The sequence below is a fragment of the Mycolicibacter senuensis genome, from assembly GCF_003284925.1.
Classification (GTDB): Bacteria; Actinomycetota; Actinomycetes; order Mycobacteriales; family Mycobacteriaceae; genus Mycobacterium; species Mycobacterium algericum_A.
This window is the reverse complement of the sequence record NZ_QMEX01000001.1, coordinates 1-111,357: the sequence shown is the minus strand read 5'-3', so window position 1 is coordinate 111,357 and position 111,357 is coordinate 1. Positions and strand designations below refer to the sequence as shown.

The 111,357-nt window shown below is 65.5% G+C and carries 125 protein-coding genes and 3 pseudogenes; 83 read left to right on the top strand and 45 right to left on the bottom strand.

Annotated elements, in window-relative coordinates:
* Window positions 1–53: 53 nt before the first annotated feature.
* Complete coding sequence (locus DQP56_RS00595; RefSeq protein ID WP_085266179.1) at window positions 54–467, top strand: hypothetical protein; 414 nt, start codon at window positions 54–56, stop codon at window positions 465–467.
* Here the strand turns inward: DQP56_RS00595 and DQP56_RS25085 are convergent.
* The 6 genes from DQP56_RS25085 to DQP56_RS00570 all read right to left on the bottom strand — a co-directional run bounded on the left by DQP56_RS25085 (window position 464) and on the right by DQP56_RS00570 (window position 4,913).
* Entirely contained in the window at window positions 464–739 is a 276-nt protein-coding gene (locus DQP56_RS25085; RefSeq protein WP_085266180.1) for a DUF6247 family protein, read from the bottom strand. The genes DQP56_RS00595 and DQP56_RS25085 overlap by 4 nt on opposite strands.
* Window positions 740–845: 106 nt before the next feature.
* Window positions 846–1,466, bottom strand: coding sequence for an RES domain-containing protein (locus DQP56_RS00585; RefSeq protein WP_085266181.1), 621 nt, complete (start codon window positions 1,464–1,466; stop codon window positions 846–848).
* Complete coding sequence (locus tag DQP56_RS00580) at window positions 1,463–1,810, bottom strand: DUF2384 domain-containing protein (RefSeq protein WP_085266182.1); 348 nt, start codon at window positions 1,808–1,810, stop codon at window positions 1,463–1,465. Before DQP56_RS00580 ends, DQP56_RS00585 begins: the two co-directional genes overlap by 4 nt.
* A gap of 86 nt (window positions 1,811–1,896) precedes the next feature.
* Window positions 1,897–2,277 carry a type II toxin-antitoxin system death-on-curing family toxin gene (locus DQP56_RS00575; RefSeq protein ID WP_085266183.1) on the bottom strand — a complete coding sequence of 127 codons (381 nt, stop codon included), beginning with the start codon at window positions 2,275–2,277 and terminating at the stop codon, window positions 1,897–1,899.
* Window positions 2,274–2,423 (bottom strand): hypothetical protein, encoded by a 150-nt coding sequence (locus DQP56_RS24535; protein WP_165759261.1) that lies wholly within the window; start codon window positions 2,421–2,423, stop codon window positions 2,274–2,276. The genes DQP56_RS00575 and DQP56_RS24535 overlap by 4 nt, the downstream gene beginning before the upstream one ends.
* Window positions 2,424–2,456: 33 nt before the next feature.
* Window positions 2,457–4,913, bottom strand: a complete 2,457-nt coding sequence (locus DQP56_RS00570) for a WXG100-like domain-containing protein (protein WP_085266184.1) — start codon at window positions 4,911–4,913, stop codon at window positions 2,457–2,459.
* A 267-nt stretch (window positions 4,914–5,180) separates the two neighbouring features.
* On the opposite strand from DQP56_RS00570, the gene DQP56_RS00565 reads away from it, so the two are divergent.
* The 3 genes from DQP56_RS00565 to DQP56_RS00555 all read left to right on the top strand — a co-directional run bounded on the left by DQP56_RS00565 (window position 5,181) and on the right by DQP56_RS00555 (window position 9,976).
* Window positions 5,181–5,903: a S1 family peptidase gene (locus DQP56_RS00565; protein WP_234812337.1), complete on the top strand. Its 723-nt coding sequence runs from the start codon at window positions 5,181–5,183 to the stop codon at window positions 5,901–5,903.
* 339 nt (window positions 5,904–6,242) lie between these two features.
* On the top strand, window positions 6,243–6,488 hold the full coding sequence (locus DQP56_RS00560; protein ID WP_085266186.1) for a hypothetical protein: 246 nt from the start codon (window positions 6,243–6,245) through the stop codon (window positions 6,486–6,488).
* A 146-nt stretch (window positions 6,489–6,634) separates the two neighbouring features.
* A complete protein-coding gene (locus DQP56_RS00555; protein ID WP_085266187.1) occupies window positions 6,635–9,976 on the top strand; it encodes a type ISP restriction/modification enzyme in 3,342 nt (1,113 codons plus the stop codon).
* A 47-nt stretch (window positions 9,977–10,023) separates the two neighbouring features.
* Here DQP56_RS00555 and DQP56_RS24360 read toward each other — a convergent pair whose 3' ends face one another.
* The 4 genes from DQP56_RS24360 to DQP56_RS00535 all read right to left on the bottom strand — a co-directional run bounded on the left by DQP56_RS24360 (window position 10,024) and on the right by DQP56_RS00535 (window position 12,900).
* On the bottom strand, window positions 10,024–10,434 hold the full coding sequence (locus DQP56_RS24360) for a hypothetical protein (protein ID WP_133055983.1): 411 nt from the start codon (window positions 10,432–10,434) through the stop codon (window positions 10,024–10,026).
* Between the two features lie 239 nt (window positions 10,435–10,673).
* Complete coding sequence (locus tag DQP56_RS00550; RefSeq protein ID WP_085266188.1) at window positions 10,674–11,009, bottom strand: hypothetical protein; 336 nt, start codon at window positions 11,007–11,009, stop codon at window positions 10,674–10,676.
* Between the two features lie 10 nt (window positions 11,010–11,019).
* Window positions 11,020–11,775, bottom strand: a complete 756-nt coding sequence (locus tag DQP56_RS24355) for a hypothetical protein (protein WP_133055984.1) — start codon at window positions 11,773–11,775, stop codon at window positions 11,020–11,022.
* Window positions 11,776–12,519: 744 nt separating this feature from the next.
* Complete coding sequence (locus DQP56_RS00535; protein WP_085266190.1) at window positions 12,520–12,900, bottom strand: hypothetical protein; 381 nt, start codon at window positions 12,898–12,900, stop codon at window positions 12,520–12,522.
* Window positions 12,901–12,987: 87 nt separating this feature from the next.
* On the opposite strand from DQP56_RS00535, the gene DQP56_RS00530 reads away from it, so the two are divergent.
* The 3 genes from DQP56_RS00530 (at window position 12,988) to DQP56_RS00520 (ending at window position 15,424) form a co-directional block, all read left to right on the top strand.
* Window positions 12,988–13,809, top strand: coding sequence for a hypothetical protein (locus tag DQP56_RS00530; RefSeq protein WP_205868755.1), 822 nt, complete (start codon window positions 12,988–12,990; stop codon window positions 13,807–13,809).
* Between the two features lie 35 nt (window positions 13,810–13,844).
* A complete protein-coding gene (locus tag DQP56_RS25710; protein ID WP_337339807.1) occupies window positions 13,845–14,969 on the top strand; it encodes a hypothetical protein in 1,125 nt (374 codons plus the stop codon).
* Window positions 14,970–15,139: 170 nt separating this feature from the next.
* Window positions 15,140–15,424, top strand: coding sequence for a Sec62 family protein translocation protein (locus tag DQP56_RS00520; RefSeq protein ID WP_085266192.1), 285 nt, complete (start codon window positions 15,140–15,142; stop codon window positions 15,422–15,424).
* 32 nt (window positions 15,425–15,456) lie between these two features.
* On the opposite strand, the gene DQP56_RS00515 is transcribed toward DQP56_RS00520, so the two are convergent.
* The 9 genes from DQP56_RS00515 to DQP56_RS00475 all read right to left on the bottom strand — a co-directional run bounded on the left by DQP56_RS00515 (window position 15,457) and on the right by DQP56_RS00475 (window position 24,348).
* Window positions 15,457–15,669, bottom strand: coding sequence for a hypothetical protein (locus DQP56_RS00515; protein WP_085266193.1), 213 nt, complete (start codon window positions 15,667–15,669; stop codon window positions 15,457–15,459).
* Window positions 15,670–15,691: 22 nt separating this feature from the next.
* Window positions 15,692–16,108, bottom strand: coding sequence for a hypothetical protein (locus tag DQP56_RS00510; RefSeq protein WP_085266194.1), 417 nt, complete (start codon window positions 16,106–16,108; stop codon window positions 15,692–15,694).
* Entirely contained in the window at window positions 16,105–16,347 is a 243-nt protein-coding gene (locus DQP56_RS00505; RefSeq protein ID WP_085266195.1) for a hypothetical protein, read from the bottom strand. The genes DQP56_RS00510 and DQP56_RS00505 overlap by 4 nt, the downstream gene beginning before the upstream one ends.
* Entirely contained in the window at window positions 16,344–16,829 is a 486-nt protein-coding gene (gene rnhA, locus DQP56_RS00500) for a ribonuclease HI (RefSeq protein WP_085266203.1), read from the bottom strand. The genes DQP56_RS00505 and rnhA overlap by 4 nt, the downstream gene beginning before the upstream one ends.
* Before the next feature lie 17 nt (window positions 16,830–16,846).
* On the bottom strand, window positions 16,847–17,035 hold the full coding sequence (locus DQP56_RS00495) for a hypothetical protein (RefSeq protein WP_085266196.1): 189 nt from the start codon (window positions 17,033–17,035) through the stop codon (window positions 16,847–16,849).
* 1,543 nt (window positions 17,036–18,578) lie between these two features.
* A complete protein-coding gene (locus DQP56_RS00490; RefSeq protein WP_085266305.1) occupies window positions 18,579–19,268 on the bottom strand; it encodes a hypothetical protein in 690 nt (229 codons plus the stop codon).
* Between the two features lie 18 nt (window positions 19,269–19,286).
* Window positions 19,287–20,207: a ParA family protein gene (locus DQP56_RS00485; RefSeq protein WP_085266306.1), complete on the bottom strand. Its 921-nt coding sequence runs from the start codon at window positions 20,205–20,207 to the stop codon at window positions 19,287–19,289.
* A 2,042-nt stretch (window positions 20,208–22,249) separates the two neighbouring features.
* A complete protein-coding gene (locus tag DQP56_RS00480; protein ID WP_085266307.1) occupies window positions 22,250–23,107 on the bottom strand; it encodes a helix-turn-helix domain-containing protein in 858 nt (285 codons plus the stop codon).
* A complete protein-coding gene (locus DQP56_RS00475; protein ID WP_085266308.1) occupies window positions 23,104–24,348 on the bottom strand; it encodes a helix-turn-helix domain-containing protein in 1,245 nt (414 codons plus the stop codon). The genes DQP56_RS00480 and DQP56_RS00475 overlap by 4 nt, the downstream gene beginning before the upstream one ends.
* Window positions 24,349–25,093: 745 nt before the next feature.
* Here DQP56_RS00475 and DQP56_RS00470 point away from each other — a divergent pair.
* The 3 genes from DQP56_RS00470 to DQP56_RS00460 all read left to right on the top strand — a co-directional run bounded on the left by DQP56_RS00470 (window position 25,094) and on the right by DQP56_RS00460 (window position 26,276).
* Window positions 25,094–25,414, top strand: coding sequence for a WhiB family transcriptional regulator (locus tag DQP56_RS00470; RefSeq protein ID WP_420094308.1), 321 nt, complete (start codon window positions 25,094–25,096; stop codon window positions 25,412–25,414).
* Window positions 25,411–25,779, top strand: a complete 369-nt coding sequence (locus DQP56_RS00465; RefSeq protein WP_085266309.1) for a DUF6197 family protein — start codon at window positions 25,411–25,413, stop codon at window positions 25,777–25,779. Before DQP56_RS00470 ends, DQP56_RS00465 begins: the two co-directional genes overlap by 4 nt.
* Before the next feature lie 143 nt (window positions 25,780–25,922).
* Complete coding sequence (locus DQP56_RS00460; RefSeq protein ID WP_133055993.1) at window positions 25,923–26,276, top strand: hypothetical protein; 354 nt, start codon at window positions 25,923–25,925, stop codon at window positions 26,274–26,276.
* A gap of 380 nt (window positions 26,277–26,656) precedes the next feature.
* Here the strand turns inward: DQP56_RS00460 and DQP56_RS00455 are convergent, their stop codons facing one another.
* Window positions 26,657–27,934 carry an IS110 family RNA-guided transposase gene (locus DQP56_RS00455; RefSeq protein ID WP_112683161.1) on the bottom strand — a complete coding sequence of 426 codons (1,278 nt, stop codon included), beginning with the start codon at window positions 27,932–27,934 and terminating at the stop codon, window positions 26,657–26,659.
* A gap of 544 nt (window positions 27,935–28,478) precedes the next feature.
* Between DQP56_RS00455 and DQP56_RS00450 the strand changes: the two genes are divergently transcribed.
* The 4 genes from DQP56_RS00450 to DQP56_RS24350 all read left to right on the top strand — a co-directional run bounded on the left by DQP56_RS00450 (window position 28,479) and on the right by DQP56_RS24350 (window position 35,065).
* Window positions 28,479–29,078: a DUF1643 domain-containing protein gene (locus tag DQP56_RS00450; RefSeq protein ID WP_085266311.1), complete on the top strand. Its 600-nt coding sequence runs from the start codon at window positions 28,479–28,481 to the stop codon at window positions 29,076–29,078.
* Between the two features lie 1,369 nt (window positions 29,079–30,447).
* Window positions 30,448–31,599: a hypothetical protein gene (locus DQP56_RS00445; protein WP_133258863.1), complete on the top strand. Its 1,152-nt coding sequence runs from the start codon at window positions 30,448–30,450 to the stop codon at window positions 31,597–31,599.
* Window positions 31,600–33,708 carry a replicative DNA helicase gene (dnaB, locus tag DQP56_RS00440; protein ID WP_085266313.1) on the top strand — a complete coding sequence of 703 codons (2,109 nt, stop codon included), beginning with the start codon at window positions 31,600–31,602 and terminating at the stop codon, window positions 33,706–33,708.
* Window positions 33,709–33,859: 151 nt separating this feature from the next.
* Window positions 33,860–35,065: a hypothetical protein gene (locus DQP56_RS24350; RefSeq protein WP_133055994.1), complete on the top strand. Its 1,206-nt coding sequence runs from the start codon at window positions 33,860–33,862 to the stop codon at window positions 35,063–35,065.
* Between the two features lie 396 nt (window positions 35,066–35,461).
* Here DQP56_RS24350 and DQP56_RS24345 read toward each other — a convergent pair whose 3' ends face one another.
* Window positions 35,462–36,403, bottom strand: coding sequence for a hypothetical protein (locus tag DQP56_RS24345; RefSeq protein ID WP_133055995.1), 942 nt, complete (start codon window positions 36,401–36,403; stop codon window positions 35,462–35,464).
* A gap of 224 nt (window positions 36,404–36,627) precedes the next feature.
* Between DQP56_RS24345 and DQP56_RS00435 the strand changes: the two genes are divergently transcribed.
* On the top strand, window positions 36,628–37,422 hold the full coding sequence (locus DQP56_RS00435) for a hypothetical protein (RefSeq protein WP_112683160.1): 795 nt from the start codon (window positions 36,628–36,630) through the stop codon (window positions 37,420–37,422).
* 76 nt (window positions 37,423–37,498) lie between these two features.
* Window positions 37,499–38,014, top strand: a complete 516-nt coding sequence (locus DQP56_RS00430) for a hypothetical protein (protein WP_112683159.1) — start codon at window positions 37,499–37,501, stop codon at window positions 38,012–38,014.
* Window positions 38,015–38,278: 264 nt separating this feature from the next.
* On the opposite strand, the gene DQP56_RS00425 is transcribed toward DQP56_RS00430, so the two are convergent.
* From DQP56_RS00425 to DQP56_RS00395, 7 genes are all read right to left on the bottom strand, one after another.
* A complete protein-coding gene (locus DQP56_RS00425) occupies window positions 38,279–38,683 on the bottom strand; it encodes a hypothetical protein (protein ID WP_085266317.1) in 405 nt (134 codons plus the stop codon).
* 137 nt (window positions 38,684–38,820) lie between these two features.
* A complete protein-coding gene (locus tag DQP56_RS00420) occupies window positions 38,821–39,840 on the bottom strand; it encodes an IS110 family RNA-guided transposase (protein WP_085266417.1) in 1,020 nt (339 codons plus the stop codon).
* A 352-nt stretch (window positions 39,841–40,192) separates the two neighbouring features.
* Complete coding sequence (locus tag DQP56_RS00415; protein WP_085266318.1) at window positions 40,193–41,449, bottom strand: DUF3322 and DUF2220 domain-containing protein; 1,257 nt, start codon at window positions 41,447–41,449, stop codon at window positions 40,193–40,195.
* Window positions 41,397–44,792: an ATP-binding protein gene (locus DQP56_RS00410; protein WP_085266319.1), complete on the bottom strand. Its 3,396-nt coding sequence runs from the start codon at window positions 44,790–44,792 to the stop codon at window positions 41,397–41,399. The genes DQP56_RS00415 and DQP56_RS00410 overlap by 53 nt, the downstream gene beginning before the upstream one ends.
* Window positions 44,779–45,528, bottom strand: coding sequence for a DUF4194 domain-containing protein (locus tag DQP56_RS00405; protein ID WP_085266320.1), 750 nt, complete (start codon window positions 45,526–45,528; stop codon window positions 44,779–44,781). The genes DQP56_RS00410 and DQP56_RS00405 overlap by 14 nt, the downstream gene beginning before the upstream one ends.
* On the bottom strand, window positions 45,528–46,973 hold the full coding sequence (locus DQP56_RS00400) for a DUF3375 family protein (protein ID WP_085266321.1): 1,446 nt from the start codon (window positions 46,971–46,973) through the stop codon (window positions 45,528–45,530). The genes DQP56_RS00405 and DQP56_RS00400 overlap by 1 nt, the downstream gene beginning before the upstream one ends.
* 255 nt (window positions 46,974–47,228) lie before the next feature.
* On the bottom strand, window positions 47,229–48,704 hold the full coding sequence (locus tag DQP56_RS00395; RefSeq protein ID WP_085266322.1) for a serine/threonine-protein kinase: 1,476 nt from the start codon (window positions 48,702–48,704) through the stop codon (window positions 47,229–47,231).
* 195 nt (window positions 48,705–48,899) lie between these two features.
* Here DQP56_RS00395 and DQP56_RS00390 point away from each other — a divergent pair, with 195 nt between their 5' ends.
* The 8 genes and pseudogenes from DQP56_RS00390 to DQP56_RS00350 all read left to right on the top strand — a co-directional run bounded on the left by DQP56_RS00390 (window position 48,900) and on the right by DQP56_RS00350 (window position 55,429).
* Window positions 48,900–49,127, top strand: a complete 228-nt coding sequence (locus DQP56_RS00390) for a hypothetical protein (protein ID WP_085266323.1) — start codon at window positions 48,900–48,902, stop codon at window positions 49,125–49,127.
* 7 nt (window positions 49,128–49,134) lie between these two features.
* Entirely contained in the window at window positions 49,135–49,482 is a 348-nt protein-coding gene (locus DQP56_RS00385; RefSeq protein WP_085266324.1) for a hypothetical protein, read from the top strand.
* A 700-nt stretch (window positions 49,483–50,182) separates the two neighbouring features.
* Window positions 50,183–50,467, top strand: coding sequence for a hypothetical protein (locus DQP56_RS00375; RefSeq protein ID WP_085266326.1), 285 nt, complete (start codon window positions 50,183–50,185; stop codon window positions 50,465–50,467).
* 142 nt (window positions 50,468–50,609) lie between these two features.
* Entirely contained in the window at window positions 50,610–52,538 is a 1,929-nt protein-coding gene (locus DQP56_RS00370) for a hypothetical protein (RefSeq protein ID WP_085266327.1), read from the top strand.
* Window positions 52,539–52,549: 11 nt separating this feature from the next.
* Window positions 52,550–53,233, top strand: a complete 684-nt coding sequence (locus tag DQP56_RS00365; protein WP_133055996.1) for a hypothetical protein — start codon at window positions 52,550–52,552, stop codon at window positions 53,231–53,233.
* A 176-nt stretch (window positions 53,234–53,409) separates the two neighbouring features.
* Window positions 53,410–54,015: pseudogene (locus tag DQP56_RS00360) on the top strand (GmrSD restriction endonuclease domain-containing protein); the annotation flags it as partial.
* A 228-nt stretch (window positions 54,016–54,243) separates the two neighbouring features.
* Window positions 54,244–54,369 carry a hypothetical protein gene (locus DQP56_RS25485; protein ID WP_272937821.1) on the top strand — a complete coding sequence of 42 codons (126 nt, stop codon included), beginning with the start codon at window positions 54,244–54,246 and terminating at the stop codon, window positions 54,367–54,369.
* A gap of 628 nt (window positions 54,370–54,997) precedes the next feature.
* Window positions 54,998–55,429, top strand: a complete 432-nt coding sequence (locus tag DQP56_RS00350) for a hypothetical protein (RefSeq protein ID WP_133055997.1) — start codon at window positions 54,998–55,000, stop codon at window positions 55,427–55,429.
* 300 nt (window positions 55,430–55,729) lie between these two features.
* Here the strand turns inward: DQP56_RS00350 and DQP56_RS00340 are convergent, their stop codons facing one another.
* Window positions 55,730–56,230 carry a hypothetical protein gene (locus DQP56_RS00340; protein ID WP_085266333.1) on the bottom strand — a complete coding sequence of 167 codons (501 nt, stop codon included), beginning with the start codon at window positions 56,228–56,230 and terminating at the stop codon, window positions 55,730–55,732.
* A gap of 164 nt (window positions 56,231–56,394) precedes the next feature.
* On the opposite strand from DQP56_RS00340, the gene DQP56_RS00335 reads away from it, so the two are divergent.
* From DQP56_RS00335 to DQP56_RS00320, 5 genes are all read left to right on the top strand, one after another.
* Window positions 56,395–56,673 carry a hypothetical protein gene (locus DQP56_RS00335; protein WP_085266334.1) on the top strand — a complete coding sequence of 93 codons (279 nt, stop codon included), beginning with the start codon at window positions 56,395–56,397 and terminating at the stop codon, window positions 56,671–56,673.
* Between the two features lie 1,515 nt (window positions 56,674–58,188).
* Window positions 58,189–58,950 (top strand): hypothetical protein, encoded by a 762-nt coding sequence (locus DQP56_RS00330; protein WP_133258862.1) that lies wholly within the window; start codon window positions 58,189–58,191, stop codon window positions 58,948–58,950.
* A gap of 57 nt (window positions 58,951–59,007) precedes the next feature.
* Window positions 59,008–59,736 (top strand): Rv3717 family N-acetylmuramoyl-L-alanine amidase, encoded by a 729-nt coding sequence (locus tag DQP56_RS00325; protein WP_085266336.1) that lies wholly within the window; start codon window positions 59,008–59,010, stop codon window positions 59,734–59,736.
* A 110-nt stretch (window positions 59,737–59,846) separates the two neighbouring features.
* Entirely contained in the window at window positions 59,847–60,179 is a 333-nt protein-coding gene (locus DQP56_RS24340; protein WP_133055999.1) for a hypothetical protein, read from the top strand.
* Window positions 60,152–60,406, top strand: coding sequence for a hypothetical protein (locus DQP56_RS00320; protein ID WP_085266337.1), 255 nt, complete (start codon window positions 60,152–60,154; stop codon window positions 60,404–60,406). Before DQP56_RS24340 ends, DQP56_RS00320 begins: the two co-directional genes overlap by 28 nt.
* 25 nt (window positions 60,407–60,431) lie before the next feature.
* Here DQP56_RS00320 and DQP56_RS00315 read toward each other — a convergent pair whose 3' ends face one another.
* On the bottom strand, window positions 60,432–60,758 hold the full coding sequence (locus DQP56_RS00315; RefSeq protein ID WP_133258861.1) for a hypothetical protein: 327 nt from the start codon (window positions 60,756–60,758) through the stop codon (window positions 60,432–60,434).
* Window positions 60,759–60,958: 200 nt separating this feature from the next.
* Between DQP56_RS00315 and DQP56_RS00310 the strand changes: the two genes are divergently transcribed.
* Window positions 60,959–61,684: a hypothetical protein gene (locus DQP56_RS00310; RefSeq protein WP_112683153.1), complete on the top strand. Its 726-nt coding sequence runs from the start codon at window positions 60,959–60,961 to the stop codon at window positions 61,682–61,684.
* 173 nt (window positions 61,685–61,857) lie between these two features.
* The gene (locus DQP56_RS00305) at window positions 61,858–62,157 is read left to right on the top strand and encodes a hypothetical protein (RefSeq protein ID WP_085266340.1); all 300 of its coding nucleotides are present in this window, start codon (window positions 61,858–61,860) and stop codon (window positions 62,155–62,157) included.
* A gap of 16 nt (window positions 62,158–62,173) precedes the next feature.
* Here the strand turns inward: DQP56_RS00305 and DQP56_RS00300 are convergent, their stop codons facing one another.
* A complete protein-coding gene (locus DQP56_RS00300) occupies window positions 62,174–62,596 on the bottom strand; it encodes a hypothetical protein (protein WP_133056000.1) in 423 nt (140 codons plus the stop codon).
* A 408-nt stretch (window positions 62,597–63,004) separates the two neighbouring features.
* Between DQP56_RS00300 and DQP56_RS00295 the strand changes: the two genes are divergently transcribed.
* From DQP56_RS00295 to DQP56_RS00245, 12 genes are all read left to right on the top strand, one after another.
* Window positions 63,005–64,723: a DEAD/DEAH box helicase gene (locus tag DQP56_RS00295; protein WP_112683152.1), complete on the top strand. Its 1,719-nt coding sequence runs from the start codon at window positions 63,005–63,007 to the stop codon at window positions 64,721–64,723.
* Between the two features lie 196 nt (window positions 64,724–64,919).
* Complete coding sequence (locus DQP56_RS00290; protein ID WP_085266344.1) at window positions 64,920–65,177, top strand: hypothetical protein; 258 nt, start codon at window positions 64,920–64,922, stop codon at window positions 65,175–65,177.
* A gap of 49 nt (window positions 65,178–65,226) precedes the next feature.
* Window positions 65,227–65,556, top strand: a complete 330-nt coding sequence (locus DQP56_RS00285) for a hypothetical protein (protein WP_085266345.1) — start codon at window positions 65,227–65,229, stop codon at window positions 65,554–65,556.
* 48 nt (window positions 65,557–65,604) lie between these two features.
* Window positions 65,605–65,802: a hypothetical protein gene (locus DQP56_RS24335; protein ID WP_133056002.1), complete on the top strand. Its 198-nt coding sequence runs from the start codon at window positions 65,605–65,607 to the stop codon at window positions 65,800–65,802.
* Window positions 65,803–66,138: 336 nt separating this feature from the next.
* Complete coding sequence (locus DQP56_RS00275) at window positions 66,139–66,441, top strand: hypothetical protein (RefSeq protein ID WP_085266347.1); 303 nt, start codon at window positions 66,139–66,141, stop codon at window positions 66,439–66,441.
* Between the two features lie 42 nt (window positions 66,442–66,483).
* Window positions 66,484–66,717, top strand: coding sequence for a hypothetical protein (locus tag DQP56_RS00270; RefSeq protein ID WP_085266348.1), 234 nt, complete (start codon window positions 66,484–66,486; stop codon window positions 66,715–66,717).
* Entirely contained in the window at window positions 66,714–66,935 is a 222-nt protein-coding gene (locus tag DQP56_RS00265) for a hypothetical protein (protein WP_085266349.1), read from the top strand. The genes DQP56_RS00270 and DQP56_RS00265 overlap by 4 nt, the downstream gene beginning before the upstream one ends.
* A complete protein-coding gene (locus DQP56_RS00260; RefSeq protein WP_085266350.1) occupies window positions 66,928–67,227 on the top strand; it encodes a hypothetical protein in 300 nt (99 codons plus the stop codon). The genes DQP56_RS00265 and DQP56_RS00260 overlap by 8 nt, the downstream gene beginning before the upstream one ends.
* Window positions 67,224–67,664: an NUDIX hydrolase gene (locus DQP56_RS00255; protein ID WP_085266351.1), complete on the top strand. Its 441-nt coding sequence runs from the start codon at window positions 67,224–67,226 to the stop codon at window positions 67,662–67,664. Before DQP56_RS00260 ends, DQP56_RS00255 begins: the two co-directional genes overlap by 4 nt.
* A 25-nt stretch (window positions 67,665–67,689) precedes the next feature.
* Window positions 67,690–67,863 (top strand): hypothetical protein, encoded by a 174-nt coding sequence (locus DQP56_RS24530; RefSeq protein ID WP_165759269.1) that lies wholly within the window; start codon window positions 67,690–67,692, stop codon window positions 67,861–67,863.
* Window positions 67,864–68,035: 172 nt separating this feature from the next.
* A complete protein-coding gene (locus DQP56_RS00250) occupies window positions 68,036–68,392 on the top strand; it encodes a hypothetical protein (RefSeq protein ID WP_085266352.1) in 357 nt (118 codons plus the stop codon).
* 222 nt (window positions 68,393–68,614) lie between these two features.
* Window positions 68,615–68,863, top strand: coding sequence for a hypothetical protein (locus DQP56_RS00245; protein WP_085266353.1), 249 nt, complete (start codon window positions 68,615–68,617; stop codon window positions 68,861–68,863).
* Between the two features lie 41 nt (window positions 68,864–68,904).
* On the opposite strand, the gene DQP56_RS00240 is transcribed toward DQP56_RS00245, so the two are convergent.
* From DQP56_RS00240 to DQP56_RS00220, 5 genes are read right to left on the bottom strand one after another with little or no spacing between them, the layout of a single operon-like run.
* Window positions 68,905–69,138: a hypothetical protein gene (locus DQP56_RS00240; protein ID WP_085266354.1), complete on the bottom strand. Its 234-nt coding sequence runs from the start codon at window positions 69,136–69,138 to the stop codon at window positions 68,905–68,907.
* Window positions 69,135–69,350 carry a hypothetical protein gene (locus DQP56_RS00235; protein WP_133056003.1) on the bottom strand — a complete coding sequence of 72 codons (216 nt, stop codon included), beginning with the start codon at window positions 69,348–69,350 and terminating at the stop codon, window positions 69,135–69,137. Before DQP56_RS00235 ends, DQP56_RS00240 begins: the two co-directional genes overlap by 4 nt.
* Window positions 69,351–69,383: 33 nt before the next feature.
* A complete protein-coding gene (locus tag DQP56_RS00230; protein ID WP_133258859.1) occupies window positions 69,384–69,617 on the bottom strand; it encodes a hypothetical protein in 234 nt (77 codons plus the stop codon).
* A 55-nt stretch (window positions 69,618–69,672) separates the two neighbouring features.
* Window positions 69,673–69,900: a hypothetical protein gene (locus tag DQP56_RS00225; RefSeq protein ID WP_085266357.1), complete on the bottom strand. Its 228-nt coding sequence runs from the start codon at window positions 69,898–69,900 to the stop codon at window positions 69,673–69,675.
* A gap of 33 nt (window positions 69,901–69,933) precedes the next feature.
* On the bottom strand, window positions 69,934–70,152 hold the full coding sequence (locus tag DQP56_RS00220; RefSeq protein WP_133056004.1) for a hypothetical protein: 219 nt from the start codon (window positions 70,150–70,152) through the stop codon (window positions 69,934–69,936).
* Between the two features lie 537 nt (window positions 70,153–70,689).
* Between DQP56_RS00220 and DQP56_RS00215 the strand changes: the two genes are divergently transcribed.
* The 5 genes from DQP56_RS00215 (at window position 70,690) to DQP56_RS00195 (ending at window position 73,367) form a co-directional block, all read left to right on the top strand.
* A complete protein-coding gene (locus DQP56_RS00215) occupies window positions 70,690–71,598 on the top strand; it encodes an alpha/beta fold hydrolase (protein ID WP_085266359.1) in 909 nt (302 codons plus the stop codon).
* 96 nt (window positions 71,599–71,694) lie between these two features.
* The gene (locus DQP56_RS00210) at window positions 71,695–72,030 is read left to right on the top strand and encodes a hypothetical protein (RefSeq protein ID WP_085266360.1); all 336 of its coding nucleotides are present in this window, start codon (window positions 71,695–71,697) and stop codon (window positions 72,028–72,030) included.
* Between the two features lie 10 nt (window positions 72,031–72,040).
* Window positions 72,041–72,649 (top strand): hypothetical protein, encoded by a 609-nt coding sequence (locus DQP56_RS00205; protein ID WP_085266361.1) that lies wholly within the window; start codon window positions 72,041–72,043, stop codon window positions 72,647–72,649.
* 110 nt (window positions 72,650–72,759) lie between these two features.
* Complete coding sequence (locus DQP56_RS00200) at window positions 72,760–72,972, top strand: hypothetical protein (protein WP_085266362.1); 213 nt, start codon at window positions 72,760–72,762, stop codon at window positions 72,970–72,972.
* On the top strand, window positions 72,969–73,367 hold the full coding sequence (locus DQP56_RS00195; protein WP_085266363.1) for a hypothetical protein: 399 nt from the start codon (window positions 72,969–72,971) through the stop codon (window positions 73,365–73,367). Before DQP56_RS00200 ends, DQP56_RS00195 begins: the two co-directional genes overlap by 4 nt.
* A 42-nt stretch (window positions 73,368–73,409) precedes the next feature.
* Here the strand turns inward: DQP56_RS00195 and DQP56_RS00190 are convergent, their stop codons facing one another.
* The 3 genes from DQP56_RS00190 to DQP56_RS00180 are packed head-to-tail and all read right to left on the bottom strand — an operon-like array spanning window position 73,410 to window position 76,939.
* A complete protein-coding gene (locus tag DQP56_RS00190) occupies window positions 73,410–74,363 on the bottom strand; it encodes a Gfo/Idh/MocA family protein (protein ID WP_165824843.1) in 954 nt (317 codons plus the stop codon).
* 17 nt (window positions 74,364–74,380) lie between these two features.
* Window positions 74,381–75,472 carry a Gfo/Idh/MocA family protein gene (locus tag DQP56_RS00185; RefSeq protein ID WP_234812350.1) on the bottom strand — a complete coding sequence of 364 codons (1,092 nt, stop codon included), beginning with the start codon at window positions 75,470–75,472 and terminating at the stop codon, window positions 74,381–74,383.
* A 15-nt stretch (window positions 75,473–75,487) separates the two neighbouring features.
* Complete coding sequence (locus DQP56_RS00180) at window positions 75,488–76,939, bottom strand: hypothetical protein (protein WP_133056005.1); 1,452 nt, start codon at window positions 76,937–76,939, stop codon at window positions 75,488–75,490.
* Between the two features lie 122 nt (window positions 76,940–77,061).
* Between DQP56_RS00180 and DQP56_RS00175 the strand changes: the two genes are divergently transcribed.
* The 9 genes from DQP56_RS00175 to DQP56_RS00135 all read left to right on the top strand — a co-directional run bounded on the left by DQP56_RS00175 (window position 77,062) and on the right by DQP56_RS00135 (window position 85,944).
* Window positions 77,062–77,436 (top strand): hypothetical protein, encoded by a 375-nt coding sequence (locus DQP56_RS00175; RefSeq protein ID WP_085266366.1) that lies wholly within the window; start codon window positions 77,062–77,064, stop codon window positions 77,434–77,436.
* Window positions 77,437–77,673: 237 nt separating this feature from the next.
* Window positions 77,674–78,819 carry a hypothetical protein gene (locus DQP56_RS24330; RefSeq protein ID WP_133056006.1) on the top strand — a complete coding sequence of 382 codons (1,146 nt, stop codon included), beginning with the start codon at window positions 77,674–77,676 and terminating at the stop codon, window positions 78,817–78,819.
* A 414-nt stretch (window positions 78,820–79,233) separates the two neighbouring features.
* The gene (locus DQP56_RS00165) at window positions 79,234–79,494 is read left to right on the top strand and encodes a hypothetical protein (RefSeq protein ID WP_133056007.1); all 261 of its coding nucleotides are present in this window, start codon (window positions 79,234–79,236) and stop codon (window positions 79,492–79,494) included.
* 207 nt (window positions 79,495–79,701) lie between these two features.
* Window positions 79,702–79,926, top strand: a complete 225-nt coding sequence (locus tag DQP56_RS00160) for a hypothetical protein (protein WP_133258857.1) — start codon at window positions 79,702–79,704, stop codon at window positions 79,924–79,926.
* A gap of 100 nt (window positions 79,927–80,026) precedes the next feature.
* Window positions 80,027–80,758, top strand: a complete 732-nt coding sequence (locus tag DQP56_RS24325) for a hypothetical protein (RefSeq protein WP_133258856.1) — start codon at window positions 80,027–80,029, stop codon at window positions 80,756–80,758.
* Window positions 80,759–80,822: 64 nt separating this feature from the next.
* Window positions 80,823–82,079: a helix-turn-helix domain-containing protein gene (locus DQP56_RS00150; protein WP_023861397.1), complete on the top strand. Its 1,257-nt coding sequence runs from the start codon at window positions 80,823–80,825 to the stop codon at window positions 82,077–82,079.
* Between the two features lie 22 nt (window positions 82,080–82,101).
* On the top strand, window positions 82,102–83,307 hold the full coding sequence (locus DQP56_RS00145) for a tyrosine-type recombinase/integrase (protein WP_003891614.1): 1,206 nt from the start codon (window positions 82,102–82,104) through the stop codon (window positions 83,305–83,307).
* Window positions 83,294–85,534, top strand: coding sequence for a tyrosine-type recombinase/integrase (locus DQP56_RS00140; RefSeq protein WP_083209307.1), 2,241 nt, complete (start codon window positions 83,294–83,296; stop codon window positions 85,532–85,534). The genes DQP56_RS00145 and DQP56_RS00140 overlap by 14 nt, the downstream gene beginning before the upstream one ends.
* On the top strand, window positions 85,531–85,944 hold the full coding sequence (locus DQP56_RS00135) for a DUF6262 family protein (RefSeq protein WP_064867402.1): 414 nt from the start codon (window positions 85,531–85,533) through the stop codon (window positions 85,942–85,944). The genes DQP56_RS00140 and DQP56_RS00135 overlap by 4 nt, the downstream gene beginning before the upstream one ends.
* 221 nt (window positions 85,945–86,165) lie before the next feature.
* On the opposite strand, the gene DQP56_RS00130 is transcribed toward DQP56_RS00135, so the two are convergent.
* The gene (locus DQP56_RS00130; RefSeq protein WP_064867400.1) at window positions 86,166–86,858 is read right to left on the bottom strand and encodes a TetR/AcrR family transcriptional regulator; all 693 of its coding nucleotides are present in this window, start codon (window positions 86,856–86,858) and stop codon (window positions 86,166–86,168) included.
* A 205-nt stretch (window positions 86,859–87,063) separates the two neighbouring features.
* Between DQP56_RS00130 and DQP56_RS00125 the strand changes: the two genes are divergently transcribed.
* The 7 genes and pseudogenes from DQP56_RS00125 to DQP56_RS00100 all read left to right on the top strand — a co-directional run bounded on the left by DQP56_RS00125 (window position 87,064) and on the right by DQP56_RS00100 (window position 93,677).
* Window positions 87,064–87,534 carry a PaaI family thioesterase gene (locus tag DQP56_RS00125; RefSeq protein WP_112683146.1) on the top strand — a complete coding sequence of 157 codons (471 nt, stop codon included), beginning with the start codon at window positions 87,064–87,066 and terminating at the stop codon, window positions 87,532–87,534.
* On the top strand, window positions 87,531–88,220 hold the full coding sequence (locus DQP56_RS00120; RefSeq protein WP_073909329.1) for a TetR/AcrR family transcriptional regulator: 690 nt from the start codon (window positions 87,531–87,533) through the stop codon (window positions 88,218–88,220). Before DQP56_RS00125 ends, DQP56_RS00120 begins: the two co-directional genes overlap by 4 nt.
* 74 nt (window positions 88,221–88,294) lie before the next feature.
* Window positions 88,295–88,687: pseudogene (locus DQP56_RS00115) on the top strand (DUF6188 family protein); the annotation flags it as partial.
* Between the two features lie 210 nt (window positions 88,688–88,897).
* A complete protein-coding gene (locus DQP56_RS00110) occupies window positions 88,898–91,969 on the top strand; it encodes an MMPL/RND family transporter (protein ID WP_112683173.1) in 3,072 nt (1,023 codons plus the stop codon).
* 484 nt (window positions 91,970–92,453) lie between these two features.
* Window positions 92,454–92,666 carry a hypothetical protein gene (locus DQP56_RS00105; protein WP_085266370.1) on the top strand — a complete coding sequence of 71 codons (213 nt, stop codon included), beginning with the start codon at window positions 92,454–92,456 and terminating at the stop codon, window positions 92,664–92,666.
* Between the two features lie 285 nt (window positions 92,667–92,951).
* Complete coding sequence (locus DQP56_RS24320) at window positions 92,952–93,260, top strand: hypothetical protein (RefSeq protein WP_133056009.1); 309 nt, start codon at window positions 92,952–92,954, stop codon at window positions 93,258–93,260.
* 135 nt (window positions 93,261–93,395) lie between these two features.
* On the top strand, window positions 93,396–93,677 hold the full coding sequence (locus DQP56_RS00100) for a hypothetical protein (RefSeq protein ID WP_085266371.1): 282 nt from the start codon (window positions 93,396–93,398) through the stop codon (window positions 93,675–93,677).
* A 66-nt stretch (window positions 93,678–93,743) separates the two neighbouring features.
* On the opposite strand, the pseudogene polA reads toward DQP56_RS00100, so the two are convergent.
* Window positions 93,744–95,492: pseudogene (gene polA, locus DQP56_RS00095) on the bottom strand (DNA polymerase I); the annotation flags it as partial.
* 222 nt (window positions 95,493–95,714) lie between these two features.
* Between polA and DQP56_RS00090 the strand changes: the two are divergent.
* The 8 genes from DQP56_RS00090 (at window position 95,715) to DQP56_RS00070 (ending at window position 99,850) form a co-directional block, all read left to right on the top strand.
* The gene (locus DQP56_RS00090) at window positions 95,715–96,776 is read left to right on the top strand and encodes a DNA cytosine methyltransferase (protein WP_112683145.1); all 1,062 of its coding nucleotides are present in this window, start codon (window positions 95,715–95,717) and stop codon (window positions 96,774–96,776) included.
* Window positions 96,777–97,022: 246 nt separating this feature from the next.
* Window positions 97,023–97,862, top strand: a complete 840-nt coding sequence (locus tag DQP56_RS00085; protein ID WP_133056010.1) for a hypothetical protein — start codon at window positions 97,023–97,025, stop codon at window positions 97,860–97,862.
* A gap of 323 nt (window positions 97,863–98,185) precedes the next feature.
* On the top strand, window positions 98,186–98,353 hold the full coding sequence (locus DQP56_RS24525) for a hypothetical protein (protein WP_165759270.1): 168 nt from the start codon (window positions 98,186–98,188) through the stop codon (window positions 98,351–98,353).
* Window positions 98,350–98,517, top strand: coding sequence for a hypothetical protein (locus tag DQP56_RS24520; protein WP_165759271.1), 168 nt, complete (start codon window positions 98,350–98,352; stop codon window positions 98,515–98,517). Before DQP56_RS24525 ends, DQP56_RS24520 begins: the two co-directional genes overlap by 4 nt.
* Before the next feature lie 65 nt (window positions 98,518–98,582).
* Window positions 98,583–98,747, top strand: coding sequence for a hypothetical protein (locus tag DQP56_RS24515; RefSeq protein ID WP_165759272.1), 165 nt, complete (start codon window positions 98,583–98,585; stop codon window positions 98,745–98,747).
* 17 nt (window positions 98,748–98,764) lie between these two features.
* Window positions 98,765–99,124, top strand: a complete 360-nt coding sequence (locus DQP56_RS00075; protein ID WP_085266374.1) for a hypothetical protein — start codon at window positions 98,765–98,767, stop codon at window positions 99,122–99,124.
* 74 nt (window positions 99,125–99,198) lie between these two features.
* Window positions 99,199–99,375 (top strand): hypothetical protein, encoded by a 177-nt coding sequence (locus DQP56_RS24510; protein WP_165824842.1) that lies wholly within the window; start codon window positions 99,199–99,201, stop codon window positions 99,373–99,375.
* 34 nt (window positions 99,376–99,409) lie between these two features.
* A complete protein-coding gene (locus tag DQP56_RS00070) occupies window positions 99,410–99,850 on the top strand; it encodes a hypothetical protein (protein WP_085266400.1) in 441 nt (146 codons plus the stop codon).
* Between the two features lie 23 nt (window positions 99,851–99,873).
* On the opposite strand, the gene DQP56_RS00065 is transcribed toward DQP56_RS00070, so the two are convergent.
* From DQP56_RS00065 to DQP56_RS00055, 3 genes are all read right to left on the bottom strand, one after another.
* Window positions 99,874–101,583 (bottom strand): ribonuclease H-like domain-containing protein, encoded by a 1,710-nt coding sequence (locus tag DQP56_RS00065; protein WP_085266401.1) that lies wholly within the window; start codon window positions 101,581–101,583, stop codon window positions 99,874–99,876.
* Window positions 101,584–101,668: 85 nt separating this feature from the next.
* Window positions 101,669–101,893, bottom strand: coding sequence for a hypothetical protein (locus DQP56_RS00060; RefSeq protein WP_085266402.1), 225 nt, complete (start codon window positions 101,891–101,893; stop codon window positions 101,669–101,671).
* Entirely contained in the window at window positions 101,894–102,187 is a 294-nt protein-coding gene (locus DQP56_RS00055; protein ID WP_085266403.1) for a hypothetical protein, read from the bottom strand.
* Between the two features lie 271 nt (window positions 102,188–102,458).
* On the opposite strand from DQP56_RS00055, the gene DQP56_RS00050 reads away from it, so the two are divergent.
* Genes DQP56_RS00050 through DQP56_RS00040 form a run of 4 tightly spaced genes read left to right on the top strand, consistent with a single transcriptional unit; the run spans window position 102,459 to window position 103,407 of the window.
* On the top strand, window positions 102,459–102,746 hold the full coding sequence (locus DQP56_RS00050; protein ID WP_085266404.1) for a hypothetical protein: 288 nt from the start codon (window positions 102,459–102,461) through the stop codon (window positions 102,744–102,746).
* Window positions 102,743–102,919, top strand: a complete 177-nt coding sequence (locus DQP56_RS24505) for a hypothetical protein (protein WP_165759274.1) — start codon at window positions 102,743–102,745, stop codon at window positions 102,917–102,919. Before DQP56_RS00050 ends, DQP56_RS24505 begins: the two co-directional genes overlap by 4 nt.
* Window positions 102,916–103,125, top strand: a complete 210-nt coding sequence (locus DQP56_RS00045) for a hypothetical protein (protein ID WP_133056011.1) — start codon at window positions 102,916–102,918, stop codon at window positions 103,123–103,125. Before DQP56_RS24505 ends, DQP56_RS00045 begins: the two co-directional genes overlap by 4 nt.
* Window positions 103,126–103,137: 12 nt before the next feature.
* Window positions 103,138–103,407 (top strand): hypothetical protein, encoded by a 270-nt coding sequence (locus DQP56_RS00040; RefSeq protein ID WP_085266406.1) that lies wholly within the window; start codon window positions 103,138–103,140, stop codon window positions 103,405–103,407.
* A 330-nt stretch (window positions 103,408–103,737) separates the two neighbouring features.
* On the opposite strand, the gene DQP56_RS00035 is transcribed toward DQP56_RS00040, so the two are convergent.
* Window positions 103,738–104,151 carry a hypothetical protein gene (locus DQP56_RS00035; protein WP_085266407.1) on the bottom strand — a complete coding sequence of 138 codons (414 nt, stop codon included), beginning with the start codon at window positions 104,149–104,151 and terminating at the stop codon, window positions 103,738–103,740.
* A 360-nt stretch (window positions 104,152–104,511) separates the two neighbouring features.
* Between DQP56_RS00035 and DQP56_RS00030 the strand changes: the two genes are divergently transcribed.
* The 7 genes from DQP56_RS00030 (at window position 104,512) to DQP56_RS00005 (ending at window position 111,335) form a co-directional block, all read left to right on the top strand.
* On the top strand, window positions 104,512–105,630 hold the full coding sequence (locus DQP56_RS00030) for an AAA family ATPase (protein ID WP_085266408.1): 1,119 nt from the start codon (window positions 104,512–104,514) through the stop codon (window positions 105,628–105,630).
* Window positions 105,631–105,816: 186 nt separating this feature from the next.
* On the top strand, window positions 105,817–107,148 hold the full coding sequence (locus tag DQP56_RS00025; protein ID WP_085266409.1) for a vWA domain-containing protein: 1,332 nt from the start codon (window positions 105,817–105,819) through the stop codon (window positions 107,146–107,148).
* 522 nt (window positions 107,149–107,670) lie between these two features.
* A complete protein-coding gene (locus DQP56_RS00020) occupies window positions 107,671–107,862 on the top strand; it encodes a hypothetical protein (RefSeq protein ID WP_133056012.1) in 192 nt (63 codons plus the stop codon).
* Complete coding sequence (locus DQP56_RS00015; RefSeq protein WP_085266411.1) at window positions 107,859–109,031, top strand: hypothetical protein; 1,173 nt, start codon at window positions 107,859–107,861, stop codon at window positions 109,029–109,031. Before DQP56_RS00020 ends, DQP56_RS00015 begins: the two co-directional genes overlap by 4 nt.
* Window positions 109,032–109,193: 162 nt before the next feature.
* Window positions 109,194–109,391: a hypothetical protein gene (locus DQP56_RS24315; RefSeq protein ID WP_133056013.1), complete on the top strand. Its 198-nt coding sequence runs from the start codon at window positions 109,194–109,196 to the stop codon at window positions 109,389–109,391.
* 80 nt (window positions 109,392–109,471) lie between these two features.
* Window positions 109,472–109,795 (top strand): hypothetical protein, encoded by a 324-nt coding sequence (locus tag DQP56_RS00010; RefSeq protein ID WP_085266412.1) that lies wholly within the window; start codon window positions 109,472–109,474, stop codon window positions 109,793–109,795.
* A 247-nt stretch (window positions 109,796–110,042) separates the two neighbouring features.
* Window positions 110,043–111,335 carry an AAA family ATPase gene (locus DQP56_RS00005; protein ID WP_234812353.1) on the top strand — a complete coding sequence of 431 codons (1,293 nt, stop codon included), beginning with the start codon at window positions 110,043–110,045 and terminating at the stop codon, window positions 111,333–111,335.
* The last annotated feature ends 22 nt before the right edge of the window (window positions 111,336–111,357 follow it).

Genomic DNA, 111,357 nt, shown 5'->3' with positions numbered 1-111,357 from the left:
ACGCCCGACCCGTTCCCTGCCTTAATAGCCATGCCCCGCCGTAGAATTCAGGCATGTTTCAGTCGATCCATGCAAGCCACAACCAGCTGCTGTACCTCGCCTGGATGCACGACATAAACGACATTGCCGACGACGTCCGCGACGACCGCCTGGAAACCATCACCAGCTCCGACAGACAAATAGTCTTCTGGTTCACCACCCACCGAACCGTCCAGATCATCAACCGACCCGCAGCCGAAATGCTAGTCGCTGCAACCGCCTTCACCGCCCGAGACGTTCCGCTGCTGCGCGGCAGTGTCGTCATCACCGGACGCGATCACAATGGAGACCCCGCAGGCCTCAGCGACGAGCAACTGAGCTGGCTGCCAAACCTGGAGCTCCGTGGCCGCGACACGCGAATCCTCGACCGGCGACTCGCTCGCGCTCGCCGACACCGACTCGCTCAATCAGCAGCAGCCCGGCTTTAGCAGTGTGGGTGAGCGCGACCGGGCTCATCTCCCGCGGCGACTCGAGCGACAGCAGCGCGTTCCTCATCCGTTGGCGGATGAATTCGTAGATGAACCCTGCCCCACCACCGGTCGATCACCGCCTCGACACGGGCCAAGTCGAAGTCCTCATCGGCTGCAGCGAGCGCAGTACGGAACTCGCCTTCGAAGTCGACCAGGTCATCCGGTGCGTACTCAGCCAGTGCAGCCCGAATCGCGGGTCCCGATCGTTGCACCTGAATAGCCCCGGCCATGGCTCCATGCTGCCAGATTTGAGTAGCGAAATACCGGACTCTCGCGCCGCTGCGGGAGGTCCGGGCGAGGCTGCGGCAGCTTGCAGAAGAACAAGCCAGGCCGTACCTAGCGGCGTCGGCGGATCGCCTCGGCCCCAGCCTGCTCGAGTGTCTTGAAAAGTCGTCGTATTGAGTCGGGCAGGTTGTGGCGTAGGCGAATCCGGCCGAGAAGACCAGCGAGCCGCGGCGGCGGTTGGCGGACCTGCGATCGGCTGGCGACAACATTAGGCAAGGCTTCCACAAAGACCGCGAGAGTAACGCAGCCGGGAAGCGCTGCCGCTGGAGCCAATATCGCGTCGAATCCAGCAACGCGGGCTGCGGCCGCGACGGCCTGCGTGGCAGCGTAATCGTCCGAAACCAGCTCGCTTTCACCCAAATTGAGATGCGAGCGTGTTCTCCTATCGGTGAGATCGAGGACCTCGAGATCGACCGTGACTCGGCCGATGCGGCGCCGGATCTCGAAGGGGTCGACACCATCATCAACGAAGTGCCGGAAGAGCTCGGCCCATGCGCCCTGCTCCCGACTGGAGGCGTACCAGACGCCCGGCTCACCGGCGCAGTGGTAGCGGCCCGGACCTCGGGCAGGGCTCGCGCAGGAAACGACGGGGCGCCGTGTAGGGCCTTGGTGCCAGTAGCTGCCGGTCAACCTGCGCCGCGGCGCCGTCGCGATCGCCCTTTCGAGGCTCAAACGTAGGAGCCGTCGACGAAGGCTTCAGCTGCGCCGCGCACCTCGTCGTAGCGGTCCTGGGCCAGCAAGTCGATCGGACGTTGGCCGCTAAGGAGCCGATTCATTGCGTGCAGCCATTGACCGACGCCGCGAGGGGTTAGGGAGTCCGAGAGCAGCAAGACAAGGTCGCGGAGCTGTGCGAGCTGGTCGTACCGATCGGCGCGGATGTCGTTGGTACGCCACCCGCGCACAGCGCGGTCTGACACGCGGGTGACTGCGGCGACGTCGAGCTGCGAGATCCCGAACGGCTTCAGCGCGTCCACGATCTCGCTGGCTTCGATTGCTCGATCCAATGTGGCGGCCATCTCAGCCCCTCCCCACTTCCGGTTTTGCTACCGGTAATACTACCGGAATCGTGGTTGTGGTGGCCATGCCATGCTCACCACCCGGATCAAGGGAACAGGTTCTCCGCAATCCACACCGCAACCTCGGCGCCGCGGTACTGGTGCATCGCGACCCCTTCGACGAAGTCGGCAGCCACGACGTCACGCACTTTCAGCGGGCGGAAGCCCTGAAGCCGCAGATACGTCTTGGTTGCAATCCAGGCCGTCCGCTTATTCCCGTCGCTAAACCCATGAGCTGCCACTATTCCTTCAAGGAGCGCCCCAGCCTGTCCCGCGACGGTGGGATGCAGTGGCGCGCCGTCAAACGTGTGGAAAGGCCTGGCTAGGGCGCTCTCCAAGCTGCCGCGATCGGTGACGTGCGCTATTCCACCGGTGACGCCGCGGTTGATCTCAACGAGGTCGTCGATGCCGATTGGGAGTTCAGTCACCGCTCTGCAAGAAGCTCGAGGGTGTCGCGTTCAATCGCGATCTCCTCGCGGATGATCTCGTTGATGCTGAGCCCAAGGCTGTCGTGCGTGCGGCGCACTGGCGGGAACGACGCCAGCGCATCCTTCGGACTGAGCAGCTCGGACATAGCGCCAATCCTATCCAGGCTGGTTTAGCTCGGTTAGGGGTTGATGTCAGCGAGTGCGTTGGCGGCGTAGGCGGCGTCGTCGAGGCGCCCCAACGCCAGGGCCTCCATGCCTTCCTCGTACCAGAAGGTTGCCAGCACCGCCGGGTAGTCGTCCGGGCGCTCCATCACCCGATTCCCGGAACCCCAGCGGGCCGCCCACAGCCTGGCTGTGGCCTCGGCGGGATCGGTCGGGCTGCCGTCGTTGAACCGCCACGCCCGCCCGAACGCGGCCAGGGCGTCCGCGGCCTGCTGCGGGGCGATCCGCGGCCATTCGACTGTCATCCGCGGTCGGGTCGCCGGAGACGCCTTGTGGGTGGCGATCAACGCCTCTGTCTGCGTCTTGGACTGCACGACTTCCACGACATCTCCCGCCTGTGCCGGCGACAGCGTCCCATCGGTGGTGTCGTTGCTGACCAGGTAGTCGAGGTCACCCAGCAGGTGTGGGTAGGAGTCGGCCGCGGCAACCAGCTTCATCGCCGGCCGCTCGTTGCCACTCCACTCCGCGAAGAAACTTCCGGTCGGGTCGATGAGGCCGCCGAGCAGTTCGATACCCGAGGGCACCTTGACGTTCATCGGGATCAGTGACAGGCCGTCGGTGGTGGCCATGACGTAGCGGATCCGCTGCGTCGGCAGGCCGGGCTCCTCGTAGATGAACACGCCGATGGCTACCTTGACCGTCGTCCATGCCATCCCCGGCCGGTCCCGGAATGCCTTCAGTACCCCGGCGAGGTGCTCGTGGGCCACGGCCTGCTCCGGCGGCAGCACCGCAAGACGCTCGGAGTTGGAGTTGGCTGACCCAGCAGGGTCGGCGAACAACGACGATGCGGCCGCTTCGGTCTTGGTGGTGGTGCTGGTGGGCAGCAGCATCGGCGCGGCCGCAGCTGCCGCACCGCCGGCCGCCATCGCGGGGATCGACGCCGGCGCACCCATCGCACCCATACCGGCACCGGCGCCCATTGCACCCATCGGCGGCATCGGGGTGAACCCGGCCGCGCCCGGCGGGTAAGCCCCCAGGGCGCCACCCACCTGCTGCTGACCACCAGGCCCCCCGGCACCGCCGGTGTTGGGCCCTGAGGCGGGGCTGGTCACCCCGGGCGCATCAGCGACACCGGCGTGGGACGCCGAGTACGTCGCCTGATGCGGGATCGACTCGTCACCGGACAGTTCAGTGACCGGAGCCGACACCACAGGCGGCGTCGCGGTGATCGTCGGCGCCGCCGGTGACGGCGGCCCCACCAACGGCGTCGGATTGTTCAAGCTCGGATTCGCATTGGCGGGACTGTACGGATTGGTCAGGGTGGTGCTGGCGCCGCTGCCGTTGTGGCCGAGGCCACCCCCGGTGGCACTGGCCAACGACTTGTCATCGTCCTTGAAGGACAGCCCTTTCCCGTCGTCGAGGCCACCGCCATCACTCGACGACGAGTTGGCGTCAAGCAGCTTGTCGAGTGTCGCTGAGTCCAACGACTGCGCCCCGCCGCCACCATTCCCGCCCGCCAGCTTGCCGATGGTGTCGCCGGCGGTTTTGGCGATATCCGCACCCGGAGTCTGCGTCGGCATCTGAGGCATCTGCGGCGGCTGCATCGGCATACCACTACCGCCCATTGGCATACCGCTCATCGGCATGCCACCCATCCCGCTCATCGGCGAGGATTCCGCCGCCGACGGTAGCGACGACGCCGGCGTACCCGCCATCTCCGTGGGCAGCGTCGGCGGTGGGATAGATGCGGCCGGCGCTGCCGGCCCGCCCGCACTAGCTGGGGCCGACAGTGGCGAAGCTGGCGCAGTGGGGGGGGTCAGGCTCGGTGCTGGAGGCAAGTCCGGCGACGACAGGCCTGGGGATGACAACCCGGGTGGCGTCAACCCGGGTGGCGTCAACCCACCATTGGGGAAATTCGACGGCAGACCGTCCGGACCCGACGCCTCGGTCCCCGCCGTGGGGGCCGACAGTCCCCCCTTCGGGAGTTGAGGCATCAACGGTGGCTTCGTACCCAGCGCAATCCCGGTGGCCACCTGCGACTTGGCGGTGTACAGGGTGGTCGCTGCCTGCTCCACCACGCTATGGGCCGCCTGCAAGCTGGAGTCCTTCTGTGCCTGAGTGTGAAATTCGGTCTTGGGGGCGACGTGGTCGATTGAGTGGATCGCCACCGCGCCGTTGATCGCCTTTTTTGCGGTGGTGATCGCACCCGCATAGGCGGTCAGCCACCCCGCAATCTGCTGATGCTGCAGTGCCCGATCGCTGAGTTCCCCGACATGGATCCCGAATTTCGTCGCGATGCCCTCGGCGGCCTCGCCCTCCATCTCATCGAGCGCGTAGTCCCGCCCGTGCCCTGCCGTCTGCGACGCATCATGCAGCAGGCCTGCGAGCCTCAGTTGTTCCTTCGCGGCATCGTGCACAGCGGTCTCACTGTCGGTCGGCCAGGAGCTACCGATGACCTCCTCAGCACCCGCCATTTCAGACTTCGGCTCGTCGCCTGCGCCACTCATCCTGCCCCCGATCCCGACACCCAGCGTCGCATCCGCGCTCGCCGCTACCTCCCGATAAGTGTAATTGTCGGGATCAGCGATTCAAGGGCATGAACACGCTGCTCAGCCGATCACGCAGCCAGGAAAGCCACAGGTCAGGAGGCTCAGCCGCGACTATGCCTAGGCGCTGGGCTGAAAATGCGCGATAATATCGAGGAACGCCGACAAACCCGCGCTCATAGGGGGGTGATGACCATGCGCACATTGAAGACCGCCGCGGCCGCGATCGCCGGTGCGCTGACGCTGATCACCGCCCCTACTGCAAGCGCGAGCCCGCCTCTGCCTCCCACCCGCGACCTCGCTCCGGGCATCCCGATCGTCACCACGAACGCGGCCGCCGACGACGGAGGCACGTGCACTGCCGGCTGGTTGGTACACACACCTGAGGGTCGGCAGGGATTCCTTACTGCAGGACACTGCGACCGAGGCGGCGCCGCTTGGTACAACACTGCTGCCGGACAGTTCGAAGCGCTTGGCGCGTTCACCCGGACCGTCCACGGTGACACCGCCGAGGACTCCGACATTGCGCTCGTGGAGCTAACCGGCACCGCACCGTCCAACTCCTCGATTATCGACATTCGGCCAGTCACTGGTGCGGCTAATGCCCTCCGGGTCTCCGTCGGAGACACGCTATGCAAGTACGGGGCTACAACTCGTCTCCAGTGCGGGGCGGTTAGCTACGTCAGCCCCACCCAGGTCGTCTTCGGGGCAGATACCGAGGGCGGGGATTCAGGTGGCCCGGTGTATCTCCGTCACGCTGACGGGTCCGCCACGGCGATCGGAATCACTATCCGAGCCAACGACTCCGGCACCGTCGCTGAGTTCATTACTCCCTGGCTCAAGAAGTGGGATTTGAGTCTTGACAAGACCCGGATCGGCCCCGCGCCGTTGCCAGCTCGATACCACGGCGGCCGGTAAAACATCTCATCTGGAATGCCGCCAGGGAGGCGCTGGCTCTCCCTGGCGGCATTCCGGCCATCCAACCAACCCCGCGTCCACGGGGAACACGGGCGCAAGCAGCGACTCCGGCGGCCCTGTCCACGGATCACCCCCGCTTGCGCGGGGAACCCCATACACGCGTGGGCTGGACTTGTAGGTGCCGCGCACACACACCAGAGACCGCACTTTCGACTCTCCCGTACACGCGTGGGCTGGACGGAACCAGCGAAGCGGGCGGGTAGCTCGGTCCTGCGAGGCTCTCCCATACACGCGTGGGCTGGACCAACGACTTGTCATCGTGGCCTCCAGTGCGGCGACGTGAGCTATGTCGACGACACCGGCGTCGTCTTCGACGTGAAGGCAGCTGGCGGCGACTCCGGCGGCCCGGTCTACTACCGCCACGCCGATGGGACCGCAACCGCAGTCGGAATCGCCATCCGGGGCGACGAAACGACCACGGTCGCGGAATTTGTCGGCCCGTGGCTGGCGCAATGGGGTCTGACGTTGGACAAGACCCGAACCAGCCCCATGCCGTTGCCCGCTCGGTACCACGGCGGCCGGTAAAACACCTGGCTCTCCCGGCGACATTCCGGCCATCCAGCCTGTACAGCGCTGGCATCTGCCGGCGCTCCAGAGTCCAGAAATACCCGGCCCTGTACGGACAGCAGTGTTTGATGTCCTCAGATGCTTGGAATGACTTGTGAGGACGCATGCCTGCGCAGTGGATCGTCGACGCGACATCAGCACTCGGTGATGTCTGCAAGAAGAAATTGGCCGGCCCAGGAGAAGCCGAGGCCGCGATCCGAGCCCCCATTGAAGAACTGCTCGCCGCCGCCGGCCAGAACCTGTCGCTGACAGTCGTTCCTCACGACGAAGTCAGCGATAAAGACCGCGGTGTCCGCCCGGATTACGCGATCCGGGTCGACGGTGCGATCACCGGCTACCTGGAGGTCAAGAAACCGGGGGCGAATCTGGACCCCGAATCGTTCACCGGCCACAACAAGCGCCAATGGGAACGCCAACGCGACTTCCCAAACTTGATCTACACCAACGGGACCGAATGGCGGCTCTACCACCACGGCGACCCAGTCGGAGAGCCTGTCCACCTGGCCGGTGGCGCACTGCGTACCGCCGGGACGAAACTCACCTGCGGGGACGACTTCGAGGTCCTCCTGACTGACTTTCTGCGGTGGGACCCGGTCGACATCACCGGCGTCGTCACACTCGTTCGCGAGGTCGCACCGCTGTGTCGGCTCCTGCGCGGGGAAGTCCTCGACCAGCTCGCCCAAGAAACCCGCGCGATCGCGGCCGGCGCCAAAGAAGCCGACCAGCCGTTCCACGGCCTGGCCCGCGACTGGCGCGCCCTGTTGTTTCCCACTGCCACCGATGACGTCTTCGCCGACGGGTACGCCCAGGCCGTCACCTTCGCCCTGCTGCTGGCCCGCACCGAGAACATCGACCTTGTTGCCGCCGGCAGTCTGCACGAGGTTGGCACCAAGCTAGCCGGGCAGCACTCCCTGATGTCACGTGCCCTGCAGCTGCTCACCGACTACGTTGCCGCTGACTTCCGGGTAACACTGGACTTGCTGGTACGCGTGATCGGCGCGGTCGACTGGCCGAAAGTCCGTGCCGGAAACCGCGATACATATCTGCACCTCTACGAACGGTTCCTCAGCGAATATGATCCAGAGCTGCGTAAGCTCTCCGGTTCCTACTACACACCGCACCAGGTCGTCGAGCAGATGGTGCGCCTTTCCGAAGACGTTCTCGTCCAACGACTGGACCGGCCCGAGGGGTTCGCCGACCCCTCGGTGGTGATCGCCGACCCTGCGATGGGCACCGGTGGGTATCTCCAGCAGGTCATCGAGCACGTCGCTGAACGCGTCGAGGCCCGCGACGGCAAGGGCGCTGTCGCCGGCGCGGTGACCGACCTGGCTACCCGGCTCTACGGCTTCGAACTGCAGATGGGGCCGTTCGCCGTCGCCGAGCTGCGCGCCACCGACCTGCTCGCTGATATCGGTGCCACCCTGCCACCCAGAGGACTCGGCCTGTTCGTCACCGACACCCTCGACGATCCCTACGCGGAGCAGACCCAACTGGGCTCCGGGCTGGAGCTGATCAGCCGCTCCCGCAAGCGCGCAGCCCGCGTCAAAGCGAAGACGAAAGTGACTGTGGTAATTGGCAATCCGCCCTATCATGAACGTGCCGAGGGAATGGGTGGCTGGGTTGAGCGGGGTAGCGGCGCCGATCCCTACAAGCCGCTCGACGATTTCCGGGCCGAAGGAAACGGCCGCCACGAATTCAACCTGAAGAACCTGTACGTCTACTTCTGGCGTTGGGGCACCTGGAAAGTCTTCGACGCCAACAAAGCCCAGTCCAACGGCGACACCGGAATCGTCTGCTACATCACCACATCGGGCTACCTGCGCGGCCCCGGATTCAAAGGGATGCGCGAATATCTGCGTCGTAACACCACCGAAGGCTGGATCATCGACGTCTCACCCGAAGGACAACGACCTGACGTTGCCACCCGAATTTTCCCCGGCGTGCAGCAGCCCCTGGCGATCGCCATTTTCACGCGAACGCCGGACTGCGATCCGCAGATTCCCGCTCAGATTCACTACACCGCCGTGCACGGTCCCCGTGCCGAGAAGTACGACGCCCTGGCCAAGCTGAACGTCGACGACATGCAGTGGCATCCGACGCGCACCACCTGGCAGGCCCCGTTCACGCCCGCCGCCCGGTCGCAGTGGGACGACTACCCGGCGCTCAACGACCTGATGCCGTGGAGCAGCACAGGAGTTACCGCCAACCGCAACTGGCCGAGTGCCCCCACGCCCACCGTCCTCAAGGAACGGCTACGACGACTCATCTCCGAGTCGGACCCGGCACGCAAAGCCGTGCTGTTCAAAGCAACACGCGACCGCAGTCTCTCGTCCACCAACGCGCCGCTGTCTGCAGACACCGAGCAGACGACCGACCGACCGTTCACCGCGGAAACCCTGCGCTACGCCGCTGGCGCACACATCGCCCGGTACGGTTCACGATCGTTCGATAGGCAATGGATCGTCGCCGACAGTCGACTGCTCGATCAGGCCCGCCCACCGCTGTGGGCGGCCCGCGTCCCAGGGCAGGTGTTCACTGTCGAGCAGCACGCAGAGCCCATCAGCGATGGCCCCGGAACGGTGTTCTCTGCGCTGATCCCCGATGCCCACCACTTCAACGGACGAGGTGGCCGAACACTGCCGCTGCTGCATCCCGCTGGCCGACCAAACCTGGCCAAAGGACTCCTTGGGGCACTCTCGACGATCAGTGAACGCGAACTATCGGCGCACGATCTACTCGCCTACATCGCCGGCGTCACCGCGCACCCCGGATTCACCGAACACTTCACCGACGAACTGGAAACTCCGGGAATCCGCATTCCGATCACTACCGACCCCAACCTGTTCCAGCAGGCCATCGAGATCGGTCGCCATGTGATCTGGCTGCACACCTACGCCGAACGGTTCACCGACACCCACGGCAGCGACGTCCGATACCCCGCCGGCGACTCGCGCCGCATCACCAACCTGACCGCTGTCAACGCCATGCCGTCAGCAATGACCTACGACCCCGATACCGCCACCATCCACCTCGGCGGCGGCTCATTCGGCCCTGTCCCACAGTCGGTTTGGGACTACACTGTCGGGGGCCGTGAAGTCCTCAAGTCCTGGTTCAACTACCGCAAAGCGAACCCGACCGGGCGCAGGACCAGCCCCTTGGACGACATCAACGCCACGACCTGGCCGACGGAGTGGAACGGCGAGCTCATCGACCTGCTGTCGGTCCTCAGTCGCCTCGTCGAGGGGGAGCCCGCACAGGCCGCGCTGCTCGACGCCATCCTGGCCAAACCGGTTGCGAGCTACGCCGACCTCGCCGCCGCCGGAGTGACCTGGCCTGGCCACAATGCCAACGACGTACAGCGCAGACCCAACTACGCGGAGGCAGACCAGGATCAGCAGCCCGGCGGCGTGGACGGACAGCTCGGCTTCACATTCGGCGGCAACTGAGGCCCCGCCCGCCCATCGAGGCCGTTGCAACTGTCGTTTGGGGGCGCTCAGGGCGCTGGGGGGTACTGGCCCTGGACTCGTTGAAGGATCCGCTTCATGGTGGAGATGAGTTCGCGCTCCATCATCGGCGGTATCGGCCCGTTGCGGCCGAGTGCGAGAATCGTTTCCGGTAGCTCACCTAATTCGGCTAATGCTTGATCTACGACAGGGTTTGGTGACTTCCTTGCTGCTGCCGCTACGGGCGGAAGTACCTGCCCGAGCACGGTCAAAAGGGGATCAACCCCTGGCGCGAGAATCTGGTCACGCAGCCGCAGCCAGTCCGGGTTCTCGTATGCGTCTGGGACTCCGGCGCACCGATAGACGGCTTCGGCCAGCGTGCGTCTTAGCTTGGTCGGCAGGGGTGCCGGTGCGTACTCGAGGATGGCATCAGCTAGCGCGACAACCTCGTTGACCGGCATGGTGATGTGGCCTGGCGGCACCGTCTGCACCCACGGCCGCGGTGGTGTCCCCCCGCTCACGGCAGTGCCGGCATCGGCTGTATCCAGAATGTGCAGCTGGGCATACCTGAACCATAACGACGGTCGGGCAGCTGTAGTTGCCTTGGCGTGCGTTCGGTAGGTCTTTCACACGGTTCTAGCGGTCAGCGGTTCAATGCCCGACACGCGGCAGAATGCTTGCCACGCTCAGGTCCGTCCGCTTACGGCGCACTTTCTCCGTTGAGGCTTTCGGCGTTGCTCACGGTGTCGGCGATCGCTGCCCTTATTAAGCTCGCCAACTCCGTTGAAACGTCACCGTTTACGTTAATCCGCACCCCATACCGGATCTCCCCGTTCTGTGCTTGCTGGCCGAGGAGTTCTACTGTCCCGACGCCGGGCTCCTCGTAGATTGGTGAGAAGGTCAGATCCCGCAGAATTCCATGGGGTGTCCTCACCCACTCGCCAACCACAGCATCACTTGGCACTTCGAGGTCGCCGAACACAACCTGTCGAAGATCCTCGTCGGTGATCTCGTCACCACTACCGGATGTGCTCATCTTCGCCTCACTACTCCTGAACCCCCCGTGTGTCGCCAAGGAAATTCCTCACCCATTGCACGCCGAATTCGGGCGCGAATCGCCGTAGGTCATAGGTTGCGATGAGCCCATAGAGGTCCCCACGCCGGGGCCGCAGCTCATCGGTTTCGCCGAAGTGGCCTTGCATCAGCGCCGCGGCCGTATCTTTCTCGTCGAAGTTGCCTTGCAGTAGCGCCACGGATGTATCGCTCACCCGCGCGAAGCCGATCCATTCAGGATGGATTTCGCCATGCCGGTTGGCGATGTCGAAGCCATTCGCCAAGCACATCACAACATTTGGGGTTACCTGTCGAATCGCCACGATCTCGTGCGCGGTCCAGGTGCCGTACCCGAAAAACCTTCGTACCCACTCTGGCGACAGGGCGCCGAACAGGTTCGGCCAGGTCACGTACGTATCGATGACCCAGCCGAGCCCGGCGCTGAACATCCAGACCGGCCCGTTGTCAGTACCCCTGAACTCCAGCCTTGACGGTTCTTCTCCAGGCCATGTGACATCGACGCCCAAGCTGGTTGCTCGGCTCGCCGGGTCGGTCACTACTTCATCGACTTTGTCCCCGATTGTGGGTGCCTGAAGGGCTGACGAGCGCAGCTTCGGCGCAGGCAGGGGGGAATTCGTCGACGATGGGGTGAGCGCCTGCCGCCACCACGGCGTTCGTTGATCCATGCGCTCGGCAGCAGCACCTACCCACATGACGCGGACGCCTCCCATTGAGACCGTTGCGGTCATGGTTTCGCTCCGCCTTTCATCCCTCGTATTGCTCGAGCGTGGTTCTTGTTGATGAGCTTTGCAGTTGATACCGACATTTCGGTTGCTGCGATACTCGCCGGGGCACCTCAACGACGCCCCCTGCTACCGCCGAGCGGAGAGAGTGCACTGCGAGGCTGCCGGCCGTCCCGAGTCGACGGTCCCTGGCGGTGCCTACGGGCACCGCTTCAAGCGCCGCCGGGCACGTGCGCGCTCCGCGGACGGCATTCAGCGTTCGCCACACCGACCACCGTCTCGTCGGACGTAGTCGCAACGTCCCAGCGATAACGGCCAGCTGGGTCGAACTGCTCACGAACCCTCGGCAGGTCTATGCGAGCCTCGCGCGCAGTCGCGTACGGGCCGGCGATCGGGAAGGTCGTCAGGCCGTCGGTGGCAGTGATGAGTGCCCTGCAGCCGGTCCGGCGTGCAATTAGCCAGGCGGCGGAGGCTGCCACGGCGAACACGAGAAGCGCTGCACTTACGTGTGTGAGCGTCAGGCCTGGCTCGGAACCGGCGCCGTGGGAGCGCTGCAGGCTCCCTCCGGCTATACCGGGCGCAGCTGCGAGCAAGAACGCTGGTATCGGCCACCACGTTCGCACTGCTATCCCCCTCGAGTGGGATTACCGCCCGGACTCTGCTAGTTCCTTGACCCTCGGGTCTACCGGCCGCCCGGTCTTCTTGCTCGCGGCCACTGCGGCTTGGGCAGCCGCACGGGCGACTCGCAGACTAGGCGGGGTCTGTCTGGGTTCCCTCGGCGCCGGTGGTCTCCGAACCGCCATCGTCGTCCTCCTGGCCAATTAGGCTCAATGCCCGCTGCTCCGCGATGACCTGCACCATGTCGGAGTCATCCTTGGTGGCCAGTGTAGAGCGCATCAGCATCGTCAGGGCTTTCCAGCCGAGTTCGGCTTGTCCCTCGTCTGCACTGAAGGTGCGCTCGAACGACCATGCAGTTCGGCGCCACCATTCGCTGCGCCGGTCGGCCCGGTTCTTCTGCTGCCAGGTGATGATCACCCCGAGCGCGCCGAGACTGCCGACTAACAGTGTTACCCACGCCTGCACGGCTTCTCCCTCTGAGCGCTGCTGGTGATGGCGGTACTGGTCCTGCATGCCAGGCACTGTCTCACTGAAATGTGCCACGTGGGGAAATTACGGGCTCCTCCTTCCTTGTCGCCGAGCGGTGACACACTCAGGGATGTGGCCATTGGCGGCGACCCCGAGGAACTGACCGAGGCAGAGCGGGCGCGTTACCGCGCCGCTCGCGCGGCCTCCAGCGAGCTTGGCGCGGCATTCGAGTCCGGTGATGCCGACGAGCGCCGAGCTGCCGCCGGCCAGCTGCTGCAGGCAATTTCGCGGCTAGATCCGAAGACAACCGTGGACAAGCTGCACATCCCGGATGATGCGGGCGAGCATGCGGACCCGTTGCGGCGAATCATCCTCCGGATCCCAGATGGGTGGGGTCGCTGGATCAGCACCGGCCCCGGCTGGTACCCGATCATCGTCGAACTCGATCAGCAGTTGGCGGCGATCGATCCCGACTATGAGCTGCACCAGTGCAAAGAGAAGTTCGCTGGACTGCGCTACTACTTCAGCACTGCACGGACCGAGTTGCGGGCGCAGATGAACTCGCTGGTCGCCGCAGCCGAGAAGCGTTGCGCGAGTTGCTGCGAAGAGTGCGGTGTACCTGGTGCGTTGCATGCCAGCCCTCTCAGTTACTTGCGCACACTGTGCGCGGCCTGCGCGATCGCCGGCGGGTACGGGCTCATCGGGGAGACTGTCGACGCGTTGGCGCCTGACACTCGCGGCGTGTGGCGGGTAGCGACGCAGGACCGCACGTACGTCGTCAACCTCAACCGAGGTGAGTTGGATGGCGATGAGGGCCGCTATCGGATCAGCCGTGTGGATGCCTGGCCGGCGGTCGGCGGTGTGTTCCGTGTCGTGGTCGAAGACGGTGCTGGCGATGGCGACGATCAGTGGGTGGTCAGCGGCAGTATCAGCAGGATTGAGCGGATCCGCTGAATACAAGTGGGCTGCGGGCGTGGTGCTCGACCTCACTGAAGGGGTCGCCCCGTAACTTCCGCGCGTTTTGCGCGTATGTTGGGGGGGTGGAGCTGTGGAGTTCAACCCAGGCGGCTCAGCACTGGGGCGTCACGCCAGCACGGGCACGCGCCCTACTGGCCGAGCGTCGCATCCCCCGCGTCTCTGGGTATCCGGCAAGCGACATCTTGGCTGTTCGCCGCCGCCAAGGCGCTCGAACCGACCTCACCCCTGCGGGCACTTCGTTGACTTTGTCCGAGGCGGCTGCGGCAATCGCTGGTATCCCCGATGACGCGAATCGCCTCCGGGTGTTTTTCGAATTCTGCCGCGGCGCTGATGAAGCCGGTCCCCGCGCGGTAGCTCTCGGTTCGGCTGAGCCGGCATTGATCGGGGACCCACGCTTCGACGCGCTGCTTGCCGCGGCGGCCGAGTACGTTTCTTGCCGGTTTGGATTGCCTGGGCCGTTGTGGACGGTGACGCTGGACCGGTTCCTCTCTCGGGCCTGGTGGGTGTCTCCCTTACCGTCTGCTCGTCGACACGCCTTGTTGTGGACGCCGGCGTCGTTTCGGCGTAGGGGAATTTATCTTGATCGTCATGACCTCTCTCACGACGGAGTCCCTGTGATGCCTGAGCCGTTGTTCGACGTCTCCGAGCTTCACCGGGCCTTCGCCGCACTGGCCTTGAAGCTTCAGCGTCGCAACATCGTTGGTCATGTTCACGTTGTTGGTGGCGCCGCGATGCTGCTGGCGTACGACCCTGATCGTCTGGCGACCCGCGACATCGACGCGCTCTTTGGGCCTGACGGCCCGATGATCGCTGCGATCCATGAGGTGGCTGACGAAAACCACTGGCCGGCCAGTTGGCTGAACAACCAGGCTGCCGTCTACGTCGCCAGGTCCCCTGGGGAGGGCATCCGGGTCTTCGACCACCCGCACCTTCAAGTCGTGGCCACCCCCGCTGATCACCTGCTGGCGATGAAGACGCTCGCGGCCCGTGCGGTTCGAGATGCCGAGGATCTGCGGTTCTTGGTGGGATACCTGGGTATTACGTCGGCAGCGGAGGTGTGGGCGATCGTCGAGCGCTTCTTTCCCGGTGTTGATGTTCCGCAACGATCCCGCGATCTGATTGACGATTTGTTCTGAGTCGCAGGCAATTCACTATTCCCGGCCACCACCCGGGTGCAGGCCATTTTGAACCCGGGGAACCGCTTGAGCGGGTCACATAAAATCCGCCGGGAACCCTGTCGCTGACGCTACTATTCGCTCACCGCGGCCTTCCTGAGCTGCTTATCTCGAGGGGAGTTGGACGCCGCATGACGTACCCACGACCGGGAGACGACCCCCACTACCCCTACCACTACCCGCCAGCCGTTGTGAACGTCTCGGTCGTTAAGAACCCGGGGATAGCCGCGTTGCTCGCCGGTCTCTTCGGGCCCCTGGGCATGCTCTATGCCACCGTCCCAGGAGCGCTGGTGATGATCGGAGTGAATCTGGTGATCTTGGTCATCGGGTTCTTGACCTTCGGAGCTGGGTTCTTCCTCTGGATCTTTTCCTGGCTTGGCGGCATTATCTGGGCCTATATCGCGGCCGACAGCTAGGTGCCTGTTGTCAGGTGTGGTGCTGGCGGTCTTCAGTACGGGCGGTGCTGGGCGACGTAGTCCGCTGCGGGGTCGGTCGCTCCGCTCGGGTAGAGGATCTGCGTTTTGCGGTCGTGTTCGTGGGCCTGAGCGACCAGCTGGTCGGTGTGTTCGGCGTCAGAGATGAAGTTGCGGCAGGTGGGTTGCCGGGTGTGTTCGTATCCACCGTCGTGGGTATCGCGGGTGTCGCACCATCCGGTCGTCATGTCTGCTCCTGTGGTGGGTTGTTCAGGCCTTGAGGGTGGTGGCCGCGGGTTGGGCGACGATGCTCACGTCGGCAAGAATAACGGCCAGGGCCGATAAGTGGCCCTCTCTCCAGGCGTGGGATTTCAGCCTGCCTCTTCGCACCCGTCGCACCAGTCTCTCGACGACAAGATCGCACCAGTCTCTCGACGACAAGATGAGGCATTCGTCGCCGCAGTTTTGGCACGGCCGCTCAGTCTGGATGTTGAGGTCGTCGTCGGCCTGCGCGCGGAGGATGGCTAGGACTTCCGGGGTGGCACCGTGTTCCGGGCAGAAGGCGTGGCCGTCGACGGGCATGAGTCCCCAGCCTTCAGCCACGAAGGCATCGGGGTCTCCGGCGTAGGTGAGGGTGCAGCCCGGGGCGGAGCACTGTGTCCCGGCCGCAATGCTGATGTTCATCATTGCTGGGCCGCGGCCGCCCGTGGGTACATGGCCAGAACCTCTGGGTAGGGGGCGACCAGTTCGGGGTCGCTGAGGTCCACTTCGGTGTCGATGCCGATGTAGCCGTCGGTTCGGTCGGACAGTTGGCCGAGTAGTGCTTTGCCCGCGGTGATGCTGCGGATCCTGAACAGGCTCGGGTTGCCCATGACTCTGTACTCGTGGTCGAGCTGGACGAGATCGCCCACCTTGAAGTTTTTCATGCTCTGCTCCTGCTCTGGGTTGGCCGGCGGCGGCGCCGGGGTGGTCCTGTTGGTTCGGCGGCTCCCCCGAATTCGTAGGCGCCGCGGGTTGCCAGGGTGTCGGCCAGTTCGTTGCCTTCGTGCCCGTTGTGTCCTTTGACCCAGCGCCAGTCGACGTCGTATTGGGCTGCGGCGTTGTCGAGGCGTTGCCAGAGGTCGATGTTCTTGACCGGTTGGCCGGTGGCGGTTTTCCAGCCCTTGCGTTTCCAGCCGGGGAGCCAGGTGGTGATTCCGTTGCGCACGTATTGGCTGTCGGTCCACAGCTGCACTGCGTGCGGGGTGGTGATCGCTTCGAGGGCCATGATGGCGGCCAGGAGCTCCATGCGGTTGTTGGTGGTGGATTTCTCGCCGCCGTAGATCTGCCGTTCGTGTGTGCCGAAGCGTAGGACGGCGCCCCAGCCGCCTGGGCCCGGGTTCCCGCGGCAGGCGCCGTCGGTGAAGATGACGATCGTCTGCGCCGTCACCGGATTTCGTTCCTGGCCTCAGCGATCACAGCTTCGTCGGTGTGTTCGCATGTGTCGTAGTCGGATATCAACCTGTCGTCGGGGCCGTAGACCTCGACGGTGTCGGAAGATTCACTGTCGTTGTTGTCGTCGACTTCAGCCCGGTAGGCCGTGCCTTCATGTTCGAACCGAAGAGTTCTGATCATGGCCTGAGCATGGCAGGACCCACTGGCGCCACCGGTGCTGTGACACCCGGACGGGCTCACTTTCGCAGGCGCTTCAACGCGTTTGGCGGACTTCTCACCAGGACCCGTGCCACGGCCCGGACGCCTTGGCCGGACTGACGCTTCTGGCTTGTTGAAGGCTCTGGGCCTGGCGGCGCTTTGGTTTGCCGTGGGATAGCGGGGCGTATTGCTCGGTTGACTTGCGGTATTTGCCGGTGATTGTCATCCGGCTTTTGGTGCGTCGCTGTTTCATTCGTGTGGGAGTTGGCGCGGAATGGGTTTGCAGTCGAGGTCTGGTAGGTGTTCGGCTCCTCTGTTCATCGTGATGCAGGCCGTCTGGCGGTGGTGGTCGTGAAGATCGGGGCTGTGCGCGGTTGGCGGGTGGTGTTGTTCGTGACGTCGCGGCTGGTGCATTGGCGCTTGTTGGTTGTGGGGTTGGGTGGTTGCAGGATGACGGGTTTTGGTCTTTGTCTGCTGGCGGCCCGGTTCAGGCGAGATGGCGGCCCGGAATGGGGCGGGGTCCAGTGCGGGCCGCGTCAGCGTCCAGGCAGGGGGGCGCGTAGGGGGGTATGCGGGCCGTGCCCGGGGGGCTCGCTCGGCCCATTGTGGGGCGGGTCGGGGGGTTATACGGGCGACGATCGGGTGCCCGTCGGCACAGTTACAGACACAGTGACCTGCGGGTTTCTGTGTGTGTTCCGATGAGTCCGCGGGAATAGTCTCGTGGTTAACCTCGTCGGGGTCGGGGGCTGGTCCTGGCGTTAACCACTGCCACTGTGGCATCGACGTTGCCACGGCCCCATCAACGCCATTTCTAGGCCCCTGTACGCCCCTGAAAGGGCCTCACCCCGCCCCGGGCGGCCAGGCGTGTATCGGGAGCGGGAGCTAGCTGCCGCGTGTCGACCTAGGGCAGGGCTCAGCGGGACTGAGGCCGTCGACGCCTGCTGAGGGATCGCTTCCAGGAATGTGCCGACGGTTGCCGGCGGTGGCCAGTGCGTCGGTCGACCAGCTGTACGGGGCGGCTAATGGGAGGCGCCGTAGGCGGGGACTCCCGGGCGTTTGCTGCCACGCCGGCGGGCGCGCATGTTGCCCGGTAACTCCGGCGAGTAATTGACGCCGGTCCCACCAGAGCCTCTCCCCCGTCTCAATGCGGCAAGCCGGGTATCGGGTTGCGTCGCCGGGCTGCCGCACAGGCAGTCGCGCCGCTGTTGCGTGCGCGGTGCCACCCAGAGGGTGCGCACGGCTCGGCCGGTGCGGCGGGAATGGACGGTGGTTTGGGTTGCGTTCTCCGGGTGGGGCGCGGGCGCGCCTATCCCCCGCTGTGCCGGTCCGTGGCTGGACGCCTCACTGTGGCCTGTTTTGTGCCTGGTTTCATCAGTTGATCAACCAGCGCGGCGGGGGCATGGAAATGCAGTTTGGTGCATCCCACCGGTTTGCGTAGTCGCGCTTCATGGCAGGCTTGGCGCTGCTCGTCACGCTAGGTTTCGTCACGTGACGCCACATGCCTGTGTGGCCCGCACGTGATCAGCTAGGCGCTGACTAGCGAGCTCTCGTCGTCGAGGTCGTCATCCCCGTCAGCAGCGGCACCACGCCGGCTGCGTCGAGCAGCGGGCCACAGAGGCTCGTAGAGCCGCAGGGCCTGCTCCACGAGCGCAGACCGCGACGGTGCCTGCCACTCCTCGATCAGGTTCTCGAGGATCGCGGCATCGGCGGGGTTGAGGCCGGTGAGGGGAACACGGCCGGGCGGTTCAGAGTGCCGGCGGCGACGCACCGGGGCCGCGGGCTGGCGGGAGAACAGCCCTCCCCCAGCCGCTGCGGCCTCCGGCTGCTTCCAGAAGGTCGACAACTCCTCCTGGCTGTGCTCGATGGCGTCGAGCACGACCTCGGCGTACTTCCGGGCTGTGATGGGGTCGCGGGCCTTCTCGCGGCTGGTGAACCTCCGGAGTGCCTTGTAGACCTCGGGGGCGACTTCGGCGGTCGGGGTGCTGCCGGTGGCGCGCCGGCGGCGTGGGCGCTGCACTCCCCCGGTGGTTGCTGCGGGCGCCACAGGCGCCGACGGTGCCGCCTCAGTCGGGGTGGACGGCGTGGGGGCGGCTTCAGCCGGCTTGTTTGCGGCGGCCGGCTTGGCCGCGGCGGTTGGGACGGGGATCTTCGGCAGGAGGTCGTCGAGATCACCGTCGAGCTGTGAGCTGAAGACGCCCTTCATCTTGCTGGCCATGATGTGTCACTCCCTCTTTCAGCTCGCGTTGGCAGCAAGCGTGGCTTGGACGCGGAGCAGGATCTCCCGCGTCAGGTTCTGGTAGTCGTTCGCGACGGCGATCGGGTCGGCGGCGTGCAGTCGCGGAATGTCCTCGCTGCGGCCTTCCCGGAGGGCCTCCAGAAGCTCGGATTTGTCCTTGTCGGCTTGCGCGACAAGTTCCTCGGCTGCCATGTGTCGGTGTCGTTCGGCCAGGGCTGGGCCGGGTGCGTGGCGGATCGCGGCGGTAAAGGGTTCGACGTCGGACCCGTCGAGCATCTCGCTGATCTGCTTGGTGATCACGCTGTTGCGGGCCGTCGCCCGCGGGTTGACCTGGAAAAGCGCGACGCCGAGCAGGGAGATCTGGGAGCCGCGGGACTTAGCGCGAGCGTACGAGGTGGCGAGGCGCTGCACGCCCTTGATGGATGCCATGTCCTCCCGGGTCGGGACGACCAGGTAGGTGCAAACCTGCAGTAGCGCTAGGAGCAGCATGATGTTGCCGTGGCCGGAGTCGACGATCACGATGTCGTAGCGCTCGCGTTCGCACAGGTCCTGCAGGGCGAGGCGGAGGTTCTCGGCGACGTCGATGCCGGCGTCGGCGGTCAAGTCCTCCTGGGATGACACCAGGGCCAGGCTGGCGCCCCCCATGACGATGTCGAGATTAGGGCGCGCGTTGCGGTAAGGCTCGAGTTTCGCGCCGTATTGCAGCGCTGAGGCGAGGTTTCGACCCTTGTCCCAGGCATCTTCGGGGACGCCGACGTTCTCGACGCTGAGATCGCCTTGCTGGTCAGCGTCGACGAGCAGGACGCGACGGCCACGGCGGGCAATGGAGATCCCCACGTTGGCCACTATCGAGGACTTTCCGACGCCACCCTTCTGGCTGCCGATGAGGATCGTGGGGGGCAGAAGCGACTCTGTCATGTCGGCAATCGTAACGGCCGCAACCCTTTGTCTCGGGCCTTGTCATCGGCGTGTCGCGTGGTTTGTCCTCGCGCTGTGTATGCCGCGTGGCGTCGTGTGTGCCATTCCGGCTGACGTCGCGTCTGCTACCGCGGCTGCTCGTGCGGCGCGTCCTACCCGGTGCCTTACGTGTTCCCTCCCCCGTCTCCTGCCGCTACCCATGCCTGCTGGCGCGCCGCGTGGCCTCTTGCATGGCCGTGTTTGTTGCCCTGCGGTTGGCGCGCCTCGTGCCACCTCGTTATCCCCCACCCCTGTCGTCCCGTGCGTTCGTCCGCTTGTAGTCGTGGCGTGCCACCCGGTGTGCTTTCCGTCTGGCCATGCGGGGTCACCTGCGGCGTCCCGACCGCCTGCCGTGCTGCTGTGCCTCGCGTACTTGCTCGCGGCTGCTGTCGCCTGTTTGCTGCCGTCCTGCCTACCGCGCTGCCATGCGTGTGCGCTCGCACTCCTTCTGTCGCTGCGCCTGTAGTGTTGTCATGCGCTTGTCCATGCGCTTGGTCATGCGCTTGGCGTAGCCCGTCACCTGGGGTGTTTGCAATAGCGGGTCTTTGCGTTTGGCCTCCCGCGTTCTCATGCGCGATACATGGCCCCTGCGGCATGGTCGCGCCATGTGTATTGACTCGGGTGTTCCGTGAGGCTTTGCCGGACGTCTTGGTTAGCCCTGTTCGCGCCGCTTGTAGTTCCGCAGGGGCAGGCGCGTTACCCAGCTGGTGGCCACTGGTCTGGTCCGCCGTGGGCCCTTCCCAGTGGTCCGCCGGTTGCCGCATGTCGTTACCCCTGGTCCATAGGCCTTTACCAGCACTTTCTCGACTTCCAGGGTAGGGGATAGTGGATAGCTGTGGGCACCGCTGCGGTGACCCGGCGTGGCGTGTCGCGTCGTGTACTCACTGGGTGGACTCTGCGATCCGCCGACGTGTCCGTGGTGCCAGGCAATCTGGACTGCGACCCCAAATTCGCCTCGCCGGCTCGCATCGCTGGTGACCCTGTCCCTGCCGCGATCTGGCCCTCTTTCAGTGCTTCCGTTTCTGGGTTTCCGATCTCTGGATTGGGGCGTCTTTATGGCCGAAGCGACGTAGCGGCACCGCCCCGGCATCAGCCCTTCGTCGTCCTCGACTGCCGCGCCTCATTGATGCAATTAGGCGCGCTTGAGATGCCGGGGCTCCGCCGCCCTGACCGCACTGTGCACGTTTGGTTCACCGGCTAGCCGCTCACGCATTAACCGTTTTCGGGGCACTCTCTGCGCGCGTTTGCGGGTCCACACCTGCCTGATAGGTGCCGCTGATTTCACGTCGAGTAGGCGCTTATCGACGCAACCGTGTTCAGGGGTTGGTGATCATCTACTGCGGAAGTTTCACTGTGGTACCGGCCCGAGTCGAGTGCCTTGATAGTGGCGGTATCGATTGGGTTACAGGGGTTGCTTTGCGCTCTGTTTGCTGTCCACACGGGGCATGGTGTGGGCGCTGATCGGGGTTGCCTGGCCGTGGTCAGCGTGTCTAGTGCGTTGGTCGGGATCTTTGGTCAGTGCACGGTTTCGGCTCCCGGGATGGCAGTCGCGGCGGATGAGTGCATCGGTACTGACTGCTGCTGACGTTGTGCCGCGCGGGTTGGCTTGGTGGCCAATCACGTTGGCGTAACGCTGACTTGACCTGTCCCGGCTTGCCTGACGCGGGCCCTCGGGTGCTGGCCGGGCGGGTGGGCTCTGCCGGCTCCCTCGGGTTCGTTTCTCGGTGGGGTAGGTGGCATCCCGTGGGCCGGTTTTAGATCTGGGGTCTTCGAGGGGGCCTGGCACGCTTCCGTCCCTTCTCGCGCGCTGACCTGGGCTTTTACCCGGCCGCCCGAAGCCTCGGTGACGGCCGACGTCGTTTTTGCGGCCTGTGTGGCTCTGTGACGCGTCGAGTGGCCTGCGCGGTGTCGTCTATCTAGCTGAGACTGTTTCGGAGCTTGGCGGCACGCCTGACGGGTTTCTGCAGGCCACAGTGGGTGCCACCGCCGTACGCGCCGCGCGGTCAGCCCCAGTTGCTGAGGCCAGGCAGGCGCAAGGTCGGGCGGGGTTGGAGTTTTCCGCTGACGAGGTTGTCGGCGAGTTGGCGGGACTCGTCTTCGCCGGGGGCCAGGGCGCACCAACCGGAGATGACCGTGTTGTTGGCGCTGACACCGTTCCATCGGCCGAAGAGGTAGTTCTCGTGGGTTGGCAGCCACAAGAAGACGCCTTGACGGGTTCGGGTCACGGGTACGGGTGGGCGGTACCAGCCGATGAGGACTTCGTTGTTCCACATCTGTAGTTCTCCGCGCCAGCCCGAGTCGAGCAGGATGCGATCGCCGGCTTGCAGGATGGCGACAGTGTGGGTGTCGATGCTGTTGGCGGGGCCTTGTGCGCCTTGCCAGCTGGCCCACCACTGGCCGTTGAGGTCGACGGGGCGGGGGACTGTGCCGGCTAGTTCCGGCAGTGGCATGTCAAGGGCGGTCGCGATAGCCGTGGCCGCGGCCAGGGTCAGTTCTTCGGTGCCGGATTCGTAGCGTTGGTACTGATCGATCTCGAGGCCGGCGGTGGTGGCGACGGTCAGTTGGGTGAGGCCGATGCGGCGCCGGCGGTTCTGGATCGCTTCGGCGACCGCGCTGGCGGGGGCGGCCGTGGTGGTTGTCGGTATGGCGTCCGTTTGGCCTGCCAGTTCTGAAAGTGGCAGGTCGAGGGCTTCAGCGAGGGCCCGCGCGGTGCTCAGTGAGGGTTCGCGTTCGCCTCGTTCGAAGCGCTGGTACTGGCGCAGCAGTAGTCCCGCTGCCTCGGAGACCTTGGCCTGGGTCAGGTCGAGTTCGAGGCGGCGGGCCCGGATGATCTCGGATCCTGCCCATCCGGTGGGGCTCATGTGAGTGCGTTAATGGTCGAGGTCCAGTCGTAAAGGCGCTCGTCGAGGCTGCGCACGGCGGGCGTGCCCTCCCAGGGGCGTAATTCGGTTCTGACGGCTTTGATGCGTGCCATTGCTGTGGCGTACCAGGTCAGTGCGAGTTCATCAAGGGCGCAGACCAACATGTAGCAGGCCTTCTCGGGTTCTTTGAGGACGGCGGCGGCGGCGCCGAGATCTGCGTAGGTGATGGCGCGTTGTTTGTGTGCGGTGGCCGGCAGCTCGGTCAGGACGCGTTCGAGGGTGAGGCGGGCCTCGTTGCTGTGGCCGGCGGCCAGTAGCGCGTTGCCTTTGAAGCCGTTGAGTTGAGCGGGGGAGAACCAGTCCAGCCAGTCCGGGGTTGGGGCTGTGGGGTCGAAGGTTTCCTCGGCTCGGCGGATGAGTTGTAGTGCGCGGGTGGTGTTTCCCAGCCTGGTTTCGACTTCAGCGTCTACCGCATCGATCCAGGCGCCCAGGACTACGGGTGTCTCTGCTCGTTTGGCGAATGCTCGGGCGGCGCGGACGTGGTCTCGGGCCTCGTCGGCGCGGTTGGGGTCGTCGGAGGCGGCGGGGCCGAGGGCCATGTGGCCGAGGACGGCGGCGCCAAGGGCGTCGTTGGTGGCCTCTTGGGCGCATTCGAGTGCCCAGATGAAGTGGGTGTGAGCCTCTTCGGGGTCGTGGCGGTCGAATAGGGCGATGCGTCCGGAGATGAGGCAGGCCTCGGCGACGGAGTCGGCCAGGGCGGTGCGCGTTGTGGGGGAGACGGCGTCGAGTATGTCGAGGCCGAGCTGGCTGTGGTTGTTGGCTGCGTGTTGCAGGGGGTTGACCGGCAGTACGCCGTAGAGGCGGCGGTAGCACGCAGTGAGCTGGGCGTAGTCGTCGGCGACGGAGTCCGGTAGGTCGTGGTGGATCCGGCGTGAGGCATTGAGGCGTAGTGGCCGGCGGGCCTTGACCGGGTTGTCGGGGTTGGTGGTCTTTCTGGGGGTGAAGCCGAGCTCGGTGAGGGGGCGACCGAATAGTTCTTCCAGGGCTTTGATGTGGGGGGAGTGCGGCCACGGCGGGTCGGTTGATTCCCAGCGGCTGACGGTTCGGGTGGTGACGGTGAGTTGGTAGCCGAGTTTTTCTGCTGTGGCGTTCAGTGCTTTGACGAAGGCTGTCTGCGAGCCGAGGCCGATACTTTCCCGGGCCGCGCGCAGTCGGACGTTGCCGTCGGCTGATGCGGTCATAACTTTGAGGATACCCGGGCAGGTTTGTCCGGTTGTGGCGTCTAGCAGGACATATATGCAGGTATTTGTCGGCGATTCGCCGACGATCAGTTGGGCTTTGTCTGGTGCCGTGCGCTTGATTACGTCCGCCGCGTAGACCGCAGTGGCGTCTACTTTGGCGCAATGCCCTTCAAATGGTTGACGGGGGACCGTCCAGTCGTTACTGTCAGCGTTCAGACGGACGTATTCGTGAACCTGGCCCCCCAAAGCCGCTGGGTTCCTGAACTTTCCGGGAGGTGAAAACCACCAGTCCCAGACCGGCCACGAAAGTTGGCAGGCGACCTGGACTGGGCCCGTGAAATCGACAGGCCCCCGGCGAAGGGGGGTTCACCGGGGGCCTGTACGAACCGCTTTCTCCGATCGAGTGCCACCTCGACCGGACTTCCCTAAGGAGGGAATCGTGTCTTTGCCAGACAAATCCGATCGTATCGCAACATCGCAGTCCAACACGGTAGGCAGGTCCACCAGCGCATCCAGGTCCAACGTCCACAAGCTGCCGACGGCCCAGACCGTACGCCCCAACGTCCTTCTGGTCGGCAACTGGATCGTCCTGCGTGATGTGCCCGAGAAGTTCGAGCACCTGCCCGGTCGAACGGCCACCGATCTCTTCGACACTCTGCGTGAACTCTCGGTCAACGTCCGCGACACGCTCGACGGCGGCATCGCCCTCGACGTGCGGATCGCCCCGCAGACCGTCATTGAACTCATCGACACCTACCGGCTCACCGCGACGCCGCGTGTCTTGGCCGCCTTGGCTGAGAAGGCCCGCAACAGCTGGCAGGAACAAGCCCTGTGCCATCAGTCTGACCCCGAGATGTTCTTCCCTGAAAAGGGTGGTGCCACCAGCGCAGCCAAGCGGATCTGCCGGGCATGCCCGGTTCGCCAGGAATGCCTCAACCACGCCCTGGACAACGACGAGCGCTTCGGTATCTGGGGCGGGCTCTCGGAGCGGGAACGTCGCAAGCTCCGGCCGGGCCACACCGTCGACGCCGCCCCGGCGCAGCTGCCTGTGAGGCGAGTCGGATGAGCGCCCCCACCGTCGAGCCGCCCGTTCAGCCGGCCGGCGAACAGCACTACAGCGATCTGGTCCAGATCCTGGCCGGGGCCGCGATCATCGCAACGAACTTCTGGGACCGTGAGGACTTCGACATCTACGAATGTGTGAAGCGCTCCTGGTCGGTGCGCGGACGGGCCGTGGCCTTTGCCACCGTGGTCCGCGCGACCCGGAAGGTCCTGCCTGGGGGAGACCTCTACGCCTATAACGACGCCCCTGGCCGCACTGCGAAGGAGATCTCGGCGGTGTTCGCCCGAGCCACAGCGCGCGAGCTGGGTGAGTCGCAGCAGCTGCCGCGCGCCATGAGTGCGTCGTTCACCGGGGGAGGGGACCGGTGAACGGCTCAGGTACGGGACGCCGCCGGATGGGGGAGTCTTCGGCGGCGATCCCGTGCCCCCAACCTCGATCGATTGCTTCGGCCGCATCCCGGCTCGGGGCGCCTGACAGCCATGTGCGCGGGTCCCGTGTCGACGGGACCCAGATGCGTGAGCACCTGTTGGCGGCACTTGCCGCCGATGGCGCGGTGCTGAGCACCAACGCGCTGGCGCAGTTGGCTCCGTGGCATGTCCACAGCGTTCGTTCCGGCTGCGCGTCTTGCCATCCCGAGGGGCAGGCCACACCGTGGAACGTCCTGGAGTGCCACGGCAGTTGGCACGTCATCGAGCGGCCCCGTACTGGCCACGACATCCACCCGCACCTGCAGCGCCTGGTTGCGGACGGGCTAGTTGAGCGATCTCGCCCGGCCGGGGATCGCAGGGTGTACTGGGCCGCCACTGTGGGCGCCGGCGCCGGTGGGCCATCTGGCGGCGTCTTGCTGAAGCGGGTGGCGTCATGACCGGGCGTGTCGTTCGGCGAGCTGAGTCTGTCGGGGGTGCCTTCTACGATCAGGGCGCGCGGGCGGTGACCAGGGGGGTTGCGGACCCGGTGCGCCGGGCTTGCCACGGCTCGGCTGCGAGTCGCGGGGGGGTCGACATGTTCGCTTTTGTTTGGCGGTTGCGTTCTGTGCCTGCAGCTTTGGTCTGCGGTGTGTCCGTTCGGCAGGTGTGCGGTGTTTAGCGGGTTCGGCGCCGGTGTCGATTTGGATGCTGCCGCGGTCTCCGACGGGCAACGGTGTTCGTGCTGCGCGCATCTCAGTGTCGACGGTGCCGTGTTGTGCATGCGGTGTGCGACGGCCTATCCCGATCTGGTCTGGGACGTGGCATGAGAAGCCCTATGTCAAGCCGCCCCTTTTTGGGTGAGGGTTTTCTGGAGCGCTCGGTGTTTGTCGGGGTTGTAGGCGAGGTGGTCTTGCCAGCAGTGCCAGATGACGTGCAGCCAGGCGCGGGCGAGGATGCGCACGGCGTGGGGGTGGTCGTGTCCGCGGGCGCGGGCTCTGTCGTAGAGGTCGGCGGCCCAGGGGTTGACCAAACGGGTGTCGGCGACGAAGTCGGTGACGGCGTCGCGGAGCTGTTTGTCGCAAGCCCAGCGAAATCCGACGACGCGAGATTTGCCGGACTGGCGGGTCGAAGGCGCGGCGCCGGCCAGACACGTCAGCGATTCGGGGTTCGGGAATCGGGCACGGCAGTCCCCGATCTCGGCGAGCAGACGTGCGGCGCGGACACGGCCAGCGCGTGGCAGCGAGGTGAAGATGTGGGCGTCGGCGTGGGCGTACAGTTGCGCCTCGATCTGGGTCGAGAGCGCTTTGATTTGTGCGGCCAGGGTGTCCAGCAGTGCGACGTAGCTGGCGGTGATGTGGGCCTGGGCCGTGCCGTGGGCGCCGCAGGCTCCGTGGGGGGCGGCCAGGATGCGTTGGTGCAGCACGGCGGGGTCGGCCTTGCCGGAGTAGCCCTGCTTGGACAGCCAGTCGCCGAGCCGTTTGGCGCTCAGCCAGTCGATCTTGTCCTGGGTGTCGAACCGGGTCAGAAACGCCAAGCTGATCAGCGAATCGATGTGTTGGAACAGACCGACGGCGGCGGGCAGCACGTTGCGCAGGTGTGCGCGGAGCTGATTGGCAACGGCCACACGGTGATTCACCAGGTCTTTGCGGGCCCGGCAGGCGCGCCGCAGCGCAATGGTGGCGTCGGTGTCGGGGACCAGGGCCCGCAATCGGGGGCGGTCGGTGCGCAAGGTGTCGGCCAGGACGTAGGCGTCGAAGCGGTCGTCTTTGTTGCCGACCGAGCCGTAGCGGCCGCGCAGGTTCTTGACCTGGTTAGGGGAGATCACGACCACCGTCAGGCCAGCGTCGAGCAGCGCGTCGACGACAGGTCCGTCGGGCCGTTCGATGGCGACCTCACCGGCCCCGTGCCGGCTCAGGAACGCGATGAGTTCGCGCAGACCGGCCGCAGTGTGGTCCACGGTGGTGCGGGTCAGTTCGCGGCCGCGGTCATCGACCACGCTGACGGCGTGATCATCTCGGGCCCAGTCCAGGCCGGCGGTCACACCGCCGGGCGGCTCTGGTGGCAGAGCGATGTCAGTCGCGGTGGCGTCGTTCGGGGTGTTGCTGGCAGACTTCATGTCAGCCTCCTCGCTGCTAGACCCAGTGGGGAGGCACCCGTCTTTTCCGGTGCCGCGGGCGCCGGGACGTGGTTGCCGGTTCGCTCACTGATCGGCGCTCGCAGCCAGTCTCGGCGTTGGCGCTCAGCCCTATCGACGGTCGACACGTCCCGGGCAACCACCAAGCCCTGCAGATCTCATGCTGGACATCAACCGCGTCAAGCGAGCAGGGCAGTGACCTGGTGGCACCTCGGGTGCATCAACGCTTCATCCAGAAGCGATGACCTCAGGAAGGTAGACCAGTGAGCGGCGTCGGGATTTTCGTGGAGCTGGCCTTGCCGGGCCGGGTCGTGGTGCGCATGAGTCGTGGGGGTAGCGGCTTCGCTGGGCGCGGTGTGTTTGTTGGTCGTCGAGGGGGCGCTGATCGGGGCGCCTACGTCGCGGGGGGGAGTTGTCCCGCACTGTCCGGCCGCTACGACGGAGCCCCTGCACGGGCCCGTCACGAGGGGTGCGGCCGGGCAGTGCGGGATAGCTCGGCGGTTCATTTGTGTGCGGTGCGTGAGCCATGACTGCCTCCTTGCACCTGCCCCTCCTTCTGCATAGGCATCGCGGGACGCTGTCGGCTGTTCTGAGTGGGGATCGCCGGTACCGCTACCGGTTGGGTCGTCGGTGGGATTGCGAGCTGCCCACGCTCGGTGTGGTGATGCTCAATCCGTCGACTGCCGACGAGCACGGTGACGATGCCACGATCCGTCGTGTGGTCGGCTTCGCGCGGCAAAATGGTTATGGCGGTATCGATGTCGGCAATCTTTATGGGCTGCGATCACGTGATCCGAAGGAGTTGTGGCGGCACGCCGATCCGGTCGGTCCGGACAACGATGCGCACCTGGAGCAGTTGAGCAGGTCACATGATCTGGTGCTGTTGGCCTGGGGTGCCAGTGCTCGGCAGGACCGGGCTGCTCACGTCATGCAGTTGTTGCGGCGAAGTTCTCGCAAGCACGGTGGAGCAGTGGCCGTTCTGGGGTGGACTCAGGGCGGGCAGCCGCGGCATCCGCTGTTCGTTCCGAATCACACCATGCTGGAGTGCTTGACGTTTACCTCCAGTGGTGATCTTCACCAGGACGAGGATCCGCGGTGGTCGCGACTGATGGCGGTGGCAGCGTGAACGAGGATGTCGCTGGCGCGGTGTATGCGCGTGATCAGATGCTGCAGATCGCTGGCGCGGATGATCTGGACTCGGACGTGAAGCTGTTTTCCTTGTGCCTGTTGGCGTTCTTGGCTGGTCAGCGCCGGGACGGTCACGACCGCGGGGATTGGGCCGCTGCGGTGGGGGAGATGTTGTCTCGTCATGGGGTTGATCGCTCGGCTCGTGACTCTGTGAGCTTGTGTCGCAGCATCATTGCCAAGGACATCCCTCACTACGAGGTTCCAGCCCTGGGGGCCGAGCGACTTCGTTGCCCAGTGCCGAGGGGGTCTGGCCGGCGTGCTGGTGATCCGTGCGGTAAGGCGACGGTCGGTGCGCACTTCATCGACTACGACCCGGTGACTGGTGAGGGGACATGGCTTGCCTACTGTCGCGGCCATTCCGATCCTGCTCGACATGAGCAGCGGCGGCTTCGTTACCGGGCATGGGTGGACAACGGTCGCCCCAGTCCGCCGCCGAACACCGGCGGGCTGCTGCCTCGGTACTTCCAGGCTGACTGGACCGCTCTTTATCGGTGGGCTGACCCTGATCGCAGGCCGGCGCCGCAGTGGTGTCCTCCTGGCCCGCCACGGCCTCACCTGACCGTGATTCCCGGTGGCCTGGCGCGTAGTGCGCCGTGCGTGGGAACGCATCTTGGTGGGGCAACAGGCCGGGTGCGGCGGCGCTCGGTGGGTCGTGGCCGGGGCGGCGTCCCGGTGCCGCGGCTCGTTTCCGCGCCGGACAGTACGGCGTTTTGACTATCCATGTGTGACAACAGAATTCACGTTACTGACGAGGGGAGGGGATGCCCGCCGAATCGTGTGGTTCGCCGCGGCTAGATGGCGGGCCCATAACTAGATAGCGGGGCAATGAGACAGGGATGGTCCCCCCGTGTGGGGGGAGTCAGCAAATCTCCTTGCGACACCGGAGCGAGCACTCCGGCCCATGAGATGGAACTTGAACTTCCGATCTCAGCGCCCCTTCCTTAACTGAAGGGACTTCCACCGTGCAGGGTAGGCAGTTCCAGGGTAGCTCATACCCTGAAACAAGTTCAAGCACTCAATGCAGTGCACCCCACCGTGTTTTCGTGTCTGCGCACGATCACGGTTTGCCGTCCGCGCTACCGTCGCGTCAGCAAACCGCACATGCGCTTGGTCATGTGCTTGGTCATGCGCTTAGCTCTGGGCGCGGGCGCCTCTCGCCGAGCATCACCCGTCCCGGCGGGCGGTGAGCCATGCCTACCGCAACGCTGTTCGACACCCCCACTGATCGCCACCGGCCAGCCCGACGCGGGCCACGCACTGCGATCGCCGGCGCTCGTCCACGAGTGCGCTTCGCTGACGCCTCACGGGTGCGTCAGCGCGTCGAAAGCCACGCCGAGTCACTGAGTCTGCAGGGGGCTCCCCAACACGTTCTGGGGGCCGTTCTGCGGCTGCTGTGCGGCTGGTCGCGGATCGCTGACGACACCGTACGGCTCTCCCAGATCGTCGAGGAGGTCGTCAGCGCCGGCGGCCGCCGCTACGACCTGAAAACCGTTGGGCGCGCATTGAGTCGGCTCGTCGAAGCCGGACTCATCACCTACATGCCCGCGTGCGGCCGCGGAGCTCGCGCCAGCATCGCCATCGACGGCCAGTTCACCGCCGACATCGAGGTCCTCAAGCGCGGCAGCGATGGGCGCGTCGTCGCCGAATCCGTCACCTTTTCTGGACCCGATACCTCTTATAGGCCAAACAACTACCTCCCTACCCTCCTACGCAGACCCGGCAGCGACGACCGCCAGCGACCGACTGAGGTCGATGTTCATCCCGCCGAGGTGAAACTGATCCTGGACCGCCTGCCCGCAGTCTTCGCCGAGCTGCCGACCCGGTTGCGCTGGAAGCTGGGCAGGGAGATCCGCACACGCCTAGCGGCTGGGTTCGAGCCGGAGCAGATTCTGGCCGTCCTGGCCGCACCGTTACCTGCCGAGGTGCAACGGCCATGGAGGTTGGCGCTGTGGCGTCTGCGCACCAACATGCCCGGATCAGGTCCACGTTTAGCCCCGCTGCAGCGGCAGTGGGATCAGCAGGAGATCTCCACCGCCCGCACGGCTGCCTGCGATGCCACCGATCGCTGGTACGGCGAGGTCACCGGCACAACGACGGCCCCGATGCGGGCACGGCTCCTGGCTGCCCTGAAGGCGCGCCTTCGTACGGACGTCAGCGATGAGCGCCACGCGCTGGCCCACGTTGGCCGGATGGCCTCCCGGGAGTTCCCCGGCACAGACCTGGCCGGCTCATTGCGGCGCTGGCTGGACCGCTGGACCCCGACGGCCACCGAAGCCGAGCCCGAGGTTGGTGGGCACCACGACGGCGCCCAGCACGACTCGACCTGCGTGTCGTGCCTGGAGAACCCAGGTGTGGTGCGTGACGAGCTGCCACTGAAGTCGGTGGTGTGCGAGCACTGCTGGGCCGCGCTGGCTGCCCCTGAGCTCGTGCTGGGCAGCAACGACGGTGAGGAGCAGTAGATGACTGCGATCCACGAACGCAACCGCCCCGCGCCCGAATCAGACGCCGGCGACGCTACGCTGCGCCAGCCGCCCCAGGATCTGCACGCCGAGCAGTCGGTGCTCGGGGGGATGCTACTGAGCAAGGACGCCATCGCTGACGTGCTGGAGCGGCTGCGGCCTGATGACTTCTACCGCCCGGTCCACCAGAACATCTTCGATGCCATCCTGGACCTTTACGGTCGCGGTGAGCCTGCTGACGCGGTCACGGTGGCCGCTGAGCTCGATCGTCGCAACCTGCTGCGCCGGGTAGGTGGTGCCCCGTACCTACACACTCTGATCTCGATAGTGCCGACGGCGGCCAACGCCGGCTACTACGCGGGGATCGTCGCGGAGAAGGCGATCTTGCGGCGGCTGGTCCAGGCAGGCACCCGCGTGGTGCAGTACGGGTATGCCGGCGCTGAAGGCGCCGAGGTCGCCGACGTTGTCGACCGCGCCCAAGCCGAAATCTATGACGTGACAAACCATGTCAACTCCGAAGACACCGTGGCGCTATATGACCTGCTGCAGCCGACTATGGACGAAATCGACGCTATTGCCAGCGGGGGTGGACTGGCGCGCGGAGTGCCGACTGGTTTCACCGACATCGATCACATCACCAACGGGCTGCACCCGGGCCAAATGATCGTCGTGGCGGCCCGGCCTGGTGTGGGCAAGGCCTTGGCGCTCGAGACGCCCCTGCCTACACCGACCGGGTGGACCACGATGGGCGATGTACAGGTCGGCCAGGAACTCCTGGGCGCCGACGGCCGCCCCACTCGGGTGGTGGCCGTGACCGAGGTGATGGTCGGTCGTCCGTGCTTCGACGTCGAATTCCGCGACGGCACGACGATCACCGCTGACGCGCTACATCAATGGCCCACCACGCACGGAATTGTGCACACTGAGCAGCTGCGTGAGGGCGCCGTCATGGTGCAGGCCCGCGCTGTTGAGCTCGCCGCCGCAGCCGAGGTGCCCGAGGCGGGTGACGTCGCCCGCTGGATAACCGGCGCCGATACGCCGTCAATTCCCGAGGATGCTCTTCGCCGATATTTACGGGGATCGTTGGCGCAGCGGCGCGCGCTGGTGCGCGCTGTGGATGCTGAGCTACGGCGGCAGCTGGCGGGCTCTGGTCGCATCGGGGTGGGGGAGTGGCCACGGTGGCGCGACCAGACCTGTCGGGAAGCGTTTTTCGAGGTGCGGCGCACTCTGGGCTGGGTCCCTGGGGATGGTGGCGGTGCGGCCGGCGCGCGGGTGGGGCGGGCGCACGTAGTGGCAGGTGTGCGGCCGCGCCCGTCGGTGCCGGTGCGTTGCGTTCAGGTCGACAACTCTGATCACCTGTATCTGGCCGGGGTAGGGATGGTCCCGACCCACAACTCCACTCTGGGACTGGATTTCCTTCGGTCCTGTTCGATCCGGCACGGGCAGTCCAGCGTGATGTTCTCCTTGGAGATGAGCAAGTCCGAAATTGTGATGCGCCTGCTGTCAGCCGAGGCCAAGATCAAGTTGGCCGACCTTCGGTCCGGCCGGCTCTCCGATGAGAACTGGGCCGCGTTGGCCAGGTGCATGGGGCGGATCAGTGATGCGCCGTTGTATATCGATGATTCCCCGAACCTGACGATGATGGAGATCAGAGCCAAAGCGCGTCGGCTGGCGCAACGCCAGAACCTGAAACTCATCGTGATCGACTACCTGCAATTAATGACATCTGGCAAACGATTTGAATCTCGACAACAGGAAGTTTCCGAGCTTTCGCGAAATATCAAACTATTGGCAAAAGAATTAGAGGTTCCGGTGGTCGCGCTGAGTCAGCTGAACCGGGGCCCGGAGCAACGAACAGATAAGCGCCCCATACTATCTGACCTACGTGAGAGCGGAAGTATCGAACAAGATAGCGATATGGTGATGTTGCTACACCGCCCTGACCTTGTCGATTTCAACGACCCTCGAAGCGGCGAAATAGAAGTGCATCTAGCGAAACATCGCAATGGTCCGACACGTAAATTTAACCTTGCCGCGCAGCTACATTTCAGTCGCATAGTCGACATGGCCCCCGAGCATCAGCAGCATCATGTAGGTTCTCAATTTTGACTGTGCTTTCTCACGACTGACTGCACCAACACTGCACTTGTGCAGCGAACTTGAGAAACGTCGGACGGAAGCTGCGGCCAGCAGAGCCGTCATCAGTTTGTCGTCTGTCGCGGGCTGCTGCTTCTTCGTTGTTTCATGAGACACTGCATCGGTGCGTTTGCCAGTAAGTAAGACGGTGGTGCTCGCCTCGTTGGTAGCTATCGCCGCGGCGACTTGGATCGGGGTCGATCTCACACGATCGTCGCGTATCGACCTCTCGTCGCTGCGTGAAGGAACGCGCCACGTTGTGAAAATTCTGAAGACAGCCGAGTGGTTCGCGAACACCGGAATACCGTTGATGGCAACGCTAGTTGGTCTCATGGTCGCGTTCCTCTTTCTCCGGCAACAGCTACGCAGTGATCGCGAGCTCCGCCGCGCCGATCATAGGCGAGACGCAGCGGGCGAGTTGGGTGAGGTACTCATCAAATCTGGAACTCAGTTGGCCAAAAGCCAACCTTTCGACGCCTTTTGGCTTTCCGCACATTGGCCACAATACGAGGTAATCAACGATGTGATACGAGTTGCTGCACCCATCTTGCCGCCCGGGAGTATTGGCAGTGTTCGTGCCTTGGTCGACCTAGTAGCGGAGATTTGGGCCCTTGCGCACATTGGCAGTGTCTTCAACTCGCGAAATGGCAGGGAATTGGTTCAGTCGGTACTTGGGGCCCACCCGACGACGCTCATCGTGCTAGGTGAGCGCTTGCTGGCTTGGAGTGGTGAAGGCCCTATGCCACCGCTTAACACCCTCACCGCCGAGATATCTGGTTCTCCTTCTCTAACAGCCAGCGCTAATGTCCTCCGTTCTCTTACAAAGGTCTTCGGCGAGGCGTCCGCAGCCGCCAACGAATATGAGCGGCGCCAATTGGCGTCGTCTGCGCGCGAGACTGCTGTGTTAGCCACTGCCCTGCTTGTGGGTGAAGATGCGAGCCGGAATCGAGTGAACGTCTTTCGCTTATTAGACGACGGCACTGAGATGGCGCCGGAGATTTCCTACGGCCGTGGAATGCCGTCACAACGAATCCCCCGCGGTGGCGACAAATTTTTTGATTTAGCGAATGCTGGGAGCATGTACTTCGTGAATAACATCGATGAGTTACACACGCCTGAGGGTGTGACAGCGGGATACGAGACCTTTTTCGCATACCCTGTATCGAGCAGTCAGGGTCGCACCTACGGCGTCTTAGTGGTCGAAAGCTTGAAGAGCGGTGACCTCACTTTGCGTCGAGACGCTCCAATTATGGGGCTTTTGGCCCGGCTCATCGGAGCGACCTACGAAATCTCCCTCCCAGAGGTCGACGATCCACAACAACCAGTTTGAGACTATTTGCCAGATACCGCCTCACCGGCTCCAAACATTGTGCTTCCCGTCTGCGACGTGACCAACGGGTGAGGCCACATCATCCCGGCTGTGTCGGCCGAGCCGATTGCAGGGAATGCAGCGGTTCGTGAGACAAACCCCGATTCTGGCGGCGTGAGACAAATCGAATAGTCGCAGTTCAGACATGTAACCAAGTGCAACCCAGTGGGAGAACCTACACATCAGCAGAGGCGGCAAATTCGCAGGAATCGTAGCGGAATCTCACGAGTGCTGGCCGAGTGATAGTGGAACCACCAGGCTCGTGAGACAAGCGGTTGTTCAGCCCCAAGGAGCGTCAGCGACCATGGGCGCCCCAAAGAGCCAAGAGCCGGTATCGGAGATGTCGGGCGTAGGACTTTATGCGAGTCCGTTTGGCCGGCGTGAAAGTTCGACGATCTGCCCGCTGATCGCCCAGCTCGTGCCGGTCGATTCCGGTGCTGCAGTTAGGAGCTCGCCAGCGGTACACCAGTCGTCGGCGGGATTCCACTGCACAGCGGCACCCCGCAGAAAGACCAGTCGAGGTACGGCACCGAGCACCGACCATCGACGGTCGAGTAGCAGGGTCTCGATCTCTGCGGGATCGGCAGGGATAACTTTTGCTAGGCGTGCCGCGACCTCGCCTGAGCTCGAACGGTCAGTGTGGGCTTGGAAAGCGCAGACGACGCCGTCGATGATTTGTTTCACCAGTTCAGTATTCGGCCCGGGTGAGTGGACATGAGGTGGCCGGATTTGCGTTTTGACGGCGAAGGGGGTTCCCGCCGCGAGAGTTGGTTCTGGCTGTCCGCTGCGGCGGCGGGCGAGCGCCAGCCAGACCTGAGCCGGAATTTTATCGCGACGGAATTCGCCGAGGTCGGTCCAATCAAACGACGCCACCGTGCGGCCCTGATCCCAGTCGGCGAATCCGCCATCGCGGGGTGCGAGTGAGTAGCGGTAACCGACTCGATACGCCTCCCCGTTAGGTGCCGCAGGTATATCAAGTCCGTGTTCGAAGCGGATCCCGTTGCGGCCAGGTTGCATGAACGAGTAGTGGAGGTTGCAGAGCGCAAGGTTCTCGATATCCATGCGCGGTGGTTTGTCGCCGTAGAACGTGGCGTGTACGACTTCGTCGGGAGACGGGTCTAGCTGCGCGCATCGAGCTGTAATGGTTTTACGCAACAGCTTTTGCCACTCGGGCTCGTTCTCGAAGTGGATGTAATCATCGGCCCAGGCTGTAACGACTGAGCTGCCCGGCTCCGGCGGAGGTGCGAGATAGCGGGCGTCGGTATTCCTCCTGGTGCCTTCTGATGCTGTGTCTGACACCGAAGTGAGTCTACGGAGCGGATGGGCACTGCACCGCCGGCATGGCTTGGTTACCAGGTGAGGTGGGCCATCCAGTGAAGAAATGCGGCGGTTTAGACAAACCCAGGTGCAGTGGTCGTGGGACAAGCTGAAAGGGACCAAGTCATAGAGGTTGGGGCGCAGCCGAGCCTGAGAACCTGCATCGTTGTTGTGCCAGCCAGATTCGGGGGGCAGTGTAGTGCAGTATGACGCCGACTGAGCGGCTATTGACGATCCTTCGCCACCTGAAGGAGGCAGGCGAAAGCGGCGCGGTCGATGCAGGCACCAGTGCGGTGATTCAGGAGGCGATGGATGGTGTATATCGGGGGCGGTCGGGTAAACGCAAGTGGCGCCGCGACATCCAAGCTCTCCGCGACCGCAGTCTCATCCAAACCGACCTGCCTCCGAACAGGAAAGGCATTCGACTGGCGGGACCCCGCAAACCCGAGCGACTCCACCTCACCTGGCAGGAACACGATGCAATCAAACGAGCGCGGGAAATGCTTCGCGTCGGAATCTCCGAAGCGTCCCCGCTGGGTGAGCAGATGGGCGGTGATTACAGAGAGGTCGATGACGTGACCCGCATTCTTCGCTTCCTGGAGGAGAGCGAAGACGAAGTTTCACTCGCTCAACTGGCCCAATGGTTACATGTCCCGGAACAGCGGGCGTTTGAATTAGTTGATGTCCTTGCCGCCGACGGTGTGTTCGCTGAAGGCCTGGTGGCGACCGTCGAGTTCGGGTACGACGACGAGGAACAGGAGGACCCGCGTCCATGTACCGTCTGGGTTCTCCGTGGCCGCAACCGACGTAGTAGTCCCACCCGGGCACGCGGAATGGACGAACTGGGCTTCTTCCCGTACTCGTCGGCCGAGACCAACGACAGAATTGACCTCATCAACCGGGCCCTTACCAGCGGTAATCAGATCCCCGACGAGATGCACGAGGCGCTCTGCCGCGCGTGCCGCAAGTTGTCGGAGTGGAGAGTCGAATTAGAGCGGTGACCTGGGCAATGTCCTAACTCTCCGGACCCTAGGGGCTAGGGCGGAATCCGCCGCCCCTATCGGAAAGGAACACCTTATGCCCACCGAAGTCACCGCCACCGTCGTCATCGGACCGATCGACGCCAACTCTTATCACGGACAGCCCCACGGCGACCGAAAGCTGTTCTGCCCCAGCCACATGCTGGTGCTCATAGAGGGCTCGCGTCCCACGTGGATCGTTCAGCCCTGCCCGCTGATGGGCCGGGGACAGCCTAGTCGGGCGCGCATCCGCCCGTCTGATCCGCGCCACCTACTGCCGGCGGCACTGCTTGGCTACGCGGCGCTCACCCGGCCAGAGCTGCTCAACGGCTCAGACAGATTGCGGGCCGTGGTGGAGTTGGACCCAACCGGCAGCGATGTCCGTATCCTGCCCCTCGACGACGACCTCGCAGCCCATGCGCTCGAGGTTTGCTCCCCCGACGTGTACGGGCTGGTCACAACGCTGCCCGGAAGCTCCATCTCCGGCCGCGACCTGCACCTGGCTGCGGCCCACGGCCTGCGCGTCGCGGTATCGGGAATGCCCGCGGTTGACCTCGCAGAGCAACGCACATAACGAGGTCTATCTCCGCGGCCTGACCTGTCCGTGCCCGGCCAGGCCAGGTCGCGGAGCCACGGCTAGCTTCCAGAGAAGTGGAGCGACAAAACGGAACAAGAAGAACGAGCCGAGATCATCGTGGGAAATTGAAGCGGTTCGTGAGACAAACGCCCGTGAAGTCGCCGCGAGACGAACTGGCAAAGACCAGGTCGGCCCCGATTGCTGATGTAGCAAAAGTGTGCGTAATCCGCCAAGTTCGTGAGGCAGGCGTGCTGGGATCTTCTACGGCTCGAGATGATCGGGGAGGAAGCGCCAGATGATCTCCTGCTCGTCGGTGGGGTCCTCGATGCGGACGATCAGGTCGTCGTCTTTGGGTAGGCGCTGTTCATACCCCCAACCTTGGCTGGGGCAGTAGGTGATCACCAGGTTTTCCTGGCGCAACATCGCGTAGAAGGAGCGCAGGCCGCGACGTCGGTCATCGTGCCAGTCTCGCCCTCCGGTTGCGACGTAGTCGCCATGCTCACGTAGGGCGTAGTGGAACGCGTCGGCCTGGTGATCGGGCTGCACATCGAAGGGAAAAGCCGAGCGCACAATATCCAAGGGCTTAGGCCCATTAGCATTAGCTGCCTTAATATCGGCAAAAAACTGCTCCATCATCGCCCTGACGGCGTCGGGAAAATCACTCACACAACGATTTTACAGCGGGCGCCCCGCCCAGCTTCGGCATCCAGTCCCGCCCAGGGAGATGCAAGAACCGCTACCCACACCGCATGCCGCGAACTCGGAGACAGCCGTTCCGGCGACATCTTTCACCGAGAACCACCCTAGGTAGCTTGGGCCTGGAGGCAGCTGAAAACGACTCGGGCCAGGCGGCGTTTCAATGCGTGCAACGCGCGCTGGCGGTTATCGCCTTCGGCGACTCGCCGCCGGAAGTAGTCTTGGCCGAGGCCTCCGTGGACTGTCTGGGTGATGGCTATCCGGTGGATGGCGGAGTTGAGTCGGCGATTGCCGTGTCGGCTCGGGCGCAGGCGGACGGTAGCCGACCCTGAGGTGTGGGGGATGGGGGCCAATCCGGCGTAGCGGGCGAAGGCCGCTTCGCTACGAAATCGCTTGATGTTTGCGACTTCGGCGATGATTCGGGCCGCAGTCAGCTCACCGCACCCTTGTAGGGCGATCAGGCGGGGTGCGATGGGTCGGACATTCTTCTCAATTCTGCGGCGGAGAGCTAGTATTTCGCCGCTGAGTCGTACGACGTCCTCCAGTTCGTCGCGGGCCAGTTCGGCGACTAATCCGTGATGCGTGGCCAACCATTCTCCCAGTATTTTGTGCGCTTTCTGCACATTCCAGTTTGCTGGTGTCTGGTGCAGGGGATCGAGCAGGTGAATCCGCCAGACGAGCCGGTTGATCGTTGCGGTGCGCTGGGCTACGAGGTCCTCACGGCGGTCGATCAATAACCGGAGTTCTATGGAGATCGGGTCGTGGCTGGCGATGGGGAGATCGGGTTCGCGTTGTGTCACCCGGGCAACGGCCAGGGCGTCGATGGGATCAGATTTGCCGCGTTCTCGGGAGGAGGCACGGGAACGACTCATCAGGTGTGGGGGCACTCGAATGACCTTGTGCCCGGAAGTTAGTAGGTCACGCTCGAGGCGGGCAGTCAGCGTGCGGCAGTCTTCGACGGCCCATACCAGGTCATCGCCGAAGGCTATTCGCGCCCACTGCACAGCGAGGGCGTGGTCTTCACTGGTGGTGGCAATGGTCTTTTGCGCCAGTTTGCGCCCGGTGGCGTCTACGGCTACCAGAGTGTGGCTTTTTTTGTGGGCGTCGACACCAATCACAATGGTCATGCTCGACTCCTGGGTGGGGTGCCGCCGCGCCGGCGTCGGCATGGTCCAATGTCAGCCAGCCGTAGCGGCATTTGTTCTACAAGCCAGGCGCCGGCTGCCGGCGGCTGCCGCGGACATCGCAGGTGCTAAATGTCGCGACGTGGCGGGTTTTCGCCCGTGGTGATGACGGATCCGCCATTCCCGCCGCAAGGTCGGCATCGTGTCCGTTAGCCAACCCAGTGGGTGGCACGAGTTCTAAAGGCCAGATTTCACGACGGGGCACGTGGCGCGGGATACCCCCAATGGCTGTGCCCCAAACTTTGCGGAAGCTGCGGTACCCCGGCCGACGTTGCAACAATGTCCAGTTCAAGGTCTACGTGCCTGCTCCGGCGGACTGCTTCAGGATCGCGGCGTGGGCGGTGGATATTGGGATGTGTTCCTGTTCGAGCTGCAGGTCTTGGCCGGTATTTGCATGGTGGGCGTTGAGTCGGCCGTACAACTTGGTCTCGGCGAGGTCTAATCCGCCCGGGATTTCATACGAGTCGGTCTGCGTTGATGTTTCGTGATGCGCGGCGGGGTAGGCGTCGAGGGTGGCTTCGTCCATCAGGAGGGATTTGGCCGGGATACCGGCGCGGCGCGTGGTGGCCAGGATTGCTAATCCGGCGCGGTCGATGTCGCCCCAATAAAGCACCGTATCTGCGGTGTGCGTCCAGGCTAGTTCGGTGAGCGTGGGGGCTCCGGCGCCAAGGCCACAGATTGCTGCGACGCCAGGTAAGTCGGCGGTCAGGGTGTGGGCGAGTTCAAGGTTCTCGATGATGAGAACGACGCGCGGCCGCAGGGTGGTGGTGTTGAGGTCGGCGATAGTCGCTGAGAGCCGGGTCAATCCGGCGGCTTGGGCGCGCAGGCGTGGACAGGCGAGGGTGACGTGCACAGCCGTGGGCTTTGGGCGCAGGCCGATGTGGTTGATGAGTCGAACCAATGGGGGGCCGAGGGTGGGGTCGGCGGGTACGCCGAGCAGCGCGCCAAGCAGGGTTGCGTTGGATTCGATCCATTTGCTGTGCACGCCGGGGATGGCGAGCTGGCGGACCATAGAGGCCTCGCCGGGGCCGAGGACGGCCAAGTGTGTGGCGGCAGCGGTGGCGTTGGTCCAGTCGTCGTCGCCGAGGTCGGCGATCGCGCGGGCGGTCTTGACGGGGATCTGGTCCATGGACGCCCACACAGAGCCGGGTAGGGCGATGGCTTGCTGGAGGCGTGCATTCGCCGCTGCGTGCCGGGTGGCCGTCTCGGGTGCGACGGCGAGCGCGTCACCGGGGGTTGGGAGGATCCAGGTGGTGGGCAGGTCATGGAGGCCGAGTTTGCGGGCCCGGCGGGATTCGGTGCGTAGTTGCCCTGGGATGCGGCCGGTGGTGATGGCGGATTCCCAGGTGCCGGCCCAGGCTTTTGCTGCGATGACGTTGCGGTCGAATTGGTCGCCTCTGGGTGCTCCGAGCGTGACGCTGATTGGCCAGCGGCCTCTGCCGAGGAGCCATTCCAGCCAGTGGTCCTCGCATTGAGCGCGCAGGTAGCGCACGGCTTGGTCAACGGTGAGCATGGGCGCGTCGGGCGGCTTTGTTCTCGGCTGCTCGGTCATGGACGGTGTCGGCGAATTCTGAGACGGTGAAGGCTCGGACCGAGGAGGTGGGGTTCTGGCCAGGTTCGTCGCGCTTGGACACCATCGCAACGCTGTCGATATAGGGCTGGATGGTTGTGGTGTTTTGAACAGCGGCGACGATCAGGAGCTGGAACCCGAACTGGCGGAACGCCGAGAGTGCCTGGTGGGCGAACACCGGATCTGATTTGGAGAACGCTTCGTCGAGCATGAGTTGGGAGAAGACGGGTCGGTTGTCTCCGGTGGCGGGGTCGGCCAGGTTGAAACTCAGCGCGCCGGCGAGGCAGAAGGCCATCAGCTTCTCTTGTTCGCCGCCGGAGTTCGCGCCGGCGTTGCTGTAGGTACGGATGAGTGCGTCTGGGTCGTCGGCGCGACGTTCGGCGCAGTAGAAGGTGAACCGGTTGCGGACGTCGAGGGCGTCTCGTCGCCACTGGCGTGCCTCGGCGGTGTCGGCGGCCAGCAGATTGCGTAGTTCCAGGATGTCGCGGTACTGCTCATGGATCGCCTGTTCGTCACCGAATGTGACAGCGGTGGCTCGGGCCGAGATCCTGCGGGCGCGGTCGTTGAGGTCGGTTACCGCGGGCAGGGGCTTCTCGTCGGCGTGCAAGGTGAGTCGGGTGCCGCGGTTGAATTCTACGGAGCTCAGCCCGAGGCTCACACGCACGATCTGTTCGTGGATACGTAGGGCTTCGTCCTCGGCGAGTTGGTGCAGGTGCAGTGCGGCGGTGGGGGCCTGCTCTGTGATCAGTCGGTGCATTCGTTCGTAGGCCAGGGGCAGTTCGCGGGCCTTGATGCGCTGCGCCAGGGCGACGTAGTCGTGGATCTTCTCGTCGAGGACCGCGCTGTTGTTGGGGATGTCGTCGGGGAATTGTTCGTCGAAGGTGGTGATGATCCGATTCAGGGCTACGACTTGCCGGCGGACGTTCTCTCGCAGTCGCTCCTGGTCGGCGTTGACTAGCCGGATCAGTTCGGCCCGGTAGGGCGCAGGCTCCAAGACGTCGAGGGTGGTCTGCATTGCAGCTCGGTATTGGTCCAGAGCGCCGCGGGCGGCGGCCCCCACCGTGCCGGGGTGCAGGGTTTCTTGGAGTGTGAGCAGGCGGGTCCGGCGGGTGTCGCAGTCAGATTCCGTCGTCTTCAGGAGCGAGATGCGCCCACTGAGTGTCTGCTCGTGCTCCAGAAGGTCTGTGGCTTGCTGCTTCAGTTTGGCCAGATCGGGGTGGGCGGCTTCGAGCTCGTCTAGCTGTTGTTGCAGGCGTGCGGCTTCGGCTTCGGCTGTTGCGGTGTCGATGTCGTCGTAGCGCTCGAATCCATTCAGCAGGCTCTGCCACAGCTCCTTGCTGCGCTCGAGCGCATTCTTCTGGGCAGTCAGTTCGCTGATCGCGGCCTCACACATCTCGAAGTCCGCTGTGGCTTCGGCGAGTTCGGCCTGCAGCGCCTCGATCTTGCTCTCGATATTGCCCTGGAAGATGTACTGGGATCGGCGGAGTTCGGATCGGTCGTCCTTGACTGCACGGGTCTTGTTCTCCTGGCGCAGACCCTGGACGGTGACGGCACGCGGATGGACGCTGAACTCGCTGGTGTGGCTCACCCGAACGTAGTCCCCGGCACGGTTGATCAGCGCCTGGGCCGTGCTGGCGCACTCGTGCTGAGATTCGGTGAGGTGGAGGCACTCCGCGAGAGTTCCTGTTTTCGGCGGCCCCGCCGGGGGCGCGGCGGCCGGTACCTGTTCGACGCGGACCAGGGCCCGCATGTTGTGGTCGTTGAGGTAGCTCAGGGCCGCGCCGTGATGACGCACGGGTACCAGCAGCACCAGCCCGGTGGAGCGTAGGGTGCGCTCAACTGCGGTGCGCCACGATGCGAATTCCGGCCGTAGGTCCATCAACTCGCACACATAGGGCAAGTGCTGGGGTGAAACACCCAGGGCCTCGGCCACTTCGCCCCGAACTCGGTACGCGTCCTCAGGAACGGTAATGCCCTCGACTTCAGCGCGCCGCAGCAGCCTGCCGGCAGCGTCCATCCGTTCCCGGGCGGCTTTTTTCTGCGGGCCTAACTGGTTTCCCCACTTCTCATCCAACGCCGCTACAGCGCTGGTGATCCGGGTCAACTCTTCGCGGCCGGTGATGCGCATGGCCTCGAACTCGCTGGCGTCGTCGACCTCGACGGGGAAATCCAGGTCCCAGAGAATGGTGTTATAGCGCGCGCGTTCCCGGGATGTCGCTTCTGAGCGGGCTTCGGCTGTGGCCAGCTCTGATTGCAGAGTGGCCAGCCCACTGCCGGCGGAGTTGATCCGTTCCATCAAGGCGTCGCGCTGGGCGGTGGCTCGTCTTCGTTCGGTGGTCAACGAGCGGCACTGCTCTCCGATTCTTTCGATCTCAGCGTCCAGCGCGGTGACATGGGGGTCGATGAGTGCCAGGCGGTGTTCATCGACCCAGTCGCGGGCCATCTGCGGGTCGATGACGTCGATGCAGGCCAGTTCGGCGGATTCGCTGACGTAATGCTGGTGGTCCTCGGCGATGCTGCCGAGGACCGTGCTCTTGCGGTGAGCGATAGAAAGGGCGTTGCGGGCGTCGACCAGTGGGGTGATCTGGTCGACCGCTCCGCGGATTGCGGTGTAGGACTCGGGTTCATCGAGCATGTAGACCCGCACGAACTGTTCCAGGCCGCCGACGTTCTTCAGTGATTTGGCTTTTCCGAGCAGTTGTAGGGCGGCGGTCTGCTGCCCGATTCCGGTGGCGGCGTAGAGGCGGTCGAGGTACCAGCCCTCGCGGTCGCGTTTGCCTTGCCACCCGGCTGATTCGAACACGGATCTCGCGTAGCCGCTGTCGCTCCATGTGTTGCACAGGTCGAGAATGTCGGCGTCGGCGTCGATGAGGTGATATGAGCTGGAAGAGTCGGTGGCTGCGCCGGCGGCCAGCCATTTGAGGACCAGTCCGGTGATCACCGAGTCGTCGGTTCCGGTGTAGGTGACAGCGACCGCCGACCAGGCGGGGCCTTCGCCGCGCAGGAACATTGGTTCGGGGCGCTTCCCGGGCTCCTGACGCTCGCCCCACAGCCCGCGGACGTACTTGTCGACGGTGCGTTTCCCCATTCCCGACCGTGATCCGGCCGCGGTGTCGTCGCTGGAGGCGTTGAAGTTCCGGCGTTGAGCCGACAGGAATGCCAGCGACACGGCGTCCAGTAGCGAGGATTTGCCTGTGCCAGAGTCGCCGGTGATCAAGGTGCCGTTGCGGCTGAACCGGATGTCGTGGTAGCCGTCGAAGACTCCCCAATTGATGACCTGCAGGCGTGAGAGCCACACCTGCCGCTGGGTGCTAGTGGAGGTCATCGTCGGACTCCTGGTCGCCATCGATGGGAGCGGCGTCGTCCAGCGGTTCGTCGTCTGTCTCACTGTTGGCATTGCGCTGGTAGAGGCGCTCGTATTCAGCGGTGAGTGTGTCGACCATGTGGCCGTCCATGATGGCCAGGATGACCGGGCTGATGATGAAGTTCTCCTCATCGCCGGAGCGCAGCAGGATCTTGTTCCGCTCGAGCTTGTTGATGGCTTCGTCGACGCGGCCGCGCAGCATGGCCTCGTCCCGGTCGACCTTGTGGCGGTCGGCGGCGAACAGGTCGTGGATGTCGGCTCGGCCGATGAGGACGACGTCGTCGCGGGAGGTCCGTGCGATCTTGGCCAGGTGTAGCGCGACGATGGAGGCGTAAGTGCCCAGCGGCTCACGGCGAAGGACCTTACGGCTATGAGTGCTGGGTGATTCCAGGATCGCGGGCTCGGCGTAGGCGACTTCCAGGTCCTCGAAGATTCGCAGGCGCAGGTCCAATTCGCATAGTCGTGAGGCAAGAACCCGCCGGTGTTCGATCAGCCACGCCCAGAGATCTGGTTTCGCGGGCTTGGTGAGATACCGCCGCGTGAGGAGGTTCTGTAGTACCCAGCAGGCCTGGTTAGGAATGTCGCTGGTGTCGCCGTCAAACCGCGGCAGCCTCGCGGCCATGGTTTCCACGCTGTCGATGGGGGCGACTTCGGGGAGGTCGTCGAAGTTGGGTCCGCCGGCGTGTGTGGTCGTCATCATTCGATTCCTGCCGAGATGTGCTGTGTGAAAACAAGATCGGGAACCTCGATCACGAGGTCGTCGCCGTCGACGGACTGGAACCGTACCGGCCGCGGCCGGGCCGTCGCCGCGGCAGTGGAGTCCTGGCGTAGCGCCAACGCCCAGAGGACCACGACGTCACCCAGATAGGGCGCGTCGACCATACCGACGACTTCCGGCAGTGAGATGGGTCCGGCGGCCACTGCGGCGTTGACTATTTGGGTCAGCGCAGGGACGTCCACCTGGGTGATCAGTCCCCCAAACCCGGCGAGGTCCTCAGGCGGCGGCGCTGCCGCGGCCGGCTTGGGTGGTGAAGGGTCCTGGATGCTGAAGGACACCGCGCCGATGCTGGCGGCCGCCGGCGGGCTGAACGGCAGTTCGGCGGCGGTGGGGGAATCCGCGACAGCGGCCCGAAGCAGGCTGTGCCCGGCGGCTAGAGCATCGTTGATCTGGCGAGATAAGCCGCGTGCCTGCTCGGCTGTCCCGGCGGCGAAGAACCGTTTGATGCGCTGATTGCAGCGCTGCTCGACCCGGCCCACTTCGCTGATCTGGGCTGAGACGCGCTGGAAAAACCGCAGCATCACGTCGCGTAGTTCCGGGTCGATATCGGGCAAGGCTTCAACGACGGTCGTGATGTCCGATCGGAGCCGCGCACGCTGTTCGGGATCTTGGACCGCGCGTGTGAAGGCTAGGTAGGAGGCCTTCTCCGGGGAGGCCCACAGGGCATCGAAGTCGGAGAACATCCGTCGGGTCCGGTCGCGGAAGTCGGTGTCGGATTCGTCAGTCTCTTCGATCAGCCGGGAGGTGATGGCGTCCTGCATGCCCCCGTACCGGACGATGTCGGTGATGACTTGTTCCATCTGGTAGGCAATCGCGCGGGCCTCATCGGCCAGGTCGATAAGGTTTGGCGCCGGCCGTACGCCGGCGTCGAGTTCAGTCATCTGGGCGAACAGTTCTTCGATCTGCGCTTCAAGGTCGGCGCGCAGCCGCGCCGGATCGTCGTCGAGTTGTGAGGCGATGCGTTTGAGGCCGCTGGCGATGTTGACGATGGACCCGCCGGTGGCGACAGTGTCTGCCCTGCGTAGGCGCCGAAGGAAAGCCAGTGCGCTGCGCGCGTCCTCGGTCAAGGAGCACATGTTTTGCCCGCCTTGGCCTGATCCGTCGGAGACGCGGTTGAGCCAACCGGAGCTTGCCCACGTCTTGACTAGGCTGGTGCCGGTTTGGTCAGACAGGCCGACCTCATCAAGGTCGCGTTCCAACCGCGAGACGAGTTCCCCCTCGGGGACCTTGGCGCTCTGGTCAAGGTGGCGATCCATGAGCGTGACATACGGGGCGAGGTTCTTCGCGGCGAATAGGCGCACCGAAGCAGACTCCTGAAGGAGCTTGTTCGACTCGAAGAGCTCCGCGAGCGAAGGTGCTGTCACTCAGGTCTCCTGTCCCTTGGGAGGTGCGGCTCCTAGCATGGACCAAAGGCCGGACATGTGGCACGGCAATGCGCCGACATTGGCCACCCGCAGTACATGTTGGCCAATACATTTGGAGTCGGATTTGAAGGCGCTTTTCCGTGAATCCGCGAGCGAACTCGACAAGCTGATTGCGGTGCTGCCCGACGCACGCATTGATGGTGGACCTCGGTCGGTAAGAATGCGGACGCAGGCTAGTGAGATTCTGCGTACGGGTCATCGTGGAACCAGTCCCCACACGTAGCCGCGGCCGGCGCCGATCTCGCTGAGGTCGATCCATTTGCACTCCATAAGCCCCAGTGGTCCCGGCGCGACGGCGTCTGGGACTGTGCACGGACGCATGGGCATGGGGCCTGCGGGATCGATTTCCTCCGGTTGCGGTGGGGTGTATGGCTTGACGGTTGGGTTGGGGATGTCGTCTGGGGTAAGTGCCCACTGGTAGCTGTCGGTGAATGCCAGCCGTGAGCAGTAATAGAGCGTGCCGTTCGGTCCGGCGCCGATGCCGTTGATGTCTGAGCACCCCGAGCCGAGTGCACCTGCGGGCGGGTATCTCGATGTTGTCTGTGGCGGCGGTGGTGCGCTGCTCGTGGTCAGCGGCGGTGGCTGGGGTTGGGTGGTCATGGAGGACGAAGCCGGCGGCGGTGCTGCGGTTGTGGCTGTAGCTGAGGGGCTTGGCGTGGGTTCCTGGTTGTGATCGGTGTGTCCAGGACGGGTCAGGGCAAAGCCGCCGGCGAGCAGTGCCAGCCCGGCCGCGGCGGCCACGCCCGACAATGCCGGCGAAAAGCGCCTGCGGTGGGGTGTACTGGCCGCCTTGGCCTCTTGGGTGATTGCTGTGGGGGAGCCGATGCCCGTCAGTTCGGCCGCCGCCGTTAACTCGCGTGCGAAGTCTTGGCAGCGCGGGAAGCGTTGGTCGGGGTCCTTGTCCAGGGCGCGGGCGAAGACCGCATCGAATGGGGCCAGTTTCGGATCAACGGTGGAGGGCGCCGCGGGGGCTTCGGTGAGGTGGTGACTGATCACGGCGATCGGATTCGAGTCGGGGAACACGGCTTTGCCGGTGAGCAGGTTGTAGGCGGTAGCGGCCAGTGCGTATTGGTCGGCTCGGCCGTCGAGGGGCTTGCCCATCAACTGCTCGGGCGCGGCGTAGGCAACGGTTCCCAGCGTGAAGTTGGTGGCGGTGAGCCCGGCCGGGTCGTCGAGGGGCCGGGCGATGCCGAAATCGGCGAGATAGATGCGCCGGCTGCCGTCCCGGTCGGGCTTGGCGAGCAGGATGTTGGCGGGCTTGACGTCGCGGTGCAGTACGCCGCGTTCGTGGGCGTGGTCCAGAGCTTGGGCGATGGCCGTTGTCAGTTGCGTGACTTCGTCGGCGGGCAGGCCTGTTTGATGGCGGGCGAGCAGCGTGGCGGCGTCGTTGCCGTCCACGAATTGGGTGGCGATCCAGAGCTGGCCGGCGTCGTCGCCGCGGTCGTGGACTGTGACGATGTTGGGGTGCTCGAGAGCGGCGATGGAGTCGGCCTCACGGATGAACCGTTGCCGGAAGGTGTCGTCGGTGGAGATCTGCGGTAACAGGATCTTGAGGGCTTCCTGGCGGGGAAGTCGTGGGTGCTGGGCCAGGTAGACCTCACCCATGCCACCGCTGCCGAGCTGGCGCACGATGGTGTAGCCGGCGAATACTTCGCCTGGTTGCGCCGTCATGGCGGCGATCTTAATTCGCCGGCCGTTGAGGTGGGCCGGCGTTTGGCGCGGTGGCTGTTAGATCATTCGGGGCCAGCGTGGCGCGGTGGTCTCGGCGATCGCGGTGGTCGGTCGTGGACCCGCAGACGCTGGTGACTGGCCGCCGCGGCGGCAGATCTCTTGTGTGGGTGGCTAGCCACCGGACATACTGGGGACATGCCGTCGAAACACCGGTATCCGGCCATCACGCCGCGCCCCGCACCCGAACTGCGGGACCGCGCCAAACAGGCCGTATCCGAGGTGAATTCCTCACTGAACCGCCACATCATCGAGTTCCTCCGGTGGCTGGTGGGCGACACCGACGAACTCCCCGAGCGGCCCGCTCGACGGATTCCACCAATGGGGCCGGAAACCATCAACAGGAAAGACCACGAAGATGGGTAATCGGCAGATGACCTCCTCGAAGCCCCAGCAGGCAATCAGCACCACCGTGATGTTCTATGCCCTTGTGGCACTGGGGGTGTTGGGCCTCTGCGGCTGGACCGCGATCAGCGTCCTGGCCCTCAACGCCGCATATGCCTGGCCTGTCGGCATCCCGGTATTTGCCGCCGGAGCAGCCCTGTGGATCGTGCGGCCGGCACCGTGGCGAATCTGGGCTGCGGTGATCGGCTGGGCGCTGGCGAGCCAAGCCGCGATCGACGCGTTCGGGTGGGCGGGCGCGGCCGCGGCGCTGCTCGCCGGCGCGGTGTTGTCACACCGCCTGCTGCGTGTGGCCAAAGCCGAGGACGCCACCGCGTAAGGCCAAGTCGGGCGCGCCCCGAAAGCGGGACGTCGACTCCGTGGCCGTGGGAAACTAGGGCGCACCTCAGCAGCGGGACAGGAGGATCCGGTCCTCATGATTGGCGAATTGGCAGCGCGGGCCGCGGGCAAGACGGTCTATCGCAATCACAAAGGGCAGCAAGCCTGGTGCCTGTGTGCCGAGTGCACGGCGAGGCACCAGAGCAGGAACAAGCGGCGGACCCGGCACGACACGTGGGCGATCGACGGCCAGGACTGGCGGATCCACGAGGATCTCGCCCGGAAGGCTCCGGAAAACTAGCCGGCCCCGCCAGGCCCTGGCGCACCCTGGGGCTCAATCCCCAGTTCTGTGATCAACGACGGGCTATAGGACGCGAACTGCGGCCGGCCCTACGAGCACCTGGCAGCCCTCAGCCAGCGGTGGCGAGGACGTCGCGTCGTCACACCTCACGCAGCACCAGGTGGTGTGTCCGCCGCATCCACACGGCTGGTGAAGCACGACAACACGGTTGGGCCCCAGCTCATGGCCGGCGGCGCACCGAGTGGGGGGCCTGGCCATCCAGGCGCCATCCACGCCGCGCACCAGATCGCCTACCGCCGCCGCCATAGTCGGCCACCCTAGTCACTGTCGCGGCAACGCGGTAGACGCGGCGCGACCACTCATACAGCTAAACCGATATGTATGAGGGTACGATGGTGGGATGGCACCACGATCGACGACCGGCAAGAGCCGAGCGGAACGCGCGGCCTACACGCAGCGTCGCGCCGAGCGCACCGCGAAGGCGCCGATGAAGGGTTCTCGTTGGTCGATCGACGATGCCCGCACCGCGTTGGACACCTCTCTGAGCGTTCCCGAGGTGGCCCTGATGTTGGGGAGAACGGCAGCGGCGGTGGAGGGGCTGCGGGCCCGCTGGCGTGCCGGTGAGTTGTCGTCGGCCTTGGCTGACCAACTGCCTCCAGCGCCGTCACCGGTGTTGAGGAAGTAAGTATGTCGGACGGGCACGAGATGGTGGTGTGCGGTAGCGCATTTCGGAACGTCAGCAGCGTTCTGGTGATGGAGGGAGTGGCAGGGATGTTCGCAATGAAGGCAAGCCGTGAGGGCTCGCTGAGCGGGAGTGGGTTGCGGCGATGAGCGCGCCGGCGGGGCCTAGCTACCTGGTCACTCCTTCAGGGACGTTCGTGATCCATGACGTCGACGAAGCCGCCGATGTGATGTGCGTGCTGACCGAGCAGTACGCGGACCCGGTCGGTGAGCCGCTGTTGGCGATGTCTCGTCAGCAGGTCGCTACGCAGCTTGGACGGGGGATTCCGGCGGATTTCCCGGCTGAGGACGTCGTGACGGGTGATCCGCATCAGGGCGGGACGCGGGGATGGTGGGCGTGGACCATCCAACGCTATCTGAGTGAGCAGAACGCGCCTGCGACACCGGGCGGTGAGACGAGCCAGCCTGGACCGGCACCCGCGGCGGAGAGTGTCGACCAGCAGGAGCCGGCGGTCGACGGGGCGTGGCCGTTGAAATCCCAGCAGTGGACCGACGTCAACCTCAGCGGTGTCGACCAGCGGGTACTACTGGCCACCAGCAAGGGCATCGTCACCCCCTCTGGTGTGGTCAAGTCCGCACCTCTGGCCGCACCGGAGCGCCTGGGGGCCATCGTCTGCAATCGCCGTTGGGCCGCAACACCCGGGGGCGCTGCCCCGCAGATCTGGGTGACGGCTGAGGCGTTGGAGGCCATCGGATTCCAGATTGACGATCAGGTCGAAAGCGAGTTGCCTGACGTTGTCGCGGACTTCTTCGGATGCACCGTGACCTACCACCTGTCGGGCTGGTTCGGATGCGAGTTCGACTCCGCGGTGTACGGCGGTGAGTCTCGTGCGGCTGACATCATCTTGATGCCGTACCTGATGCTGGATCCGTCGACCGCGCGGCCCATGGACCGCGGGATCGCTGGGGTCGAGGGAACCGAGACCGAGTTGCCTGATGACGAGGACGCCGCGGCACACCTACTTGGCGACCGCATCGCCTGGCTCCACAGCATTGAGGGCACTCTGCCGGCCTCACGCTGGCCGATGGTCGGCGCCCAGCTCGCGGTCGCCAAGATGCGAACCGCAAAACCGAAGCCCAAGAACTCCACCGGGCCCGCCCCGGAGCTCAAGCCCTGTCCTCTGCCTAGTGAGATCACGCCCACTGGTCGACTCACCAATCAGTGGTGGGGTCCACACGGGGTCGAGGCCCGCGCCGGCGCCGAGGCCGAGCAGCAGGAGCGGCCCGCGGCCAAAGTCAAGAAGGCACCGCACCGCGCACGGGGCAACACGATCGACGTCGAAGTCGACCAGCAGGCGGCGTATCTGCCCTCAGCTGAGGGCCTCTACCTCGGCTACGGGGCGCCGGACTGGGTGGAGCCGGACCCGGAGGTATTCAACCAGCCGAACCCACCGTTCGGGGTTTATCAGATCACCACGCCACCGGGCAGCGAACTCGACGGTCTACACCGAAAGCTGCCCCTGCCGCATCCTGAGATGAGTTGGGACGACGCTACAACGTGGTGGGCGACGACCGCCGACATACGTCATCTGACCGCAGCCCCGGAGATTGGTGGTGCTGGAATTTCATGGGCGGAGTTGCAGCTCGACGCGGCGTGGGTCTGGCCTGAACAACACCAGTGGCTCAAGGGATTCGGCAAGGAGCTGCGTAGCCGGCGCATCGAAGCCACTGCTGCGGGCCGCAACGACTATGAGTCGATGATCAAGGCGATCTACACCAGCTTCCTTGGCCGCATGGCCGCCGTCGGCGATAGTGCCTGGAAGTACCCGCTGCTGCACCTGACGCAACCGGCCTGGTATGCCTCCATCGAAGCCGTCACGCGGGCCCGGGCCATGAAGTACGCGACGCGCATTGCCCGTGAGTTCGACCTCTACCCGACTGGATGGTGGGCTGACGCCTGGTTCTACCGGGTGCCGGCCGACTTCGACCTCACCCAGCTTGAGGACCCGCTGCGTGACGGGGTCCGGACCAACGGTGCTTACCGGATCAAGAACGTCAACCCGCCGCGCTCATGAGAAGAGCACGCATGGCCGGATCGGCAGGCCCGCAACGGGGGTTCCGGGAATGCTTCCTGGATCTGGCTGACCGTAAAGGCCGCGAATTCGGGGCGGCCTGGGATGGCGTCAATGCGCGCAGTCGACGCGCTGAAGCGGGCCGGCGCGGCCGTGAGGAGATGATCCGCAGGATCGAGACCCGCACAGGTCGCCGCTACGCGGCTTCGACGATTGCGCGCTGGGCCGTGCATCAGCAGTGGCCGCCGGGGGTCGACACGTTCTGGCTGGAACGGTGGGCTGCCATCGACCGCGCCGGCGGGATCCGCGCGCTGGCGGAGGCGTTAGGTTCGACGCCGCGGCGCGTGGTGACGTGGAGGGACTCTCTGGACCCGAACGCCCCGCCGCCGGCGCCGGTCTCTGTGGTGCCGCCAGGGGAGGTGCAGGCCATTTGGGTCATCGTCGACGGGTTCGCAACGATCGGCACGACGCGGATCGACAAGAGGGTGCCAACCAGTGCTGACGAGGAATTCCAGGAACTGCAGATCCTCGTCAGCTCAGGGTTTTTCGAGGCATGGATCAACCATGAGATGGACCGCGTCAAGGAGATCCTCGGGGCGGCGATCGCCGACCAGGTGATCGCCGACTGGAATCCCGCGCAGTTCTACGACGTCGACTTCACCGTGGAGGACGTGATCGACCTGAGGACGGAACTTTAGGCGCATAGAGTGCCGGGTCGGCGCGGCACCGCCCAAAAACAGGATACGGGCGTGAGAGAGTCGAACTCATGAGGGGGAGAACACGATTCAATAATGGCCCGTTGCTGGGCGCAGCCATCACTGCCTTGGCGACATTGGTCGCCGGGGCCATCGGCTTCAGCGGCGACCACACACCGATGTCGCAGGTCGCGACCCGCGCGACCTGGGAAGCCCTCCCGACGGGATCCGCGCTGGCGACACTGGACAGCCTGGCGATCAAGGGCCGAGCCCCCAAGACCGGCTACGAACGCAGCCAATTCGGTCAAGCCTGGAGCGATGACGTCACCGTTGCCGGCGGGCACAACGGCTGCGACACACGCAACGACATCCTGCGCCGCGACCTGACCAACATCGACGTCAAGCCGGGGACCAGGGGCTGCGTCGTTCTGGCCGGGACGCTCAACGATCCCTACACCGGCACCGCCATCGACTTCCAGCGCGGCCAGGGCACCTCCAGCGCAGTGCAGATCGACCACATCGTTGCGCTGGCTGATGCGTGGCAGAAGGGCGCCCAATTATGGGATGCCGCTACGCGCCGCAACTTCGCCAACGACCCGCTCAACCTGCAGGCAGTCGATGGGCCGAGCAACCAACAAAAGGGGGCCGGTGACGCTGCCACGTGGCTGCCGGCCAACAAGGCCTACCGGTGCACCTATGTCTCCCGGATCGTCGAGGTCAAAGCGACCTACAACCTGTCGGTGACGCAGGCCGAACACGATGCGATCGCGCGGATCCTGACCGCCGGCTGTCCTACCCCCTAGCGGTGCCCGGCCGGCGCGATTGGTCGGGGGCCTGACGTGTCGCCGACCAATCGGGCAAACCGGAACCGGCACGATGGAAGACAAGACACGCATGAATTGCCGCGCGCTCGGGGGAGAACTGATTTGAGCACTGACATTTGTCGGACCACAGCAGCAGGAGTACGCCCGGGGTGGATCATCGACATCCCCGATGGGTGGGCTCAGATTCGCGTGACTGCGGTCAGTGAAGAACCGGGCGGGTTCATCCGTATCGACGGGGTTCGCACCGACAGTGATCAACCGGCCAGCTACCTGCTCTCGCCGATCGCGCACGTCGCCATCCGTCACAGTGACTAATCGGCACGACAGGCGAGCACGGCGGGGACTAGTCACACACCACCACCACTGACCCTTCGACAACCAGGAGTGAGGACATGTCGAATCCGATGGACGAGATCAACGGCACACACTGCCTGTGGTGTGGGAGCACGCTCAACAACCCCGACTTTCCAGGCCAGCTGTACTGCAGCGCCGGGCACAGCACCAAGCAGCGTGAGCATCGCGCCAAGATGAAGAGCCGCCGGCGGATCGCCTGCCCAACCCCGGGCCAGGACTCCTTCCCGAACCGAGGCACTGCCTTTCGCGCTGCGGCGCTCAAGCAGCAGTTCGCCTATCTGTGTGGGTGCGGGGTGTATCACCTCACCGCGGACCCGAGCCGCACAGGCCGACGAACGGCGACGAAGCGCCGGCCGGTCGGGCACCGCACCATCGAGCAGTTGGCGTCAGAGCTAGACAATGATCGCCCCCTGCGGCGGCGGTCCATTGGTGGGCCAACCTCCCACACCAGCGCCGACCGGCCAGCCGGCGAGCGCGGGAATGTTCGAGGGGCGTGTTCACCGGCGGCCTGAACACGGGCTGCTGATCTTTGCGCCGTCGGGCACCGCTCAATGTCCGGCGAGGGCTAATGCCAAGAGGGGGATTGAAGATGGCTGCAATGGGCAGTGTATTCGTTTCTGCACCAGGGGTTTCCGCGCGTGATATGGCCGAGCGTTTTCTTGCGGGCATGGGTGTTTCGGCGGAGGAGATCGCCAACGCGCAGTTCCGGTCGGCGGCCACCGAGGAGCCTGGATTTGCGATCCCGCGGGGGACTGACTACCACGGGTACGAAGCCGAGCAGGGTTTTCCGGCCTGGATTCGCGTCGGCCAGCTCGACGAGGCCTATCGCGCGCGCACGCTGGCTGATTACGAGGGCTACCCCCAGATCAACGACGCGTTGTTCGGTGCCACACATCTGATTCGACTGGTCTATGGCTACAACGCCGATTCGGAGCGCCGGGTCGCCGAATCGGTTCAAGGGCTGGCATCCGACCATCCTGTGGCATGGCTTGACGATGCGGGTGCCCTACATCGACCGTGACCGTGGACGGCGGCGGCCGGATGGATAGGGGAAACGAAGATGGTTGCACGACAAGGCCTTAGCGGACCGCCTGGAAGGCGCGCTGCGCACCGGTGACCGTGTCCGTCACCCGGAGCACGCGGAGCCTGGCACGGTCGTGCAACGGGTCGCTGCCTGGACTCCGAACGACCTCACCACATGCGCTCCGGACCTGGCAATGGTGCAAGTCGTCTGGGACGGCGAAGCTAATCCGTACTGGGAATATCTCGCCGAGCTCGAACGGGACTGAGCCGGGATTCACGGGTGCAGCACGTAGCTCACTTAGGCCGGTGGGATGTCTAGTGCGCTGATGTTGCTCGGGGTCATGTGTTGGGCCAGGGCATCGCGATGGGCGCGCAGTGAATCGCCGTATTTCGCTGCCGCGGCCTCGAAGTGGTGGGCTGCGGTCAGGGCGGCCTCGGCGCCGGCCTTGTAGTGCTCGACTCCATCCAGGAGATCTTCGACGGCGCCGGCCAGTAGCCGGTTGTTGTGTTCCAGGGCGAGGATGCGGGCGGCCTGGTCGGCGACGACGGAGGTCAGATCGTCAATCTGAGGATCTGGCGACGGTGTGGCGCTGGCCGGTAGCGCATCGCGGTAGACGTACCAGCGCAGGCGTTGGGGTTGCGGCTCAGCGCCACCACGCAGTGTGCCCTTGATGATCATGGCCCGCACCGTGCGGTGGTCACGGCCCAGGATGCGCGCGGCGGCGCGCAGGGAAACGATATCGGTGCTGGTCGGGACTGTTTCTACGCCAGGCGGCGGGTACTTGAGGCTGTGTGTCACGGCACCGCCTCTCGTGGATGGCCAGCTACAAAATGTCGCTATGTGATCTTAATCGTTGCATGCCGATTACCCGACACGAAGGCCATCTAGGACACCGAAGGACATTTTTTGCTCTACAGTGGCCTTCAGTAGTGGCGGAATCATCGACGGAGTAGGAGCGGATCGTGGCGAGTTCACGAGCAGTGGCCTACGGTGCCCGGCGCCGGACGCACAGCAGCGCCCCGGCGGCCACGCCCCGGCGTGTTGAGAATCGCGTGCTCGATGCCTTGATCGGGCTACGGCTGCAAAGCGATCACCAAAAGGCGCTGGACTGGAAGGCCAAGCAGCTGGGCTACAAGACGGCGCAGGACTGGATCCGGGACCGGATGATGCCCGAGATCGAGCAGGCCGTGGCCGAAATGCGTTCGGCTAACCAAGAAGAATCACTGGCTACAGCCTCCTAATCGGCTCCGCCGGCGTCGCGCCGCCGGAACGCAGCGATGGTTAACCATGCGCGTGTCCTACGTGGTTAACCATCGCAGTCATGCGACCATTCCTCGTGAAACACCCACGCGAGGGAGGTATTCGATGACCCCACGTCACCAATCACGGTGACACCTGCCGCCCGGCCGGCACCCCTACCGCACGAAATACCTGTCGATGCTCCGCCGCATTCCCACAGGCACATTCGTTGCAGATCTCACGCGGACACCCCCAGAAAAGACTTCAACCCCCGGCTGGAACCGAGGGTTGAGAGTCCACCGCCGAGTTATCGCTCGGCCGGGATGATCACGCGCACTGCCCTCTGACAAAGGGAACTGCTCAATGACACCTCTGACGATACCGCATGCCCATATGCAGGTTCGGGACAATCGAGCCGACACGCGGTGACCACTCTCGCTCCGGCGCGCCCGGTAGACGACACCTCACCTGGACCTGGCCCCGACCAGCTGTGGGCGGCCCTGGCACCCCGTATTGCAGCGCGCCCCACCATGCGCTTGTGGTCGCCTCAGCGCCGGTTCGGCCAGATCCGCCGGCTCACCGCGAAGGTTCCCAGCGCTCCGGCAGCGGTACCGATCTACGTACGCGGCCGCACCCGGCTCCTGGCGTTCGACCTCGACGCCAAGCATGGCGGCTCGGCGGCTGTGGCAGCTGACCGGCAGCGAATCCTGCACTGGCTCACCACCTGCGGCGCGCGTGCTGTCGTCGACCGTTCCACCAGCGGAGGCAGCCACATCCTGGTACCCCTAGCCGGGTGGGTCGGCTTGGAGACGCTTCGGCCACTGCTGGGGCAGGCCGCCGCGGCCTGCCCTTCACTGGACACCTCGCCGATGCTCAACCCGGCCTCGGGCTGCATCACCGTCCCTGGCTCACCATGCCGCGAGGGCGGCCACCGTCAACTGCTCGGCCAGACACTCACCCAAGCACTAGCCGTCTTAGCCAGCCCGAACCCAACTGACCTCATTGAGCGGCTCACCAGACACCTGGGCGCCTCGCCTGTCGAGGCGCCCGTAGCACCGTCTGCTTCACCTGCCAGTTGGTACTTCACCGGCACCGGCGCACACATGACCCTCCGGGAGCGCTACCAGCGCCGCACACCGATACCTGCCCCGGTGATCGCCTTCGCGGAGAGCGGCCAGCTCAAGGCGGGGAGCCGGTGGCAGAGCCGATCCGAGGCCCGCATGTCCGTTCTCGTGCATGCCCTGTGGCGAGGGCACAGCCTCGCTGACGTGCGCTCTCTAACGGGTCGCGGGCAGCCCTGGCACGCAGGCTTCAGCGCTGCTTACGAGCGCTACGGACAGCGTTCCGACGAGGCCTTAGTCCGTGACTGGGAGGCCGCCAGAGCGTGGCTGGAATCGATCCTGCCGACTGTCCAGCTAGGTACGCACAAGAGTCAAGAGCACACAGGGGGTAGGGGACCCACTCCCTCCCGGGCGGTCCACCAAGCCTGGCTGGCTCACGCGGTGCGCTGGTGCGACGTGACGCTACGTTCGAGTCCGCGGCGCTGGGTGATCGCTGCAGTCTTACAGGGGCTGGCGGTCTCGGCGGTACGTGCGGGTCAGGTGATCAATGGGGTGCCGGTGGTGGGTGTCGGTGGCCGGTCGCTATCACTTGCGTGCGGACTGATCAGCGAGTCGGCGGTGTGGTCGGCGCTGCGGCTGCTTCGAGACACCCCAGGATCTCCGGTGTTGCTGGTTGCGCGGGGGACGGGGCTGGGTGCGGATCGCTACGCGTTAGTCACTCCGGACGTGCGCGACGAGTATCCGGAGGGGCCGGGCCGGCCGCCGGTCGCCGGGGTGCACCCGGTCTGGTCGATTCTCGGACTGCAATACCGGAGGCTCTACGAGACGGTGCTCGACGGGGCCGTTGAGGCTGCGGAGATCGCCACAGCGGCTGCAGTGTCGCGCAGCAGCGGCTATGACGGCATCGCTGAACTGTGCCGGGTCGGGCTGCTGCGCAAGAACGGCAGTCGAGTCGAAGTGACCGACACCAGCCTGGATGACCTGGCCGTGCAATTGGGCGTCGCCGAGCAGCGGGCCGCCAGAATCGCAGCTCACCAGCAGGCCCGATCGCGGTGGCGACAGTGGCTGCAGGCCAGGGAACAACCGATCGTCGAGCCGGTCGGGCGTGACCAGCCGGCGGATCCTCCTACGGTGTGGCTGTCAGTCGACAGCGAGGTGGACCGGCAGGACTATCTGGCCTCGGTTCTGGCCACCGGTCCACCGCGTCTAACGCCCTGAATCGCCACCCCCATCGCGCATACTTAAACTGCGCGGTAAGAATCGGGGGGAGGGCGGATGATGCGATACGTCAGCGCAGTGGCCCTGCTGGTGGCTGCCGTCACCCTCCCACTCTCGCCGCCGGCGAACGCATCACCGAACATCGCGGGACTGATCGTCTTCCTCGACCCCGGACACAACGGCGCCAACGAGGGCAACAGCCGCCAGGTCCCCACCGGTCGCGGAGGAACCAAGGAATGCCAGACAAGCGGGACTGCAACAGCATCGGGCTATCCCGAGCACACCTTCACCTGGGACACCACCTTGCGGATCCGTGCAGCACTGACCGACCGCGGCGTACGCAGCGCGATGTCACGCGGCGACGACGCAAGCTCAGGCCCGTGCGTTGACGCCCGCGCCTCCGCAGCCAATGCCGTTGTGCCGGCGGCGATCATCAGCATTCACGCCGACGGAGGCCCGCTAGCCGGTAGGGGATTCCACGTCAACTACTCCGACCCGCCACTCAACGGCGTCCAGAGGGTCCAGGCCCCGGTTCTGGCCAAGACGATGCGCGACCAACTCGTCGAAGCGGGACTGACCCCCGCGGGCTACATCGGCACAGCAGGCCTCTACGGTCGGGCTGACCTCGCTGGCCTCAACCTCGCCCAATACCCGGCCGTGCTGGTTGAGTTGGGAAACATGCGCAACCCCCAGGACGCGGCGGCGATGGAAAGCCCCGAGGGCCGGCAACGCTACGCCGACGCCGTCGTGGCAGGAATCGTCTCTTACCTCACCACGCTCAGATAACTGACACCCCGGCGTGTCGTGGCCGCTGAAGTGTCAGACCGCCGCCATAGCCTCGAAGATGCGCCTCTCCTTAGGGAAGAGGTTGGTACGAAGAACAACCCGGGGGAAACGTGAGCAGCATCGCCACCTACCAGTGCATTGCTCAGGGCTGCACGGGGGCGGTCGAACAGCAGGGCGACGTGTGCACTGACTGCCGCGCGGTGTTCGACGGCTACATGGTCTACAACCCCGAGGGGCAAAGGCCGACCTCCGCTGAGGTCGCCGCCGCCGATGCGCGACTGCGGCACGCGTACGAACAACAGGCCGCCACGGAACTTGGTGTTGCACAACAGGATGCAAAACCGCGTCGCCGCAATCAAACGTGCTGGCTATGCACAGAACGCCGCACCTGCACACAGGAGGAAATGGGATGGGAATGCGACTTGTGTCGACCGGTTCAGTAGCACCGATCGAAGATGAGACGGTCGAGATCTTCTCCAGGCCGGTCGGCGGTGTGTACTGGCGACTCCAGGCCTCAGTCGACGTCACGGTGTCCAACCTCACCGAGTGGCTGACAAAATGGTTGCAGGACAACGACATCGTCGACGGTGAATGGATCGCGGGGAACAAGTGGGGTGGCAACGACAGTGCCATTGTCACTGCACACCCCACTACGACCCATGCCGCCTAAGTCCCTCTAAGACGGCCCCGGAGCGTCAAGGGGCGGCGACCGCGTCCCAGCAGTGGATGCGACCATTCCAGCGCCGCAGGTTCGTCGCTTCGGGATGGGTGGACATGTTGACCTCGGTATCGGCGAACACGCACAGTTCGACAAGTTCGCGACGCAGGTGGACGCGGGTCTCAGCCTCCACCCTCGCCGCCGGGTGCAACGCGGCCTCACCGCGGCGGATATGAACCGTCACCGCAACATGGCCATCCCAGAGGTGGACCGCCTGCACGTCATAACCATCACTGGTCGACGTGCCCGGCTCGATGCACTCGGCCGGCACCGCGTAGAACAGCTCACCACCCACACCCGCCACCCAGTGCTCCTATCACCTGCGAACTACGCCACCCAGTACACAGCATCGCCGCTGCCACGCTCGGCGCGAAGCACCGCCACACCCGAGCCTGGACTCGTCACCGCAGCCTCGTCACAGTGCTTGGCCGCCGGTACAGTCAGATCAGGTCACAACGGCAACAGCGGGCCAGGGCACAACGGAACTGCGAGGAGGGGGGCGCGATGGCCGATCCGCGAATCCGGCTGACTCCAGCAGAAGCGGCCGCGCAAATGACAACGATCGGCGGCAAGCTCGAAAGCACCGCCGGCCAGGTCTCCAGCACCGCCGGGTCCGGCATCGACTCCCGCATCGCTGCCGCGGTGAGCCAGCAGGTCCAGACCAGCCGTGAGCTGGTCACCGCCGCGTCCAAGACTTCTGACAAGAGTAAATCGGCCGCAGAGGCACTCGGCGAGCAAGACAGGGCCAACCGCGGCAAGGTTGAGGCCGTCAAGTCCGACCTAGATGGGATGAAAGGCCGAAACGGGCCGTCGGGCCCTCGCCTTCCCCAGGACGGCGGCGGTGCATCGGGCCTGTCGTGGAAGCCCGGCGACAAACGCCGCCGGCCCTACCTGGTCGAACCCGGAGCACTTGGCCCGCCGGTGAACCCGCATGACCCGCTGATCGAGGTCGGTCCCCGATCAGGCATCTTCGTCCCCGAGAACGAGCTGCCCGGCGTCAAGGTCTACAGCCCCGGCGCCCTAGGCCCCCCGGTCTACCCGGACGATCCCTACATGGAACTCATCCCGGGCTCTGGGGTATGGGCACCTCAGAGCGACTTCCCCGGCGCTCAGTTCCTCAGCCCAGGTGCACTCGGGCCCAGTACCCAAACCGGTACCGGCGCCCCCGCCTACACCGAATGGCTGCCCGGCTCAGGGATCTGGCTCCCCAGCCAACAACTGCGCCCCTAACCTGGCCTACATCAACCACATCGCCCGGCGCACAAAGTCTGCCCCGCCTGGTGTCGCTGCACCCCTGGCCACCAACGCGGCGCATACGGTCACTAGAACCGGGCCAAACCAACCTGCTCACACGCACGCGGCCCGGCTGACCGGAACATGTTCCAGCACAGGGGGAATCAGCAATGGATGAATTCTGGGCGAACGTCGACGCCTGCCTGGACGCAGTCGAAATGGCCTCAACTGTCGACGAAGTCATGTCGATCCTGAACCACCACTTCCTGCCGTCTAGCGGCGAAGCATTCTTCGGAGGCTCCGGCGGCGACCGCCAACTCATCCACGCGCTGCGTGAGGCCGGGTGGCGAATTGTTTGGGCCGAAGCCGACTACTACTTCGTTGCCAGCGACAAGAACGGTGACCTGTTGACCTACGCCGAAGGCGACGTCGAGCGCGGCGACAGCCGCCCAGCAGAACTCCGCGACTGAGCACCGTTTAGCTGCGCTATTCCCCGACCTGACGCAACCGCTCGTCAGCTTCGATAGCGTACGCGTCGCCCAGCCACTCAGTATTCGGCAGGTCAGTACCGATCTCCTCCGGATCAATTCTCACCGCGCCGGCGTCGGTATTGCCGGTGTAGGGCACCATCGGTCGATCCACCCAATGCCGGCCGACCACGCCAACGGCGTGAACGGTGACCGGGAGGAACCGCTTCTGCTGCGCGAGCCGGGCGGTGTGCCTACCCAAGCAATCGTCGCAGATATTGAGGACCAACTCCTCGCCGTCGAAGCTGTCCCAGAACGTCGAACCGTAGTGGCCGTACGTCCGAAACTCGGTGCCCTCCTGGGGCTGGTTCTCCGACTCTACGAAGGTGTTCAACAACGTTTTGCCGCATGCAAAGCAGGGCAACATGGCTTCTCTACTCATGGTCTTCCCCTTTCATGTCAGACAAGCTGGCTTGATCGCTCCGGTGTCAAAGCCATGCCGAAAATGGCTGGCGACAAGGGGGGTGAAACAACAGGCCTGGATTGCATCCGGGCAACCAACCCCTCCCCACGGAACACCGCAGTTAGTCGGCCCGTGCCCGTGTTGCAGCCGCGAACCCCACAGACGGCGCGCCACGATGAAACGAGCAGCTGGGTGAAGTGACGGCCAACCGGGGGAGTCGGCCAGGCGTCCCAGCGGAGGTCAGGGGGAGCAGGTGCAGTTCGAGGCCAGTCGTGAGGACGCCGGCACGTACCGCAGTGCAGCGAGGAAACATGCTGCCCAATCCGGACCGGGTCGCCTCGGCCGCGAACTGGTGGCGGCACGTCGGGCCATCGGGGCGGCGGCGCGGTGACCGCGGCAGTCTCGGCGCTCCCGGACCGCACGCAGGATGTCGGCGCCGGCCCGCCGTTGCGGGGATGGCAACGCCGGGCCCTGGTCAAGTACCTGGCGGCCAAGCCCCGGGACTTTCTCGCGGTGGCAACCCCAGGCTCAGGAAAGACCACCTTCGCGCTGCGGATCGCCGCCGAGCTGTTGGTCGAGGGCACAGTCGATCACGTCACTGTCGTGGTACCCACGGAGCACCTCAAGATCCAGTGGGCCCATGCGGCCGCCAGCTTGGGTATCGCCTTGGACCCGAGGTTCAGTAACTCGGCCGGCCACACTGCCCCGGACTACAACGGCGTTGTCGTTACCTACGCCCAGGTCGCCAGTCACCCCAGCCTGCACCGAATTCGCACCGAGAATCGCAGCACCCTGGTGATCTTCGACGAGATCCACCACGGGGGCGACGCCAAGTCCTGGGGGGATGCGATCCGAGAGGCGTTCGATGACGCCACCCGCCGACTCGCGTTGACCGGCACGCCATTTCGTAGCGATGACAGCACCATCCCGTACGTCACATATGCCCCCGATAACCACGGCATGATGCGCTCCCGCGCAGACCATGCCTACGGCTACGCCGAGGCCTTGGCTGACGGTGTGGTGCGGCCTGTGGTCTTCCTGGCCTACTCAGGTGAGTCCCGCTGGCGTGACAGCGCCGGCGCCGAACACGTCGCCAGGCTCGGCGAAACACAGAGCACCGAACAGATCGCGCGTGCCTGGCGCACCGCGCTCAACCCCGCCGGTGAATGGATTCCCGCGGTGATCACCGCCGCCGACACCCGGCTGCGGCGACTGCGCGAACACATCCCCGACGCCGGCGGCATGATCATCGCGTCAGACCAAGCCGCCGCCCGCGCCTACGCCGACCTGCTGACCACGATCACCGGCGAAGCCCCTACGGTAGTGCTCTCCGACGATCCAGGGTCATCGGATCGGATCGCCGAATTCGCGCGGGGCACCAGCCGCTGGCTGGTAGCGGTGCGCATGGTCTCCGAAGGCGTCGACGTGCCGCGGCTGTCGGTAGGTGTCTACGCCACAAGCGCCTCCACACCACTGTTCTTCGCTCAGGCCATTGGCCGGTTCGTTCGCTCGCGGCGCCCTGGGGAGACCGCCAGCATCTTCCTTCCGTCGGTGCCGAGCCTGCTGAAGCTGGCCAGCGAAATCGAGCAGCAACGGGATCACGTTCTGGGAAAGCCACACCGTGACAACGAACTCCCAGACGCACAGCCGGCCCGCCGCGGCGAGCCGGCGGATCCCGACGACGGCTTCGAAGCGCTCGGCGCCGACGCAGAGCTCGACCAGGTCATCTTCGACGGAGCCTCGTTCGGCACCACGGCCGCGGCCGGCAGCGACGAGGAGGCCGACTACCTCGGCATCCCCGGCCTGCTCGACGCCGGCCAGATCCGGGAACTGCTGACTCGACACCGACACCAACAACCCGCAGAGCCGCCAGCCGTAGGCCAAGCGCCGGCCCGGGCCCTGGTGCACGACCAACTGCGTCAGTTGCGCCAGGACCTCAACGTCCTGGTGTCAGTAGCCCACCACCGAACAGGTTTGCCTCACGGCGCAATCCACAACGAGCTGCGCAGACTGCGCGGCGGCCCACCGGTCGCGGCCGCCAGCGTCGACCAGCTCCGTGAACGCATCGAAGCGGTCAAGACCCTAGGCAGGGGCGGAAGGCGATGAACCGCCCAACCGCACTCGGCGCAGAGCGTGCCGGCTCCCTGGCCGGCTGGTGCTAGGTAACGGGGGAGAGAACACTCATGCACATCTACGAACTGGCCATGCAGATCAAGGCCGAAACCGAAGACGAAGCGCGCGCGATCGCCGTTGAGAGGATCCAGCGCAACGACGGATTCGACCTCGACCGGGTGGGCGAGTGATGGCCGGCACCTATGACCTTGATTTGTCCTGCAGCGGCGATGGTTGGGCAGGCACGTTCGCTGCCCTGATCGTGGCCACCGCCGATGATTTCCTCGCCGACGGCCCCTATGGCCCGGTCGAAATCACCCGAGACGACGGCGTCACCTTCACCGGTGAATTGGCCAGCCGATCTGGAAACGCGTTGGTACTTCAGGACCGTGCCAGCAACGCCTACCACGGGATCCACGTGGACGCCGTACTCAGGTTCCGGGCGTAGACCGCGCCACGCAATCCATCGGCACCACAACAAGGGGGGGAACACGAACATGGCAGATGTCCAGTCCACAGGGGCCCTTGCCGACGACCCGATCGGCGGACTGCTCACCGTCACTGACGGCATGATGCACTACCTGACCCGGTGCTGCGGTGCCAGCGCAAAAGGATCGGCCAACGGTTCGACCGGGGTGGTGTGCAGGGCGTGCTACTGCGATATCGACCCGGAGATCGGGAACGCCTGGATGGTCGACGACCCCGCATCGTGGAAGCAGTATCAGGACCGGTTGGCCGCCTACTTCGGTGACCAGGCGGCCGTGGTGGCCAACCAACTCCGTGAGCGAGCCCTCGAGCGAACCTACGGGTCCAGCCAGGCTGTCTAGGTCGAGGCAGCGGGGAGGCGAAGGAACGTGTTCACAGCGTTGGAGCGAGTGATCATCAGACCGAGGTCGGGTGCAGCACCACTGACCGGCCACTTCATGGGCTACAACCACTTCGGCGACCCGATGGTCGTGTACCACGACCATCCCCAAGGGCAGGAGTGGGGCCTGAGGCGTCGCGACGAAGTGACCGGCAACGGCGATCCCTGCGACTGCCCCGCTGCGCAGCTGGCGCGCCAACAGGCCTGAACCCCAACACCATGGCTGGGCCTGCGCGGCCCCGCGGAAACCGGCGAGAGGAACCACCCGAATGCGCTATCAGCACACCCACAATGCAGCGGCGTGCCCTGACTGCGCAGCCTGTACCCGGCGGTGGGGTCCCGGCCACCGCTGCGACAAGGTCCACGACCTGCGTGAAGGAGATGTCGTCACCGTCGGTAACAGCATCAAGCCGTGGCTGGTCAGATTCGCCGGGGACGTAGTAGTCACCGCCATCGATCCCGTCGGCCGGTATCACAGCTTCGGCCGCGGCTGCCCGCGTCCACTGTCAGAGCTCACGCCCGTCGGGCACCAGGAATCCGCGTGATGACCGGAGCCACCGATGGCCCCACCATGAAACATGCGCTGGTGACCATCAGCCACGATCGCACCGACAGCTGCGACGGCGTCTACGACTCCTACGACGACGCACTGGCCGCGGTCAACAGCATCTGCGCCACCTACGGGTGGCGCTACAACCTAGCCGCGGGCGTCATGCTCGGCGACCCGTTCGCTGAACCCCGAAACACCCCTGACCCGGCTCTGGACTGCCAGCAGGCCCCCGGCGAACAGTGGGCGGATATCGACGTCGCCATGTACTTCCGCATCACACCAGAAACAGCCGGCTGACCAGCCAGCTGACCTATAGGCAATGGACAGAAGGAGAGTCAGATGACCGAGGCCGAGGCCGAAGAGCTCGGCCGCCAGGCCCGCCGCGACGAGCGAGGCAATGTGCCCGTGGCGGATCCCCTCATCTACGCCGAGGTCGAAAACTCCCAAGTCGGCGAGAAGACCCACCTCATGCACGCCTTCAATCGCGGCTGGCATGCCGAGAATGCGGCAGCGGCCGACGAACCGGTGCGCCGCGTCGACGTCCACCCAGGCAGCACGGAGGACCTGAGATGAGCGCCAGCGAGGAGCAGGACCTGACGACCTGGAGTGTCGTGGGGCACTGGGAGTGCGGCGAGATCGTCGTCGAGTACGTGGTGGAAGGCGACCACCAAGACCCGCGCATCGATACCGGCTACTGGGATGAAGGCCTCTTCGCCGCATCCGGCCAAGGCCACACCGTGGAAGAGGCGATTGCCGCAGTGCGCGCAGAATATGAGGTAGCCCATGGCTGAGCAGACCGAGCTGGCGGCCGCGTGCGAACTCCTGCGGTCCGTCGTCAGCCGGTGGTATCGCCAAGGCTACGCCGGGGAATGCCTCGACGCTGCCGCAGCAGCCCTCGATGGGCTGGACGCACTCGAGGCCGCAGGCGGTGAAAGCACCGGTGACCCAACGGTATTGAAAGATCTGAGGGACCGGCTACAGGCGGCCGTCGACCGCCACCGCGAGTTGGGCCACGGCGGCAGCCTCACAGCCGCCGGCGCGCAGCTCGTCATGGCCATCGACAATCTGCGCCTGGGCCAATGAACCCCACAGCATTGCCAAAGCACTCGGTGAGCGTCGCCGGAATCGTCATCGACCCCGCCGGCCGGGTCCTGACGATTCAGCGCGCCGACAACGGGCATTGGGAGCCGCCAGGAGGCGTCCTGGAACTCAACGAGACCTTGGAGGAAGGCGTCCGCCGCGAGGTCTTCGAGGAAACCGGCGTCACCGTCGACGTGGAACGCCTCACGGGCGTCTATCAGAATCTCGCTAAAGGAGTCGTCGCCCTGGTCTACCGCTGCCGGGCGGTAGAGGGTACGGCGCATCCGACCGCTGAAGCTCGTGCTGTCCGCTGGATGGACCGCGAACAAGTAGCCGACGCCATGACAGAAGTCTTCTCCGTCCGCGTATTCGACGCCTTCGACGAGCGGGCCCACTCACGCACCCACGACGGAATCCGACTCTGCTACAGCGGGCACTGAGGACCAACAGGGGAGGAGCGGTGCGATGGGCACGGTGTGCGGGTGGAACGGCTGCCGCGAGCCGAAGGCCGACGCCGAGGACCGGTGTGAGGAGCACGAGTTCTCGCAGTGCGGCACTGAGGGATGCGACGGGGACGCTGACAGCGGCGACAGCTACGACGGTTACTGCGGGAACTGCGCCGACCGGCGCTACGGATGATCCTGACCGCCGCAGCATTCAGGGGCACGAGTCCCCGGAGAATCCGGCGTCGAGGAAGTCGGGGTCCGGACGCGTCACTACCTGATGAAGATGGGCCTGCTCGCTAACGTCGATTCATAGGGGGAATGACCGGCGGGACCGCATCAGCGGCCCGCCAAAAATGGGGGGAACTATGGCAATTGACGTCCGCGTGCTGTTGAACCAATCGGAGGAGAATTTCCGCGGGTACCGGCACGGCGCCACACTGAGCGAGGTTGCCGCCTTCGAGCTACCCGAGGAACTCGTCAGTCAGATCGCCGACGGAGTTCCGGTGCAGGCACTCGAATCCGTGTTTCGTGAACTCAATATCGACACCCCCACCGCGGAGTGGGCGCTGCGGTACCGCCTTAACCGCAACCGAAGCCTCAGTGTGGGCGACGTCGTCATCGTCGGCGAGCTCGCCTACGCGGTGGAGAGCTGCGGCTGGGCGCCGGTAGCGCTTGTCGCCGAACAGATCACCAACCGTGCATCCGAGAGCCCGGTCGGATGAGCCTCGACCCTGACGACCGGGTGTACGCAAACGCCAGCGGAACCGGGGAACCGGTTGCCTGTCAGTGGTTCGCGCGGTGCAGCAACCCGGCCAACGGATTGCGCGACGCCGGCCCGCTCGGCCAAGTGCCGATCTGCTGCCGTTGCGACAACAAGGTCACGTCGCTTCAATGACCGGCCCGCACCGCAACACCATGTTCACCGACTTTGGGAGGAGTCACCAATGAGTTCGATCCAGCAGCTCGACCCGCAACAGATCGATGCCATGCGCCGGGAGATCAACCACGGCCTGATGGTCACATTCATCAACGCTGAACTGCTCGAGCGGGCCAGTCTCGACGTCGGACGATCGGTCGTGTTCTACGACGCGGACCACGGCTTCCTCTACGCCGTCGCTGAGCTACCCGACACCGGTATGCTGCAGCGTCTTTACGACAACACCTCGATCCGATTCTGGTCGTACGGCTGCTGAACCCGCCTGGTAGCGCGCGGCGGGCCCGCGGCGGCTTGCTGCTACACGGCGGGGTGCGTCTGAACGAGGTAGGACAGCGTTACCCACAGTGCGCCCAGGCCCAGCGCGTAGAACAGCACTGCCCGCAGGGCACGTCGCGCGGCCTGCAGCGGGCGTAGGACGCGGCGGCGCAGGGCCCGCACCGACGACAGAGTCACATGGCCAGTTGCGCCAGCGGAAGCTGTCGCCGCGAGGTAGTCGGCGTGGGCGTGGGCAAGGTCCAGTAGTGCGTTCATCGGGGCTCCTGTGCCGGATCGTCGTAGGTGACCAGAGCCTGGTCGCCGGTATTGAGGCTCACCCACGAAACGACGTCACTGTCTGCGACGTCGGCAGGAATGCAGTAGAGGTAGCGCACGTAACCCAGTGCGGCGGCCTCGGTTTGGTGCGCGGTACAGCTCAGGCCGTGTCGAGCGCTGTAGCGCGCAACCATCCAGACAAGATCATTCACTGTGCCGGTGCTCCTTGTGCTTCGCTGGAGCGTTCACAGTTTGGCCAGCGCGTCTAGGTAGTCGGTCAGGTCGAAGCGCAGTGCCCAGTAGGTCCAGTCCTGTTCTGTTCCGGGCTCGACCGAAGGTGGCTCGATCGAAATCAGGCGGGCATATTCGCGCTCTGCCCGCGTGACGAACCCGTGCTGCAGAGCCAGCGCAATGCGCTCCGGATCCGTTGTGCACTGCGCGGTGGTGCCCAGCAAGACGCGACCACCGCCACTGGACACCTCGTCGATCCTGGTGCCTCCCGAACCCGGCTCGCATCGCAGCCATATCACGCATTCACTCATCGTCGAACCCGTTGCAGTAGTCGGCTTCCCCGCTGCAGAGGTCCTCAAGAGAGATGGAATCGCCGCAGTGGCACCGCCCGCCGCCGCCACGCGTGCGAACGTAGCGGTGCGTGCAGGTGAGCGGGTCAGGCTCTGGAGCGGCCGCAAGGGCGGCCCGGTATTCGTCACGCTCGGCCTCGTGAATCGGGTTGGGCTCCCGATCGTCCCAGCGGTAGCTCATAGACACATCCCCCTGGTCACCGTCGCGGTAGCACTAGTCGCGGCCGAAGTTGGCGACGTCGACGTCGGTAGCAGGGCATACGAGCAGATTCGACTCACGGCACTCCAGATAGGCCTGGACTGCAGCTTCCTGGGTGTCGGCTTCGATAATGGAAACCTGATCCATCGCCAGGTCGTCGATGCGCCAATTGGCCATACCGTCTTGCCCCCCGATTCGCATGCCGCACGCTGCGGCTTTGCCATCGAAATCCACGCTAACGTGCCCTGAGGGCGCCGCTCTGGCCGCGACACGTCGATGCCCCCGGTTTGACCCGCCAGGGACCCCTGCGGCGCGCCGCTAGCATCCCAGCGAACACGGTGCGCGGCGATAAACTCGGTACGGCGCCGGGGCCGATACCCCCCCCTTCTTCGTGATCTCGGCGCAGCGCGTGTGGCGAGCACACGCGACCCGGCTCGGCTCGATCGCAGACCCCCCTCTGCGGTGCCGCCGAGCCGGGCTCTATTAGGCCCAGCGTCGAGCTGCGCTCCGGCCGCGTGGATCGGCAGCGAAAATCCGCCGGGCGGCGTGGCGATGCCCAGACTGGCTCCTATGCCGGTGCCATCATCGGAAATGAGGGGGGCACAGTGGGCATGAGAGCAGTCTGGCGGGGCGAGCACCGAGCCGGCGTTTCGGCGGCGCCCGTGTCAATTCGCGAGACTGCGAGCAGGTTTCAGATCGCCGCTGACAGTGCGCCTTCCTTTCCAAACGAAGGCCACGGCGAGGCCGCATAGCGCGATCTCAGGGGGGACCATGAGGGGGCAGCGAACGCAGCGCATCAGCGCGGCAGATGGAACCGAGCTGGCCGTCGAAGAAATCGGTCCGCCCGACGCGGCCCTGACCGTGATCTTCAGCCACGGCTTCTGTCTGAGCAAGGCCGCCTGGGCTCCCCAGCGCCACCACCTGCCCGAGCATGTCGGAGACGATGTGCGGATGGTGTTCTACGACCACCGCGGTCACGGCGCCTCGGCCCCGGCGCCAGCTGAGACGTACACGATCAACCAGCTCGGCGATGACCTGGACACGGTGATCTCACAAACCGCACCGCAAGGGCGGGTCGTGCTGGCCGGACATTCGATGGGAGGCATGGCGATTCTGGCGTTCGCCGCACGGCACGCCGAAACGCTGCGACGAGTGGCCGGGGTGGCGCTGGTATCGACCGCCGCCGACGAACTAGGCAGTCACGGGATCGGGCGCGCTCTGCACACTCCGGCAGTGCCCTTGCTGCAGCTGGCTGCTCAGCGGTTTCCCCGCCGAACCACTCAGGCCTGGGCGATGGCCCGCACCAGTCTGGCGCCATTGCTGGGCATTCCGGCGATGAAATCGCCCGCGATGGCGGCTAACTCGCAGTGTTGTCGCATGATTGGGCAAACGGCGATCTCGACCATCGCCGCGCTGCTGATGGAGTTCCGGGCCTACGACCAGAAGCAAGGCGTATCTGCGCTGACGCACCTGCCTGCGCTCGTTGCCTGCGGTGAGCAGGATCCGATCACCCCATTGGCCCACTCCGCGGCGCTAGCCAAGGTGCTTCCCTATTCGGAATTCGTGCGCGTCCCAGGCGCTGGGCACATGCTGGAACTCGAGCGGCCACGTTTGATCAGCACCGCCATCGGCAAACTCGTTGCCCGCGCTCGCGCCTACGACCTTGCCTGCGTCGGCTGACGCGCGAACCCTGCCCTGCGAGCAGCGCGGTGAAAGTCCGGCCGGTCGCGTGTCGTGCCGCAGTTCCGTCAGGGCAGTCTCGCCAGACTGACAGACATGACGACTTCGCTCTACGCTTGGATCATCGACCGTGATCATCTCGAACGCTCACTGAACGAGTTCAACCACAACGAGCCCGTCGGGTGTGAAGGGGTTTACGGGCCACGGGGTGCCAACGGCGACACCAAAGCCGCCCTGGACGCCAACTACGAACACCACCACACGTTCGAGATGCGCGATGATGACGGAATCCTCTACGTGACCGGAACCCTGTACTGGAACGGTGACCCGGAATTCGAGGTCACCTACATGCCGCTGCGTGACTACGGAGCGCCGGCCATGGGGTGCGTTCGGGTCAGCTACCCGGGACATCCGGAGTGGGACTGCGGCTAGCTCGACCACGATGGCTGACATCAGATTTCCGGACGACGTCTACCTGATAGCAGGTGGATGGGTCGAGTTCGACCTCGGCCTGCTGGACTACACCTGGCTGCACCGAATCAACGCCACGGACACACCGTCTACGCCACGTGACGTTGTTCGCGCCCACCTGCAGGCGAGAGACCCGGACGGCGTGCAACGGCGGGCCGCGGCCCAAGAGATCCTCGACTCAGTGCCCGCCGGCGCGACGTTGTCCGATGGCGCTGGCGCGGTGCTGGCCGAATGCCGTGCCCTACTCAACTGGGACGCGCTGGCATCTGTGCGGGCTCGCTTCGCAGCAGACGCGCCGCACACGATTGTGTGCGGGCCCGGCTGGTATCGCGTCATTGCTGACCTTGACCAAGAGATCGCCGCCGCCGATCCCGCGGCGCAATACCTGCACATCGCGCAAGCGGATGGGAATCTGACCATCGACACCACCAGTAGCGAACTTCAGGTGCGGGCGTTGATCGCCCAGGCGCAGATCCGCGCCGCTGCGGTGTGCGAGAGATGCGGTCTGCCAGGAGAACTACGCGATCTCCGCAGCAGCGCGACGACGCTGTGTGAGCCCCATTGGGAAATGCGTGGTTGACCGATGACCCCACCGTGTCGGGAGCCCCGCCAAGCGATGCAGGCGTGTCGAGCGCGCGAATCACGCAGCCAGACTGCATCACAACACCGACAACTGAGGAGACCGTTGGCATGTATGTCGAGGATATGGATCTCGATGAGGCGATGTACATCAAGATGGCCCTGGAACGGCGGTACCAGGAAGCGTCAGCGGGCAGCTCTGAACGAGAGCAGCTGGACTGGGACATACAAGACCTCGAGGGCCGTATCGGCGATCTGAGTCGCAACCTGGAACCGCCGGCGTTCCTCGACGCGTCGGTCCCGCACCCAGGCGTGACGCCATGAGCAGCGAGCAGATCGGCTTGGATCTGTGGCCCCGCGAACACGACCTGCCGCCGCGCTGGGACGGACTGGCCGTGCAGTGGGGTGATTGGCGGCCGCCCCTGGAAGTATTCGTGTGCCCGCCGCCCCGTGCGCCGCAGTGCTGTACCCGCTGCGGTGATACCCGGCCGCCGGCCATGAACGTCGGGCGGATCTGGACTGATCCCGCGACCGCGCCGCCTGCGATCAGCCGCGCTCGACTGTTGGCAGGGCGTCAGCTGGTCGGCGTCATGACCGCCTTCCGATGCCCACACTGCGGCCACGACACCGTCCTTGGGCCCGACGGGGAACTCTGGGACCTCGATGCCACGGACTACACCGATGACGGATCATGGAACAACGCCGTCGATAAGCGGTAGCAGTGGTGGTGGTGGCGCTAGGTCTGGTGTGTCTCAGGACAACTAGCGCTGGACGGCGGTGGGGCGACCGCTGTCGAGTGATGCCAGAGCAGCGTCGATAACCGCATTGACCGCGTAACCGTCGTTAGCGGTTGCGCCGACGACGTTGGTGCCGGCGGCGATTGCAGCGAGCCAGCCGGCGTCCTGTGCCCGGTAGGCGTGAGCAAAGCGTTGCATCCATGCTTCGGCCTCCACGTCGAGGGGGGCCGGGTCGGATGGGTCAGGTTCGGTGGGGGTCAGAGCTAGGGGGCCGGTTCCGGTGACGATCTCACAGCCGATGTCGTAGGACAGGCCGGGGCCCCGGACGAGCTCGATGACTCCAACGATGCCGGTCTGGGAAGTCAAGGTGAGGACGACGAGCACGGTGTTGCCGTCGCTGCTGGTGGTACTGGCTGTCGAAACCTCGGCGATGTCATCGCCGGTCAGCCACCGGAAAATGTCGATGTCGTGAGAGGCGGAGCTGGTGATGAGTTCGCGTTCGTCGAAAGTGATGACCGACAGCGGGTTTCGGTGCCGTTGGCTGATGAGCACGGGTGAGCCACTGCCGGCGGCGTGCAGTTGAGAATGCAGGGCGAGGTAGTCGGGGTCGAAGCGGCGCATCCAGCCGACCTGCACGAGAGGGCGGCCGGCGGCATGTTCGGATTCGACAATCTGGCGCGATTCGTGGGCAGTTGTAGTGAGCGGCTTTTCGCACAGCGTGGGAAGGCCTCGCTTGATGCAGGCCTGCGTGATGGCGAAGTGAGTGTCGTCGGCGGTTGCGATCAATACTGCGTCGATGTCGGCGTTGTTGACGCAGTCGATCGGGTCGTAGAAGACCCCGGCGGCCGGCACGAGGTGAGCAGCGCGGTCTGCGAACGGGACGTGGGTATCGGCGATCGCGGTGATCGTGGCTTGCGGGAGGCCGGCGACGATCTTTAGGTGGGTATTGCCCATGCCACCGAGCCCGATCAGCGCCACCCGGATTGGATCGACCGTCATTGCGTGGCTCCTGCGATCATGGGCGCTGGGACCCGCGCCCACGTGCCATTGGCCACGGATTCGGCGATGGCGGCGTGGATGGTGGCTGCACGGACCCCATCGGCGAACTGCGGTAGACCGTCGGGCGCGGTCCCGGTCGCAATGGCGTCGTAAACGTCAGCGACGAACGCGTTGAAGCAGTCTTGGTAGCCCTGTGGGTGCCCGGCGGGCAGCAGCGAGTAGCGGGCCGCGGCGGGGTCGAGAATCGCGGCGTCACGCAGCAGCGTCGTAGTCGAGGCCAGGCCGCCGATGATCAATTCGTCGGGACGTTCACCGTCGAACTGGATCGCGATATCGCGGGCATCGAAGGAGAACGCGAGCTGGTTCTTCCTCCCAGGTGAAGACTGAGTGACCACGATACTGCCGATGGCACCGCAGTCGGTACGGAAGGCCACGACTGCGCCGTCGTCTTGGCGGATGGTGCTGCGCGGGGCGCAGGCCTCGGCGGCGACGACTTCGGTGATGCGTTGCCCGGTGACAAACTCGGCCAGATCGCACCAATGCGAGCCGATGTCGGCGAAGGTAGCCGACACCCCGGACTGGGCGGGGTCCGAACGCCACCCAGTGGGCTCGGCCTCGGCCTGGTGGTCCTGAACGTAGCCACCATGAAGCATCCACACCTGCGTCCCGGACAGGCGGTGTCGGGCCTCTCTGACCATCGGGTAGAACCGGTAGATGAACGACACTGCGGCCACCGTGCCGGCTTCGCGTGCGGCAGTTGCCAGGGCTTGAGCGTCGGCAACGTTTGTTGCTAAAGGCTTTTCGCAGATGACATGTTTGCCAGCGGCCAGTGCGGTCAGGACTTGCTCGAAGTGCAAGTTGTTGGGTGTACAGATGTGCACGACGTCGACGTCGTCGGCAACGAATATCTCTTCGGGGGTGGCTGCCCTGCCGGCGCCAAGCCGGGCGGCGGCCACGTCGCTGTTGTGCGGCGTGCTGGCGGCGATCGCTGTGAGCTGGCCGCCGGCACGGTGAACGGCGTGTGCATGTACCGATCCGACCATGCCGGCGCCGATGATCGCGCTGCGTGGAACCTGTCGTTGCCTCACGTGCCTCTTCTCGTTTCAGGGCTGGGACGGGTCGATCACCGAGACAGTGTTGTCGTCGTTGGCGGTGTACACGGTGTGGGTGACGGGATCAACGTCGACGGTGAAGGTTTCCTTGCCGATCCGGATAGCGCCGGCGACCACCAATTTGTCGGTGTCGATCACCGTCAGGCTGCTGTCGTGATTGGCGGTGTACGCCGTATGGTATCCGCGATCGACGGTCACCCCGAACGGACTGTTGCCGACATGAAGTGTTGCGGCCACACGCCGCGTCGCGAGGTCGACAACGGTAACGGCCCCCTCCGCTTCGTTGGTGACGAGCGCAGTGTGGTGAGCGGTATCGATAGCCACGCCTCGCGGATCGTTGCCGACCGGAATGGTCGCCTCAACGGCGCGTGTGAGGGTGTTGATTACCGAGACAGTGCCGTCGCTGCTGTTTGCGACATAGGCCGTGTGTGAAGCGTGATCAATGGCGATGCCGTACGGGTTTTTCCCGACTGGGATCGTTGCGGTCACGGTGTGGCTATCGAGGTTGACTACCGACACGCTGTAATCCCACATGTTGGCCACATACGCTGCGCGATCCGTCGGATCGATCGCCACGCCCCACGGGTTCGTACCGACCTTCACACTGGCGACAACGGTGTTGTGAGCAGTGTCGATGATCGATGCGGTGTCGTCACGATTGTTCGTGACGACGGCGGTGTGGCTGGCAGGATCGAGTGCCACGTCAGCTGGTCCGGAGCCCACAGGGATGGTCGCGGTCACCGCCTGTTTCCCGGCATCGATCACTGACACCGTGCCGTCTCCGTAGTTGACGGTGTAGATGGTGCGGGACGTTGGGTCGACGGCCACAGCTTCAGGGCGCTTCCCGACAGGAATGGTCGTGACGATGCGCGCCACCGTGGCTGCTGGCCGACTGCTGGGGGGTTGGCCGGTGGCACTGTCGGGATGTCGCCCGGCGATCCAGCTGGTGGTGATCACGGCGGCAATAACCACGGCCAACCCGGCCGCGGACAGCGCCACCATGTTGCGGCGGCGTGTCGGGCGCTTGGAGGGCGCCACCAGCGGGCGCTGGGAGGGCGGCACATCGGGTGGTGGCGCTGGCAGGGTGGGCGCAACGGGCGGTACGGGGATGTCGATCGACTTGCAGGCCATCCAGAGCTGCCGGAATCTGTCCGAATCGCCGCCCAGGTGCGCGACAACGGCTTCTAGGGGATCCCACTTCGGTAGCGCGGCGCAGGTGAAGATCCTGCTGACCGTGGCCCGACTCCACCCCGTTTTCTGGGCCACCGAGCGCAGGCTCGGCTCACCCGCCGCCAATCGCAGCCGGTAGAGCTCACTGCGCAAAAAGGTCAGGCGCGGGTCCAGATCATCAAGAGCGTCGTCGTCAGTCAGCCTGCCTCCCCAGTTACCGCGGGTTGCATGGTTAACGCCAGCGTGGACAGTGACTGTTAACCATTGGCTCACTATGGCACAAAATGGCTCAAACCCTGCTCAAGGGTGCTTGCGTCCATTGACGGCCCCTTGGCTGGTTGCTGACGATGGGATCACGAAATCAAGGACGATCCCACTCCAATTGGGGGCAACCAATGCTTATCGACGACCGCACCAACACGATTTCAGGCGCAGAAGATGATTCCCCGACCGTCGAAGTGACGATGGTCTGCGAGGTATCCCAGGAAACACCGGACAGCCCCCTGCAGGCCGCCCTGATCCGGGAAGAAACGCGACAGTGGCCGGACGACCCCACACCGGACGTCATCGAGACCGTGGTCTCGGAGACGCTGCTACCCCAACCCGTGCCCGACGTCTTGGCGGCCGTCGACCACTGGCTGCAGGCCGTCCACCACCTTCACGTCGTGCCAACGTCGTGGGAACCCGGCAGCACCGGCCCCGACACGGGAGTCGTCCTTCTTCTGCAAGGCCGCGCCGAACCCGCCCCAATTGCGGCCCACGCCGCATAACAGGGCAAGCATCCTCGGCTACGCCGCGGGACATTGAACTAAGGGTGCCCGGCCTGCCCTGCTTGGACCCGCCGCCAGACGGTTGCCCCCGTGGCGGTGTCGCCCAGGCCGTCGATTCGCTGAACCTGCAGGTTGCGTCTCGCTTGGCCTAGGGCCCCGGCGGTAGCCGGTTGCAGTCAACGCCTTCTTCTCGCTCGAGGTCAGATAGTTGCGCTTGCCCGCGTCGACGTGGTGACGATGTCGGATGTCGCCGCTGCAGCACGCGGCTGCCGGGCGTTTGCTGTAATCATTTTCATGATGGTCACCGGTTGGGTGGTGCGTGCAGTGCGAATCGTGGTTCTCGTGGTTGGCGCCACCGTTGCCGCCGCTGGGTGCGCAAAGGATGATCCCGGTTCGACCCGATGGTCAGCGCTTCCTCACACCATGGGTTGCCAGCCAAAGGGTAATGATCCCAGCCCCATGGGTCCCGCGGTCACGCGGGTCCAGCAGGTAACGCTGTCCCATGCGGGTGGACAACGCCTGCAGTTGGAAGTGACTTTTGCCGTAAAGGTGCCGCGCCCTCCGCGGGTGGTTCGGGGCCCCTTCGGTCCCGTAGAAGCACCCGGCAGCATCGATATTGTGTTCGAAATTATCCCAGCGCACGACGACCGGCCGATCTATGTAACGTCGCCGGCGCCGAGCGTAGGTTGGGGCTGGAAGGCCGATGTTTCAGAGTTTGACAAATCGGCTCCCAAGAACGTGTTGGTCTCATCCACGGCCGATGGACAGGTCCTCACCCTGGTCCTCGATTTGGCTGGCCAGCGCGAGATACTCGGCAGTGGACCATTCAAAGCTAACGTAGACGTACAACCAGCGGTGTTTGGGCGGCAGGACTCAGACGGCGATCTGGACAGCCTTTTCTTCCGCACGCTTGAGTGTCATTGGAACACGCCGCCTCCGGCTCCTGAGCGCCGGCAATCGCCTCCGTCACCAGAAACAGCTCAGCCCCCGCCGTGGCCGGAACCTCCTCCACCGCCCCCGCCGAACGTATCGGTTCCCGGATCAACCCCGCCGCTCCCCGTCTCCGGTGCGGACACTCAAGGATTTCTGGGGTCCCCTTCCGCGCGCTGCGATATCGCAGATCATGCGGCGATGCTCCTGCGAACTGCTTCGTCACTCGTGGTGATTTGTTACGGACCGGGCGAAAGCCTCTATTACAAGGGAGTGCGGCTGAGTGACTCAGCGGCGATCCGTGTCGACACGGTCACCTCGAACTCGAACGGCTTCACCGCGATCAACCCTGCTGATGGCACCCGATACGAAGCGACATCCGAGGGCCTGAGCATCGTGGTCGGCGGCCAGGTGGTGGCATCGGAGCCCTCCGTGGAATGGGCATTCCTATAACTGCGCAGGGGAACGAGCACGGACAATACCCGCAGAGCTGCTGCCCCTTATTGGTTCCGACGCCGGACGCGAATCCGATGAGTCGACCACGGCCTGCGGCCCGGCATCTTCACGATCCAATGGGACGAAACCTCATGCTCGGGCGCCGTGCCGCGGATGCGTTGCATCAGCGGTGCGCTGCTGTTGTGGGGTCGGCGCGGTAGCTAGCTGGGCGGGGTGCGGGCGCTGCCTTGTTTCCCCGGCACTGAAGGGCCCGGGGTTTAGTTGGCCGGCAGAGCTACCTGCAGGCGGTGATGCTGTCCTGAGTGCTCAGCTGTGGCTGCTGAACAGCTCCTGGCCGTTGTTCATTGAAACTCCGGGGCCCCTCCGCGTCGCGCAGCTGTTTCGGATGGGCTGATTCGTATGTTGGATTGCATGAGCAAAGTCAGTGGCATCACGCCGCGCTCCATGGAGCTGTTCCTCGCCTATGCCGCGGATGCCGGGAATTGGGGTGGCAGTCCACTCGTGGGTGGGAATGTCGGTGGTGCAAAGGAAGATCGGGGGAATCTCACTCAGCTCAAGCAGGCTGGGCTCATCACCACCTTCAGCGACGAACCAGGCAGCACCTGGGTCCGGTTCACGGATGTCGGGCGGGCCTTGGCTACTGAGCACGGGATAGAGATACCGGACTGGTAGCGACGGTGAGGGATGTCGCCCAGATGCGCGGCCAGGTGGTCCGCCGGCGGCGAAATGCTTCCAGAAGCAGCGTCGTGGTTGTGCGTCCCGGCCCTCGATGCGCGTTCCTGACCTGGGGGTGCGGTGCGGTTACTGCATGTGACACCACGCTCGTCGGCGGAGTCGATCCTGCGGCACGGGTTCGAGCCGCGGATAGGACTTCGGTCTGTGTACCTGGAGACCGAGCCTGCGACGTACTTCTTCACCGACGAGCAGGCGCTGAGCGATGCGTGCTGGAACTGGCTCAGCGAAGCATTCGAGCACGTCGACGAGGACCTGATCGTGCTCGTCGCGGACGTAGACGAGGAGATGGTGCACGTCGATCTTCGGATCGGGTTTGAAGCGGTCGTGTTCCGCGGTTATCAGGGGTTAAATTCTCAAATGTGGTCATAAAGGTGTGTTGAACTGCTATTTAACCTGCGCACACATGTAACCTATTAGGTCATGGGCAGCCAAAATTTCGCCGACTGCCGGCGGCGTGGCGCGACGTGGAGTGTGGGAAACCGGGGTAAATGTTTACCCCATGGAGCTACACGACGATCCTCAGCGGCTCGTGGAGGAACTCGTTCGCCAGCACGCGCAGGTTTTGGGCGAGGCGCACGGCGATCTGGCTGCGCGACATCCGGAAGTCCCGGATCGTTTTATCGATCAGGGCAGCCATGTCCGACCGATCACGGTGTCGTGCTCGGTTTTGGAAACGTTTCTGATGTCGCGGTTGCGGCGGCAGACTCCCAACTCGACTCTAAAAGTCAAGGCGGGCAACGGGATGGGGGTTCTTCTTGTCGACGAGAAGGGCTCACGGATTTATGTGCGCAAGCATCCGCGAAACCGGCGGACTGGTCAGCTGATCGACACTGTGCCGTTTGTGCCGGGTGGGGAGCAGTACAGCATCGAGGAGGTGTTGGGTCACCCGATCGGCGGGCAGGAGGGTATCGCCGAACCCCAGGCGTATCGGGAATATCTGTTGTGGTGGCCGGACGGTCGCGGGTTTTTCGGTGGTGCGGTGCTGGCGGCGGGGCTGCTGCTCGACAATGTGGAGGTTTTGTACGGCCGGACGCCGTTGCCCCCGCCGATCATGGAGGACCGCTCGTTCAACGTTGGTCTCGGCGAGGTCGGTCGGGATGGGTCGTTGGGGACTCGGCGCCGCGACGACGACTTCGTCGACGTCGACGAGGACGCCGCCCGCGAGCAGGACGAGGAGGGCGGTCCGCCGAAATCGTCGTAGCCGTCGTGCACAGTGTTGGGTGCATGTGGGTTTCCCAACCCGGTGACGTTGAATTGAGCGCACGATGATTGAGGTTTTTGGTGCACGGGTCCGGCAGGCCCGGTTGTTGAGGCGGATGACGGCGCGGTCGGTGGTGGCGGCCACAGGCTGGAGTACGTCGCGACAGTCCCAGATTGAGAAGTCGCCGACGGTGCGGCTCAACGACGGCGATGTTGCGCGGATGGCGGGGTTGTTCCGGTTTCCTGCAGCGTTTTTCAGCTCGGAGCCGCAGACACGGATCAGCGCGAACGAGTTGTTGTTTCGGGCGCCGAAGTCGATGACGGTGGGTGAGCAGGAGTTTTTGGCGACGTTCGCGTCGTTGGCTGGCGATTTCCTCGGTGAGCTCGACGGCCGATCGAAGCTGCCTCCGGTGAAGGTTCCGACGGTCAGTCCGGATGAGTTGGCGCACAGTTCGATTCCGGTGGCCGCAGCGCGTCTGCGTGAGGCGATGGGCCTGGAACCCGATGAGCCGCTTGATGATTTGATGTATGAGGCCGAGCGGCTGGGCGCTCCGGTGATTGTCCGGCGCCGGGTCGCCGGTGATTGGGAAAGCGAGTTCGCCGCGACCGGTGGGCGCTCTCGTGATGAGCGGCATTTGGGGTATTCCAGTTGGGTGGGCCGGTTGCGGGACCGCCCATTGTTGGTGCTACGGGATAGCGACTCGTGGGAGCGGACCCGGTTCACGGTCGCCCATGAGCTCGGTCATTTGGTGTTGCACAGTCACGCCTATTGCTCGGTCAGTGCCGCCGATGAGTTGGAGGCCAACCGGTTCGCGACCGAGTTGTTGGCCCCGGCAGGGGTTATCGCCGGTGAGTTGCCGCGGGTGTTGTCGCTGTTGAATCTGCGTCCGCTCAAAGACAAGTGGGGCCTGTCGTTGGGGTCGTTGATCATGCATCTGCGGGATTCGGGGCTGATCGCGCCGGACCGGGCGAAAATGTTGACCACCCAGCTGCATTCACGGATCAACCCGGCCACCGGGCATACGTGGGGTATGACGGAACCGGGGTGGGCTGACCGCGTCCCGGAGCGGCCGCGGCTGCTGCGCAAGTGGGTGGAGCGCTGTTACGGCGGCGCGTCGGTGCGGATGCTGAGCGCCCGGGAATCGATGATCTATCCCGCTGATGTGCTGGATTGGTTTTTGGCCACGCAGCGACCGGCGCCGGCGGCCGAGCATAGGCCGGTCGCGGCCAGTGTCGGCCATGGCCGCACCCCGGCCCCACCCGCTGCCGGTGGCTCCCAGGTGATCCGGTTGGACGATTTCCGCAACGGCAGGCCATCGTGAATATGGTGGGGTGCTACTGACGGTGGCACAGGTGCAGCGGGTGCGTTTTGTGGACCGACCACCCACCTACACGGTGGTCGGCGCCGACAAATTGCCCGTGGCCCCGGCGCGCGAGTACCTGACGTTTCTGCGTAACCAAGGGAGCTCGCCGAACACGTTGCGCGCCTATGCCTATGGGCTGGCGGCGTGGTGGACGGTGCTGGAAGGTACCGGTACGGCGTGGGATGATTTCCCCACCAGTCTGTTCGGCCAGTTCCTGGCCTATCTGCGTACCGGGGATCTGCCCGGGGTGGCCCGTATCGGTGAACCAAAGCAGAGATTGGCCGAGTCGTCGCTGCTGCCGCGCAGCGCGGCGGTGTTGTCGATGTACCGGTATTTCGCCGATGCCCATGACCTGGTGCGCCCCTACCGGCGGTTGTACGCCAGTCATGCTCGGACGTCCCGGCGGGGCCGCTATGCACCGTTTCTGGCCGGAGTCGGCCCGAGACGCGAACACGATGGGCCGATTCACCGGCTGCGCGGGCTGCAGCGCGCTGAAACACCGGTGCTGCTGCCCGTGCAGGTCAACGCGATCTTGGATGCGTGCAGTGTCCAGACAGTCTCGGGTGAATGGTCGGGCGGCGGGGCGGGGCTGCGTGATCGGTTGTTTTTCGCGGTGCTGGCCGAAACCGGCATGCGCATCGGTGAGGCGTTGTCGTTGCGCCACCATGACTTTGATATCGCCGGTGGTGGTACCCCGTCGATACTGGTGGCGGGCCGTGATGATCATCCGCACGGGGTGCGCGCGAAATCGGGCCCGCGCCGGATCTACATCGGCGACGATCTGGTCGCCCTCTACACCGAGTATGTGTGGCAGCTGGTGGCCGCCGGCGCGGATATCGCGGTCGGCGACCTGGCGTCGTGTTTCGTGTTCGTCAACCTGGTGCGCGGCGTGCGCTACGCCCCGCTGCGCCCGGAAACCCTCTACGACAAGGTCGATCTGATCACCGCCCGCCGCGCCGATGTGCTGCCTGAGCAGTGGACGCCGCACTGGCTGCGCCACACCCACGCCACCGCGCTGTTGCTGGCCGGGGTGGACGTGCACGTGGTGATGCGCCGTCTCGGGCACGCCGACGTGCAGACCACGTTGTCGACCTACGGCTGGGTGACCGCCGACGCGCAGATGCGCACGCTGGCCGAATGGAAGAACTATGTCGCCGGGTGGAAGGTGAACCGTGACGGCCAATGACAGTCCTGCACCGGCACACACAGCGCCCACCCATCGTGGCGGCGAGGATCGGTGGACGCAGCAGTGGCAACAGGTACCCGCGCACTGGCGCAACCTGGTCTATCACCTGGATACCGCCCCGGCCAATACGGTCTTCCAGCACAACCCGCGCTACCGGCCCACCCCGGACGGCCACGACTTCACCCCACACGGTGTGCCGCAACGGTTCTGCGACGAGCTCGCGTGGTGGGTGTGGCTGTGCGGACACGAAGAATGTCGCAAGATCGAACCGTCGCTGCTGAAATGGACCAGCGGCGCACTCAGTATCGCCGCCACCGACTACCACCAACGGCACCGGCGTCACCCGGCCAGTATTGCTGATCTGAGCGCCGAGGCCATCGTGCGCCACGGGGTGCGCGAGTTCGAGCGCCGCACCGGTCGGCTGCCCTCGGCTGGGTTTCGGCGCAACGTGGCCAGTTTCATCGAGCACCTGCACCTGTATGTGTCGGTCCGCTGCACCGACCGGTCATGGTGGTCTCATGACATCTGGGATCTAGACGCTGATCCCAGAATCCCGCAGCGTGAGCACGAACCCTGCCACGACCAGGTTGCCCGTCTCGGCGGGATCGAACCGGCCTGGCTGCGTGAAGGGGTGCGGTTCTGGCTGCGCACCTGTTTGACGGCTGAACTGCTGCGCTGGTCGTCGGTGATCGGCCGCACCCGCGGCATCACCCGCCACCTGGGCCCGTTCTTGGCTGAACGTGGGATCGATGATCCGGTGATCAGCACCGACCGGGCGGCGCTGCGGCTGTTGTTCACCGAGTTCACCGAGTACCTCAAATCACCGGCCGCGCGGGCCAAACCGGAGCGTCCGCTGTCGGCTGCGACGATCGCGGTCGTCCAGTCCAAGATCCAGATGTTCTACACGTTCATGGTGGACCATGCCGAGGAAGCCGCCGCGGCGACCGGGGATCCTCGCTGGAGCCGGTTGACCGACACCCATACCCGGTTGTGGGGTGCGGCGTTTCGCAGCCGACGCCGCAGCGGCGGCCGGGAGCTGACCTGGTTTTCGACCGCCGAACTGCAGCGGATGCTGTGCTATCTCGACGTGCTGGCCGCCGACGCGGGCAAACCGGTGGTCATCACCCACCCCGATTCCACCATCTCGGTCGTGTCCGGTCTCGGCGATCCGCAAGCGGCCCGGATCTGGCTGCTGCAAGCGTTGACCGGGCGCCGGGCCTCAGAGATTCTGATGCTCGACTTCGAGCCACTGCAACCGATCCCGGGCCACGACCGCCCCGCCGGAGCCACCGACGATCCCGACGGGTTCGTGGCCAAACTGCGCTACCAGCAGACCAAAGTCGACGGGGTGGTGCCCACCATCCTGGTCGAGCAGGCCGTGGTCAACGTGATCAGCGAACAACAAGACTGGATCCGGGCGCGCTACCCGCATTTGGACCCGAAATACCTGTTCCTGGGGGTGCGCTATCAGCACCAGGGTCAACGACCACGCAGCTATGACTCCTACAGCCGGATCCTCAATCGGCTCGACACCATCCACGGCCTCACCGACACCGCCGGCCATCCGCTGCGGTTCTCCCAGACTCACCGGCTGCGCCACACCCGGGCCACCGAGCTGCTCAACGACGGGGTGCCCATCCATGTGGTGCAGCGCTACCTCGGGCACGCCTCGCCGGCGATGACCCTGCGTTACGCGGCGACCCTGCAAGCGACGGCCGAAGCGGAGTTCCTGCGGCACAAAAAGATCGGCGCTCATGGCACCGACATCGCCATCAGCCCGTCTGACATCTACGACATGACCCAGCTCTCGGCGCGTACCGACCGGGTGCTGCCCAACGGGGTATGTCTGCTGCCGCCGGTGGCCAGCTGCGACAAGGGCAACGCCTGCTTGTCCTGTGGGCATTTCGCCACCGATGCCACCCACCTCGACGAACTGGTCGACCAACGCGCCAAGACCCTCAAGCTGATCGACATCCGCCGCGAGCAGTACCGTGCCCGCACCGGGCGCGAGCTCACCGACGACAACGTGTGGATCCACGAGCGTCGCCGCGAAATCGCCTCGCTGGATGCCATCCTCGACCGGTTCCGCCGCGACGACGTGACCGATGGCAGCGCGACCAGTGTCGCGGGAGCCGGTACCGCCAACCGGGCACCCACCATGCGCACCGCGACCCGGGGAAGCCACGAATCCGTGCTGCGCAAGGCCGACCCGGACACGCCGCGATGAGCCGACCCAAGCCGCCACCGCCCACCCAGAAGGCACTCGATGCGCTGGACCAATACCGCCGGGCCCGCAGCGATGAGAAGCGCCGCGACATCGAGAAGGCGATCGCCCACCTGCGCAAGACCAACGCCACCATCAACTTCTCCACCGTGTCCCGCCGCGCCAAGGTGTCCCGCAAAACCATCTACAAACACGACGACCTGGTGACCGTCATCGAGCAATACCGCGGCCGGCATACCGACCGACAACCGGCATCGACTGGCCGCGAAACCAGCATCCACGCCGCGCTGCGCCACAAACTCGCCGCCAAAGACAAAGAGATCGCCGCACTCAAAGCCACCGTCGCAGAACAACAATCAACCATCGAGCTGCTCTACGGCCAACTCGACACCCTGCACGAACAGACCCCCTGAGCCCGGTACGCCCCCCGAGGTGTGCTGCGGTCACGGCCTGGCCCGCCGTGACGGAGGCCTTCCCGGCCTCCTGGCCAACTCGTGAGTGCCCGCCCGTGCCCGTCGGCCCGATTGCCAGGTCATCGACAAGATTTGGCCCGGCGGGCTGTGGTGGGGAGATCTTTCCAGGGCGTGTCGGTGTCTGCCGATCGGTTGGTCGCTGAACCGGCGGCGGACCGGCGTTAGTCGGCGGTGACCGGCACACCGTTGTCGCCGGGCGGTGTGGGTGCGGTGGGGGTGGTTTTGCGCTGATGAGCGGTGAGGAAGTCGTCGACGATGCGGGTGGTGTCGTCGGGGGTCATGGTGTGCAGTCCGGTCATCCGGGCGAAGGCGAGCGGCCCGATGAGTTGACACAACGCGAGGTTCACGTCGAAGTCGTCGAGTTCGGCGCGGGCTTCTGCGCTTTGCAGGATGGCGTCGAAGGGTTGTCGGTATTGGTCGACGACGCGTGCGCGCAGCGTGCCGGCCGCGTGTTCACCGCCGGTGTGGTCGGTGGTTGCGGTCGGCCCGAGGGACAGCCAGGCCAGCATGGTGACGTGTAGCGGGGCGTCGGCGAACAGCGCCGCCTGACGGGTGAGCAGTTCGATGAGGCGTTCGCGCACCGTCCCGCCGGCCGGTGCCGGCGGGGTGACTTGGGGTAGCAGCCGTTCGAAGGTGGCCGCCAACAAGTGCGACGAACTGCCGAAGTGGCGGTAGAGGGTGGTTCGGGCCACCTTGGAGGCTTTGGTGACCGCCTCGACGGTGACGGCCTCGACACCACCGGTGCTGAGCAGCGCGGCCGCGGCGTCCAATAAGCGATTGCGGGACCGGGTGCGGCGGGGGTCGATATCGTCGTCGTCTTCGTCGTGGACTCGATCCGGCTGGCTGCTGCTCACACTCACTCTCCTCGCCGCTTCCCCCCTTTTATGGCCAACGGTTCCCGCCCGCCCGACACTTATGGTACCAACAGTAGCGTAGCGAAACTGGTCGTACTGGAGGTATCGGGTGTCCGAACACGTGCCGTGTCGGGATGAGGTACCCGACGGTGACCGTGGGGTGGGGTCACCCGCGGAACGGTTGCCCGCCCACACCCCGCACTGTATGGGCTGCGGCCCGGACAACCCCCACGGCCTGCAGCTGGTGGTGTACCGCTGCGGCGAGCAGGTGTATGCCGATGCGACCTTCGACGAACGCCACATCGGGGCGCCGGGATTGGCGCACGGCGGCGCGGTGGCGGCCGCCTGCGATGACGTGCTGGGCTTCACGTTGTGGATCGCCGGCACCCCGGCGGTGACGCGCAGTCTGACCGTCGAGTATCTGCTGCCGGTGCCACTGCACCAACCGCACCGGATCACCGCGCACATCACCGAGCGCAACGGCCGCGCCCTGCATGTCCGCGCGACAGGCACCGGCACCGACGGCGTCACCCGGTTCACCGCGAGCGCGGTGTTCGTCGTGGTGAGCACCGAGCACTTCGCCGCCCACGGTGATCTGGCGGCCTTCGATGGCGTGCTGGAACGGTTCACCCGCACCAACCGGGCCCACGCCGATCCGCACGACCCGGCACCGTGACCGCGACCGACACCGGCGCCCAACCCAAAAGCCAACAATCCCCGTCGGAGTCGCCGCCGGTGGCACCACACCCGACCGCGCCGCCACACCCGACCGCGTCGCCGCGTCCGCGCACGCCGACGCGTCACCGAGAGGCGATTCTGGATGCGGCGCTGGCGGTGGCCGCCGCGGGCGGGTATGAGGCGGTGCGGATGCGCACGGTAGCCGAGCGGGCCGGTATCGCGGTCGGCACGCTCTACCGCTACTTCCCGTCCAAGACCCACCTGCTGGTCTCGGCGCTGGCCCGAGAATTCGGGCGGCTGCAGGCCGCCCAGGACTGGGCCGCCACCGGCACGACACCTCAGCAGCGCCTGGATCGGCTGACCGGGTATCTGCACGACCGCTGGCAGCGCGACATCCCTCTCACCGAGGCCATGACACGGGCATTCGTCGCTGCCGACAGCACCGCGGCCGCCGCCCTCGACGAGGCCTCCGCGGTCATCGAGCGCCTGCTCGCCCACACCCTGGGCGGCGACACGCCCGGGCCGCTCGATCAGCCGGTCGCCGAGCTCCTCGCCGACATCTGGCTGGCGAACCTGACCGCCTTCATCGGCCGGCGGGCCTCGGCGGCCCAGACCCGTGACCGCATCGATCGGGCCAGCCGGCGCATCGTGGATCGCCTGGCCTCCCTCACCCCCAACAGTTAACGATACTAATAGTATCGCAGCGATACTTACCGTACCCTTCAGATGCGACCCAAAGACGTGTCGAAGGAGGCGCCATGTTCACCCAATGGATCGAAGACTGCGTCGTGCAACGCGTGTCGCTGCGCGACGGGTTGGTGTTGGACCTCGATGGCTACAGCGAGCTGGTGATTTCGCGTCCCCTGCGGCTGACGCTGCCGCCCGTCGGGGACTTTCCGGCCGAACAAGTGCTCATCGACCCCAACCGGGTCGCGGTGCACGAACGCCCGCTGCTCGACCTGGCCGGCGCGGTGTGCACGCACGCCCGATACGGCGATGACGGCGCGTTGCACCTGGGTTTTTCCCGCGGGCACCGCATCGATGTCGAGGCCGACGCGCACGCCACCGCCTGGGAGCTCTACGGCAAACGCCACGGATACATGGCCTGCCTGCCGCGTGGCCGGGTCCGGGTGGTCCGCCACGACATCCCCCGACGCCGACGACACCGACGCCGGCGTCGGCGCAGGTCACTAGCGGCCCCCATACGCGCCGCGCGGCCCCGGCGGACGCGCAGCGCGGCCCAGGCGGACGCGCAGCGCGAACCACGGTGGTACTGCTAGTAGCGTAGCGATACTGATAGTTCCTTTTCTTGGGTGGAGGGTGTAGTGACCGACAGCGATCCGGATGGTTCGGGCACCGCGATGAATGCTCGGCGGCGATACCGCCGTGCGGCCGAACCGGCGGATTCCAGCGAGTACAGCGCGCGGCTGGCGGCGCTGGCGAGGTTCACGGTGAGGCACAAGACGCTGGTGATCGGAGCCTGGCTCGGCGTCGCGGTGATGCTGGCACTGCTGTTTCCCCAATTGGAAACCGTGGTGCGCCAGCAATCGGCGGAGCTGCTCCCCCATGATGTGCCGTCGTTTCAGACAGTGGACCGGATGAGCGCGGCGTTCGGCGAACAAGGTTCCAAGACCATGGTGTTCGTCGCGATGGAAGACCCCGCCGGGCTGACCCCCGCGACGCGGGAGCGCTACGAGGACCTGGTGGCGCGGCTACGCGGCGACACCGCCCACGTCTTGCTGGTTCAGGACCTGCTGGCCGACCCGATCACCGCGACGCAGGCGGTCAGCACCGACCGCAAGGCCTGGTTTCTGCCGGTCGGGGTGGCCGGCACCCTGGGCGATCCCGCCGCCGCCGAATCCGTGCAAGCGGTGCGCGACATCGCCGCCGACGTGTTCGCCGGCACGTCAACCACCGCGTACGTCACCGGCCCGCCCGCCACGTTCAGCGACCAGATCGCGGCCGCCGAACACGACCTGGTGCTGATTTCGATCGCCACCGCCGGCCTGATCGCGGTGATCCTGCTCATCGTGTACCGCTCGGTGTTCACCGCGCTGCTGCCACTGCTGGTGATCGCGGTGAGCCTGGTCGTCGGGCGCGGTGTGCTCTCGGCCCTGGGCCAGCTGGGAATGCCGGTCTCGCAATTCACCGTGGCGTTCATGACCGCGATCCTGCTGGGAGCCGGCACCGACTACACGGTGTTTCTGATCAGCCGCTACCACGAACAGCGCCGCGCACAGGTGCCGCCCGAACAGGCCATCGTGCACGCCACCGCCAGCATCGGCCGGGTCATCCTGGCCTCGGCGGCCACCGTCGCCTTCGCCTTCCTGGCCATGGTGTTCGCTCAACTGAGCGTGTTCGCCGCCCTCGGCCCGGCCTGCGCGGTGGCCGTCATGTTCGGATTCCTGGCCACCGTAACGCAGCTGCCACCGGTGCTGGCGCTGGCCGCCCGACGCGGCATCGGCGACCCCAAACCCGACCGCACCCGCCGCTACTGGAACCGCGTCGCGGTCGCGGTGGTCCGCCGACCCGTGCCCCTGCTGATCGCCAGCCTGGTCATCCTGCTGACCCTGGCCGCGGCCACCACCACGATGAAGATCAGCTACGACGACCGCAAAGGCCAGCCCGCCACCACCGCCAGCAACCAGGGCTACCAACTCCTCGACCGCCACTTCCCCAAAGACATCGTCATCACCGAATTCCTCGTCGTGGAAAACCCCACCGACATGCGCACCGCAAAAGGGCTCGCCGACCTCGACGAAATGGCCTCCCGCGTCTCCCAGATCCCCGGCGTCACCACAGTGTCCGGCGTCACCCGCCCCACCGGAGCCCGCCTCGAACAAGCCCAACTCTCCTGGCAGAACGGCCAGATCGGCGACAAGATGGCCGGCGCCGTCGCCGACGGCAACGCCAGAAAAGACGACCTCACCAAGCTCACCGCCGGCGCCGACCAACTCGCCGGCGGCCTGGCCCAACTCGACACCACCCTGCGCACCGCCCTGACCCCCCTCACCGCGACACTCACCCAAGCCCAGTCCGCCGGCACCCAGATTCAACAGTTCCGGCCCCTGCTGCAACAACTTTCGGCCACCGCCCCCGCCGTCGACCGCGCCATCCAATCCGGTCCCGGGCTGCGACCCCTGGCCGAACAAGCCCAACACGCCATCGCCGTCCTCGACCCCCTCACCGGCGCCCTCAACACCTCCCCGTGGTGTGCCACCACACCCCAATGCGCCCAGATCCGCGACCAAGTCCAGACACTGGTGAGCTTGCGCGACAGCGGATTGTTCACCCAGATCGCCGAACTCGGCGATCGCTACAACCCCGACACCAACGCCACCGTCGCCGGAACCCTGGCCACCGTCCACACCGCGGTCACCTCCCTCGACAAAGCCTTCGCAACCCTCGGAGACCCCGCCGACCTCGCCGGCAACATCCGACGCCTCCAAGACGGCATCAGCCAACTCGCCTCAGGCGCCCAAGCACTGGCCACCGGCGTCCACGCACTGGCCGACAGCAACATCGAAATGCTGTCCGGGATGAGCCAGATCGCCACCCAACTCCAAAACGCCGCCCGCGCCACCGCCAACTCGGACTCCTCCAGCGGCTTCTACCTGCCCGCCAACACCTTCCAAAACCGCCAATTCACCGATATGGCAAAACAATTCCTCTCCCCAGACGGAAAAACAGCACGCTTTGCCATCGAAACCAGCCACGACCCCTACAGCGCCGAAGCAACCCGCCTCGCACACGAAATCACCGACGTCGCCAACGCCGCACGCCCCAACACCTCACTGCACCAAGCCACCGTCTCCGTTGCCGGGTTCCCCGCCGTCAACTCCGACATCCAACGACTGCTGCGAGCCGACTTCACCCAACTCGCCCTCGCCACACTGCTCATCGTCGGACTCATCCTCGTCCTACTACTGCGCGCCCTGCTCGCCCCGCTCTACCTGCTCGGCACCGTCGTGCTCAACTACCTGGCCTCACTGGGCATCGGCGTCCTCATCTTCCAATGGGGACTCGGACACGAAATCGCCTGGCCAGTACCACTACTCGCGTTCATCATCCTGGTCGCAGTCGGCGCCGACTACAACATGCTGCTCGTCTCACGACTACGCGAAGAATCAGGACACAACATCCGCGTCGGCGTACTGCGCACCGTCGCCAACACCGGCTCCGTCATCACCTCAGCCGGCCTCATCTTCGCCGCCAGCATGTTCGGCCTCATGGTCGGCTCAGTGGCCATCATGATCCAAGCCGGCCTCATCATCGGCTGCGGACTCCTACTCGACACCTTCCTCGTGCGCACCCTCACTGTCCCCGCCATCGCCACACTCCTACGCGAAGCCAGCTGGTGGCCCCAACGAGCCACCCACCGCCCAACAACCACCAGCCACTCCACACCACCACAACTAGCCACCCGCCATTAAGAACCAACACCCGCACCCACCCCCAACAAGTCACCGCACCCGTCACCGACGGCAGCCCGCCATGATGGCGGCGACGAAGCGACGGGCTCCCGAACCATCGCGCCAGCCAGACCGCACCAACCAACCCCTAACCGGAAACACCGGCAGCCCAGCCTGTTACCCATCACGCCAAGCCAGGCCAACTCGCCTCAGCGGGAACAACAGTGAACATCAGAATCTGACCCCAGATAACGAAGCTGTTCCGCCGTCAGCAATCACGCGGGCCTATGACCTCGACACCGGCGAGCCGGTTGTCCCGGTCGGCGGCCCGACGCAGTAGGGCCAGCGAGCTGGCGGTCCGGGACCGCGTAGAACACGGGCCGCGGGTGTCAGGCACCGTGCGTACCATCCGGGCGCACGGTGCGCCAGGGGGAGTGACGACAAAAGGGGAGGTCTCGTGGGTACGTGGGAGCCGAACGGGGGCTATGGATTTCGGCGATCGTATGTGCGCAAGTTGGAAGGCTTGGACCGAATCAGGGTGTACGTCGACTTTGAACAGTGGGACGACGAAGACGCGCCGCTCGAGTACCAGTGGCAGGTCAGCGATGGATCCTGCGGCAGGAAGCTCGACTACGGGTCGGTGGATGGCGATGCGGGTCTGGCCGCGGCGATGGCGGTTGCGGACGCGGCTGCCGCACGCCTGTTTCCCGGGCACTGAGGGAAATCGGGTGTCGTGCAGCATCCAGCCCGCATGGGGGCGTAGTCGCGCTGTGTAGTCGCGGCGTCGGGTCGGCTGAGGTGAACGCGGGCGCGCCACTGGTGGGCGGTGTGTCGGTTGTCGGGAGGGCAGTGGATGCGGTTGCGGTAGTGCCGACTTCGACGTGTCGCAGACCGAAATGGGCGGGCGTGGCGAGCAACACTGGATCGAGCTGACCAGGATGACCGGCTGGCGCAGCTGACCGATTGATTGGGAGCGTTCGAAACTGGGGGAGCAATGGGGGCAGTGAGAAAGGGGCAAGCCGAGGCAGTTCTGGCTGCGGTCGCAGCATGGCTGGGTGATCGTGGGTGGGGCGACGAACCGGGGGTACCGGTCCCGACCGGTCCGGAGGCCGCCAGGCGTGCGCTAGGTCCTGAGTTGGTGATGGACTGGGACTGGCCTGGCCGGCCGACGCCGTCGGTGCTGCTGGAAGGTGGGCCCGACTCCTGGGCCATCGAGGCGGCCTACGACACCAGCATCAGGCAGCGAGCCGAGGAGCTGGGCGTATTCCTCGAGCCCTACGCCGCCTACGCCCTGTGCATCTACCCCGCATAGGGGTCTCGGGCGTTTCGAAACTATCGCCGACGCGCTCGGAGGTCAGCGCCCACTCCGATCAGGCAACCGGTCGCAACAGCCACGACAAGTTCTTGGGGGATCATGAGCGACACAATTCGAGTCCGGGCTTCTCACGTGAGTGAAGATCAGGCCCGCCGCGACGTCGAGAGCGTATTCGCCGGCGGTGGCCGTGAGGTCGAGCCGGAAACCGCTGTCACCATCGCGTCGTGGTGGCAATCACCTGGGTCCATCGGCCATGTCCTGGCGGCTTTCGCCAGCGGGGCCGCGGTGTCCAAGAGTGATCTGCTTGATGACATCGCCGCCACCCGAAACGCCCACGGCTACCACACGTTCGACATGCTGCCCTCGGACAAGCGGGCACTCGATTGCCTGGGAACCTTCGTCATCAACGCCTAGTGGGTGGGCGAGCCTGACGCCGCGCCGGCCAGCACGGCTGGGCGCGGCTAATGGGCCCGCCGGCAACTAGTGTGCGGCGGCGTCCCAACTGCGCCCGTAACCGACCGCCACCTCCAGGGGAACGCTGAGCTCGTGGGCGCTGCCCATCTTGTCGCGCACGAGTGCCTCCAACGGTTCGCGTTCGCCGTCGGCGACCTCGAAGAGCAGTTCGTCGTGCACCTGCAGCAGCATCCGCGACCGCAGCCCGGAGGCCTTCAACGCCTGGTCGACGTTGATCATCGCGACCTTGATGATGTCGGCGGCGCTGCCCTGGATCGGGGCGTTGAGTGCCGCGCGTTCGGCGGATTCCCGGACCTGGCGGTTGCTGCTGTCGAGCTCCGGCAGGTAGCGCCGCCGGCCCAGCACGGTCGAGGTGTAGCCGTCCTTGCGGGCCTGCTCGACGACCTCGTGCAGGTAGTCGCGCACCCGCCCGAATCGCTCGAAGTAGGCGTCCATCTGCTCTTTGGCCTCTTCGGTGGAGATCTTGAGCTGGGAGGCCAGCCCGTAGGCGCTCAACCCGTAGGCCAGGCCGTAGGACATCGCCTTGACGCGGCGCCGCATATCCGGGGTGACCTCGTCGATGGGCACGCCGAAGGCGCGCGACCCGACGAACGAGTGCAGGTCCTCGCCGGTGTTGAACGCCTCGATCAGGCCCGCATCGCCCGACAGGTGCGCCATGATGCGCATCTCGATCTGGCTGTAGTCGACGGTCATCAGCTCCGTGTAGCCGGCACCGACCACGAAGGCGTCGCGGATCTGCCGGCCGGCATCGGTGCGGATCGGGATGTTCTGCAGGTTGGGTTCGGTAGAAGAAAGCCTGCCAGTCGCAGCGATGGTCTGATTCAGCGTGGTGTGGATACGGCCATCGGAGGCAACGGATTTCAGCAGCCCGTCGACGGTCACCTTCAGCCGGGTGACGTCGCGGTGGGTCAGCAGGTGGTCTAGGAACGGGTGGCCGGTCTTGTCGAACAGGGTCTGCAGCGCGTCGGCGTCGGTGGTGTAGCCGGTCTTGGTGCGTTTGGTCTTAGGCATGCGGAGCTGGTCGAAGAGTACGGCCTGCAGCTGCTTGGGTGAGCCGAGATTGATTCGCCGGTTACCGATCGCGGTGAAAGCGTTGAGCTCGGTTGTATCGATGGCAGCGCAGAGCTGTTCGTGCAGCTCGTCGAGCCGGTCGAGGTCGATGGCGATCCCGGTGCGCTCCAAATCGGCCAGTACCCGCTGCAACGGCAGTTCGATGTCGGCGAGCAGGGCCACGGAGTCGATGCGGGCCAGCTCGGCGTCCAGGGCGCCGGCGAGAGTCAGCACGGTCTGTGCGTGACGCAGCGCGGTGTGTCTTTCCGGTGCATCATGGCCGCCGAAGTCTGTCGGTCCGATCGTGGTGGCCGCGTGGTGCTGCTCCGGTAGGTAGTGCGCCGCGAGGTCGTCGAGGCTGACGCTGCGTTGCCCGGGCCGAACCAGGTAGGCGGCCAGGGCGGTGTCGCAGGTGACACCGTTTAGCGTCCATCCGCGCCCGGCCAGAGCGTGCATGGCCAGCTTCGCCTCGTGTAGCGCCTTGGGCTTGGTCGAGTCGGCAAGCCAGGCGCTCAGCGCGGCGTCGGCGTCGGTGGTCAGCGCCGCGGCGTCGATGTAGCCACCCTCACCGGCGGCGGTGGCGATCGCCAACCCGGTGGCGTCGCTGTCGAAGCTGCGGTGGCTGCCGATCACGGCCAGCCCGGCACGACGCCCGTCGGCGACGTGTTCGGCCAGCCACGCGGCGACAGCGCCTGGAGGCAGCGCGCTGCCGGTGCATGGGAAAGCGTCGGCGAGGGAGTCGTCGGGCGCTGTCGTCACCGCTCAACTGTAGGGGCCGGGGTAGTGCGCGGTGGTGGCATGCGCAGCGCGTCGCTCGGAGCCCGCTGGCTGCGCCGGCGGTACGCTCCCCACTACAGGGGCCCTTGGGGTCCACCTTGATTCCGGCCAGTAGCCGGGATGTGAGCCCGGGAAGGGGCGTAGCTCACGATGACCAGACTTCGGAACCTGCGGGAGCATGAGGGTCGCCGCGGAGCGGCGGCGCGGGTGCTCGATGCCTTCGCCGGCCCCGGTGGCTGGGACGTCGGTGCCGCGATCATCGGCATGGATCCGGCCGGCATCCTTGGCGTCGAGATCGATCACCTGGCGGCAAGGGCGGCCACCGCCGCCGGCCACCGCCGCATCGTTGCCGACATCACCACACTGGAGCCCGCCGACTTTCCGGGGATCACCGGCTACATCTGCTCGAGTCCGTGCCCCACGTTCAGTACCGGCGGCCTCCGCAGTGGCACCCACGACATGCAGATCATCCTCGATGTCATCACGCACGCGGGAAGCCATGAATGCACGTGCTCATGGGACGACATTGCCGAAGAGTTGCGGGCCGCATCAGACCCGCGTACCGCGCTGGCAGCGCAGACCATCCGTTTCGGCCTTGGTCTGCCGGACCTGGAATGGATTGCTCTCGAACAAGTTCCGACAGCGGAGTTCATGTTCGAAGACATCGCCGCCGAACTGCTGTCCCAAGGGTGGGAAGGCGTGGACGTCTTCACTCTTGACGCGGCCAACCTGGGAATGCCGGTTCGCCGGAACAGGGTCTTTCTGGTCGCAAACCGGTGGCGCCCGGTGTGCGGCGCCGACCACTACCCGCCATTGGTTCGCTGGCCTCAGCGCAGCATCGCCGACGTCCTCGGGTGGCCCGCCGGCGAGGAAATCCGCACTCGCGGTAACCGGCGTGCCACCGGCGGCAACCTGTTCTCGGCCGACAAGACCGGCTGGTGTCTCACCGAAAAAGCCCGATCATGGGTCCGCGAGTCCACCGGCGAACAGTTCTCAGCCTCCGAAGCCGGGCTGCTGCAAGGTTTCCCGCGGAACTACCCGTGGCAGGGAAGCCGCACCCGACAGTTCCACCAACTCGCTGACGTCGTCGCTCCGCCGGCGGCCGCCGCAGTCCTCGCAGCCGCCACAGGGTCCCCCTGGAGCTCCGCCACCCGCCGGTACCTCGACGCCCTTTACCAGGCGGAGACTGCACGAGAGGCGATGGCTTCATGACCCGCGGGGAAGGTGTAGGGCGCTGGTGTCGCGGTCCGTTGAGCACGATGCGAGTGGGTAGCATCGACAGCAGCCGCCTCACCGCGATGCGGCCACTCCAGACGGGAAAGCGAACCGCACTCGCATCCCGGCGTCACGGAGGAATGTCCCTCGGGCAACGCGGCAGTGCCACCACCATCCTGATTCCGCAGGGGCGAGGCGTGAGTGCGGAACACGGCTGCGCCCATGATCAGGAGGGTCACTGACATGTCCAACACCCCAAGCGCGCGCAAAGAAGCCGCCCGCAAACACCAGAGCGAAAACGGTGGTTCCTACACCGCGGCCCTCGCGGCCGTTTCAGAGGAAGCAGCAGCCGCAGCACACCAAACGCCGCCAGTACCAACCACGGATACCGCGGCGGCAGCCGTCCAGGCCGTGCGTCACTTCGACGAAGCCACCGCCGCCGTTGTGGGCCAGGGTGACGCGCTGCAAAAGCTACGCACCCTGCTGATCCAGTACGTCATGGTCGGGGCAGGCTGCAGCGAATCACCTGCACTCGATCTCACAGTCCGGATCTTTGCTCCCGAGCAAGGGCTCTGGGAAACGAAGATCGCCACGGCGTTCGCGCAAGCCTGGGTGCTAGGAACCACGGGCTCGATACCGGCCGCTGAAATCGAACCAGCGCGAAATGCCTCACCATTGCCGAGTCAGATCATTCGGATTGGTGGGACCGCCATCTACGACCCGGCGTATTTGGACCGTAACCGCGCGAAGTGCGGTCTGGCAGTCGAGATTACATATCGATGGCAGGGCACTACCCCGATCGAGCTTATCTATCTGTCAGACGAGGACCTCGTCGCCATCACAATGCAGCGCATCGGCGAGATGACCGGGACCGCCCTCGGCTTCACCATCCAAGATGTCATCGACGCCAGACTCTCCCGGAAACCAAGCAGAACTGTGCTGCAGGGAACCGCCGATCAGGCCCATGACCTCGCTGACAAGGCCATCGCCCAAGCGCTCCTGCGTTCCAGCATTGACGAACAAGGCTCCTCGGCGGACGTGACGCTCGACGACGTCGCCGCAGCATTCGAGTTTCTCATCTGAACACCTAGCGGCCGGCGGGGATGGATGAACGATAAGTCGGCATCCCCCCCGCCGCCCCGGGCCGCGCGCTCATCGCGGCAGTCGTCGAACAACCTGTCCGCGACGTGCCAACCGCTGCGGGAGACACGGCACCCACCAGGGCAATTGGCCGATTGATCGATCGCATTGCTGGGAAGCCTGAGAATGCTTTCCGGCACGGTTTTCTGAAGTGCGCGGGATCTGCCGCCTGGGCGCGTCGCGGCGGCAGATTCCGCCTTCCTGCTGCGTACGGTGAAGGTTGATGTACCGCGCGAAGCGGAACTACCCGCAGCCAAGGAGACCTCGTGCAGAAGCTCGACAACCGATCAGCCGGCGTCATCGTCGACCTCGACACCGGCACTGTGATCGGCACGAATGTCCGCTACGTGGCCGAGGGCGTCGACGTCGACCAGTCGGACTCGGAGATCAGCGACGAGGCGGAGCGCAACGGAGTGGAGGTGTACGTACCGTGAGGAAGCTCGAATACGGGTCCGACGGAGTCCTCATCGATATGGACACCGGCGCCGTGATCGGTACCAACGTCCGCTGGTGCCCGCTCCTGCGACTCGATGACCCGCAGGACCAGGTCATGGCCTGGGCCGAGGTGCACGGGAAGGATGTGTTCGTTGATGGGTGACCTCGCGGGCCTCGCCGCGATCCGTGGGCGCTTCGCTGCCCCTGGCCTGGGGCAGGGCTGACACCATGGGCGAAACGTATCGTGTCATCTATCGTGACGGCACCTATATGGACACCGGACAGCCGCCGCCGGTCGATGAAACAGTCTGGGCCATCATCAATCTCGAGATAACAGACGGTGGCGACGCCTATCAACAACTGCTACGCACTCTCGGCGCTGCGCCGACCTAGCCACCGGGAGCATCACGATGGGGACCAACTACTACGTCACTGGACCTGATATCGCCGAACTGGCCGGCGCTGAAACGGCCGGACTGCACATCGGTAAGAAGTCGGCGGGGTGGGACTTCTTGTTCCGGGCGCACCCACTGCTCCAGCTGGATTCGGTTGCCCAGTGGCGCGAGTTCGTTGCCAGCGCAGGGCGGGCGATCGTATCGGAGTACCACGAGGTACAAGACGTCAACGCCTTCTTTGAAATGGCGACGAGGCGCCCGGCCGACGACCCAACAGTGAAGACGCACATCCGCACTTTGTCGGCAACGGCAACCGGCTACACCTATGACATGGCGACGCGCGGTGTGCCGTTCCTTGCCTGCGAGTTCTGCTGAGGCTCCCAACCCAGCCATCAGCGTCACGAAAGTACCGGAAGTACCGGAAGTACCAATCCACAACGGAGGCAGCGATGGACCAGAGTTTTACCATCAACCAGCCAGTTCAGGAAATTGCGACCGGACGTGTTGGCACGGTAGGGGTGATCGCCGGAGAGCCCATCGGCAGCCGCATCGGCGTCGATTGGGACACCGACGACGGCACGATCTCCTACTACATGGTTGATAGCTCCGCCCTGCGGGGACTCTGAGCATGGTTAACGCCTGCCCTCGCAAGGCGTAACGATGTCGGTGGCTCGGACAACGTGGAAGCGCCTGGCGATGGTCCTCGCGGCGAGACTGCACGACAGAACTTGTACCGACCACGTTGAGCTGCGCGATGATTGCCCGTACTGCCGGGACACAGCTGCGTTGCAGGTATATCAGGCCAAGGCGTCCGGCCAGGACAGCTGTTCCTGGCAAGAGGTCGTCGCCACCCTCGCCCGCCGCATGCAGTATTTCGAGGAATGCAGCGCCCACGGCCCGAAAGACGCCGACCCAGAGAATTGTCCGTTCTGCCACGTCGACGAGGCCACCTGGCGGAGATACGTCGACTTCTGCGGCCGGCGGGGCGTCAAGCCACTGCGCCGGGATGCCGATGCTCTGGCAGATGGGGCCATATCCGTATCGATCTACGACCTACAGCCCGAGCGGTTTCGCATAACCAACGCGGTGGAGCACCACTAGATGGGTTCGCAGACCACAGTTGGCTAGACCGGGTGCGCGCCTGCGGGCGATCGCCGGCGAATGCCGTCACGAATAGCGGCCTGGGCGTGCACGTCGGACTCGTTGTAGTCCAGACACCATTTGCGTGCGGCGTCGGCGATCGGCCCGGCCGCGCGGGCTTGGGCGATCTTGACCTGCGATGCCCGCCCACCGGGATCCTCGACACCCCAATGGAATCCGAACAGTGGCGCCACGTTTTTCAGGGATGAGGACTTCACTGCGAAGAATTCGGTGTTGAACCACGAGAGCAGGTCGACGGTGATGCCGTCGAGGGCTTCGGCGACTCGCGGGAACTTGCCGGTCTTGCTGATTTCCGGGTGGCTCCAGTGGAAGATGGTGACGGATTTGCCGGCGAGAGTTGCGCTGCGGCGGAGGGTGATGATCGTGTCGGCGAACTGCTCAGCCAGGGCGGCTTCTCGTTGGTCGTCGAGCGGCTCGAATGAGATGATCGGTTGGTAGCGCGCGGTGGTGTCGTCGTGGCCGTCGCGGATGCGCAGCCCCCACTGGTAGATACGGTCGTCGGTGTCCCACTCGATGTCGAAATCAACTTCGATGTCGGCGGCCGGCGGGGCGGGCCAGGTGCCGGTGCGTGGCTGTAGGTTCAGGCCGGCGACGGTCATCTGTGCTCGCCGCACGGCGTTCTCGAGGGTGCGCTGTGGGGTGGTGGTGCCGACAGAGTGGTCACGGAACGTCTCTGCGTGTTGGGCGGGAGCGGTGTCGGCGAGCTGTTGGACCGTCAGGTGTCCGTTGGTGCCGGAAACGCGGTAAAGGTGGTGCCACTGGCGTGCGTTGAGGTGGCCGGTGTGCAGTGCAAAGGATGCGTCGGCGGGACCGGCGACTTGGTTGCAGTAGTCGAACCATTCGCAGCTGCCGCACTCGGCGGTTCGATAGGGGCGCACGATCTCGCCGCCTGCTTGGGCGGCGGCCGCCACTTTGAGGCGGAAGGCGAACTCGTGGTCGTACCGTTGCAGCGGGGAGCGCAAGGCGCGATGTTCGGGGGCTGAGGCGGAGTAGGTGGGCTGGACCGGGGTGGCCAGGTCGTACCAGACGATGCCGTGGGATGCGGCGACGAGGTCGGTCAGGTCGCTGGTGCCGATGATGCCCCCGACCAGCAGTTCCGTGCCGGCGGCGCCGGGGAGCGAGGACGGGTGATGGCCAAGCTCTTGAAGCATGCGCGTGTAGTGCGCGAGCTGCAACGTGTCGTCGCGCCAGTGGCTGGCGGCGTTGCTGAATCCGCCGTGCTGGTAGCGATGGGTTGGGGAGGCCAACGCTGAGACGGTCACGGATTTCGCTGGCCCGGCAGGTTTCATGGTGCGGTGGTGTTTGACGTCGACCGGCAGATAGCCGCCGGCGTGCTGGAGGAGGACGTCTGGTGCGCCTACGCGGCCGTTGGTGTCAGGGAGTCGGCCACCGACGATGACCGGCACGCCGGCGCACATCGCATCGACGGTCAGGGCTTTGCACTGATCCCAGTCCAGGTCTGGGTCGAAGACGAGCAGACCGGTGGGGGTGCCGGCGAACTGATCGCGGAGTAGATCGACCACTAGGGCTTCGAAGGCAATGCCGGCGTCGAACAGTGCCTGCAGCTCCGGGCTGGGCGCGGGCCGCGGCGGCGCTGTCGGCGAGAACTGGTTGTGGGTGCGGCGAGGGCACTGCTTGGCCGGGTAGCCGCCTAGTGTGATCGGTCGCTTCATGCCCGGTGCCTTTCGTGTTGCTCCTGACCGTACGCGTTGGCACCGACAAAAATTCGCAGGCGAGCGTGCGCCGAACTGCCTGCGCCTAGTGGAGGTTCTGCCAGAACGTGACCGCTTCGTCGTTCTGGTTGAAGTAGCTAGGAACACCGGGGAGATACTGGCCGATATGAGCGACCGCATCAGCGACGTTCGCGGTTGTATCGGAATCCCAATCGAACTGGCCGCCAAGGGCAGCAAGCACTTTCGCCACCGCAAGCTGGGCCTCGTGAGGCGGGATCATCGCGGCGATCGATCCAATGGTTTGCGACATCTACTGAACTCCCAACAGTTCGTTAGCCCGCGCCGGCCACAGGGCGGGACGTGCCGACCAGGTCTCGCCGTCCGCGTCGATCAACTCGATGGTGAACGGGCCGCGCCAACGCCGGATCCACTCCGGGGCGTTGGCGTGATCCTGCAGGTGGTCCCAGTCGCGGTGCTGCGATGCACCCTGCAACGCCTGCAGGGCCTCGCTATCGCTGATAGTGAAGGTGTCGGCGCCGTCCGGATCAACGCGAACTGCGCAGTCGTTGACCCATGCCTCAGGAATAAAGCGAACAGTCCACATGAGCGCACGGTAGCGCCCTGCGCTGGGCGAAATTGCTGCACGACACTCGCCTGCACCACCTTTCGGCGATAGTCGGGTGCGGTGCACGTCGCGGCGCTGAAACTGCGTCGACCGTGCGTACTGTGCTGAGCAGCACCACGGCGTGGAGGAGCGTCGAGTGCGGCGTCGATGACGGCCGACGCCTGGGGCCGAAGACAGGGAGGGCGTCGACGGGGACCCGGTGGGACAACCGCCGAACGGTCGACGTGTCAAGGGAGGGGGCTTAAGACCGATGGGGTTCTGGGATGAGATCCAGCAGGTGCTCGCCGCGGCGACGCAAGCGAAAACAGCCGACGAGCTGATTTCGGCCGTGCGCACCGGTCCCGACCAGGGGGCCGGCTCGGGCGATGCCTTCTTCGCCGGATCCGGTGGCGACGACCAGCTGATAGGAGCCGTGCGTGCCAGCGGCCACTGGGCGATCAGCAGGATCGAGTACGACTACTGGTGGAAAGCGGTGTCCAAGGTGGACGGCAGCGCGATCGAGTACATCGAAGGCGATGTGTACCGGAGGGCGGCGTGAAAGCGCAACGCGCGAAGCGCATCTGGCATGTTGCCGAACGAGGCGGATCTTTCTACGCGGAGAACCAGTTTGGCGGATTCAGGCAGTTCGATACCCGCGGCGATGGCGTCGCCGCGATCGAAGCCGATATCGCCCGATACGGCGACGAATGGGCACCCGGAGCGCAGCCGTGACTACCGCCGGTGTCTCCACCCGCGAGACGTTCTGTCGCCAGTTCGAGGACATGAACACACAGATACGTGACAAGGGGGCTCTGCGGATCGACGTGGACAGCGCCGGTGAGGAATTCGCGTGGGTGGATGCCGACGTGATGGGGCCTGAGTTCATGGGCATCTACGAACGCATGGCGCAGACCGGCTACGCTCACGGATGGCTCTGAGAGGACAGTTGCATGACGATCACCACATACAGTCGCGGTGACTTCACGCTGACCGCAGACGATCACTGTGGATCTGACCAAGTGACGCTCACGGTGACCCGCACCGCGCCGTTCACCGACGACGGGGTCCGGCGCCTCAACAACGAACTGGCCGACTACGGCGCCGAGCTGATCGCAGGATCCGTCGCCGGGAGATACACGCTCTACGTCGGCAGCGAAGCCCTGGATTACGACCCCGGAACCGACGCCAGCGCCGTGCTGACCGCCACGGTGCCACGGTAGGAGACGCAGGAGGCAACAGGCACATGAGCAACATCGATCCGCAAGGGCAGGCCGTGGCCGCGCGCCTGGGACGTAACTATCGGGCCAAGCCGTAGACCTGGACGAGGGGATTCCGTTCGACATCTACCAACTCTTTGAGCAGGTGGCCGGCCGCGACTACTCCCGGAGCCAGGACGATCAGCTCACGATCCTGGAATACGCGTCGGCCTTCGAGAAGGCCCAGGCGCCAGCCGGATAACGGTGGCCGTGTCGGCCGGCCCCGCGACCGGCTGGCGGCTTCGCCGCCGGGCCGGCCAGAGGAACCCCAGCCCGGCGGCCGGATCAGTACACCTAGGCTTTGTCGACGGACTCGGGTGGCACCCCGAACGTGGGGCCGATCGCGTCGTAGATGTCGTCGAGATTCACCCGCACCTGACGGCCGTCGGAGTGCACCGCGACACTGAAACCGCCGAGGTAGCGCAGCTTCTCATTGCCGACGTGGATGAATACCGCGACCTCGCCGTCTTGGAGATGTTCGGCGATCACGTCCGGGACGAAGATCGGCAGGTCACAATCCTCGGAGTCCCAGTCGTAGCTTGACCAGTCGCCGCTCTCGCCGCCGTTGGCCAGAAGGGTGACGCGACCGGGTCCCTGCGCGTTGGCCTCGGGTATCACGGTGAACTCTGCGCCGACCGTCTCCTGTAGTGCCGCAATGTCTTTGACGGCGAAGGTGTTGGTGCGGCCAACTCCGGTGTAGGTAGCCATGCGATGCCCCTTCCTCGGGCTCATGCCTCGGCTGCGGGCCGGGGCGAATCGGTACCGGGATCAATGCGTCCCGATGTAGGCAATGGTATCGAGGGGGTCTGACAAGTTGTTGCTGCCGGAGGCGGCGCCGTCGATATGTGGGCAGGCCCAGCCTGAACCGGATGGCCGGCGCGGACCAGAGCAGCGGCGTGCGGTGGCGGTCTGCGCGATGCCCTCTCAACTGGTGGATATGTGCAGGTAGAGCGATGAATCGGTGACTTGTCGGTGGGTGTACTTAGAGTGTGGCGCATCGGGTCGGAACGGCTCGGTGAAGTGGCCCTGGTAAGTAGCCGGGGCAAGAGCCCGGGAAGGGGTTTTGTGATGGTGGATAAGGCGACGGCTGTGACGTTGATGGAAGCCTGCGGTCGGGCTGGTGTGCCCCTGCTTCTGCGGTCGGGTCCGGGCATGGGTAAGTCGGCCCTGGTGCGTTCACTGGCCGAGGCATTGGACGTTGCGGTCGAGATCGTTTCGGGCGCTAACTCTGATCCCACCGATTTCGTTGGTATGCCGTTCATTTCGCCCGAAGGCGATGGTGTGCGTACCGAGCCCAAGGCGTGGGCTAAGCGGTTGGTGGAGGCGGGCGCAGGAATCCTGCTGCTCGAAGAGTTGACGACCGTGCCGGAGTCGACGCAGGCGGCGATGCTGGCGGTCGCACTGGACAAGCAGGTGGGCGAGGACCTGCGACTGCCCGCCGATGTGTGGGTGTTCGCCGCGGCCAACCCTCCCGAGCTGTCGGCGGGCGGTTTCGAGCTGGCTGCGCCGATGGCAAACCGGTTCTGCCACGTGGACTACGCACCCACCGTTGATGAGTGGGTTGAAGGCATGCTGACTGGCTGGGCGGCTGTCCCGGTGTCTCGGGCGGTTGTCCCGACCGAAGTGCACACCGCGGCGATCGTCGCGGCGGTGACCGCCTTCGTGCAGTCCCGCCCCGGCCTGCTGCGGGCGTGCCCGGAAGGTGAGGCCGACGGGTTGGGTGGAGCCTGGCCGTCCGACCGTACCTGGGACATGCTGGCTCGGGTCCTGGTGCGGCTGCGCAACGATGACACGGCGGCGGTGCAGTCCGCGGTGTTCGGTCTGATCGGCGCCAAGGCGGGACGGGAGTTCCTGGCCTGGCTGACGGCCCGCGATCTGCCCGATGCCGCCGCGGTGATCGCCGACCCGGCCATCGTGGACTGGGAGGGTGAGCGTCCCGACCGGCTGTGGGCGGTCCTCAACGGCGTTGCCACCCTGGCTGCCACGGCGGGCACGCAGGACGCCTGGCGGCGTGCCTGGGGGCCGCTGTCGGCCTGCGCTGGTGCTGGTCGTGCCGATGTGGCTGCCGCTGCGGCCAGGTCGCTGGCAAAGGTGCGCCCGAACGGGGCGAAAGTCCCGGCAACTGCACGGGTTTTCGTCCCGATCCTGACCGCTGCCGGTCTGATGGCCGGCGAGGACGCCGCGTAGGCGTTCTGCGTGGGGTGGGTGCTCGCCGCGGTGGTGGTACCCACCCCGCCCCGGTGGCGGTGCTCCCGCCGTTGGGGACGGGGGTTTGTCGGTGGGGGTGGTTAGTGTGTGGGGTATCGGGCCGAGCGGCTCGGTCGATGTGGCCCTGGCGGGTAGCCGGGGCATGAGCCCGGGAAGGGGATTGTTATGACGAATCAGGTGACGGTGCGGGAGTTGAGCGCCGATGAGCGCGGCGTGTACCACACGGCGAATCTGGTGGCATTCGAGGCCATGCCCTACTTCGCGGATGCGCTGTTCTCGGTAATCCCGGTCGCTGCAATAGGAATGGGTACGTTCGCGGTCGACAAGAATTGGCGTCTCTACCTGGACCCGGCTCGTCTGATCGGCAAAGGGGCGTGGTCGGTGCAGCAGGTCGCCGCGGCGCTGCTACATGAGGTCGGGCACCTGTTGCGGGTGCACGCCGACCGCGCTGCGGTCCTGGCGCAGCCGCTGGCGCACCTGGCGTGGAACTACGCTGCCGACGCCGAAATCAACGATGACCTGATCGACGCCGGGGTGGTTTTGCCGGTCGACCCGGTCACCCCGGCCGTGCTCGGCTGTGAGCCGGGAGGGTTCGCCGAGGACTACTACGCGGCGATCGCCGACGACTACCACGACGAGCCTGCCGTCGGTGGGGCCGGGAACGGTTCGCAGGCCGGTGGGGACGGGTCCGCGGGCGCTGGCGGTGACGGCGCGGCGGATAGCGGTGGCGAGTTCGGGTGCGGCTCGGGTTCGGGCTGTGAAGCCAACCCCGGCGAGCTGATTGCCGAAGATGCAATGGGTGGGCGTGCTGGAATCGATTCTGCCACGGCCGATCTGATCCGCGAGCAGGTCGCCGTCGCGGTGCGCGACCACGCCGAAGGCAAGGGCCGCGGCAGTGTTCCCGCTGGCGTGCAGCGGTGGGCTGACAAGGTGCTCACCCCGCCAGCTGTGCCGTGGCGCCGGGTGCTGCGGGTGGCGATCCGCCGCGCCATCGGCCAGGCCGCGGGACGCACCGACTACAGCATGGCCCGTCCGTCGCGGCGCTCCCGCGACGTACTGTTCCCGGGGCTGCGCGGCCCGAAGATTCGTGTCGCGGTCGTGGTGGACACGTCGGGATCGATGAGTGCGGGTGACCTGGCCGCGGCACTGTCGGAAGTCCAAGGTGTGCTGCGGACGGCGGCGGTCGCCCGCGAGCACGTGACGGTCCTGACGGTCGACGCGGCCGCTGCCGCTCCGCAGCGGATCAGCCGGGTTCAGGACATTGCGTTGATCGGTGGCGGCGGGACCGATATGCGGGTCGGTATCGCCGCTGCAGAAGCGTTGCGGCCCGCGCCGCACGTGGTGGTGGTGCTCACCGATGGCGACAGCCCGTGGCCGGATGCGGCGGGCACAGCGAAGCTTGTCTGCGTCATCATCGGCAACGAGCGTGCCGCGACAGCGGTACCGGAGTTCGCCACCACGGTGACTATCCCCTCCCAAGCTGCGGCGGCCGCCTAAGCGGCGGCCCCGCCATGCCGGTGGCCGGCCAGCGGCACACCACCACTGCCGGTGGCGGCCACCAACCTCCGACCTGCGGGCCGGGTGCGGGTTCTTCCCGGCCAGCACCCGGTTCGCAGGGCCGAGAGTGGGTCTGCGAGAAAGGAGGACCAGCGATGCGATACCACTTCGAGCCGGTTACCGAGGGGCCTGACCGCCATGCCGCCGGGGTGGTGCGCATCGTGGCACGCCGACATCATCGGGCCTCCACGACAGGGATCGTCTACAAGGTTCGCAACGTAGACACCGGGAGGGCCGCAACGGCTTTGCCGGGTGAATTGGAGCCGATCGCAGACCTGAACCGCTGACGTAGCGGGCCGCCGGCGCGCATTGCCAACCTGGTGATGCGGCCCGCAGGTCGGTGTTCAAACGGGTTGTCGGTGGGTCGCGGTAGCGTGCGTGTTGTCAGGGCGAGGCAGTGCCTGACAGCAGGTGGAGTCCCGGTCGGTAGCCGGGAAGTGAGCCCGGGAAGGGGCGATTGTGGTGGCACAAGATGGTGATGAGGTGGGCCGGTTGGCCGCGTATGCGGAGCGGGTGCTGGCCGGCACGGGTTTGACCGTGGCTGATGCGGACCCCGATGCGGTCGAAGGCGAGCTGCCGGTGTCAGGGTCGGCGGCCGCGGCGCTGCAGGACGGCTGGGATATGGCGCGTCGGGCTGGGCAGGTGGTCTTGTGACCGTCGAGTTCTACGACCTGGCTCAGCGGCTGTATGCGGCGCGCTCTGGTCGGCCGGTCCTGCGGGTTGCCGACGCTCTGGTGGCCCTGTCGCCAAGTGCGGTGTTTGTCGAGGCTCGCCGCGGTGGTGACACGCTGACCGCGACGGTAGCCACCGCGACCAGCTCGGCGCGTACCGTGACCGGCGGTGCGAGCATCCTTTCGGCGTTGCATGGTGCCGGTGCGCGGTTCGGACTTGAGTCCCCGTGTCAGGTGGTGGTGGCTGACGCGGCGGGGGTGTCACTGCTGGCCGGTGTTGCCCGCAAGCTGGCGGGCCACGGCGATCCGGTGGTGGCCGAGGCATCGGCGGTGATCGGGTGGTGGGCCGACCGGCTGGGCTACCCGGGCAGTGGCGCGGTGGTGGACGCGCTGGCGCAGTCGCGGCAACGGTTCGTCACAGCTGGACTGCCGACCGATGAGCGGTCGGGGACATACTGGCGCAAGGTGTTCGGGGTCGGCGCCGGGGTGGCGGGCCTGGCCGGGTGGGCGCAGGCCGTGACGGCGGGAACGCCCGCCGAGGGCTTGGCAGTGATGGCCGAAGATGACGCCTACAGCTACGAGTCGGCTGGGCAGGCGTTCGGCAAGGGGCAGGATTGGACGGCTCCCGATGGTGCGCCGCGGGCCGCCCTTGGGCTGCGTCGTCGCTGTGATGCTGCGGAATTGTTTGAGTCGATCCTGTTGGAAGATCGGTTGTGGCGGCACCGTGCGGTGCACACCGGCAATGTGTCCGGTGGGCTTGTGGACTGGGGGGATCGCACTCGGTTCAGTGTGCAGTGTTCGCGGATGGATTCTCGGCTGCGTGAGGGCACCGCGGTGCGTGGCTGGGCGGGTGGAATCGACAGCTACGGCCGCGCAATGACGTTCGTGGGTGAGGTCATCACCGCCGAGGCCGTCGAAGGGGCGCTGGTGTTGACGGTCGCCGGGGTGCGGGCCGACTCTCGGCCACCGGTAGGGGGGTGGGTATCGCTGATGCCTGCGGCGCCCAACGTCTCGCGTGTGCGGTCGTCCCTGTTCACCTATCGCCGCTTGCTCACGGGCGGCGGGTCGTGGATCGCCTCGGGTAAACCGCCCACTCGCGCGCGGCGTGATGTGCCGTTGGACGTGCTGATCGCGGCGGCGGAAACCGAATGACGCGCACCCGGCCCTGGCCCTCCCGAACCCGGGGGGCCGGGGTCGGGTGCGAGTGGTTGCGGCGTGCCGATCGAGGGCGAAGTGGCCGGCGGTGGGTGTCGCAGCCGGGGTGCGGCGAGCCGCGTCCCTAGCCTCGAAAGGGGAGGGGGTTAGGCAGTGAAGGTGACGAGGCGATCGCTTTTGACGGGGGTGGAACGCACGCTGGAGCTGGCGGTCACGGCCGAACAGCTGGAGGCGTGGAAGGCCGGGGGTGAGTTGATTCAAGACGCGCTGCCCCACCTGACCGCCAGCGAACGGGAGTTTCTGGTGTCGGGAGTGACGCCCGACGAGTGGGCCGAGCACCTCAGCGAACCGATGTAGCTCTGGGCGGTGCAGCCGCGTTGTGCTCGGCGCGAGGTGTGAACGGGTAAATGGCGCGAATCGATGAATAGGGGTGTGCGGTGGGGTTTTTCAGCTCGGATTGTGAAGGGTGCGGGCATCCGCTGCTGTCGCAGATGGCGACGGAGACGGTCAACGCATGGATGAACTTGGGTGTGGCGATCAAACGTGACGGGTCGATCCTCAAGGGTGCCTATGACGGCTACGGCCAGCTTGGTAACTATGACTATGCGATCGAGGATGCGACGGTCTGGCATCAGGCCTGTTGGGCTGCGGCCGGCTCACCCACCGACTACCGGGGTGAGTCCAAGCCTTCGGCAGACCAGGGCTGGTTCTTTGCTGACGGGACGCACGACATGACAGAACCCGCCTCCGCCGGGGGCTAGCGGAACATCCCGCTGGCCGTACCGGTCTCGCGCCGCTGTGCAGGGCGCCGCGGCCCACGCAATCGGCCGCCGACGGAACTTGTCGGTGGCCGGTTGTAGTGTGGCTGACATCAGGTAGAACAACCTGGAAGTGTGTTTCACACCCGGTCTGTAGCCGGGGTGGGAGCCCGGGAAGGGGCAGTGGGAACAGATGCGTATTTTCAAGCCACGCAACAGCAGTGGGGCTAACGCTGCCAGTCAGATAGCCGTGGGTGAAGGCAGCGAAGCGCCCACGGTGACGTTCGGTGCTGATGGCGGTGAGCCGGAGGCGGCTCGGGTGCGGCCCGGTAGAGCCCTGTTGCGGGACGCGATTACCGCCGAAGTGGTGCTGGGGGTCTGGTCGGGCGACCCGGCCGTCGTCGTACCTGCCCCTCCGGGAAGCGGCAAGACCCGGCTGACGGTGGAACTGTCAGGGCTGCTGGCCGACAGCGCGGACTTGCGAATCGGGATCGCGGCACAGACCCGGGCACAGGCCATCGAGATAGCTCGGCGGCTTGCGAAGAGTTGCGACCGCGCGATGGTGGGACTGTTGTGGAAGGCCGGGGGTGTGCGCCCCGACTGCGGGGACTGCCCGATCATCAGTGGCCGCGGCCAGGTGTGGCCGTCCGGTGGCGGCGCGGTGCGCGTGGCGACCAGCGCCAAGTGGCTGTCCTCGGAGCCGGAACGGCTCGCCGCGGACGTCCTGATCGTTGATGAGGCCTACCAATGCACCTATGCCGACTTGTGTGCGCTGGGGGCGATGACGGCGGGACAGGTTGTACTGGTGGGGGATTCGGGGCAGATCGACCCCGTTGTCACCGGGGATGTGTCTCGGTGGGCGGATAGCCCAACCGGCCCGCACTTGCCTGCGCCGATCGCCCTGGCGGCTGCGCATGGTGATGCGGTGACCACGATTGCGCTGCGGCACACATGGCGGCTTGGGCCGGTCACCACGGCCCTGGTGTCGTCGGCGTTCTACGCCGACATGCCGTTTACCTCGCGGCGCCCCGCCGAGCACGTGTCGCTGGACGGGGCGGCGTTGCCGGAGTTTTCGCACCGGGTGCTCACCGCCGCCGATGGTCCGACCTCGGCATCGGTCGCGGTCGCTGCAGTCGATCGGGTCCGGGACTTGCTGGCGGGCGGCACCCTCACCACCAGTGCCGGCACCAGGCAGCTCACCGACGATGACGTGGCCGTAGTGGTGCCACACGTGGCCCAGGCGGCTGCGATCCGCGCCATGCTGGCCGATCACCCCGGGGTGCTCTGCGGGACCGCTAACGCGCTGCAGGGGCTGGAAAGGGCGGCGGTGGTCGCTGTGCACCCGATGGTCGGCAAGCGGACCCCGGACCCGTTTTCGATCGACGCGGCGCGGCTGTGCGTGATGCTGTCGCGGCACCGCTGCCATCTCACCGTTCTGGCCGACGCGCACACCGGCTCCGCGTGGGCCGATCATCGCGATGACGACGACGTTGCGCGGGCGGCCGGTGTGTTCGACCAACTGCTCGCCACCCCGGCGGTCTAACCCGCTGCTGGGGACGCGCATT

Bases quoted from the DNA above. Each gene is read 5' to 3' on its own strand.
- DQP56_RS00255 (WP_085266351.1), top strand. From the start codon at position 67,224: ATGAACCCCACAGCATTGCCAAAGCACTCGGTGAGCGTCGCCGGAATC.
- DQP56_RS00290 (WP_085266344.1), top strand. From the start codon at position 64,920: ATGGCCGGCACCTATGACCTTGATTTGTCCTGCAGCGGCGATGGTTGG.
- DQP56_RS00025 (WP_085266409.1), top strand. From the start codon at position 105,817: ATGACGAATCAGGTGACGGTGCGGGAGTTGAGCGCCGATGAGCGCGGC.
- DQP56_RS00555 (WP_085266187.1), top strand. From the start codon at position 6,635: ATGCCTGCGCAGTGGATCGTCGACGCGACATCAGCACTCGGTGATGTC.
- DQP56_RS00165 (WP_133056007.1), top strand. From the start codon at position 79,234: ATGAGCAAAGTCAGTGGCATCACGCCGCGCTCCATGGAGCTGTTCCTC.
- DQP56_RS00415 (WP_085266318.1), bottom strand. From the start codon at position 41,449: ATGACCGAGCAGCCGAGAACAAAGCCGCCCGACGCGCCCATGCTCACC.
- DQP56_RS00460 (WP_133055993.1), top strand. From the start codon at position 25,923: ATGCGTGAGCACCTGTTGGCGGCACTTGCCGCCGATGGCGCGGTGCTG.
- DQP56_RS00320 (WP_085266337.1), top strand. From the start codon at position 60,152: ATGCGACTTGTGTCGACCGGTTCAGTAGCACCGATCGAAGATGAGACG.
- DQP56_RS00550 (WP_085266188.1), bottom strand. From the start codon at position 11,009: ATGAGCACATCCGGTAGTGGTGACGAGATCACCGACGAGGATCTTCGA.
- DQP56_RS00405 (WP_085266320.1), bottom strand. From the start codon at position 45,528: ATGACGACCACACACGCCGGCGGACCCAACTTCGACGACCTCCCCGAA.
- DQP56_RS00085 (WP_133056010.1), top strand. From the start codon at position 97,023: ATGTCCAACACCCCAAGCGCGCGCAAAGAAGCCGCCCGCAAACACCAG.
- DQP56_RS24515 (WP_165759272.1), top strand. From the start codon at position 98,583: ATGGGCGAAACGTATCGTGTCATCTATCGTGACGGCACCTATATGGAC.
- DQP56_RS00495 (WP_085266196.1), bottom strand. From the start codon at position 17,035: ATGATCAGAACTCTTCGGTTCGAACATGAAGGCACGGCCTACCGGGCT.
- DQP56_RS00595 (WP_085266179.1), top strand. From the start codon at position 54: ATGTTTCAGTCGATCCATGCAAGCCACAACCAGCTGCTGTACCTCGCC.
- DQP56_RS00475 (WP_085266308.1), bottom strand. From the start codon at position 24,348: ATGACCGCATCAGCCGACGGCAACGTCCGACTGCGCGCGGCCCGGGAA.
- DQP56_RS00365 (WP_133055996.1), top strand. From the start codon at position 52,550: ATGGCCGGATCGGCAGGCCCGCAACGGGGGTTCCGGGAATGCTTCCTG.
- DQP56_RS00420 (WP_085266417.1), bottom strand. From the start codon at position 39,840: ATGACCATTGTGATTGGTGTCGACGCCCACAAAAAAAGCCACACTCTG.
- DQP56_RS00430 (WP_112683159.1), top strand. From the start codon at position 37,499: ATGCCCACCGAAGTCACCGCCACCGTCGTCATCGGACCGATCGACGCC.
- DQP56_RS00200 (WP_085266362.1), top strand. From the start codon at position 72,760: ATGTATGTCGAGGATATGGATCTCGATGAGGCGATGTACATCAAGATG.
- DQP56_RS00250 (WP_085266352.1), top strand. From the start codon at position 68,036: ATGGCAATTGACGTCCGCGTGCTGTTGAACCAATCGGAGGAGAATTTC.
- DQP56_RS00535 (WP_085266190.1), bottom strand. From the start codon at position 12,900: ATGCAGGACCAGTACCGCCATCACCAGCAGCGCTCAGAGGGAGAAGCC.
- DQP56_RS00370 (WP_085266327.1), top strand. From the start codon at position 50,610: ATGAGCGCGCCGGCGGGGCCTAGCTACCTGGTCACTCCTTCAGGGACG.
- DQP56_RS00485 (WP_085266306.1), bottom strand. From the start codon at position 20,207: ATGACAGAGTCGCTTCTGCCCCCCACGATCCTCATCGGCAGCCAGAAG.
- DQP56_RS00520 (WP_085266192.1), top strand. From the start codon at position 15,140: ATGACGTACCCACGACCGGGAGACGACCCCCACTACCCCTACCACTAC.
- DQP56_RS00240 (WP_085266354.1), bottom strand. From the start codon at position 69,138: ATGAACGCACTACTGGACCTTGCCCACGCCCACGCCGACTACCTCGCG.
- DQP56_RS00505 (WP_085266195.1), bottom strand. From the start codon at position 16,347: ATGAAAAACTTCAAGGTGGGCGATCTCGTCCAGCTCGACCACGAGTAC.
- DQP56_RS00565 (WP_234812337.1), top strand. From the start codon at position 5,181: ATGCGCACATTGAAGACCGCCGCGGCCGCGATCGCCGGTGCGCTGACG.
- DQP56_RS00030 (WP_085266408.1), top strand. From the start codon at position 104,512: ATGGTGGATAAGGCGACGGCTGTGACGTTGATGGAAGCCTGCGGTCGG.
- DQP56_RS25085 (WP_085266180.1), bottom strand. From the start codon at position 739: ATGGCCGGGGCTATTCAGGTGCAACGATCGGGACCCGCGATTCGGGCT.
- DQP56_RS24360 (WP_133055983.1), bottom strand. From the start codon at position 10,434: ATGCCGGTCAACGAGGTTGTCGCGCTAGCTGATGCCATCCTCGAGTAC.
- DQP56_RS24330 (WP_133056006.1), top strand. From the start codon at position 77,674: ATGTCGGATGTCGCCGCTGCAGCACGCGGCTGCCGGGCGTTTGCTGTA.
- dnaB (WP_085266313.1), top strand. From the start codon at position 31,600: ATGACTGCGATCCACGAACGCAACCGCCCCGCGCCCGAATCAGACGCC.
- DQP56_RS00055 (WP_085266403.1), bottom strand. From the start codon at position 102,187: ATGTGGACTGTTCGCTTTATTCCTGAGGCATGGGTCAACGACTGCGCA.
- DQP56_RS00275 (WP_085266347.1), top strand. From the start codon at position 66,139: ATGACCGGAGCCACCGATGGCCCCACCATGAAACATGCGCTGGTGACC.
- DQP56_RS00040 (WP_085266406.1), top strand. From the start codon at position 103,138: ATGACGATCACCACATACAGTCGCGGTGACTTCACGCTGACCGCAGAC.
- DQP56_RS00580 (WP_085266182.1), bottom strand. From the start codon at position 1,810: ATGGCCGCCACATTGGATCGAGCAATCGAAGCCAGCGAGATCGTGGAC.
- DQP56_RS00035 (WP_085266407.1), bottom strand. From the start codon at position 104,151: ATGGCTACCTACACCGGAGTTGGCCGCACCAACACCTTCGCCGTCAAA.
- DQP56_RS00050 (WP_085266404.1), top strand. From the start codon at position 102,459: ATGGGGTTCTGGGATGAGATCCAGCAGGTGCTCGCCGCGGCGACGCAA.
- DQP56_RS00150 (WP_023861397.1), top strand. From the start codon at position 80,823: ATGATTGAGGTTTTTGGTGCACGGGTCCGGCAGGCCCGGTTGTTGAGG.
- DQP56_RS24535 (WP_165759261.1), bottom strand. From the start codon at position 2,423: ATGTCCGAGCTGCTCAGTCCGAAGGATGCGCTGGCGTCGTTCCCGCCA.
- DQP56_RS00300 (WP_133056000.1), bottom strand. From the start codon at position 62,596: ATGAGTAGAGAAGCCATGTTGCCCTGCTTTGCATGCGGCAAAACGTTG.
- DQP56_RS00350 (WP_133055997.1), top strand. From the start codon at position 54,998: ATGGCTGCAATGGGCAGTGTATTCGTTTCTGCACCAGGGGTTTCCGCG.
- DQP56_RS00480 (WP_085266307.1), bottom strand. From the start codon at position 23,107: ATGAGCCCCACCGGATGGGCAGGATCCGAGATCATCCGGGCCCGCCGC.
- DQP56_RS00390 (WP_085266323.1), top strand. From the start codon at position 48,900: ATGCCGTCGAAACACCGGTATCCGGCCATCACGCCGCGCCCCGCACCC.
- DQP56_RS00570 (WP_085266184.1), bottom strand. From the start codon at position 4,913: ATGGCGGGTGCTGAGGAGGTCATCGGTAGCTCCTGGCCGACCGACAGT.
- DQP56_RS00225 (WP_085266357.1), bottom strand. From the start codon at position 69,900: ATGAGCTACCGCTGGGACGATCGGGAGCCCAACCCGATTCACGAGGCC.
- DQP56_RS00395 (WP_085266322.1), bottom strand. From the start codon at position 48,704: ATGACGGCGCAACCAGGCGAAGTATTCGCCGGCTACACCATCGTGCGC.
- DQP56_RS00205 (WP_085266361.1), top strand. From the start codon at position 72,041: ATGGCTGACATCAGATTTCCGGACGACGTCTACCTGATAGCAGGTGGA.
- DQP56_RS00270 (WP_085266348.1), top strand. From the start codon at position 66,484: ATGACCGAGGCCGAGGCCGAAGAGCTCGGCCGCCAGGCCCGCCGCGAC.
- DQP56_RS00135 (WP_064867402.1), top strand. From the start codon at position 85,531: ATGAGCCGACCCAAGCCGCCACCGCCCACCCAGAAGGCACTCGATGCG.
- DQP56_RS00175 (WP_085266366.1), top strand. From the start codon at position 77,062: ATGCTTATCGACGACCGCACCAACACGATTTCAGGCGCAGAAGATGAT.
- DQP56_RS00410 (WP_085266319.1), bottom strand. From the start codon at position 44,792: ATGACCTCCACTAGCACCCAGCGGCAGGTGTGGCTCTCACGCCTGCAG.
- DQP56_RS00450 (WP_085266311.1), top strand. From the start codon at position 28,479: ATGACTGCCTCCTTGCACCTGCCCCTCCTTCTGCATAGGCATCGCGGG.
- DQP56_RS00210 (WP_085266360.1), top strand. From the start codon at position 71,695: ATGACGACTTCGCTCTACGCTTGGATCATCGACCGTGATCATCTCGAA.
- DQP56_RS00070 (WP_085266400.1), top strand. From the start codon at position 99,410: ATGTCGGTGGCTCGGACAACGTGGAAGCGCCTGGCGATGGTCCTCGCG.
- DQP56_RS00305 (WP_085266340.1), top strand. From the start codon at position 61,858: ATGGATGAATTCTGGGCGAACGTCGACGCCTGCCTGGACGCAGTCGAA.
- DQP56_RS00435 (WP_112683160.1), top strand. From the start codon at position 36,628: ATGACGCCGACTGAGCGGCTATTGACGATCCTTCGCCACCTGAAGGAG.
- DQP56_RS00375 (WP_085266326.1), top strand. From the start codon at position 50,183: ATGGCACCACGATCGACGACCGGCAAGAGCCGAGCGGAACGCGCGGCC.
- DQP56_RS00245 (WP_085266353.1), top strand. From the start codon at position 68,615: ATGAGTTCGATCCAGCAGCTCGACCCGCAACAGATCGATGCCATGCGC.
- DQP56_RS24510 (WP_165824842.1), top strand. From the start codon at position 99,199: ATGGACCAGAGTTTTACCATCAACCAGCCAGTTCAGGAAATTGCGACC.
- DQP56_RS00215 (WP_085266359.1), top strand. From the start codon at position 70,690: ATGAGGGGGCAGCGAACGCAGCGCATCAGCGCGGCAGATGGAACCGAG.
- DQP56_RS00455 (WP_112683161.1), bottom strand. From the start codon at position 27,934: ATGAAGTCTGCCAGCAACACCCCGAACGACGCCACCGCGACTGACATC.
- DQP56_RS00385 (WP_085266324.1), top strand. From the start codon at position 49,135: ATGACCTCCTCGAAGCCCCAGCAGGCAATCAGCACCACCGTGATGTTC.
- DQP56_RS00195 (WP_085266363.1), top strand. From the start codon at position 72,969: ATGAGCAGCGAGCAGATCGGCTTGGATCTGTGGCCCCGCGAACACGAC.
- DQP56_RS00510 (WP_085266194.1), bottom strand. From the start codon at position 16,108: ATGATGAACATCAGCATTGCGGCCGGGACACAGTGCTCCGCCCCGGGC.
- DQP56_RS00065 (WP_085266401.1), bottom strand. From the start codon at position 101,583: ATGAAGCGACCGATCACACTAGGCGGCTACCCGGCCAAGCAGTGCCCT.
- DQP56_RS00110 (WP_112683173.1), top strand. From the start codon at position 88,898: ATGAATGCTCGGCGGCGATACCGCCGTGCGGCCGAACCGGCGGATTCC.
- DQP56_RS00325 (WP_085266336.1), top strand. From the start codon at position 59,008: ATGATGCGATACGTCAGCGCAGTGGCCCTGCTGGTGGCTGCCGTCACC.
- DQP56_RS00310 (WP_112683153.1), top strand. From the start codon at position 60,959: ATGGCCGATCCGCGAATCCGGCTGACTCCAGCAGAAGCGGCCGCGCAA.
- DQP56_RS00490 (WP_085266305.1), bottom strand. From the start codon at position 19,268: ATGGCCAGCAAGATGAAGGGCGTCTTCAGCTCACAGCTCGACGGTGAT.
- DQP56_RS00515 (WP_085266193.1), bottom strand. From the start codon at position 15,669: ATGACGACCGGATGGTGCGACACCCGCGATACCCACGACGGTGGATAC.
- DQP56_RS24355 (WP_133055984.1), bottom strand. From the start codon at position 11,775: ATGACCGCAACGGTCTCAATGGGAGGCGTCCGCGTCATGTGGGTAGGT.
- DQP56_RS00060 (WP_085266402.1), bottom strand. From the start codon at position 101,893: ATGTCGCAAACCATTGGATCGATCGCCGCGATGATCCCGCCTCACGAG.
- DQP56_RS00260 (WP_085266350.1), top strand. From the start codon at position 66,928: ATGGCTGAGCAGACCGAGCTGGCGGCCGCGTGCGAACTCCTGCGGTCC.
- DQP56_RS24530 (WP_165759269.1), top strand. From the start codon at position 67,690: ATGGGCACGGTGTGCGGGTGGAACGGCTGCCGCGAGCCGAAGGCCGAC.
- DQP56_RS00090 (WP_112683145.1), top strand. From the start codon at position 95,715: ATGACCAGACTTCGGAACCTGCGGGAGCATGAGGGTCGCCGCGGAGCG.
- DQP56_RS00075 (WP_085266374.1), top strand. From the start codon at position 98,765: ATGGGGACCAACTACTACGTCACTGGACCTGATATCGCCGAACTGGCC.
- DQP56_RS00265 (WP_085266349.1), top strand. From the start codon at position 66,714: ATGAGCGCCAGCGAGGAGCAGGACCTGACGACCTGGAGTGTCGTGGGG.
- DQP56_RS00465 (WP_085266309.1), top strand. From the start codon at position 25,411: ATGAGCGCCCCCACCGTCGAGCCGCCCGTTCAGCCGGCCGGCGAACAG.
- DQP56_RS00285 (WP_085266345.1), top strand. From the start codon at position 65,227: ATGGCAGATGTCCAGTCCACAGGGGCCCTTGCCGACGACCCGATCGGC.
- DQP56_RS00125 (WP_112683146.1), top strand. From the start codon at position 87,064: ATGGGCTGCGGCCCGGACAACCCCCACGGCCTGCAGCTGGTGGTGTAC.